Here is a 115343-nt window from a genome sequence, read left to right on the forward strand (position 1 = left end):
ATATTCTCTGGTATATCCATATCCTCCGTGGAGTTGTACAGCTTTAGTTGTCACTTCCATAGCTGTTTCTGCAGCCAACAACTTGGCCATAGCTGCATCTTGTGAATATGGCTTTTTGCTTGATTTTTTACATGCTGCACTATACACTAGCATTCTTGCTGCTTCAGTTTTTGTATGCATATCTGCAAGTTGAAATTGTGTATTTTGGAATGCTGCTATACTTCTTCCAAATTGTTTTCTTTCTTTTACGTAATTGATACTTTCATCTAGAGCTCCCTGGGAAATTCCAAGCGCCTGAGATGCAATACCGATTCTTCCACCATCAAGGGTCATCATCGCTATTTTAAATCCTTTTCCTATAGCTCCCAATAAGTTTTCCTTTGGAACTCTGCAATCTTCCATAATTAATTCACAAGTTGCAGAACCTTTTATTCCCAGTTTTTTCTCTTTTTTACCTACGCTAAATCCTGGGGTATCTGCCTCTAAAATAAATGCTGTTATTCCTTTTAAACCTTTTGATTTATCTGTCATGGCAAATATTATATATACATGGGCATATCCTGCATTTGTTATAAATATTTTAGAACCATTTAATACCCACTCATTGGTTTTTTCATCAAAATGAGCTGTTGTCTGTTGACCTGCTGCATCAGTTCCTGCATTTGGTTCAGTAAGACCAAAGGCTCCTAACCATTCTCCTGTCGTCATCTTAGGTAAATATTTTTTCTTTTGAGCATCTGTTCCAAACTCTAAAATTGGAGCCATACCAAGGGAAGTATGAGCCGACACAATTACTCCAGTAGTTGCACAAGCTTTTGAAAGTTCCTCTACTGCCATTGCATACATAAGGTTATCACCACCGGCACCTCCATATTCTTTTGGTACAGGTATTCCCATAAGTCCTATCTCATTCATTTTTTTTACAGTTTCAATTGGAAATCTCTCTTCTTCATCTATCTCAGCAGCTATTGGCTTTACTTCGTTTTCAACAAATTCTCTGATCATTTGTCTAAAAAGCACATGCGTCTTAGGTAACTCGAAATTCATATTTTTCACTCCTCATAATCAAGTTGTTTTTTAATTGAAATATATTATTTTTTCATTATTCTGGCTGTTCCGTCTATTACTACTTTTCCATCTTGATTAGTACATGTTGTTTTCAATAATATTTGATTTTTCTCATCGATAAGCTCTATAATTTCAGCTTCAGCAGTAATTGTATCCCCCATATAAACAGGTGCTTTAAATTTTAATTCCTGCCCCATATAAATACTTCCTTCTCCAGGAAGCTTTGTCCCAAGGACTGCTGATATGAGACCTGCAGTTAGCATCCCGTGTGCAATTCTTTTTTTAAACATTGTATTTTTAGCGTATTCCTCATTTAGATGTGCAGGATTTGTATCTAAACTTATTCCAGAATAAAGAATTACATCTGTTTCAGTTATAGTTTTAGTTACACTGCTTTTCATTCCAAGATTTAGTTCTGAATATTTCATAATTGATCTCCTTTTAAATATTATTTAAAGTCTCATTCCACCATTGACACTTAACACATGCCCTGTTACATAACTTGAATCATCACTGGCAAGGAAAAGTGCCGCTTTAGCAATCTCCTCAGGTTGACCTAATCTTCCAAGCATAGTAAGTTTAGCAAAATCATCTAAAAGAGGCTGAGGAACAGTTTTTAATATATCCGTCATAACGTATCCCGGTGCTATTGCATTGGCTCTTACTGCGGCTCCCTTTCTAGCAAATTCCTTTGCCCATGTTTTAGCAAGTCCTATTACTCCAGCCTTTGTTGCAGAATAATTTGCCTGACCTATATTTCCATATTCTCCAACTACAGAGGAGATATTTATAATTGATCCATTTCCTTGTTTCATCATGTATGGTCCTACATGTTTTGTTAGATTAAAGACACCTTTAAGATTGACATCTATTACAATGTCCCACATATCATCTGTTATTTTATGTGTAAGGGCATCTCTCGTTATTCCGGCATTGTTTACCAATACGTCAATTTTTCCATATTTTTCAGAAGCATACTTAAATAATTCTTCACACTGAGTAGGATTAGCTACATTTAGCTTATACCCTTCCACGTTTTCCAATGAATAATCAAGATCAGACATATCAGCGGCTATTACTTTTGCTCCTTCACTTGCAAACAACTTAGCCATCTCAAAACCAATACCTTTTGCCCCACCAGTAACTATACAGACTTTGTCTTCTAATCTCATCGTATCTCTCCTTTTTTATATTGATATTTTATTTTTAAAAACTCATAGTTTTTAAATCGATAATTAAATATGAAACATTTATTTCCCTTAAATATGTTTATCACTGCAACAAGTGAATTCATTCACAGTGTATTATAAAATTTTTATTTTGTATAGTCTTATAACCTTTAAAGACTAGATGTTATTTTGTTTGCTAAAGCTTATATTGGGAATTTTATTCACTTAATTTATTTATAAAATTAAAATAATTTATATGATTCTAAAGATTTATAACAAGGACTGAAGATATAAAATCTAAGTCCTTGTTATAAGAAGATTTTTTTAATTTTTAAGGCGAATATCACCAAATATACTATACTCTTTTTATTATTAGAGCAGTTCCCATTCCTCCCCCTATACACAGAGAGGCTAGTCCTACATTTACATTTCTTTTTATCATCTCATGAATAAGAGTAGTTGTAATTCTATTCCCAGATGCTCCTACTGGATGCCCTAGTGCTATGGCTCCACCGTTAACATTTGTTTTTTCCGAGAACCATTCAAGTGAAACACCGTGCTGTTCTGACAGTTCAGTCATTACTCCTAAAGACTGGGCTGCAAATGCTTCATTTAGTTCTAAAAGTTCGATATCTTCAAGCTTCATTTCTAATTTACTAAGTGCATTGTTTATAGCAGGAACAGGTCCCATTCCCATTATAGCTGGGTCTACTCCTCCTTGACCAGTAGATATAATCTCAGCAATTGGTTTCAGATTATATTTTTCCACCGCTTCTTCTGAAGCAAGAAGTAACATACTTGCACCATCATTTAGACCTGATGCATTACCTGCAGTTACACTACCGTCTTTTTTAAAGGCCGGTCTTAATTTCGCAAGAATTTCTGGAGTTGTTTTTCTATTTGGATGTTCATCCTGATCTACAATAACTGTTCCCTTTCTTGTTTTAACTTCTACAGGAACAATCTCGTCTTTAAATTTTCCAGCATCTACTGCTGCAATTGCTCTCTTTTGAGATTCCATTGCAAATTTATCTTGAGCTTCTCTTGTAAGGTTATATTTCTCAACAATATTTTCAGCTGTTATTCCCATATGATAGTCATTAAAAGAATCTGTAAGGGCGTCTTTTATCATGTGATCGATCATTTTTATATCCGCCATTTTGTGACCGCCTCTTACTGCTGCAGGAAGTACAAAACCTGCCTTAGACATAGACTCAGTTCCACCTGCGATTATAAGATTGGCTTCCCCTGATTTTATATTGCTATAAGCTGAGATTACAGATTTCATTCCGCTTCCACAGATAATGTTTAGTGAATAAGCCGGAACTTCATAAGGAACTCCTCCTGCTACTGCAGCCTGTCTTCCTATCCCTTGTCCATGACCTGCAGGCAGGACATTTCCAATTACAATTTCGTCAAGATTCTTAGGATCAATACCAGTTTCTTCAACAATATTTCTAATTACTGCCCCTCCAAGTTCAGCTGGCGAGACGCTACTTAATCCACCTAAAAAGGTTCCCACAGGTGTTCTTTTTGCACTTATTACATATACTTTTCCCATATTTATAATCCCCTTTTATATAATTTTTATTTAGAAAGAAAATTTAATATCATACTTAAAACTTAGTTATTAAAAATTCATTGTTTTTAAATCACTATTTACTATAAGTTTTGCCTCTGTTAGGTCTTGAATTTCTTTCACTGTAGTACCTGGAGCAATTTCCTTTAGAAGCAGTCCTTCAGAAGTTACTTCCATTACTCCTAATTCTGTAATGATCATATTTACCTGTTTTACAGCTGTAAAAGGTAGGGTGCATTTCGTTAAAATTTTTGCTTTTCCTCTGGCTGTATGAGTCATTGCGATGATTACTTTTTTTGCCCCAACGACTAGATCCATTGCTCCCCCCATTCCAGGTACTTTTTTACCAGGAATGATCCAGTTTGCAAGGTTTCCCTCTTCGTCTACTTGAAGTGATCCCAAAACTGTCACATCTACATGTCCTCCACGAATAATACCAAAGGAGGTGGCACTGTCAAATGTTGCTCCGTGTTCAAATATTGTTACCGGCTCTCCTCCGGCATTGGTGAGGTCTAAATCGATATTAGATTCATCAGGCTCTGGTCCTAGACCTATAAGTCCATTTTCAGACTGAAATATAACTTCAACACCATCTTCTATATAGTTCCCCACAAGTGTAGGTAGCCCTATACCCAAGTTTACTACATCTCCCGAAGAAAGTTCCTGTGCAACTCTTTTAGCAATTCTTCCTTTTACATCTAGACTCATTATTATTCTCCTTCCTTCACAATATAATCAACAAAGAGGTGTGGTGTCATAACATTATCAACATGAATTGTTCCAGGTTCCACAATTTCTTTAGCTCCTACCATAACTAACTCTGCAGCAGTAGCCATAACCTTGTTAAAATTTTGAGTCGTATATCTATATACAATATTTCCTTTTTTGTCTACAATAGATCCCCCTATAAGAGCCACATCTGCTTTCAGTGCCTCTTCAAGAAGATATTTTTCTCCCTGAATTTCCAGAATCTTTTTCCCTTCTTCTACAATAGTACCTAAACCAGTGGGAGTGAGAACTCCTCCGAGACCTGCTCCGCCAGATCTGATCTGTTCCACAAGTGTTCCCTGAGGGACTAATACCACTTCCATTTTTCCTTCGTTCATAAGTTCTCCGGCCATTGGATTAAGTCCAATATGAGATGCAATAAGTTTTTTTACCTGCCCGTTAGAGATTAGTTTTCCAACTCCCTTATCTGGATAACCAGCATCATTACAGATAATAGTCAAATCTTTTACGCCACATTCAACTATAGCATCAATCAGATTTTCCGGTGTTCCTTGTACCATAAATCCACCAACCATTATACTCATACCGTCTTTTATATGACTTATGGCCTCTTTAGCTAAAACTACTTTTGACATTTTTTCTCCTTTCTGTTTCTCTTTATAGTTTTTTGATTAAATATTGTCTCTTGTGCAAGTGCTTGCTTGCACAAGAGGTAAAAAAAATAAATCCAAAAATTCAATATGAACATTTTTTCACTTTGCAAGTATATACTTGCAAGAAGGCTAAAAAAATATCTCTTAGAAAAAACTTTGATTTGATAATAAAGTATATTACAACATTTTATTTTCTGTCAAGTATATAAAATGTTTTTTTTCATTTTTTTAAATCAAATAATTTGTTTACTTTTGATTGTCTCGAAAAATAATTTTATTAAAATTGTGAAAAATATACTTTGAATAAAATCATTCAGTATGATACTTAAAATTTAAAGTAATTCCCAATAAGTTTTGAAATAATAAAAGACTAAAATATTAAAGTGATTCATATATAAGAGATTAGTATATATAAATTATTTGTAAAAAATTAAGCAACGTACATTTTAATAATTTTTTTAACCTCTTCCTCAAGAATATCTTTTATATTTAGATTTTCTAGTATTTCTTTGTTGAATATTCTAAAGGTAAATATTCCCATTACAATTGAAATAATTGAAACTGCAACTATCTCAGGATTACCAGTAAATTTTCCTTTTTCTTTTTTTTCTGTGAGATAATCTCTAAAATAATTTTTATATTTAAGTGAATTGGTAAATTTACTGGATTCTTCATCTATCTGCTTTATCTGAAGTTTGTAAAAAAGCTGGTTATTAAGTAAAAAATTATAAAAATCTTCTGCAAAAATTAGTAAATCATTTTCGATAGTCCCAGTAAGATCATTTTTAAGTTTATTTATTATATTTCCTTCAACTGAAAAGTTTGTTATAACCTCTTGAAAGAGTTTACTCTTACTTTCAAATTTTCTGAAAATCGTGACTTCATTCACTCCGGATTCCGAAGCTATTCTTTTGGTAGTGACCCCTGAATAACCGTATTTTGAAAAAAGTTCCAAAGAAGTTTTTAAAATTTTATCTTCTATTGTCAACTGACTTACCACCCTTCTATCATTTTAAAAATTTAATTTAAACTATTATACTCTAAAAATAGCTCTGTGACAAAGGATATTATATTTTTAAATATTGATAGTGATTTTTTTAATTTATTTTTTGTAAATATAAAAAAAATATGGTATAACTTATCAAGTAAAATAATTCACCTGTTTATGGATTTGATTGTACGGCCGAGTAACAAAAAAAATGTTTCATTTCAGTACTGTTTTATTTTTTTACATTCATTGCAAGCAAATACTTGCTTGCTAAAAATAGTCGGACATTTCATAAACACAGACTTATTTAAATTAAAATTAGAGAAAGCATAAGGGGGTTAACAATGAAAAAAATATTTAACAAAATGACAAAATTTTCTGTGGGAATAATGCAAAAATATCTTCCTGATCCATTTATATTTGCTATAATTTTGACCTTTATAGTATTTGTTATGGCATTATTTGTGACTCAGTCTTCACCTTTAGCAATTATCGAGGCGTGGAGTAAGGGACTTTGGAGTTTATTGTCTTTTTCAATGCAGATGGCACTGGTACTTGTGACAGGAACTATTTTAGCAACTGCGCCTGCTTTTAAAAAAATATTAGGTAAAATAGCTTCTATTCCAAAAAATAAGATTCAAGCTATAGTTGTTGTAAATTTCATTTCTTTGATAGCTTGCTTTATAAACTGGGGGTTTGGTTTAGTAATAGGAGCAATTCTTGCAAAAGAAGTTGCTAAAAAAGTAAAGACTGTGGATTATCCATTATTGATAGCTGCTGCCTATTCTGGTTTTGTAGTTTGGCATGCTGGACTGTCTGGTTCTATTCCACTAAAATTAGCTTCAGGTGGGAACCTTCTTGCTCAAACTGGAGGAGCCCTTTCAGAGGCTGTTCCTACAAATATGACAATATTTTCAACAATGAATATAGTCATATTTGCAATAATATTATTTACAGTACCTTTTCTGTTGGGTTCAATGAATCCAAGTGAAAAAGATACTAAATTAGTTTCATTAGATCTTTTGAATGATGAACAGCCCAAAGCAAAACTTGATATAAAGACAATTACACCTGCCCAAAAGTTAGAAAGCTCAGTTGCGATAAACTATATGCTAGGAGCTATGGGTTATGTATATATATTCTCATATTTTATAAAAAATGGATTCAGTCTTAACTTAAATATAGTTAATTATATATTTTTGTTTACAGCTATTATCTTACACGGGACACCTATAAATGTTGTTAATGCTGTAAATTCTGCTGCTAAGAGTACAGGAGGAATAATCCTTCAATTTCCTTTTTACGGAGGTATAATGGGGATTATGACCTTCGTAGGACCAAATGGGACTTCCATAGCTGCTGCTATGTCAAACTTCTTTGTGAATATATCAACCCAGACTACTTTCCCTGTATTTACATTTTTTAGTGCTGGTTTAGTTAACTTCTTTGTCCCAAGTGGAGGAGGACAATGGGCTGTTCAGGCACCGATAATGATGCCTGCAGGTGCACAATTAGGTGTAAGTGCAGCTAAAACTGGTATGGCAATAGCTTGGGGAGATGCTTGGACAAACATGATCCAGCCATTCTGGGCGTTACCTGCATTAGGTATAGCAGGTTTAGGAGCAAAAGATATTATGGGATATTGTTTGATGGTTCTATTCTATACCGGAGTAGTAATATCTTTAGGTCTTGCATTTTTATAATATTTTTAAAAGCAAGTTTAATTCTAAAATTGTGTAGATATCAAAGCTATTAGACTACCTAAGATCTATTCTTTTTTATTCAATAAATAAACAGGCTTTCAGAAATAAATTTTCCGAAAGCCTGTTTATTGTTTAGTTTACAATTATGCAAAATTTTGGTTTTAGTCTCTTTTTAAAGTCTATCTTATTCCTTCCTTAGATAGATAAACTCAAATCTTAGCCTGGTCCTATTTACCTAGGAATAGCGTTCTAAAATTCTTTTAGGCTATCTACAGAGGCAGCTAGTATATTATTTTACTCTTTTAAAGTAAACATATTACATTAAGTAAAATGAAGAGATATACATTATCAAGAGGTCTGAGATATCTAACCGATACTTTCAAATTTTTTTACTTCTCTAACAAAATTTCTAGCAGGTTCTTTTTATGATATGGTAATAAAAAACCCCCTCTTAATTACATCGATACCCTGGTATCATTTAATAATTAAGAGAGGGACTCAAGAGAGAAAAAATATTTACAATAGTATTATTTTTATCCCCAACCTAGTAGTTTGTATTTTTCTTCAATAACTTTACGCATTTCTTCCATTGGCCTTTGAACGAGCTCAATTCTGTCAAAGGTATTTGGGTTGTCTTTAAGGAAATCTCTCAATGTGTTTCCAAATGCCATTCTAACAGCGGTTCCTATATTCATTTTTCCGATACCGTAATAACGCATTTTAATAAGTTGTTCGTCTGATATTCCAGTTGATCCGTGTATAACCAATGGAACTGAATTTAGATTTTTAATTTCTGAGAGTCTTTCAAAATCAATAATACCATTTTTCTCTTCCATTCTATGGACGTTTCCTACAGCTACAGCAACACAATCTACATCTGCTTCTTCATACATTTTTAAAACCTCTTTAGGTTCTGTCAATTTTTCATCAACTTTTATGTCAGGGTTGCTATATGCAACACATCCAACCTCAACCTCAAAAGAAACATTGCATGCTCTACAAAATTCACTGATCTCTTTAGATATTTTTATATTATCTTCTAAAGGTAAGCTAGAGCCATCGTACATTACAGAAGAATAATTAGCTTGGATAGCGGCTACAATTTCGGATTTTGTTTTACCGTGATCTAAGTGAATACATATAGGCGCTGAAGATTCATGAGCCATTTTTCCATATAAAGCTCCATAATATTTAACATCCATAAAATTTGCAGCATCCCTGTTTGTCATTAAAATCACCGGAGCATTTAAGGATTCGGCAACTTCAATTACCATTTTAGCATCTTCATAACCAAAGACATTAAAACCAGGAATGATGCGATTTTCATCAATGGCTTTTTTCATAATATCATTAAGATTGACTAGCATTTAATGCCTCCTTTTTATAATTTATTATAAAATGGTTTATTTCTTCTTCGGTAGGCATAGCTTCAGAACAACTGTTTTCTTGAACTACAATAGCAGCAGCTCCAGCACCATACTGCATGGCTTCCTCTATACTCTTACCCTTAATCATGCTACTGATAACGCCACCAGCATATGAGTCTCCTGCTCCTTGTGTCTTCAGAGGCTTAACTGGGAATACTTCTCCTAGTTTTTTATCGCCATTTTTCAAATATGCTGTAGATCCGTCGCTTCCTCTTTTTACGATCACCAATTTTGATGAATTATTTAACCAATATTTGGCAGTCTCATCATCATCTTTATTCCCTGGAAGGTCGACTCCTTCTAAGACATCAAATTCCTCTCTAGTTCCTATTATAACATCGCACTTTTCAGCAGCTAGACTGCAGTATAATGATGTTTCATCTAGAGAATTCCATGTGTAGGGTCTGTAATCAACATCAAAGAATACGATTGTCTTATGTTTCTTGGCGTATTTTAGTGCTAATAATACAGCTTCTCGAGATGGTGATGCAGCCAATGCAGTTCCAGAAACTACGATGGCTTTAGAATTTTTAATATATTCTTCTGAAATATCATCCATTTCAAGTTTTAAATCCACAGCATCTGAACGATACATGATAATATTACTTTCTTTAGGGCTCTTAATCTCAACAAATGCTAATCCAGTTTTATGATTATTTTTATCGATAATTAAGCCCTCTGTGTCAATATCCTTAGATTTAAAATAATTAGCAATATACTTTCCAAAGGAATCGTCTGCAATTTTACCTATGAAACCAGTATTCATTCCATATTTTGATGTTGCCACCGCTATATTAGCTGGTGATCCACCTACTGTTCTAGTGAAACTCTCAGTTTCTTCCAGTGGTCTGTTAAACTCATTTGGGTTAAGGTCTACTCCTATTCTGCCGATTGCAATTATATCTAATTTTCTATCTTTTTGAAATATAATTTCACTCATAATATCTCTCCTAATAAATTTTATTTTGTAATGATTATAATTTAATACCAGAACAACTTTTTAAGCAGCTTTTTTATTTCTACTCGCGTCTAAAACTACAGCTCCTACAATGATTAAACCTTTAATAATCTGCTGCCAGTATGGAGATACTCCTAATAACATTAAGCCATTATTCAAAACACCTATTATTAATGCTCCGATAATAGTTCCGGAAATAAATCCAGATCCACCACTCAAGCTTGTTCCTCCTATAACTGCTGATGCGATGGCATCTAACTCGTATGAGAGCCCTGAGGTAGGATTTCCAGAACTAACACGTGCAGTAAGTATTAATCCACCTATTGCTGACATAAGCCCCGCATAAGTGTATAATATAACCTTAACTTTCTTAACATTTAATCCACAAATTAATGCAGCCTTTTCGTTTCCACCTATCGCATAGATGGTTTTACCAAATTTAGTTTTTCTGAGTATTATATGAGAAATTAGTCCCATCAGTAAGAAGATTAAAACCGATACTGGTAGCCATCCGATTTTTCCGGCTCCAATGTAGAGAAAACTTGGATTTATATGTCCGATAGGCTTTCCTCCGGAATATAACAACGCCGCTCCTCTAGCTATTGTCATCATTCCCAATGTTACAATAAATGGAGGGATTCCAGTTTTAGCAATGACTACTCCATTCACCGCTCCGCATAGAGCTCCCGCAAATAATCCTGCTAATATTGCGATAAATACATTTCCACCCATAGTTGCAAAACTAGCACTAACTACACCGACCAGAGCGACCACTGATCCTGATGACAGATCGATACCTTCTGTAATTATAATTAAGGTGACTCCATAGGCTAATGTTCCAATTACTGCAACCTGTTTGAAAATGTTTATAATATTTGCAGATTTTAAAAATACTGGTTTAATTGAACTGACTCCTATGACCATCAAAAGTAAAATTAACACCATTCCATATCGTTTTGAATAATCATTTAGTTTTTCTTTTGAAAAAAATCCCTCTTTAGATTTAGGTAATTCTAAGGTTTTTTCACTCATCTGATTCCTCCTACAAATTTTGTTTATAGAACTTTAATTAGTTATTGCGAAAACATTTCATATCCAAAGGATTTATTTGATGCAATAAATCCTTTAGATTATTTAATATTACTTAACAGCTAACGCCATTATATTTTCTTGTGTGGCTTCTTCTCTGTTTAATTCACCTGTTATTTTTCCCTCGTGCATGACTAAAACTCTATCACTCATTCCTAATATTTCAGGTAATTCTGAAGATACCATTATTATAGCCTTTCCTTGAGATGCCAATTCACACATAAGTGCATGTATTTCAGATTTTGCTCCTACATCGATTCCCCTGGTGGGTTCGTCTATTATCAGAATATCTGGATCCATAAGCAGCCAACGTCCTATCAATACCTTTTGTTGGTTTCCACCACTTAGATTACAAACTAACTGATCAATACTAGGTGTTTTTATTCTAAGCTTTTTTCTTTGTAACTCACAATTTACTCTGATTTTTTTTTCGTTTAAAAGTCCGGCACTTGTCTTATAGCTGTTGTCATCTGGCATAATTGTGTTGTCTGCTACAGAAAGGGGAAGGAACAGACCTGTTCCCTTCCTGTCTTCAGTTAACAATCCTATCCCCAGGTCCATAGCGTCTCTGGGCGATTTAATATTAACTTTTTCACCCTTGATGTATACCTCTCCAGACACCGATTCTCTTATTCCAAAAATAGTTTCCATGACTTCAGATCGCCCTGCACCCATCAAACCTGCAAATCCTATAATTTCCCCGGATTTTATGGAAAAATTAATATTTTTAAATAAAGTTTTATGCGTTAAATCTTTAACTTCTAACAAGGTTTCCCCAAATTCTTCCACATCTACTTTTGGAAACACATTATTGACTTCACGACCTACAAGCATCTTAATTATTTCCTGTTCGGTTAGTTCATCAGAAAGACCGGTACCAATATATTTTCCATCTCTAAAGGTGGTACATTCATCTGTAATTTGGAAAACCTCATCCATTTTATGGGTTATATATATGATTGCTACACCTTTAGCTTTAAGCTTTCTTATCATTTCAAATAACTGAGCTACTTCTTTTTCCGTAATAGCTGAAGTAGATTCATCCATTATAATCAGATCAGCATTATAGGATATTGCTTTTGCAATCTCGACTAATTGAGTATAAGCTGTTGATAATTCACGCATCTTTTTATAAGGACTCAGTTTGATGTGCAATCCATCGAGGAGCTCCTGAGTCATTTGATATAATTTTTTTTCATCAACTATTCCAAATTTAGAAGGTTCTCTTCCTAAAAATATATTTTCCGCTACTGTCATCTCTGGAATCGGACTTAATTCCTGATGTATCATCGCAATTCCTGCATCTAATGAATCTTTGGTATTTTTAAAATCAACTTTTTCACCTTTAAAGTATATCTCTCCACTATCAGGCCTGTAAATACCGTTTATTATTTTCATTAGAGTTGACTTTCCGGCTCCATTTTCACCCATAAGACCGTGAACTGTTCCCTTTCTCACTTTCAAATGTACTCCGTCAAGAGCTTTGACTCCTGGAAAGGTTTTAGTTACATTTTTCATCTCAAGAAGAAATTCTGAACTCATATTTACATCTCCTTTTATTCCCAAATTGCTATATATTTATCTACGTTTTCTGAAGTTACTGGCTCGAATGGTACTTCTACAAACTGCTCTACCTCTTCACCTTTCAATTTTTTTAGTGCAGCATCAACAGATATTTCAGCTGTACGGAAAGGGCTATAGAATAAAGAGATATCCATCAATCCATTTTTTACATATTCTAATGCATCAATAGTTCCGTCGATAGCTGCAACAGGCATATCTTTGATTCCTGCTCCCTCAAGGGCTCTGATTGCACCTATAGCCATCTCATCATTGTTAGCTACTATCGCATCTAATTTGACTCCAGATTGTAGCCAATTTTCTGCGATTTCCATACCTTTAGCTCTGTCCCATAGACCAACTTCTTCTAGCACAATGCTTAAACCTTCATATTTATCTATTACTTCTTTGTTTCCTTCTGTTCTAAGGATTGTGTCGTCCTGACCCAAAGTTCCTAACATTAATCCTATGTTACCTTCGTTTCCTAGTAAATTAGCCATATATTCCATCTGCATGATACCACCGGATTTTGCATCTGAACCGACAAATACTTCTGCATCTTTATAGTTTCTATTTACCCCGATCAAAGGAATTCCAGCATCCTTACAAGCATTAATAATTGGTTCCGGAGCTGTAGGGTCTACCATAACTATGAGTATTGCATCAACCCCTTGGACAATTAGGTTCTCTACGTTGGCTAGCTGGATAGCCGAGTCACTTTTAGCATCTGTAAAAATTGTTTCCACTCCAAGTTCCTCGGCATAAGTTTTAGTTCTTTCATTAAGGTAAGTCATCCATTTTTGAGAATATTCGTTTGATGCTATACCTAAAACAATTTTCTTAGATCCGGAAGCTTCTTCTTTCTTTCCACACCCTATTAATGAACCCATAATTACAGTTACCAATAAAACTAATGATATTACTTTTTTCATTTAATTCCTCCTTAAGTTATGTTATGTTCTAATTTTTTTTAAATAAAGCCTTGCTAAGTTCCGTTTAGTTATTTTTTGTTCTGATCACCTCCGATTTTTTCATGATTTTTTTATCATTACTAGAGTCTAGTTTCAAAAAAAAGTTTTGTCAAGTATAAATTTGAGATAATTTATGTTCTGTTATAGTAGTTTTTGATCTTAAAAAAATACTTTTATTTATTTTGAGTTCTTCTATTGACAAGTTGGGTAACTGGTTGTAATATGATTAAAAAGTTAGATTAAGAACCAAAACGAACTTTTGAAACAACCAAAACGAAACCAAACGAAAACTCAAATCAAAAATGGAGGTATTTCAAAACAAGAAAGTCTATAATTTAAAATTAACAAAAATACTATACATAAAATAAAATATTAGGAGGTATATGACATTGAAAACTATTAAACTTACCACAGCTCAGGCTTTAGTTAAATTTTTAGATAATCAATATGTAGAGTTCAACGGTAAGCAAGAAAAATTCATAAAGGGGTTTTTCACTATATTTGGACACGGAAATGTGGTTGGATTGGGTCAAGCTTTGGAAGAATATGAAGGTGACATGATAATTCACCAAGGTAGAAACGAACAGGGAATGGCGCAAGCTGCAATAGGCTTCGCCAAGCAAACTCACAGAAAACAAATTTATGCTTGTACTTCGTCAGTAGGTCCAGGTGCTGCTAACATGGTTACTGCAGCTGCGACTGCAACTGCAAACAGAATTCCTGTGCTTTTACTTCCAGGAGATACTTTTGCAACTAGACAACCTGATCCCGTACTACAGCAGGTAGAGCAATCAAGTGACCTAAGCATAACTACAAATGATGCCTTCAAAGCTGTATCGAAATACTGGGACAGAATCAACAGACCTGAGCAACTTATGACCGCTGCTATAAATGCAATTAGGGTACTTGTAGATCCTGCTGATACTGGTGCTGTTACACTTTCTCTTCCTCAAGACGTACAAGGTGAAGCCTACGAATACCCTGAAAGCTTCTTCCAAAAAAGAGTTCATAGAATCGAGAGAACTCCTGCAACTGCAGAAATGTTAAAAGATGCAGTTGAACTTATGAAAGATAAGAAAAAACCTTTATTAATAGCTGGTGGTGGGGTAAGATACTCTGAAGCTGCAGCTGTATTAAAAGATTTTGCTGAAAAATTTGAAATTCCATATGCTGAAACTCAAGCAGGAAAAAGTGGAAATACCTGGGACGACAAGTACAATCTTGGAACTATAGGTGTAACTGGAACAGAATCAGCAAATGTAATTGCACAAAACTGTGACCTGATTATAGGTGTAGGTACAAAATTTAATGATTTCGTAACTGGATCTAAGTGGCTTTTCGCGGATAAAGAAATACTTCAAATCAATATAAACTGCTATGATGCCTACAAACTTGATGCGGTAAAAGTTGTTGCCGATGCAAAAGCTGGACTAGGAGCACTTTCTACTGAACTTGAAAAGATAGGTTACAAATCTGGATATACAAGCGAAGTTGACGAAGTTAAGGAAAAATGGGAAACTGAGTGGCAAAGACTGGCAACAGTAAAATACTGTCCAGAAGGTTTTGTTGCTGAAAATCCAGGACAATTGGATCACGTATTAAAAGAAGTGGCAGAACAAACAGGGTCTTGCTTGACTGTAACAGAAGTTTTAGGTACTTTAAACGACATTCTAGCCGACGATGCAATTGTAGTTGCGGCAGCAGGAAGTCTTCCAGCTGACCTTGGAAGAATGTGGAAATGTAAAACTCCTAATGTATATAACATGGAGTATGGATATTCTTGTATGGGATACGAAGTTCCTGCAGCACTTGGAGCAAAACTAGCTGCACCAGAGCAAGAAGTTTACGCAATGGTTGGAGATGGATCCTATATGATGCTTCACTCAGAATTACCTACAGCTATCCAAGAGGGGAAGAAAATCAATGTAATCATGTTTGACAACATGGCTTTTGGATGTATAAACAACCTTCAAATGGGAGCTGGAATGGGAAGCTTCGGTACTGAGTTTAGACGAAGAAACCCTAAAACTGGAAAACTTGATGGTTCATTGGTTCCTGTTGACTTCGCAATGAACGCTAGATCTTACGGAGCAGTTGGGTATACAGTTAAAAACCTAGATGAGCTGAAGGCAGCTGTAGAAGACTCTAAAAAACAAACAGTATCTACTTTGATAGACATTAAAGTTCTTCCAAAAACAATGACTCACCATTACGAGACTTTCTGGAGCTTTGGATGTGCTGAAGTTGCTAAAAAGAAGGAAGTAGAGGAAACAGCTAAAGGATTAAAAGAAACACTTAAAAAAGCTAGACAATATTAATATAGATAAAATCGTAGCCGAAATATTTTTATTATACTTAAGATTTTATTAAAAGGGGGTATTGAATGATAAATACAAATAGTAAAATGGATTTAACAAAGCATTTTATAAAATTAGGGTGTGCGCCTATAAACTGGACAAATGATGACTTACCTGAATTAGGAGGAGAATTAACATTTCAGCAGTGTTTAAGTGAGATGGCTTTAGCTGGATTTTCAGGGAGTGAGATTGGAAATAAATACCCAACTGATGTAGATGAACTTGCAAAGGCATGTGACATCAGAGGCATGCAAATATGTAACAAGTGGTTCAGTTGCGAATTTACAACTAAACCTGAGTTAGAAACATTAGAAGCATTTGAAAAAACTACAGATTTTTTAAAGGCTTTAGGGGCGAAAGTAGTTGGTGTGTGTGAGACAGGTAAGACTATCCAGTGTGATATAGATAAAAAAATGTTTGATGATGCCCCTGTTTTAACTGAGGAAGAATTTGAGAAGATAGCTCAAGGTCTAAATAAAATGGGTGAAATAGCTAAATCAAAGGGAATGAAAATAGGTTATCATTATCACATGGGAACTGGTGTCCAATCATTGGCTGAATTTGATAAATTAATGAGTATGACAGATCCAGAGTTAGTGGGTGTTCTTTTTGATACTGGTCATGCTACATTTGCTGGAGAATCTGCTGCAGAAGTTTTAAAAAAATATATAGACAGAGTTGTCCACATTCACTTTAAAGATGTTAGAAGTGAGATGCTTCAAAAGGTAAAAAATGAAAAGTTAAGTTTTTTACAAGCTGTAAAGGGTGGTATTTTTACTGTTCCAGGTGACGGAGATATGGTTGACTGGGATTATATCTTTGAAATTATAAGTGCAAGTAACTATGCTGGGTGGATAGTTATTGAGGCAGAGCAAGATCCTGCAAAGGCTGATCCCCTTGAATATGCAATAAAAGCTAGAAAGTTTATAACCGAGAAAACAGGCTTATAATATTAAATAATCACTATAAAAGGAGTTAACCATGAGAAAATTAAAAGTGGGTATTATAGGAGCAGGAAGAATAGGTAAAGTTCATGCAGAGAGTATACTTTATCATGTTCCTGAAGCAGAGGTAAAAGCAATTTCAGATATCTCTATGGATTATGTTCAAAATGTTGCTGATTCATTGGGGATACCCAATGCATATGATGATTACAAAAAAATACTTGAGGACCCAGAAATTGATGCTGTATTAATTTGTTCATCGACAGATACTCATTCACCTATTTCAATAGAGGCAGCCAATGCCGGTAAGCATATATTCTGTGAAAAGCCAATTGATTACAACCTTGAAAGAATATATAAAACTTTAGATGTTGTTGAAAAATCAGGGGTGAAATATCAAGTAGGTTTTAACAGAAGGTTTGACCATAATTACGCTAGAGTGAATGAGGTCATAAAAGAGGGTAAAATTGGTACTCCACAAATAATTAAAATTACATCTAGGGATCCTAAACCTGCACCTATAGAATACTTAAAGGGATCTGGAGGAATGTTTTTTGACCTAGCAATACATGATTTTGATATGGCCAGATTTCAAGCTGGAAGTGAAGTAAAAGAAGTTTATGCAGTTGGAGATTGTCTGGTTGATCCGGAAATTGGAAAGATAGGTGATATTGACACTGCTGTTACTACTTTAAAGTTTGAGAATGGAACCATTGCAGTTATTGATAATAGTAGGCAGGCAGTTTATGGATATGATCAAAGAATAGAAGTCTTTGGATCTAAAGGTTCTGTAGAAATCAAAAATGATACGGCAACAACTACAATAATTAGGAATGAAGATTCTATACAGTCAGAAAAACCTCTTTATTTTTTCTTAGAAAGATACATGGGTTCTTTTGTAGAAGAAATAAAACAATTTATCAAGGCTATTGTTAATGACACTGAGGTCCCTGTAGTTGGTTTTGATGGCTTACAGCCTGTAAAAATTGCTATGGCTGCCACTTTATCTGTGAAAGAAAAGAGACCTGTTAAAATATCTGAGATAAAGTAAATACAATATGAAATACACTAGGATTATTACTGAATTTGTAATGTTTCTAAATCATAGAGTATAATAATATTGTACATAATTTGTTTATAAATTTGAAAATAAGGTGATTTTATGTTTGCAGTACAGAGATTAGAAAGAATTATGGAAATGCTTTATGAAGAAGAAAAAGTCCAGGTAAATAATCTAGTCAAAATTTTAAATGTTAGTGATGTAACAATAAGAAAAGATCTAAGGAAATTAGAAAAAGATGGAATTGTCATAAAAACTCACGGTGGTGCTGTGCTGAAAAAAGCTGAGGTAGTAAGTGAGAAGGACAATATCGGAGAGGCAGATTTTACAAATAGAAAAAAAGATGTTTTAGCAAAACTTGCTTGGAATTATATAAAAAATGGTGACACGATTTTCTTGGGATCAGGTTATACTTGTGTTTCTATGGCGAAACAAATTCCAGATGATTGTAATATATCAGTTATCACAAATAATATCGAAGCTATTCCTTACCTAAAAGATAAATGCAATACCTTAATCTTAATAGGTGGAGAAGTTATTACTCATGAGCGTAACTTTTTCACGTATAGTTCAGAAATTGATGATCAGTTGAAATCATATAATATAAATAAAGCTATCACAAGTTGTTCTGGCATAGACTTGAAGTTTGGTGTTTCTTTTAGTACTGAGGCGAGTAAAAAAATTATATCTGCTATTTTAAAAAACTCTCAGATTTGGTACTTGATTGCCGATAGTTCCAAATTCAACCTTGTATCCCCATATAAAATTTCTGATATAGAGGCTCCAGAGATGATTATTACGGATACTAAGCTTGAAGAATATGAAAATTTATCTAATGTCGTAAAATATAAAAAATAATTTTTAAATAGAATTATAATATAGTGTTATTACATGCAAGTAAGTACATAGCGACATTTTTAAAAATAGTAAAGAAAATAACAGAAGGGATGAAATAAATTAATAAAAGGAGTAAAAAATGAAGATTAAACAACCTGTTGGCGGATTTTCAAAGGGCTATAATGGAATGACTGAAATTAATGGTAAATTTAGTAATATGCTTATGAACTATGGTATATTAGAACTTGAAGCTGAAAAAAGCTTTAAATTTGATGAAAAACTTGAAAAAATAGTAATTTTACTTTCAGGTGAAATTGAAGCAAGATTTGGAGATCAAGTTGTTAAGGCATCTAGAGAAAGTTGTTTTGATAATTCAATATGGTGTTTAAATGTTGATGAAAATACCGATTATGAATTAATTGGAATTTCAGAAAAATCAGAACTTGCATTAGTTAGTACACAAAATAAATTAGCATTTAAACCACATATCTATGATCCTTCAAATACAACACAAGAAGTTCGTGGAGAAGGTACAATGGAAGATGCTGGAAGACGTATTGTAAGAACAAGTATGGATAAAAAAATTACTCCTCATAGTAATATTATGTTTGGAGAAGATGTTCATTTCCCTGGACGTTGGGCAGGATTCCCTTCTCATAGTCATAATCAACCAGAAATTTATTTTTACAAATTCTTGCCTGAAAATGGATTTGGATTAATGAAACTTGGAGACGAAGGGGAATTACTAGAACAGAATGATACAATTACAATTGATCCTGATTTAGTGCATCCACAAGTTGCTGCACCAGGATATGCAATGTATTTCTTATGGATTATTCGTCATTTAGATGGGAATCCATATTTAGGACCTGACTTTGAAGAAGAACATTTATGGGTAGAGAAGCCTGGTGCTGAATACTGGCCGAACAAAAAATAATTTTTTAGGAGTGGATAATCATGAAAAAGGCATTACATACAAAATCTGTTAATGGATGCAACTTAATGACTTCATTGAGTGTGGCTAATGAGGCTGGATTTAAAGGTGTTGAAATTGTAGCGTCTAAACTAGACGATTATTTAGACCAAGGGTTCACAGCAGAAGATCTGTCCCAAGCATTAAAAGAAAAAAATCTAACTGCCCTTTCTATCAATGACATTTGTCATATAGAAAGTCCTAGGCCGGAAGCTTTAGAGAAGATGTTAGAGCAAGCCAAGAGATATTCACAAGTAGCTGAGATAATAGGGTGTAAATATATACAACTCGTTCCTTTGGTTGAGTTGAATGATAAATCTTGGGAAGAGATATTAGATATAACTTCAAGTAACGTAAAGAAAATTTGCGACATCGGTGCGGAACACGGAGTTTCATTTCAACTAGAGGCAGTAGCCTGGTCTCCATTCAGGTCTTTAAAAAGAGGGATGGCTTTAATTGAAAAAGTTGGAAAAGATAACCTTGGAATGGTTGTCGACACTTGGCATTTTTGGGCTGCAGGAGAAACTACACCAGAAGAAGTGGCGAAAATGGACCCAACTTTAATATATAATATCCATTTCTGTGATGGGAAAAAAGGTGAAGCAGATACGGTGTGGGACGAGACAAAACTAAGGGGTTATTATTTTGGTGAGGCTGATATTCCTTTAAAAGAATACTCAGATGCTATTAAAGCTTCGGGTTATAAAAATTGGTGGTCTGTTGAACTAGTTAGTTCTAAACACTGGGAAATGGATGCAATAGAAGTAGCGAAGAGGCTCAGTGACGACCTTGGTCAATATATGTAATAAAACATAAAAAACTTAAAACAAATTGAATTATACTCTTGTAATTAACGGCAATTCTTGAGGTGAGCTTTCAATATTCACCTTTAAGAGTTGCCAAGTTTTTTTTAGACTTTGAAGCTCCTCTCACTAAAATCTGTTTAAAGTATATAAAGGAGGATAAATTGATTAAAAAATATATTTACTATTTATTTGGTGTAATATTCATGTCTTTAGGAGTTACACTTACATTGATTAGCGACTTAGGAGCTGGCGGATGGGATGCACTGCCTGAAAATTTATATAAATTAACTGGAATCAGTATTGGAACTTGGGTAATAGGGATTGCATTAATATTATTAATAGTAGCCGCTATACTTAAGAGAGAATTTATTAAATATAAAGCCTTTATTACATCTATAGTTATGGGAAAACTTATTGATTTGTTTTATTTTTACTTAGAGCCCTTTAGAGAGACAAACTCTTTTGCCGACAGAATACTTTTTCTTCTGGTTGGTCTTATTGTAATAGGGATGGGTTGTGCGATCACTTTTGTTACGCACCTTCCAAAGAATCACACCGAAACTTTTGTTTTTTCTATTGTTGATACTACGGAGTTTTCTTATCAAAAGACTAAGACTTTAGTTGATATTTCTGCACTTACTATAGCTGTAGTAATAGGTTTTAAATTAAAAGATTTTTCGAATTTGGGACTCGGAACAATTCTTAATTCATTTTTTATGGGGACCATTATACATTATTGCTTGCCATTTGCCCAAAAGGGACAGGATCTCCTTTTGAAAGTAGAGAAGAGGCAGGTAAAAAAAGAGCCCGATCTATAGTTTGCTATTCTAAATATAGATTTGATTTACCTGTAAAACACTAGTTATTATGTATTATCTAGTGTTTTTTTTATTTTATTTGAACAATATTCATTCTTTTTAAGATAAAAATTATGAGTCTGGGGGCACATCTTATTTATAACTTCAGCAACCCCTCTAAGACATTTTATTCTCACTTCCTTACAAAGTGTAAAAATTTGTGACATCAATAGAGTGAATTTGTTTTTCAGTAAGGTGTTTTTGCTCAATAAAAAGTCTTTTTCGATCAAAGTTTAACTGTTTACAACCATTGATTTTGTTGAGATAAGTTGCTATAATCAATTCTATAAAGTAAGTTTGGAGGTGTAGAGATGGCAGAAGTATTCACAACAGTTTTATCGACAGCAATGGTAGTAGTGTTTTTAGTGAAAAACGAGCAAAACTAGCATTAAGTTAGTTAAACAAAAAACCGTAACTAGAAAAAAGTTTAAAAATTAAAAAATTGCAACTCATAATTTTTATTAGAATTACGTGAGGTGCAATTTTTTATTTTTTGAGATAATTTGACAACTTTTATGTATTTTCTAGAAATTAACGAACGAAAAAAACAGGTTCTCTAGGTTTTTTATTCTAGAGAGCCTGTTATACATTTAGTTGTAAGTTATTAAATAAAAAGATCTAAATGTAAAATGAAAAATATAGAGTTTAATTTATTTAAAGTTTCATTTCGTTTTTACTTGTTGTTTTTCTCTTCTCTCATAAGCTTCTTGCATTACTTCCAAAACCTCACTTAATCCCATTCGGTTTAAATTTTCAATATACTCGGGCCACTCTTTATCTATATCGGCTCCCTTTAATACCCAATTTTGAATTGATTCTGTCATATAAGGAGTAATAGTACTCCAGTACAGATCATAAATTTTTCTATCTTCTGGTGTCAATATAGGTTCTACAAATTCTTCCAAGATATAATTATTTTCCGTGTATATTTTTACACCTTTTAAGGCATCTGCATTTGTCCATTGTTTTTCATATTCGTAATCCATCTGGAATCCAATAGGGATTTGTGCGCCATCTTCCCACAATATCTGATTTACGGCTTTATCAGCATTTAATATATTCTCCTTAAATACAGGTTTTCCATTTTTCATTGTGTAATGCAGGCCCTCTAAACCAAAATTGGCTAACCTTCTTCCTTCAGGCGTGAAATAAAAATCAAAATATTTTATAGTTTCTATTTGATGATTATTTTCATATGTTATTGCCCATCCATCAGGTTTTACAGCTGCCCGCATACTTTCTTCTACCCTTTTACCATTTGTTCCCATTGGAGGAGCAATAGGTTGGAGATTAAAACCGGGAATAGCCTCACTTAAGGTTTTATTAAATCCGCCGGTGCTTGCAAACCAGTCCCTAGTGGCTCCACCGATATTTTTTCCGAACAGTATTTCTCTTGATTTTGAACCCCTTGTAAATACTTCAGGGTCGATTAATTTTTCTTCATACCATTTAATTACATGTCTCATTCCCTCTTTAAATTCAGGCTGAACAACCCCTGAAATTATTTTTCCATCTTCTTCGTAGAATGATAGATATGTGTCTGTACCACTAGTTCTGGCTCCCCACATTGTAGTGAGCCTCATAATCTCTTCCCATTGCCTAAAAAATAACGGTACTTCATCTTTTAAGCCATTTCCATTAGGGTCTTTATCTCTAAACGCTATTAGTGTTTTATAAAATTCATCAACTGTCTGAGGTTGCTTTAATCCTAATTTATCTAGCCAGTCCTGTCTTATCCAGTATCCCCTGGATGCTGTTCCGTCAACAATATAAGGTATATAGTAAATATGGCCATCTGGAGCTTTTATTGATTCTTTTACATTTGGATGATCATCAAAAAATTTTTTAATATGTGGAGCATGCTGAACGATTAAATCGTCCAGGGGAACAAGTTTTCCCTCCATTCCATATTTTATAAAATCATTTTTTCTTTCGTTCCCTCCGACAATATCAGGAAGTTTACCAGAGGCCATCATCAAGTTAAACATTTCGTTACTGTCTGTCTCTATTTTTGACGCTGTTTCAGTTAATCTGATATTGGTCAGATCAAAAGCTTTTTTTCCAACAGGACCATTTGGATCATACACATATTTATTTCTAAAATGCATATGAATTGTTAAATCCAATGGTTCTTTGGTTATTAATGTTCCTTTTAATTGTTTTGATGATTTTATTTTTGCAGTTTTATTTTTGTCAGATTCACATCCGCTTAATAAGCTCATTAATGATAAAGCTATAATTAAATTTCTTATTATTTTGTTCATTATCATTCTCCCTGGGTATATTTTGTTAATGTTTAATTATACCTGTATATTGAGATTTGATCTACTTTTTATTTTCTTAAAAGATTATTAAATGCATTCTTTCTGGAGATAGCGATCACCAATAAGTCTGAGATTTTTACAATTGATATAATACAGACCCATTGCAAAAAAACCTGTCAAGATATTGCTTAGAAGCATTCCATACCAAATACTATATTCTGACATATCAGTAAATTTTGTAAATATAATAATTAGTGGAAGCCTAAAACAATAGATCCTCATTATACTTATGAACATATTGTATTTCGTATGACCTGTTCCCTGAAATATTCCACTGGTAACTTGGAAGATTGCCCACGGGATAACAGATATAGAGTAGACACTGATTGCGTTCACCGTATGGTACAATACTGCGCTGTCACCATTAGAAAAAACTCCTGCTAGTGAGTACTTGAAAGGAAGGACAATACTGATGACGGCACATGATATTACCAATGCTGTTAAATACGTTTTCTTAATGCTCTCTTTTGCACGTTTCTCTTGACCAGCTCCCAAATTTTGGCTGATGATAGGAGCCAATCCTGTCCCAAAACCTGCAACTGCTGAAAAGAAAAGAGAATTGATCCGATTGGTAATACCGTAACCTGCCAGTACTTTTTCACCAAAACTAATAACATATTTATTTACCACTATAAAACTAAAAGCTACAGACGACTTTTCAATAACAATAGGGATACCAATTAAGAACAGAGGTATAATAACCTGTTTGCTGAGCTTCGGCCACTTGAATGATAATTTCATAACTGTCTTCCTAATAAATACATCATACACAGCATAGCAGCTTGTAAACATCGTTCCAATAATGGTGGAGATAGCCAAACTTTTGATGCCCATATTAAAATTAAAAATCAGAATATAAGTTAAAACTATTTTAATTGCCATAGCCACCAAGTTTACATTCATAGACCTCAATGTATCACCATTGGCACTTTTTATGGCTATATATGCTGAATTAATAAAAATAAATGGCGAGCTGAGAACTGTCAATCTAAAGTAAAGGTTAGCAATGCTCATGATACTTTCTGTTGCTGAAGCCGCAAGTAAAATTTCCTTTGAAAAACTAAAACATACTATAGTTATTATTATTCCTATAAATACAGCAACAGTAAATAATTGCATAGCTATATTTTTAGCTTTGTTATAATCTTTTCTACCAATTTCTCTAGCTATGAGATTTGTACCTGCTACAGACATCCCTAGGCTGATGGCTCTGATGATATTATTCAGGGGGCCTACAAATGTTATTGCAGCAATCTCCATACTACCTATATTGGAAACAAAAAATGTATCAATCAAATTATACATAGAACGCACAAAATCATTGATTGCTACCGGTACTGCCAGTAAAAAAATAGCTCTCCAAAGGTTTCCCTTTAAGATAAGATCCCTACGTTCTAACAATTTATCTTTCATTAAACCACCTTAGTTTTTATTTTTCTTTGATTGCATAAAATCTGATGCTTGGATTTTCATATTAGTTTTATTTAAAATTTTTCTTGTTTTTGATCTGGATAATTACCTAGAAAGCCATCCTCCATCAACTGCAATTGTAAAACCGTTAATATAATTTGCATTGTCACTTGCTAGAAATACACATGTCCCTGCTATGTCTTCTGGTGTACCCCAACGATTAGCAGGAATACGTGATAATATTTCTTCTGATCTTTTAGGATCATTTTGTAAATCTTTGGTGTTCTCAGTGGCCATGTAACCTGGAGCAATTGCATTGACATTGATACCGTGTTTTGCCCATTCATTTGCCATTAGCATTGTGATTCCTTTGACTCCGGATTTTGAAGCAGTATAAGATGGAACCCTTATTCCTCCTTGGAAAGATAACATTGAAGCTATATTGATAATTTTACCTCTGGTACCTTGTTTGATAAATTGTTTGGCTACAGCTTGAGATAAAAAGAAAAGAGTTTTAATATTGATGTTCATAACATCGTCCCAATCTTTTTCAGTAAAATCTAAAGAATCATCACGTCTGATTATTCCGGCATTATTGACTAAAATATCAACATGGCCAAACACATCTATTGTTTCAGATACGATGGTGTTTATTTTATCAGTTTCCATAAGGTCAGCCTCTATATGATGAAACTTTCTACCGAGGGCTTCTATTTTCTCTTTTGTTTCCACAGCTACAGAATGACCAACCCCTATAATATCCGCCCCAGCCTCTGCCAGGCCAACTGCCATCCCCTGTCCAAGTCCTCTACTGCATCCTGTAACAATGGCAACTTTACCTTTTAAATTAAATCTATCCAATATCATTTTTCTCCTCCTTTTTTATCTAAATGTTTCAATTATATTTTTTATGAATTTCTTTGTTTTTATTTCATAAAGCGCTTTAGTAAAATAACAAAAAAATAACTACTTTTATTTACCCTTAATTTCGTTATATCTCTTTGCATGATTCTCTGATTTTTAGTTCACATGGTATTATTATTTTCTTACTCTTTACTTTATCTTTGTTGTTTATTTTGTCCAATATTAATTCTGCCGACTTTTGTCCGATTTCATATGTGGATTGTTTTACAACAGTAACAGGAGTTTTCATAAGGTCGGCATTGGGAATTTCATCGAATCCGATTATTGAAAAATCTTCAGGTATATTTATATTTTTAAGTTTAAAATGTTTTAACAGGTTGATTGTTATTGCTGAATGCATTACAAAAATTGCAGTTGGTAAATTTTTATTTTTGACTATTTCCTCAAATAAAACATTCATATCAGAAGATATATCCCAAATGTGTATCAGGTCCCTGTTAAAGGGAAGTCCATTATTTACCAAAGCATCTTTATAACCTAAAATTCTGTCATGCCTAGAACGGGTATTTTCATACTCTTGTGTTATTATTGCTATATTTTTATGTCCCAAATTTATAAGATATTCCGTTGCATCATAGGCACTTTTTCTGTAATTCGATATCACAGTACTTATATCTAGATCATCATATTCCATATACATTTGAACTATAGGCATACCGCTGTTTTTTTCTTTATTTATCAGTTCATTATTTTTTCCAGATGGCACTATAAGAATACCATCAACTCTGAGCATTTTTAAAATATTTATAGATTTTTTTTCAAGTTCTGAATCATGATCGGTATTATATATTATGATACTGTAATCATTTTTTTTACAATAATCCTCAACACCTCTTACAACGCTACTTGTGAAATAACCTGTAATATTACTAACAATCACACCTATGGTTTTGGTTTTAGCTGTAGCTAGACTTCTGGCAATAGAATTTGGTATATAATTTAACTCTTCCGCTACGTTTTTTATTTTCTCTTTTGTCTCACTAGACATATATTCATATCTGCCATTCATATACTGAGAAACTGTACTAAGAGATACCCCTGTTTTCTTGGCAACATCACTCATTTTAACTCGTTTCATCAAAATACCCCTCTTTAAAAATTAAATCCAAATACAAATTATTATAATTTGTATTTGGATTTTTATTAATTCCTATTAAATTCCGAATCCTTGTCCACCTGTTACTTGGATAGTTTCTCCTGTAAGGAATGATGAGTCTTTTCCAGCTAAGAATGAAATAACTGACGCCACCTCTTCAGCCTTTCCTAATCTTCCTAGTAATATATTGTTTTTCCAAGAAGCAAATACCTCTGGTTTAGTATTTCTGATTTGATCATGGAAAGGAGTGTCGATTGTTCCAGGTGATACTGCATTTACCCTGATCCCGTCTGCTGCCAAATCCTTTGCCAGAGCTCTAGTTAGTGCCTGAACTCCTGCTTTTGAAACACCGTAAACACCAGCTCCAGGACCACCGGCGTTCCAACCGGCGATTGAAGTGAAATTAATGATCGAAGCATTTTCTCCCTTTTTTAAGAAAGGGATTGCTGCCCTTGAAGCAAAGAAAGCAGAGTCAAGGTTTAAAGCCATTACAAATCTGTAAAAATCAGTAGTCATTTCTTCAAAACCAGACCTTCCTCCCAATCCCCCAGCATTGTTAACCAACACATCGATTTTTCCGTATTTGTTTCCGATTGTATTTATGTTAGCAGTGACTTCCTCTTCCTTTGTAACATCAAAACCGTAATATTCAGCTTTGATTCCTTCAGCTTCTAGTTCTGCTACTCTTTTTGCTCCCATATCATCCTCTATACCATTTAATACAACGGTGTATCCGTCTTTTCCAAGTCTTTTTGCTACTTGAAATCCTATTCCGCCTGTAGCTCCAGTTATTAATGCTATTTTTAACATTTGTCTCCTCCTTGATATATTTAAAATTTAACGATAACAGTATACTCTATCTATATATTACGGTGTATTTACAAAAAATCTTTCCTCATAGGCGTAAATGTATCTAATAAAACACCTGACTCTAGACATTCTGCTCCGTGTAAAATGTTCTTTTCCATATATACGCAGTCTCCTGCAGTTACTATTCGTGCTTCATTACCAATCGTGAATTTGAATTTTCCAGATTTGATATAAGTAACTTGTTCGTGATCTGGATGGGCATGAAGTTCTCCAAAGGCGACCCCTGCCGTAAAGTTGACCTCTACCATCATAATCTCGTCGCTGTATGCAAGTATCTTTCTAGATAAACCATCTTTTAATACTTCTAGTTCCACATCTTTATTTATGATAAAATTCTTAGCCATTTTTTACCCCCGTTTCAATTGTTATTAAAATTAATTTTTTATTTCCCACTTTGCAGTAAAAGTATCATTTGATCTGTTACTTCTTAAAATTATAGAAGTTCTTTTTTTATCCACTGGATTGTCTACAGTATCACACAGGATTAATTTCTTGTGATTCATATCTAACTCCACTGTAAACTCAACCTTGTTTGCCTTAAATTTTAAGAGAGCAGTTTTGCCGTTGGTTTTTACTTCTCTGACATTAGTTATATGCTGATATCCATCTTCACTGTATCCCAAGCTAAAGTCACTAGTTTCTAGATTACTCATAAACTCTACAGAAGATTCAAAATGAAAAAACCAATCCAGTGTTTCTCCTTCTTTAGTTTCCACTTCGAATAGATCGTTAAATCCCTTTTCAGTCAGTTCTATTTTTCTTTCAAAATTAACATCAGCTATTACACCCTCGTATAAATCTTCGGATCTTACATGACAAGTAGTTTCATTAAATTTTAAAATATTTCCTGTGGATATAGATGTATGACTCTTGCCGTTGACAGCGACAGTATTGTGAGCTGCCGTTACCCTATGCCACTCATTGCAGAGTTTAGATACATACCCAGAGTTTGAAAGATCTCTGCTTATTAATTCTCCCCCTAAAGTAACCTCAAGGTTCATCTTATCAGAATGAGCATGACTTCTGGCCTGATGGCCGTATTTGATAAATACATTAACATTGTTATTCTTTAAGATTCCAACATTTGAACTTTCAAAATTAGATGTATTTGATTTCTCAGAAACAACACCATTCATATCAAAGTCATTGTTGAACAGCAATTCTTCTAATGATATTTCATTGTTATAATAGTAAGGCTTAGCCAACTGAGGATCTCTTCTCACTAGATCTGATCTTTCAATTTTTCTAAGTAAAGCCCCCATTTTTTCCTCTCCAAATATCTTGTATCCCAGGTGATACAAGAATGAAAATGTTTTTAAGTTGATGTCTGGCCAACCATCATTAGGGTTAGGAAAAATTAAGTTATCAAATGCATAATCATAGGCAGTCTTTAGCATTAACTCTACTGTTGCTTCTACAATTGGTGCTTTATAGTCGTAGGTTTTAGCAAACAACAACAGATCTGCTATCCCTTCTAACGTAAAGAAGCTATAGTACATGGACCCTTCATACCATATTCCTGAGGTTACCCCCTCTTCTAGCTGTCTGTTTATATTAAATTCACTGTTAAATGCAAAATCAATCATCTCTTTATCTTGGATTACAAAGCCCATAGATCCTATTGCACAGACAGACCAGCATGGTTTGTTGTGAACTTTGTTTACCTGAGGAGCTAGTATTTGAAAGACTTCTCTAAACATATTTTTCACTGATTCTTTAAATTCCTCAGAAAGATCTTCTTTTAATATCTCCATGATTCTGGCAATTTTAACAACAATTACAGCTTCGTTTAATTCTTGAGGCATTATTCTTGCATAGCCCAATTTACCTGTTGTGGTAATTTCTACAGCTGCATCTTTTGAATGAATTGCAAAATCAGTATAATGTCTTGTATAATAACCGATTATTTTTTCTAGATATTCTAGATATTTTTTCTCTTTTGTTGCCTTATATACCACTGCTGCATTAAGTGCTGTTTGTATGGCCTTTCCCCTATAAAAATAAACCCATACGTTGTCTAGTTGTCTGCTTTTATATTCCGTTCCACAAACTGTACAGATATGTATATGAGGTTTTTCCAGATTAAAATCTAATATGGCTCCATCTTCTTCACAAAAATACATGTGGCCCCATTCACTCATTTTATTGTAATTATCATTGAATTTATCTGAAAAATTTGTAACTTCAGCACCCATATGTTGCAGCATCTCTTGATATCTGTTTTTTAACATGCTACTTTTTAATTTTCCTATATTGCTGTAGTCCATAATTTTAATCTCCTATCTTTAGTTTTTTAAAAATAAATTTTCTGTTTTATTTTTTTCTGCCAGCTTTTCTCCCTTGAAAATTAAAGTAGATCCCATATTCATCCCAAATTTTGATACTTTACCGTCTTTTTCAACTATTACAACCCACTTTGCATCTGTTTTTATATTCTTCAGTTGGATATTTTTCTTTAAAGGGTTAAATAAAAATATTTCTTTGTAAGTCTTGCTTTCTATGACAGATCCAAAACACTCATCTTCTGCAAACTTAGATACACTGATTTCTTCTTCGTCAAATGTTCTTTGAGGTTTTAATATGTTGAAGAAATACATATCTTTAGATTTTTCTCTATTTTCTATTACCATTGTCTTCATTTTGGTTTCTCTATACTTATCTGGTTCCTGTGTTGTCATTATTGCTCTTACATTGGTTTCTTTAGAAGAAACCGATTTTTTTTCTGGATAAAGTGTAAATACCTCTAGTTTAGCTGGGCCGTTTTCCATAAGATACTTATCTTCACCTGCTTTTTTAAATATAGTATCTGAATTCATAAGCCAGGTATAAGTATGTTCTTTTTCTGATCTTAATTCGTCTAGCATATAGAAGTGCCCGTTTTCTGTGTAAATTACATTTCTATAATATTTTTTTAATTGTAATTCTTTTGCATACATCTTGGCTGCTTCTCCGCAGGCTAAGGTGATTCCGTTTTTTGATGTGAAATCCATAGTTCCTTTTGTTTCATAAGGAGTTTCCTTCCATATGTTATTTCCACCTTCGTGTTCATAACCCTTTCCGTCTACTATTACTATATTGTGTTCGCTGGCTTTTACCGTTCTGTTATAACCTTCATCCACTGCCAGGAAGGCATCAAAAGCATTTAAGATAAAACTGTTGTTGTCTGGGTGTTGGTGGCTTAGTCCCCTTGTCTTCCATCCCAGTTTTCTGTCCATTTCCCATGATCTTTCCCACTGTTTCTTTCCTCCGGGAGTCCCGCATTTGATAGAAAAGTGAATGGCATCTTTTTCCCAGCCTGATCTCATTACCACAAGACCTAGATCATCCCAGTATTTAACCAAGGGGAGATTATCAAATTCTTCTTCTTCAACACTTGAATCAGACCAAATAAGCTCAAGCCATGCTTCAGGTAAGATCCCCGGTTTTACACCTGATTCATACTGTTCTCTGAATAAAAATTCATTTCTTACTTTATTTGCCAATTTCTGAGCATGACCATTTTTGTATTCAGAGGCAAACTTATAGTACATTGCCGCTGAATGTCCGCTTCTTCTGTCGTGACAATCACCATAGTTGATTATCTCTTCTAGATTAGGGGCTGACTGGTATAACCTATAATAGAAAGTATTTTGTAAAAATCCGCTATGTTCAAAGTAATTGAAGCCTTCTCTTTCTTTTAACAAGTGAGCGTACATGAGCAACCACATAGCTCCGTATCTCCAGTAAACAACACCCTCATAGTCACTTCCGTCATCAGCCATTACGTCATATACGATTTTAAAGTTTTCTTTGGCATATTCAGTCCATAGCTCAGAGTGTTCATATTCTTTACCTAGGGCATAGCCTGCTGCTGCCTGACCTGTTAAATTTATCCAGTTGTGATTTTGCCAGAAGGCTGTACTCCAGCCTTCACCTTTTGTTTTTACGGCGAAATCATACATTCTTTCACCCTGTAAAATTAATTTATCCTTTATTAATGTTCTTTCCTCTTTTTCTAACTCATCCTTGATCCAGTCATAGGCCACTGAATAACCAAACAATAACCAAGATGCGCTTAAGTCAACATCGACTAAATGGGCGTGACCCCAGTGAGGATATCTACATCCAGTTAATATCCATCTTTTGGCTTCTTCTAAATAATGGTCCTGTTTAGTCAGTATATAGGCAAGAGATAAATTGGCTGCTGCCATACCCATGAAAGTGGAGCTTCCCTTTGGGTGTTCTTCGGTAAGTTGGGCAGATGAATATAATCTACATTGCTCGTAAAGTCTTTTAAAAAATCCATTGTCAGTATTTTTTATTTTTTCTCTAAGTGTTTCTATATCCTGTTCTATAAATAAATATTTTCTATTCAAAATTTTCACTCCCAGGCATTTAATTTTTTATCTGCAATTATTTTTAAACAACCACTTCGCCTTCTGGTTTTGTCTCTGATGTTGGTTTTGCTTCCTGAACTTTCTTAGGTCCTGCAGCCTTATTCAGTGCATAACCTACTAAAAATATTATTCCTGATATGGCCAAGAATACTATTCTTCCGTACATTGGATTAGGAACTAGCGACAATAATGCTATTCCCCCTGCAAATGTCATTATTAATTTACCCAAAATACTTCTTTGGTCACAGTCAATTCCGGCACATTCTATATCACAAGATATAACTTCTGTTTCCATATTTCCAAAGAATAGATTTATTTCTTCTGCTCTTTTCTCTGTTTTATATCCTTTAAAGAATAATTGCGTTGTTAGGAAAAATCCTCCAGTTATAAATATGTGACCTGCGATTCCTAAGACTACTTTTAGATCTGATGCTTCTCTTCCAGAAAAAGGTGTTGATAAACCTAATGTCTTTTCTACTATCTCAGGAGTAAGAACCACACCGGCTATATAAGAAACAACTATTCCTACTGCTATTGTTGCCCATGGTGCCCAGTCTGGAGTTTTCTTGATAAAAAATCCTAATAATGAAGGTACCAGCATTGGGAATGCCACCAATGAACCGATATACATTGTTGCATTAAACAAACTTAAATTCTTTAATGAAGCTAAAATTAATGCTACTGAAATTATTAAAAGACCAAAGAATAATGTTAGCCATTTTCCAACTTTTAATAACTCTTCATCACGAGCTTCAGGTTTTAAAACTGACAGGTAAAAATTCTTAACTACAATTCCTGCATTTCTATTTAAAGCTGAATCCATTGAGGACATAGTTGCTGAGAATATAGCTGCCATCATTAGTCCAACCATACCAACTGGCATTTCATTTCTTACAAATATCAGATAAGCGGCATCTTTTACTTTTCCGCCTAAATTATCCAATCCCCAAGTACTTATATCAGGATAGTGTCCTGCAACATACCATGCTGGAAAAAACCATACTAACGGTCCTATAGCCATTAAGATACAAGCTAGTCCTGCTGCTTTTTTAGCATTTTTTGAATCTTTTGCTGCGAAATATCTATAGGCTCCTCCTACAATACTGTTGGTTCCAAAGAACTGTTTTAACATTATAAATACAATCCACACTACAAAGAGTGAAAAGTGATTAATTCCAGTTCCCATTATTGGGTTTGCAGGCATTCCATCGTGTAATAATTGTGTAACTCCCCCACCTTTAACAATTGCTACAATAGTTGAAATTACGGTAACGGCCATTATAGTCACCATCTGCATAAAATCTGATGCAATAACTGCCCATGCTCCACCTGTCAGTGACATAAGTAAAACTACTCCACCTGTTGCCATAATAGTATAAGTCATAGGAACTTTAAATACTGCTGCTACAAATATTGCCAAACCGTTTAACCATATTGCTGCACTTAATACACTTGGGATTATATTCATCCATGTAAAAACTTGCTCATTGACTTTTCCAAATCTAAGTCTTATAGCCTCCATAGGAGTAACAACTCTCAACTGTCTAAATCTTTCTGCGAAAAACAGATAGTTCATCAAATAACCAACTGCATTGGCAAAGAATAAGATTGTTATTGTCCATCCATCTGTAAACGCTTTTCCTGCTGCTCCTGTAAATGTCCAGGCACTGAATTGTGTCATAAAAGCCGTTGATCCCACCATCCACCACAACATTTTTCCTCCACCAGCAAAATAATCACCTGTGGAATTTGAAGCAAATTTTCTAAAGAAGTATCCTATTGATATTAAGAATCCAAAATAAACTATTACTACACTGATATCTACCGACATTTTCGCTACCTCCTGATTTTCATCATATAATATGAGACCACTCGTTAAAAATAACCAATGTGATTTGTTTCTATACAATAAGCTTACTCTCAATACATATAAAATTAAATATCTCATTTTTAACCCAATAAAAAAAGGATATAGAATTTTACTTCTATACCCTTTAAGCCTTGTTTTTATTGACTTTAAAAAATGTATATCAAAATTAAGATTAAAAATACGCTATCTATTTTATGCAGTATACTTAATTTTTATTTACAAAAAATTTACCTGGAGGCAGTCCTTTTTCCCTTTTAAAATTATTAATAAAGGTCATTGTGTTGGTATATCCTACCATTGAACTTAAATCTTTTATTCTTAATGTATTGTTTGCATTGTATAACTCTATGGATTTTTCTATCCGATATTTTCTCAAAGATTTATTAAAAGTTTCGTTTTTAACTTTCTTATATAAGTTACTGGCATATTGGAGAGTTACCCCCATGTATTCGGCAAAATCAAGCAAAGATATATCTTTTGCATAGTTTAATTTGATAAATTCATCTATTTTATCATTAATAACATTATTTGTATTATCCTTTGGTTTGGGTAAGGTCTCTAGTAGAGAATTAATTGATTTATCCACATTAATTCTCAGTATATCAACTGATTCAGATTCGATTATAGCACTAAATAGGTGTTCGCTTATCCGTTTTTCTGATGGAATACTTTCTTGTATTCTTCTGATTGTATTGCTTATCAATACTTTTAATTTTTCAAATCTAACACTGGAGATTTTTCTTTGTTGGAAATTTTCATAAAAGATATCTTCGTATATCTTATTTATATCATCGATTCTCTTATTGATTATGTTGTTTATAAGTCTTTGCTCTACCCCTATAGGATAATAATAATCCTTTGAATTTTCACTTATATCATCCTCAGATATAACTTTTTTCTTTCTCAACTGGAATTTATAGTCTAAAAATTTCATGAAACCGTTGTATTGGTTGTATAATTCTTCTATTTTATATTCTTTTTTACTTAAAAATCCATTTATCTCCATATCATATTTGCTTTCTAAATCCTCAAGCAAACCTTTGATTTTGTCCCTGTTTAATTTATCGCTTGGGATAAGTAAAGCTATGAGGTCTTTATCGATCAATAAAAATAATCCGTTTTTTTCTTTGGTGAATTTTCCTATTTCTTGTTTAAAGGATATGGCTTCTTCATCAGAATAATCATTTATTTCTGCATGGCCTAAGAAAATTTTGTATGTTTCTATATTGTTTTTTACAGAATCATCTAAATCTTTAAATTTTATTATTCCCTTAAAAAAATCAACCATACCTTTATTTCTGGTATATATAACTGTTTTTTTGTTGATCTCTCTCAATAATTCATTTTCTGTTTTCAGTTTGCTGTAGACTCTATTCATAGAACTTAGAACATCGTCTTCTTTATTTTTTTCATATCCAAAATTACTCATCATTTTCATAATGGGCTTATAAGCGATACTAACCAAAATTTTAGTTAATATACTCAAGAATATCAAGTTTAGAGATAAATATAAAAATATATTTTTCAAAAGACCGGTTAATTTAGTTTCTTTTGAAGTTTCTGTTTCTTTATAATAAATTTGTATATTGTTTTCTAATCCTTTATTTGGTTTTACTAATTTTAGGATTTCACTATTATCAGTTTTTTCGTCTGCATTTATCAAATTACCGTCATATATAAAATACCATTTTCCAAACCTTTTATTTTCTGCATTTAATTCAAAAAAATCATCACTTATAGTTAAAAGATAATAAATATTTTTTCTCAGACTTGGTTTTATGAAAAAATATTTTCCCTTTGATTTATAACCTTTTATATCGTAAATATTTTCAGGCAGATTATTTTCCTCTATAAAATCATCTAATTCAAAGGTGTCATAGGGTCCTACCACATTTTTATTTTTCTTATCTATTATTGATAAATTACTATTATTTTTACTGAATATAAAATAGTCTGATTTTAATTTTTGCTGTATAGTAAAAATGGCCAGAGGATCAACTTTTTCTTTATAGGAGATTTCAGCTATAGCACGTTCTTTATCATATTTTTGAGGTATATAAGTTAAAAATGAAATTACTCTAGATATTTCATTAAAAGATCTGATTTTAAATTTATCTGCTTCTTGTAAATAAGCTGACTTATCTTTTCTCCACTGAGCTTCTAAACTGTAGACTATATAAATAGAGCTTGTGATAAATAATATCAAAAGTATTGTTTTTTCTATTTTTTTCTGCCTTTTTTTTTCTTTCACTTTATACCCCTTTTCTATAAGAAATAATCATATACTTAATATTATATCTTTTATTTATATTTTTATACCAGATTATTTTTTTAATCCTAGGCTTTCTAACTAAATATTCTAGCTTTTTAGACATTAAAAAGTCAGTAAATTAGCTTGTAAAAGATGTTTTTTTGACCTTTGTATAGCAATTATTTTTTACAAAAAAATAATTTTTAAGCTTAAAGAGTTATAGCTCCTTTAGGCCTTATAATGAAAAATTAATTTGATTTTTTTTAAAATTGATAGTATAAATATCTTTATCTGTATATATCTTTGCCTGATTATTTTTCAATCTATTGTATTAAAATAATTAGGAGGAATTTTTTGAAGAGTTTAAATTTTTTATTATGGATAAATATTATGTATGAAAGGAGGATATCATTTTGAAGAAAAAACCGTCGGTACTGGCACTTGAATATATAGAGAGAAAAATCCTTACAAGAGAGTGGAACCCTGGAGATAAAATTAGTTCTGAGAAGATCCTGGAAAAGGAGATAGGAGTGAGCCGTTCTTCTATCAGATCTGCAGTGGAAAAACTGGTAGGTCTCAACATGTTGGAGAAAAAACCAGGTGATGGAACTTATGTAAATAAAATAGACAGTGAGAGTTTGCTCAATACATTTTTACCTTTGATCGCTTTTAGTGAGACTTCCTATTATGAGATTCTCCAATGTAGAATGCAACTGGATATTTTGGCTATAGAACTCTTTATAGAGAATATGCTTCCTAAGGATCTTAATGAGTTAAAAAGTCTTCACATGAAAATGTTAGAATCGGTAAAAGACAGGGAAAAGTTTATCGAGTTCGATATGGAATTTCATAAAACCATAGCAAGAGGAAGTGGGAATAAAACCCTTTACCTCATGAGTAATATACTGTATTCGATTTTAAAAGAATTTTCAAGAGAGCAGTATTCTGAAATACCCTTAGAAGAAAAATGTGCTCATCACGAAAAACTTTATAAAGCAATAGAAACTAAAAATAAAAAACTTGCCGTATCCTATGAAGAGTCGAGTTTTTTAGAAAGTATGGCAGTTTTAAAATAATAAAATGTCTTACTGTCAAAGCCATGGTAAAGGAGAACATCCTTTGTCGGGCTTTTTTTATTTTTTGATAAAACAAAAGGTGTTTCTCTAAATTGACCGAATATTACAGTGTAAATGTTACGAAGAAGATTTTTGTTGTTTTTTAGTGTGGTTTGTCTGTTTTTTGCAGGAAAGGATAAGTGATTAAGTTGTTTAATAGGATGTTGGTCAGCTTTCAGAATGAAGAGGAAGTGGAATATTTAACCAGGTATGCAAAGGTTATTAAGGAAAAATACAGTGGTATAGAGGTTGTGGGGTTATTTGTAAAGCCTATAGAGGGAGTAATGAAATATGATTATCTTAAGGGTTACTACCCGACTTCTACTGAGTGGGAATATATTGAAAAGACAATTCGTTTTGAAAAAGAAGCAGAAGAAAAGAAAAAGGAAAAAATTAAAAAGAAATTTTTATCTCTTATGGGAGACAGTAAATTTTATATTCGGTCAGGAGACCTTGCTGAAGTGTTGTTAGAAGAAATGAAGTTATTCGATGTCCTTGTAATATCAAAACCAAAAGATATAGGTCATGAATTAAAAGCTCTTTTCAAAAATCATTACAGGCCGGTTATATTTGTACCTAAGTTGGAAAATTATTCATTTGAAAAAATATTAGTGGCCAATGATCACCGTTTTGAGTTCTATAAATCCTTGTTTAGTTTTATGGGGATTTTTGAAAAAGTAAAAACAATTGATTCAATTTCAGTAAATGTCCGAGAGGAAGATCGGGAAAACGTTAATATCTATTTTAACAAAGCAGGTAGAAATATAGAGTGTTTTTATGAAGACGGAGATATAACGAATGTTATTTTGGAATACTCAAAAAGATACGACCTGCTTTTGATGGGAGACTTGCAACAATCGTTTATTTTTGAAAAAGTAACCGGGAAGCCTGGAATAAAAATAATAAAAGAGATCGACAAACCGATCTTTATGGGTTAGATGCAGAGAAGAATATCAACTTATAGGAAGTGGGAAAGCAGACAACCTGTATATCTGGAAAGATAAATGTCTTTTTAAAAGTCATATTTTTTTTTAAACTACCGTTTTAAAGTATCATCTTTTGGGCTTTAGAGGGATAAAGGTAACACCTTTTAAGGTGAAAATGTGTTTTTTTAAAACTTTTTGTTGACTTTTAAACAGTTTGAGGTTAACATTGTTATTGAAAGGTATGATGTTTAATTAAGAACTTAAGGAGGAATAAAAATGAAAAAATTGTCATCAGTACTTGTGTTAGTTGTTTTATTAATTCAATCTATTGCTTTTGTAGGTTGCGGTAAAAAGGATACTGCTGCGGGATTCCCTGAGAAGAATATTGATATGATAGTGCCCTTTGGTGCTGGTGGAGGAACAGATACTGTTGGAAGAACACTTGCTAACTCTTTGGAAAAGCATATAGGTAAACCAGTGGTTGTTACCAATAGAACAGGTGGATCTGGTGCGGTAGGTATGACAACTGGTGCAAAGGCAAAAGCTGATGGATATACTCTTACAGTTGTTACAAGAGAGATAGTATCTCTACCACTTATGGGTCTTGCTCAAATCAAATCAGATGATTTTGACTTATTAGCACTTATAAACCTTGAACCTGCAATTATACTTGTTAAAGAAGACTCTAAATATAAAACAGCAAAAGATCTTTTCGATGATGCTAGAAATAACCCAGGGAAAGTTAAAATGGCAAGTACAGCTAAACCAAATTTCTATGTATTAGGAATTGAAATTGATCAAGATATTAAATTCAATCACGTTCCATTTAACGGAGCATCTGAAGCGATTCCTGCAGTTCTAGGTGGTCATACTGACTTTACTATAGTAACTCCAGGTGAGGCAATATCTCAAATCAAATCAGGTCAGTTGAGACCAATTGGGCTTATGGATACAGAAAGACACCCTGAATTAAGTGAAGTTCCTACTTTAAAAGAGCAAGGCTTTGACATTACTTCAGGAACATGGAGAGGAATAGGTGTACCTAAAGGGACTCCAGACGAAGTTAAAGCAAAATTATCAGAAGCAATTGATAAAGCAGTTAATGATCCACAATTCAAAAGTATAATGGCAAAATCAAATACTTCAATCAGATATATGAATGCAGAAGAATTTACTAACTTTGTTAAAAGTGATGAAGAAACTATAAAGAAAATTGTAGATGCTTTAAAATAGGAAAAACTTAATAGAATGAAACCTCTCTTTTAACTGTCAGACTGATGGAGTTAGAAGTTGTAAAAAAGTGAAACTTTTTAGTCTGGTTTCATTCAAACTTTAAGCTAATAGCATTTGATTTATTCATCTGCTATTAGCTTAATCTGTTATAAACTTAAAGATTTATCTAAAAAAAAATAACATTGAAAATAATTTTCCAATTGGAATTTATGAAGAAACAATAAATAAAAGAAGGAGTCAGGGATGAAAAAAATAAATATTGTAACAGGTATTATCTTTATTATTTTTAGCATTTTTATATTTATTCAGGCCATTGGTTTTAAACAAACTTTAATTGTAGATGCAGGATTAGGTGCAGGTTTTTTTCCAAAACTGATTGCAGCTGCAACAATTATCTTATCAGTTTTACTAATTATATCCGCTGTAAAGGATGAGAGCCTAACCTCAAAAGTCAGTGATGTTTTTAATAGTGATATTAAAAAACCTCTGCTCGGAATGGTATTAATTCTAGCATATGGATTTTCAATAATGGTATTCGGATACTTAATAAGTACAATTGTTTTCTGTTATATATTTCTTCAAATTTTCAGAGTAAAGAAATTAATAACGAAAATAGCTGTTTCAGTTATTTTTTCATTTGTAATCTACTTTATATTTGGAACTGTATTCTTAATAAGCCTTCCTACAGGACTTTTGATGTAGAAACTTTAACTTTAGAATAATGAATTAATAAAAGGAGAATAATTATGTTTAGTTTAATTTTAGGAGGTTTTCAAACTGTATTTGAACCCAGTGTTATGTTGTTTCTTATACTAGGGGTAGTTGGAGGGATTGCAATAGGATCACTTCCAGGCCTTACTGCGACAATGGGAGTTGCAATACTTCTTCCATTTACATTTGGAATGGAAGCTACACAGGGACTAGTGCTGCTTTTAGGAATTTATATAGGTGCTATTTATGGTGGTTCCATTGCTGCGATACTACTCAAAACACCAGGTACGCCAGCAGCGGCAGCGACTGTGTATGACGGATATTCCCTTGTTCAAAAAGGAGAAGCCACAAAAGCTCTTAGTATGTCGGCAATCGCTTCATTTGTCGGTGGACTAATAAGTACAATTATGTTGATGACTGTGTCACCATACCTTGCAAAATTTGCCCTTAGATTTAGTGCACCAGAATACTTTGCACTTGCAGTTTTCGGACTTACTATAATAGCAAGTGTTTCGTCAAAAAATATTCTAAAAGGTATATTAGCAGGATTTTTTGGACTTATAATAGCAACATTTGGAATGGATCCAATTACAAGTTATCCTAGATTTACATTTGGTTCTTTAGACTTACTTAACGGTTTCTCAGTAATTCCAGTTCTTATCGGTTTATTTGCAATCTCAGAGGCTCTTTTCCAAATGGAAGCACTTGGAAAATCTGAAGAAAAGTGTGAAATTGTGAAGTTTAAAAAAGAGTATGTAACTATGAAAGAACTTATTAAAGTAGCACCTACAATGATCAAATCTGCCATTATGGGTACATTTATCGGTTCTATACCTGGAGCTGGAGCAGATATATCTGCATTTGTCTGCTACAATGAAGCCAAGAGAACATCAAAGCATCCTGAAAAGTTTGGTACAGGAATCCTTGAAGGGATCGCAGCTCCAGAAGCTGGAAACAACGGAGTTACAGGTGGAGCTTTAGTACCTCTATTAACACTTGGAGTTCCTGGAGATGCTGTTGCAGCTATCTTATTAGGAGCATTAGTTGTACAGGGGCTTGCTCCGGGACCACTTTTATTCCAACAAAACCCTGATGTTGTTTACGGACTGTTTAGTGCAATGTTTATGGGAAATATATTTATGCTGATCTTTGGACTTATTGGAATTAAACTTTTCAGTAGAGTTTGTGAGATACCTAAAAATATTATTGTTCCATTAATCATATTTTTATCAATAATCGGTTCGTACTCACTTAACAATAGTATGTTTGATGTATTTGTGGCGATCACATTCGGAATTTTAGGATACTTCATGATAAAAGTCGGAATCCCTCAATCACCAATTGTTTTGTCTATAATCCTTGGACCAATGGCAGAGACTAACTTGAGAAAATCAATACTTATGTATGAAGGAAGTTATGCTTTTCTATATACAAGACCGATAACAGTAGTGTTTATTATATTAGCCATTATTTCCATAGTTTCTGCTTATAAAAAAAGCAGAGTTAAAGTGGCTTAAAGTATTTAATTTTTAAAATTTTTAGGAGGATAATATGTTTGTTAAAAATACAAAAAAACTCACACTAAAAGCTGCTAGACTAATGGGTGATAAAGCTCTTGAAAAGTGTGAGGAGATAGGAAAATCCTTTGTATTTACAGTGGTAGATGCAGGAGGAAATGTTTTGTATACTCAAAGAATGGAGGATGCTTTTTTTACTAGTGTAGGAATAGCTACAGATAAAGCTTTTACTGCTGCTGCAGTAAAAAAAGGTACCCATGTTTTGACCAATATAGTAAAGCCTGAAAATGACCTTTTTGGTCTGAATCTTACTAACAATGGTAGAATTATTACCTTCGGAGGTGGACTTCCTGTCATAATTGATGGTGAAGTTATCGGAGGAGTAGGTGTCAGTGGTGGATCTGTAGAGGAAGATATGGCTGTAGCTCAAGCTGCACTGGATGTTTTACCTAAATAAAGAAAAAACTGATGAATGTTTACTATAAAACTACTTTGGAAATGATTCATATAGGGGCTTAAATAAAAATATAACCTCTCTTGTGATGTGTATAAAAAATTAAGCCCTTGATGAGATTAATTTTAAATAAAAGTAAAGTTTATTAAAAATTACATGGGACAAAGTAAATTATAAAAATAGTTATATTTTTGTTAAAGATAGCTTGTTATATGGTGATATAAAGATTTAATCTGCCTACAAAGGTATCACCTTTAATTATTTTTCTATTTTTTTTTAAAGTTTTTATTGACTTTAAATAGAAATGAAGTTAAAATTTGATATAAAGGTATGATGTTTAAGGTGGTGTGAAGTTGCATAAATAGATATTAATGATTATTGAAAAGGATATAATTTATATTACCTTGTTTTATTGCTTATTGATTATAAAATTTATAAAGGGGTGTTAATGTGAATAATTTTAATTGGAATTTTCCAACAGAAATTGCTTATGGTGAAGGTAGAGTCAGTGAAATCGGAGAGATAGCTAAAGGCTACGGTAAAAAAGCTATGATCGCAACTTATGCAAGAGGCGGATTTTTAGACTCCATTATCGATACTGTGGAGACTTCACTAAAAAATGCCGGAGTTGAATTTGTAACATTTACTGGAATAGAGCCTAACCCCAGAGCACAAACTATAGATAAGGCTATTGAGAAATTTAAAGCTGAAGGATGTGACCTTGTTATCGCTCTTGGTGGAGGAAGTGTTATTGACGGATCTAAATATATAGCCGCCACTGGTTTTTCCGGTGGAAATGCTTGGGATTATGTTGTTTTAGGAGATAGAGTGCCTAGAGAATATACTGGTGCATATCCTATTATCTCTATTCCTACTATTTCTGCATCTGGTTCTGAGTGTAATGCAGGTGGAGTCCTAACTAATGCTGAAACAAATGAAAAAAGTTTCTCTAGATCTGCTTATAGATTTCCTAAAGTAGCAATTGTAGATCCTGAGTTGTTAAGCTCTGTTCCTTTGAGCATTACTAAAGACAGCTGCGTAGATATTTTTTCTCACTTAATTGAACACTATCTGTCAAGTCATTCAGAATCTGAGTTTGCAGACAGAATGACAGAAGGAATGATCCTTACGCTAAAGGATAATTTTGATAAAATTATTAATAATCTTTCAGATACTGAGGTTAGAGGTCAGTTAGCTTTATGTTCTATATTTGGTTGGTCTGGACTTCAGGCACTAGGAAGAACTGGATGTATCCCTATGCACTCAATTGAGATGCCTTTAAGTGCTATATATGATTTGCCGCATGGAAGAGGAATGGCTATAGTTATACCTCCTTACCTTGAGTTGATGGCAGAAGCAGAAGTTATGCCTGCTAGATGGGCAAAACTTGCAAGAAGATGTTTTGGTGTAACTGAGAAAGATGATGTTAAAGCTGCAAAAATGCTAGCACCAAAAGTAACAGAGTGGTTGAAAGATACAGGTTCTTACCTGACTCTTTCTGATGTGAACATCCCATCTGACCAGTTTGAAAAGATGGCTGACGATATTGTAAGAATGTTCAAAGGACCTGAGGCTAACACAACTCCAGGACCAAGACCAGTAACTAAAGAAGAGATAATTAAAATTTATAATATGTGTAAATAGGATTTATAAGACCTTTCCTATCCTAGTTACCGATAAATTATATTATCAAATGTTTATAGGGGGCTCTATTAGAGCCCCCTATAAATTAATTTTTTGAATAAATTTAATAATAAGTACCTTAGTAAGTTATAATTCTCATCCATTCTTTCCTCTTAGCAAATAAACCTAATTTCAAAATCTATTTTATTGTATTTCCACCATCAATTGGCAATATAGTTCCAACCATGTCATTCGAGTAATCTGAACATAGATAAACAGCTGCATTTGCAACACTTTCAACATCTACTAATCTATTTGATGGTCTAATTGAAGCTAATGCATCTTGATCTTTTTGTGGGAATGCTAAAACTAAAGGTGTAGACATAGTTCCTGGAGCTATAGCATTTATGTTAATACCATTAGGAGCATTTTCTATAGCTGCTGCTTTTGTAAGTCCGTTAACAGCATGTTTACTTCCTACATATACGGATAGTCCAGAGAATCCAGCAGAAGTTCCAGCCTCAGATGATACATTAACGATTTTTCCTGCTTTATTTTCAAGCATCATTTTGATTTCATTTTGCATACATAAGAAAACTCCTTTTGCATTTATATTCATAATGAAATCATATTGCTCAATTGAAGTTGTGTTGAAATCTTTAAGTCCGCCAGTAACACCGGCATTGTTTACAGCAAAATCAAGTTTCCCATATTTATCTTTAATAATGTTCATGGCATTTTTGATATTGTCATTATTTGTAACATCACCTTTGATAAACATAGCTCCTTCGGTAAGTTTAGTGCATTCTTCTGCTACTTTATTTCCGTTTATTTCATCAATTCCAAAGATTACAACTTTTGCACCCTCTTCGGCGAATTTTTTTGAAATAGCTGCTCCTAGTCCGTTTTCTCCCCCTGTAATAAATGCTACACCGTTTCTAATTCCCTTCATTTGTTTACTACCATCCTTTCAATTCAGATTTTTTAAATATTAATCTATTAAACTTTTATCTGGAGTTACAATTATTTTAACCTGACTGTCTCTGTCACTACCTGTTAATGCAGTAAATCCTTCTTTTACCAAATCATCTAAATGAATTTTTTTAGTGATTAATTGATCGGCTTTTATTCTTCCGTCAGCTAGGTATTTGATTGTTGTAACAAAAATCCCTTCTCCATAAACAACAGATCCTATAATTTTCTTCTCGCCCATTACTAGATTGTTTAAGTTGAAGTTGACTCCTTTTTCCCAGATGCTAACTACAACTACTGTTCCTTTTTTACGAATTACATCTACAGAGGTTTCAAAACCAGCCTGAACACCAGTAACTTCAAATGAAATATCCGCTCCAAGTCCATTTGTAAGGTTTTTAACTTCTTCAGCTACATTTACTTCACGAGGGTCTAAAACTAAATCTGCACCTGCTTTTAAAGCAAACTCTTTTCTTTTAGTGGATAGTTCAACAGCAATTACATTTTTTGCTCCCAGGGCTTTTAGATTTTCAATCAATGCTAATCCTATTGGACCTGCACCAACAACAACTGCAGTCTGATTAACTTTAAGTTCACTTACTTCTATTGCGTGTAGGGCAACACTTAGTGGTTCAACAAGTGCCCCTTTTTCATAACTTACACCTTCAGGTAACTTTTTAACGAACTCCTTTCTGAATGTGGTGTATTCAGCCAGTCCGCCACCAAGATCCATTAGCCCATGAAACGCCAAACCGTCGCATAGGTGATAATTTCCCTCTCTACAGGCCTTACATTCTCCACAAGTAACAAGAGGTTCTATAACTACAGGGTCACCGATTTTAAATTCTGTAACATTTTTTCCTAGTTCAACAACTTCTCCAGAGAATTCATGTCCTAAAATAACAGGTGCCTTTGCACCAGTTGCAGGATGTTTTACATCTACCGGAATGAAAATAGGTCCTGTCAAATATTCGTGTAGGTCGGTACCACAGATTCCACACCATTTAACTTTAACTTTTACCTCATTTTCCTTTACCACCGGTTCAGCGACTTCTTCAATCCTAACATCTTTCGGTCCATACCATAATGCAGCTTTCATAAAATGATTCCTCCTTTGGATATATTTCTTTATTTTCTACAATGTAAAATAAAACTTTCACTTATGTGGTTATATTATTATAATATCGCAAAGAATTTTTTATGTCAACACTGTTTTTCAACATTAAAGTATTAATTGAGTTTTTTTTGATTTAAATTCGTCATTGTAGCATAAAGTTTCAAAATAAAAACCGCAGAAAAGAGTTATCTATAACCCCTTCCTGCGGTTTGGTATAATTTTTCAATAGATAAAATTATAAATGATTTTCTAATCCCAATTCTTTCATGATTTCTAAATATGAAGCATAAGCCTCTTTCATTTTTTCGTCAGTTAAACGAAAACTAGGACCTGAAAGGGCCACACATCCAACAATTGCTCCACCGGTTTTGTATGGAACAGCAAAGCAGTTGGTTCCCTGATATACTTCTTCAAAATCTGTAAAGTACTTTAAATTTTCATCGGTGTTGTTAAATACCTTTGCCACAGCGGCTTCATCAGGAAAATCAATAAACTTATTTTCCTCAAGAACTACCTTTAGAGGCTGAGATGACAGAACATAGTCGAGATAATAATACCTATTACCGACTTTTAAGGCAAAAGATGCAGTCTCATCAACACTTGCCACCAATTTATTCAGCAGTTCATTGATTTTATCACTAATGCCCGAGCCATTCATATATGATAAGCCCAGCCTCAAACTATTGAGCCCTAGTGTATAATCTAGACCATTATTTGTTCTGGTTATCTGCCCCAAATGTTCAAGAGTCTGGATAATCCCAAAAGCTGTCGAAGTTTTTAAGCCAGTTGCTTCACTGATTTCATTTAGTTTTGCAGTCCCTTTTTCGGCTATAAAATGAATAATCCCAAAAGCTCTCTGAACAGACTGAATATATTTTTTTTCACTCATTGCTACTCTCCTCTATACAAAATTAAAAAAATTATTAACTTTTAAATTATTTATTAGAATGATAGCATAGTATAATAAAATCAGCAATCATTTAGAGAACAAGTTACGGTAATGTTGAAATTTTACAGTTAAATAAAAAAATGGCTAAATCCAAATAGCTCAAAATTTATTCTGGATTTTTAGATACAAAAGTATAATATTTTAATTCTTTTATTTAAATTTCTGGGTTATAAGCTGTCCAAGATTTATCAATTTCGTCTGTACTTGAATCTAGATTTAGTTTCATTAACTTTTCTACGTCATTTAGATGTTGTTGATACATAGATATGTAATTTTTTTCATAAATCTTTATTTGTGAAATAAGCTAATTATATGCAATAATAATACATGATTTGCTTTTAATATATAAAAGGGGGACGATTAATGTTGTACAATTTTGATGAAATTATTGAAAGAAGAAATACCAATGCAATGAGTACTGATGGTTTTAGAGAATATATATTTAATGCACCGCAAGAAATGAAATTTCCTTTTGCAGATGATGAGTTTATTCGAATGTGGATTGCAGACATGGAGTTTGCAACTCCTCCAGAAGTTATCCAAGCGATAAAAGATAGGACCGAGAAAAGGATTTTTGGTTACACAAAAATATTTGACCCAGAGTATTATAATATATTTTCAAAGTGGACTAAAAAACATTATGATTGGACGTTTCCTAAAGAGCATTTGGTAACTTCTAACGGTATAATTCCAGCTCTCTATGAACTAATAGACCATATTTGCAAACCAAATGAGAAAGTATTAATTCTCACTCCTTCATATGCTTTTTTTAAATATGCTGCTGATTTTAATAATATTGAAACTGTATGCTCTGACCTGATTAATAAAAATGGTAATTATGAAATGAACTTTGATGATATCGAGATGAAGGCAAAGGACGAAAAAGTATCTCTGTGTATTTTTTGCAATCCACATAATCCAACTGGACGTGTCTGGACGGAAAAAGAATTGAAAAAAGTAGGAGAAATTTGTTTAGATAATGGGCTATGGATAATATCTGATGAGATTCACTGTGATCTTCTAAGAACGGAGTTTAAACATACCCCTATGTCAAAACTTTTTCCAGATTCTGATAAGATAATAACTTGCATGGCTCCTAGTAAAACCTTTAATTTAGCGGGACTTATGATTTCGAATATTATAATACCTGAAAAAAAGTTAAGGGAAAAATGGTATAAACGACATTTTTCAATGGAAAATCCTCTCAGTGTAGCAGCAGCCCAAGCAGCCTACGAACATGGAGATGAATGGGTTAGACAATTGAAAATCTATCTAGATGAAAATTTTGAGTTTACGAGGCAATATCTAGAAAAAAATCTACCAAAGGCTGTATTTAAAATCCCTGAAGCAACTTACTTAGCATGGATAAATGTTCAATCATACCTACCTGAAGATATTGACATTCCTCTTTATTTTGCAAATAATGTAGGGGTTCTTCTTGAAGGAGGAAATATGTTCGTTGCAAATTCCGATGGTTATATCAGACTTAATTTAGCTTGTCCAAGGACAATACTAGAAGAGGGTTTAAAGAGAATATGTACTTTTTTAAATAAATAACCCAAGTTTCATCTTTATTTAAGATTAAAGTATTGAATTTATCGGGATTCGTTACTTTTCTCTTGAAAGAAAAGCACCCCAAGAGCATTTCCTCCCTTCGGTCAGGGCGTAACCAAAAGTTCAAGCCTGTGAAAAATCAGCTAAATAACCTTGAAAATCCAAGAAAAACTCGAAACTCGCTACGCTCAGACAGTCGATTTTTTCTAAGGATTTCACTACGGTTATTCTTAACGCTGATTTTGTCAATGGCAAGGGAAAAGAGACCGAAAACCTCTCGCAAAAGAAAGCGTATATAGTTTGGTTTTAACTCTGTGAAACTCTCTATTTTTCTCTGTGCAACATACACTTTTATGATGCTCTGTGGCCAAAAGGTTTTATCTTTATTCGTGTTAATTTTTTTGCTTTTTATTGATTTTCATTCGTGACAAAATCCCTTGATTCTAATATTCTTGTAAATTCAGTAATTTATAAGACTTTCTTTCAATTAACAGCTTGAGTTAAATATTACTAAAAACGTTGAATAAAAAACTTGCTAAATGGTGAAGGTTGCAGTCTTCATCATTTTTTATTTATTATTTTTCTTTTAGATCCCTTTAACTTCAACATTCTATCTTTTAAGGTAGTATCTATCAAAAAATACCGTACTTGTCATTTGGATAAAAGGGTGATAACCTTATCTTGAGAAGCTTAAAAGCGGAAAAATAATAATATAAAATATTATAAATTAAAAAGGGGTGCAGTTATGAAGGAAAGAAAAGAGGAGATAATAAAAGCATATCAATTTAGAGAGGCAACTAAAGAATTCTTAGAAGACAAGAAAATTTCAGATGATGATTTTGAATTTATTCTAGAAACTGGAAGATTATCACCTAGTTCATTTGGGTGGGAGCCTTGGCAATTTTTAGTTGTACAAAATATGGAAATAAGAGAAAAATTGAGAGAATTCAGTTGGGGAGCTCAGAAACAACTTCCAACAGCTAGTCACTTTGTTGTTATTCTCGGAAGAAAGGCAAAAGAGATGATTCCTGGATCTGATTATTTCAAATATATAGCAAAGGAAGTAAATAAGCTCCCTGAGGATATTACGAAAATGAGAGAGGATGTCTTTGGTAAATTCCAAAATGAGGACTTTGATCTCACAGATGACAGAAAGATATTTGACTGGGTGGGAAAACAGACTTATCTTCCATTTGCCAATATGATGACTGCAGCTGCTCAAATCGGTGTTGACTCTTGCCCAATAGAGGGATTTGACAGAGAAAAAATAGAGGCTATTCTAAGGGAAGAAGGAGTTCTAGACACTGATAAATTTGGGGTAACAGCAATGGTAGCCTTTGGTTACAAAAAAGCCAATCTTGACTGGTCTAAAACAAGAAGAGATACAAGTGAAGTTGTCAAGTGGGTAAGATAGTAAAAAATAGAACATTGATGGATGTATAAATGTTTCTACTGGTCTAATTGTTAAACGTTTTAGGCGACATTGAAAAAAGAGGTGAATAGAGTGAAATACACGGGACCAATTTATAGACCTCCTTATGAGGCCGGAAGTCTGCTGCTGCAAGTGACTGTGGGGTGTGCTCATAATAAATGTGCTTTTTGTACCATGTATAGGGAAACGCAATTTTCAACTGAATCTATCGAGCAGGTGGAGAAAGATCTGAAAGAGGCAAGAAAAATTCATAAGAGCATTAAAAGAGTATTTTTGGTAAATGGAGATGCCTTTGTGCTAGGTGCAAGCAGATTAAAGCCCATTGCTGAAAAAATCATAGAATACTTCCCTGAAGTGGAAGTGATCACAATGTATGCTCATATCAACAATATAAAGGGAAAAACTGATGAAGAACTGAAGGAACTTGCAAAATTGAGAATAAATGACTTGTGGGTGGGAGTGGAAACCGGCCATGAAGAAGCCCTAAAATATTTAGATAAAGGCTTTAATTTAGAAGAAGCAAAAGAGCAACTAAAAAGACTGGGAGATGCTGGAATCAGATTCATATACGGAATGATGTATGGGGCTGCAGGAAGAAGCAAAGGAATTGAAAATGCCCTTGCAAACGCAAAATTAATAAATGAAACAAAACCTATGGGGATGGCTCCCACTACCTTGAATCCAAATCCTGGAACTAAATTGTGGGATGATGTGGAAAGCGGTAAGTTTACCCTGGCTACAGAGGGGGAGATCTTTGAAGAGATGAAAAGTTTACTGAAAAATATAGAGGTTGAGGGACTACAATATCTAGGTAGGCATGCTATAAATACGATTCCATTTGATGCAATACTGCCGAGGGATAAAAAGAAGGCAATAGAGGTAATTAATGCCACAATTGATAAGGTGGGCGAGGACTACTTAAACAGTGTTCCAAAACGTCATTCAATTTAAAATTAACTTATTAAATTTTAAAAAGCTTGCTTGGAAAAGATATAACAACAAAGCTAATATTAAAATAAAAAAACAGAGTTTATTAGAGGAAATAAACTCTGTTTTTTAGAAGAACTATAATAAGCTCAGATCTCTGACTCTGTAAAAATAAAAAATTAGAAGGGAGAAAAGTTTGTTATGAATAAAACAATATTGATTACAGGCAGTACAGATGGTATAGGGAGGTTAACGGCAATAAAACTTGCAAATAAAGGCTATACAGTCTATGTTCATGGCAGAAGCCAGGAAAAAATTAGAACAACTATCAACGAAATAAAAGAAGCGACTGGAAATCAAAATATAAAGGGATTTATAGCAGACTATTCAGACTTGAATTCAGTTGAAAAGATGGCTGAAGAGATCAATGAGAAAGTAGCAAAATTAGATGTGCTGATCAATAATGCAGGGGTATTTAACACTTCAAAAATTAAAAACCAAGACGGTTTAGATATAAGAATGGTTGTAAATTATCTGGCTCAGTATCTATTGACGGCAAGGTTACTGCCGTTATTAAACAAAGGGACAGACCCAAGAGTTATAAATCTAAGTTCTGCGGCTCAGGCTCCTGTATCTATAGATGTTTTACTGGGAAAAGAAACTGTATCTAATGGTGAAACCTATGCCCAAAGTAAGCTTGCATTGACAATGTGGACTTTTTATATGGCAAAAAAAGAGCCTAATATTTCTATGATTGCAGTAAATCCAGGATCATTGCAGAACACAAAAATGGTCCAAAAGGCATATGGTACATCATGGTCTTCACCTGACAAGGGGGCGACTATTCTGTCAGAATTATCAAATATAGAGGATGCCATAAAAATTTCCGGGAAGTACTTTGATAATGACAGAGGAAACTTTGGAAATGCTCATCCAGATTCTTATGATGATGCAAAAATAAAAAAACTTATTGAAACAACTGATGAATTGATTAAAAAATTAATTGGATAATTGACAGAGAATTAAAAAAGAGGAATTATCCTTCCTAAAAAATAAATTTTGCTAATTACCCGATAATCTGGCAGGCTCTCAGAATATTTTATTCTGAAAGCCTGTTTTTAATTGATTTTCAAATTTATTTTATTCTTTTATCGTAGATCATTTCGTTCATAGAATACAACGCCTTGTATATTCCATCAGGAGTAGCTTCAAAATCAACTGCATCCCTTTCATCGATGGAGATCATTTTAGCAGAGGCTACAGCATCCTGATTGGCGGCCAAAAATATGAATTCCCAATTATACTTTTCCTGCTGTCGTTTGATCCTAGACCCAACCTGCTCGTAGGTATATTCTTTACTGTCGTTTTCAAGTCCATCTGTAAGAATTGATACAATTACTTTTTCAGGCCTATCTTCTTCAGGAGTTTTGTTTAATCTTTCCCCTATACTGTCGATGGTTCTTCCAATGGCGTCTAGCATGGCAGTAGTCCCACCTGGTACATAAGTATTATCGTTCAAAAATGGTACTGTCTGAATATCTTTCCTGTCATAGACAATCTTGTAATAGTCATTGAAAAGTACAAGTGTAAGAGCTGCTTCACCATCAAACTTTCTCTGACTCTCTATAAAACTATTGAACCCTCCGATGGCATCACTTTTTATTGATTCCATAGACCCGGACCTGTCGATGATACATATGATTTCGTGGTACTTCTCTTTCATTAGAAAGCCTCCTTTTTTATTTCGATAAAAAATTTTAATTGCTATTCTAGGAAATTTTTATAAATTACTGAATTTATAAGAATATTAGAGTCAAAGGATTTTGTCACGAATGAAAACCGATAAAATTCAAAAAAAATTAACACGAATAAAGATAAAACCTTTTGCCCACAGAGGACACAGAGAAAAGAAGAGAGTTTCACAGAGTGAAAATAAAAATATTTTAATTTTTAAACTACTTTCCCTTTTAAAAAATGCCGTTAAGAAATCATCTTGTGAAATCCACTTTCATTGAAATAAGAAGGTTTACCGACTATATTTCAATAGAAAGTTAGTTCAGAAGGGATTTTAGGTATTTTTTAGGGGTGCCTTTTCTTTGGTTACTTTCTTTGGGCAAGCAAAGAAAGTAACACAGGTTTTTGGAGAAATTCAATAATTTATTTTGAAATAAAAGAGCAACTCTAGTTAAGTAACATCAATATATTTATTCCTAAATTAATTTTCTCTCAAATTTGAATAATTCCTCTATTGAAATATTTTGAAAAAAATAATTTTTAAAAAATTTTTTCTATATTTTTTTGTATATGAGATATAGTAGTCGCAAAAATAAAGAGGGATGAAAAATGGAAAGAAGGTTTAAACTTATAAATGAAAAAAAAATAGAAAAGAATGGTGAATATGTTTTGTACTGGATGCAGGGAAGCCAGAGAACTAGATACAACCATTGTCTTGAATATGGGGTGTTAAAAGCCAATGAGATGAAAAAACCTCTTATAGTTATTTTTAATCTTATAGACGGATATCCTGATGCCAATGAAAGACATTATTCCTTTATGCTTGAGGGACTGAAAGACGTGAAAAAAGCACTTTTTGCTAGGAAAATAGAATTTTATATATCTCACGGTGATATGGCCAAAAATATAGTCAAGGCATCTGAAAAAGCATCAATATTAATATGTGACAAGGGGTATATGAATATCCAGAAAAAATGGAGGGCTGAAATAAGCTCAAAAGTTAAATGCCAGGCTGTGGAGATAGATACCAATCTTGTGGTGCCTGTGGAAGAAGCCTCACAGAAAGAGGAGTATGCTGCAAGGACAATACGGGAAAAGATAAAAAGACAGCTAGATGAATTTTTATATGATTTTGAAAAGATAAAATATTCGGTGAATAAGAGTTATAATAAAAAGTTTTGTTTTTATGAAAATAATTTGAATAAAGATTTAGATAATGTAGGTAAGGTTCTTGATAATATGAAACTAAATAGGAGTGTTTCTAAGTCTTCTTTTTTTTACGGAGGAGAAATAGAAGCTGAGAAAAGATTAGATGAATTTATAGAAATAAAGCTAGAGAGCTATAGTTATAAAAACAGTGATCCAGGAGAAGATAATGTATCAAAACTATCTCCCTATCTGCATTTTGGAAATATATCTCCTGTTGAGATAGCCTTGGAGTTATTAAAAATGAAAAATGAAACAAATAGTGAGAGTATAGAGGCTTTTCTAGAGGAGCTTATAATAAGGCGGGAGCTTTCTCATAATTTCATATATTATAATGAAAGATATGATAAATGGGACGGTATAAGTTACTCGTGGGCATATGAAACTCTAGAAAAACATCGAAGTGATAAAAGGGAAAATATATACAGCTTGGAAAAACTTGAAAAATACAAAACCCATGACATTTACTGGAATGCAGCACAAAAAGAGATGGTAGTTACCGGATTTATGCACGGGTATATGAGAATGTACTGGTGTAAAAAAATCCTAGAGTGGAGCAAGACTCCAGAAGAGGCTTATGAAAGAACCATATATCTGAATAATAAATATTTTCTAGATGGGCGAGATCCCAATTCGTACACAGGCGTAGCCTGGTGTTTCGGTAAACATGACAGGGCCTGGAAGGAAAGAAGTATTTTTGGTAAAATAAGATATATGAATTCTGAAGGACTTAAAAGGAAATTTGATATGGATAAATATGTGAAAAAAACAGAAAAACTCTGATATATCAATCTAAGTATATTCTTATTTAAATAGTAAATTAAGAAATGTTGGAATATAGGGGGGAAAAATGGAGAATATTTATACAGAAAAAATAAAGATAGGAATGTCATCGTGTATGTATGGAGCCAGGGTAAGGTATAACAGTAAAGGCTGGGAGATGCTAGGGTATCTTCATAGAGAGCGTTCTAATTACCTCTGGACTCCTGTGTGTCCAGAAGTAATGAGCGGAATGGGAGTGCCTAGATCTCCTATAAGGCTTGTTGGAGGAAATGGTGAGGACTTCTGGATAGGAAATACAAAGGTTAAGAACAGAGAGGGGAGGGATGTAACCTCTATGATGGGAAAAGGTGCCTTGGCATGCTATGAAACCCTTGAAAGAGCCGAGGTAGATGCCTATATATTCATGGAGGGAAGCCCTAGCTGCGGTGTATACAGGACTACTTTGAAAAATAAGAGATTAGGTAAGCCACCAGGGGTATTTGGAGCTCTGCTTTTAAACAGAGGGTATTTTCTCATACCTGCTCAGGACCTTCAGAGTCCTGTGAAGTGGTGGGACTGGAGAAGGAGACTTACCGCCTTTGTGTGGCTCAAAAGACAAAAGGTCACTGAGGTAAAAGACCTCTATGAAATCTGGCATATTTTGAAATTCCTTTGTCAGGAACTTGATGAAAAAAGTGCAAGGGAGCTAGGACACAGAATAGGAAGTTTCAAGAAAGATATAGGAGAAAAAGTTGTGGCAGAGGTTAAGGATGAAATTTTGGAAATTTTGAGGAAACCATCTGATGTGAAAAGGGTGAAGCAGTGGTTATGGAAAAACTACATTCATCTAAAAAAATCCAAGGGGATAAGTATAGAGGATGTATGTCCTCCTGAAGCCCTTAGAAACATGACACATATCGCAGAAGAGATGATTCATGTGGAGATAGAGTCAAGAGACAAGGGCCTTATCTTCGGGAGTTCACCAATAAACTACAAGCCCTCTAGGTAAAAGAGGGCTTGTAGTATTTTATCATTAAAATTTATAAGACGAGTTTTACAAGTTGGAGGCCAGGATTTTTATTTTCAGAAAATAATATTTAAAAAGCCTCATCTGAACCGAATCAAATTTTATACCGTTTCCGTTTTCTACAATTTCGTATAACTTTAATTCTTTGTTTTTAAATAAAAAAGTATGTTTTGCAAAATCTGAAACCCCGTATTTTAAATCAGGCATTTTTCTGTCTATTCCACTAAAAATAACGTAACCGTTTTTTATTTCAGTTTTATTTCCTGCAGAATCAGGAACACCAGCTCCAAATGACTTAAATCTAGTCCTGTCAAGGACGATATTGTGATTTTGATCAATTCTAAAAATTTCTTCCCATGGTTGGAGTTCAACTGAATGCATCCATCTCATGGTGAACTCATCTCCTGGACTAATTTTATTTAAAAAGATTATAGAGTCTTTTGATAAGTCCTTAATGATTAGTGCGTTCTTCTGAAATATAAAAAGAGACATAAAGATTAGTATAAGAATAAACATTATTTTTTTTATTGAGTTCATTTTATTCTCCCTGATTGTACTTTTTAAATTTTTTGAATTTCTTAATATTAACATATCATACTCCTAGAGATAGTTCAATATAATATCATCTTGGAATATTTCTCATCACTCTTTATGATAACTACCTACATAACCCCTATACTTTCCATTCTACTAAAACGTATTTATAAAATCAAAACTTGAAACATTAAAAAACAGCCACCAAACTAAGATGTCCGATGGCTGTTTTTAACTTGATTATTTTTAAAGATCAGTAACCTAATTTTCTTGAAATTTCAGAACAGGTATTCATGAGTGCTAAAGCTTCCTTATCAATATCACGGTTCTCAGAAAAAAGTCCTGAGATACTTACTGCCCCCACGACAGATTTTGTAGAGTCAAAAACCGGTGCCCCTATACAAAGCATATGCTCCTCTATCTCTCTATTGTCAATGGCATAGCCACGATTTTTTATTTCTTTCAATTCTTTTATCAGATCTTGTTTTGAAAGACTGTACTTGGTTTTTTTTTCAAAAGGTTGCATAGCTATAAGAGCTTCAATTTTTTCAGGAGAAAGAAAAGCCAGTATGGCCTTTCCCAATGAGGTGCAATACATGGGATTTGTACTTCCTATTCCTGCAGTTGTGATAATAGCTTTTTCAGATTCATGTTTTGATATATAGACTATTTCTCCATCGTTTTCCACAGCATAAAAAACAGTTTTTCCGGTTTTTTCAGCCAATTCCTGCATAGGCTTGTCTATGATTTTGAAGATCTCTTTATTTCTAGAATAACTGTTTCCTATTTGAAAACTTTTTAAACCTATTTTATAAAGATTTAATTCTCCAGTATTTTTTTCAAGAACCTCCAGATGAGCCATTGTTTCTAAGATATCATAGGCACTGGTCTTTGGAATTTTCATTTTTGCAGTTATCTCTTTGACAGTTAGCCCATTTTTTTCTTTTGATAAAAGTTCTAATATTTTAACGGTTCTTTCAACAGTTCTATTTATTTTCATGCTTTTCCCTCAAATCTTAGTTTTTTACAGGTATTATATCATAAAAATTTTAAAACAGGATTATCTACCTACATCATAGCCTATTCCCTTAAATAATTTTTCCACTTCGTCCTTTGTGACTATATTTGTATCCCCTGGAATCGTATGTTTCAGTACAGCTGAAGCAGCAGCAAATTCAATTTTATAATTGTCAGTTGAATCTGCTAAAAAAGCATATAAAAATCCTGATGTAAAAGCATCTCCGCTTCCAACTCTATCTATTATATCCACTTCATACTCTTTAGAAATTTCTATATCCTTTCCGTTGAAAACAAATCCGCTGTATAAATTCTTTGATGCCGAGACTACGTTTCTTACAGATGAAACTATATATTTAAAATTATATTTTTCCATAACCTTTGGATAAAGAGTCTTGTAACACCCTAGGATATTTTCTCCGATGTATCCTTCTCCCATAGGTATACCAAGTATGTTTATAAAGTCGAGATAACCTGCAAAAGCGATATCAACATATTTTAAAACTCTTTCTATACCTATAGATGCGTCTTTTAGAGACCACATTTTGCTTCTGTAGTTAAAGTCAAAACTGACAGTTATCCCTTTTTCTTTTGCTGTTTTCATAAAAAGCTCGGCTAATTCAAGGGCTTCAGGACTAACCGCCAGAGTTATTCCAGATACGTGGAAAAGAGAGACACCTTCAAATATAGCGTCTATATCAAATTCATCCTTAGATACAGTTGAGAATGCAGAATATTTTCTGTCATATAAAACCTTGCTGCTTCTCACAGAAAAACCAGTCTCTAGAAAATATGTTCCTATTTTTTCTCCACCTCGTGCCACAAAAGAGGTATCCACACCGTAACTTTTGGCGTGACGTAAAGCAGCATCTCCTAATTCATTTGCCGGGGCTTTTGTAACAAGTCTTGTGTCAACACCGAGGTTGGCAAGATCTACAGCTACATTTATCTCGGCCCCACCGTAATTTACTTCAAATGATGTTGAATTTATAAATCTTTGGTTTCCAGGAGGGGAAAGTCTCAAAAGGATCTCTCCCAAAGTAACGACCTTCTTTTTCATATTATCCATTCACCTCTTCTCTAGTTACTTTTACTTTTTCAACGAATTCTTTTGCTTTTGCCACAATCTCTTGGAAAGAACCATTAGTAAGCTGTCCCCCTACACCTACTGCGATAACTCCGTTTTTTATCCATTGGTCTACATTTTCCAGACTTACTCCTCCTGTAGGCATTATGTTTACCTGCGGAAGAGGAGCTTTTACAGCTTTTACAAATGATGGTCCAAAGGCACTTCCAGGGAACATCTTAATAATATCGCATCCAGCTTCCATAGCGGTGATAATCTCTGTTATAGTCATGCAACCAGGCATATAAGGTACTTGATATCTGTTACACAGTTTTGCAGTGTCTTCGCTGAATCCAGGTGAAACTATATATTCTGCCCCTGCTAATATTGCGATTCTAGCAGTTTCAGGGTCTAATACACTTCCGGCTCCCACAAGGAGTTTTTCCGAAGGTATAGTCTTTTTTAATTCCTTTATAACTTCGGTAGCACCGGGAACTGTATACGTAACTTCTACAGCTGGTATGCCACCCTCTATACATGCCTTTGAAGTATTCACAGCCTCTTCAAGGTTTTCTCCTCTAACAACAGCCACCACACCGACATCTTTGATTTTCTTTAATATTTCAAATTTTTTCATTTTTTCCTCCCATTCACATATACGAATTAAAAACACAAATACGTTTTATATAATTTTAGTTTCTTTATTTGATTTTGTCAAGGTTAAAATAAAAATTACTCCTCTGTTAAAAACAGTTCCCTCTTAAATAGCTTATATAAAATTTAGGCTTCAGACTGTGTAGAGTTTCAATTATTATTAAAAATTTATACTTAAAAAATATTATTTTTCTTGACAACTGCTAAAACAAAAAGTATATATTTCATATTAGAAGCTGAAAAATATATGTATATTTTCAGATACAAAAAGATTTTTGATTAAAGTTTCCGGGAGGAAACACTAATGGATTATTTAAAAGATTACTTTGGACTGGGTGGAAAAGTCGCAATAATTACAGGAGGAAATACAGGGATTGGGATGGTTAGTGAGATAAATTTAACCCAAGTTGCTACTTAAAAAAAAATTATTATAAATTACTGACTTTATCCAAAAGCTGTGTTACTTTCTTTGCTTGCCCAAAGAAAGTAACCAAAGAAAAGGCACCCCTAAAAAATACCTTAAATCCCTTCTGAACTAACTTTCTATTGAAATATAGTCGGTAAACCTCCTTATTTCATGAAAGTGGATTTCACAAGATGATTTCTTAACGGTATTTTTTAAAGGGGAATTTAAAATCTTAAATGATTTTTTTTAAATCTTTTGAAATTTTTTTGGCCATTGATAAAATAAGCGTTAAGAATGACTGAGAGAAATCTCTAGAAAAAATCAACTGTCTGAGCGAAGCGAGTAGCCAAAAAATAACGAGTTATACGAGTATATTTTCTGGTTCTCAGGAACTTGCTTTCTGAGTTTCCCCTAGTTTTCTTTAGATTTCCGAAGGAATTTAGCTTATTTTTCACAGACCTTGATTTTTGGTTATGCCCTGACCGAAGGGAGGAAATGCCCTTGGGGTGCTTTTCATCAAGGAAAAGTAACAGAAGTTTGGGTAAATTCAATAATTTAATAAAGGTAGCAACTTAGGTTAAATTTATAAATAGGGTTTTTTATTTAGGATGTTTCTTAGAAGAATCACCTAAATTTTGGTTATATAAATACAATATTTAGAAAATTGGAGGAGATTAAATGATATACGGAAATTTAGAAAATTTGGGAGATATTACCATTTATCCTGAGTCTATACAAAAGGCAATTAAATATCTTTTGGATACAGATCTTGAAAATAAGGAGGCAGGAGTATACGAAATTCAGGGACGGGATATCTATGCACAGATAATAGATATGGAAACTGCCCCTAAAAATGAAAAAAAACCGGAGATTCACAAAAAATATATAGATGTTCAGTATCTTGTGTCAGGAATAGAAAGAATCGGGATTGCTGTGGACACCCATAAAAATAAGGTATCAGAAGCTTACAGTGAAGAAAAGGATGTACTCTTTTATGAAGAGTGTGAGGGTGAGACTGATCTTCTGATGCTTCCTGGAAATTTTGCAGTATTTTTTCCAAATACTGTTCATAGACCAGGATGCAATGACGGAAAAAATGCCAAGATAAGAAAAGTCGTAATTAAAATTAATAAAGACGTATTGTAAAAAAAAGTTATTTAATAATATTATGAATAACTAAGTATGGGTTCCCTAGGGGGACCCTATTTTAATTTTATTTTTGGATTTGTCTTATTAAGTGGTCAACAGCTTTCATTAGAAATTTAATATACCCTTCAGGGAATTATGATAGAATATAAAAAGAATAATTTAAGAGGACTGGTAGGGATGAAAGAAAGAATTATACTTCATTATGATATGGATGCATTTTATGCTTCAGTTGAGGCAAGAGACAATCATACTCTCAAGGGGAAACCCATGGTTGTAGGGGGGAGTATCATAACAACTGCAAGCTATGAGGCTAGAAAATTTGGGGTTAGATCTGCTATGCCAGTGATGGAGGCGAGAAAACTCTGTCCCAATCTAATAGTGGTACCGGTTTCCATGGGGAAATATTTGGAAGTGTCCCAAAAGATAAAAAACCTTGTTATAAGGCTGACTGAAAAAGTAGAATTTATAGCTTCAGACGAAGGCTATGTAGACATATCAGAGGTCATAAAAAAATATCCTTCAAAAGAATATTTTGCCAAAAGGTTTCAAAGAGGTATATACAAAAATACAGGTCTTACCTGCTCTGTGGGAATAGGGTATAACAAACTTTCTGCCAAAATTGCCAGTGATGCAAAAAAACCAGGAGGATACCATATATTCAACAATAGCAAGGAGTTTATAGATTATATAAGTGGAAAAAATATAAAAATAATACCTGGAGTTGGTAAAAAATTTCAAGAACTTCTTGCAGAAAAAAACATATTTCTTGTAAGGGATGTCTATGGGTTTTCGCTATATGAACTGATCTCTTTTTTTGGAAAATCCAGAGGTGAATTTCTTTATTTTTCCTCATTGGGAGAGGACAACAGAAGGGTGGACTACAAAAAGAAAATACACTCAATTGGAAATGAAAATACTTTTAAATTTCCTTTAGAATCAGAGATTGAGATAAAGAGAGAATTAGAAAGTATTTTTTATAAAACACATGAAAGATTATTAAAAAAGGGGCTTTTGTGTAAAACACTGACCTTAAAAATAAGGTTTGAAAACAGAAAAACCATAACCAGGTCCAAAACTCTTGAAAATCTTGTGGATTCAAAAGAAATATTGCTGAATACCTTAGAAAGCTTAAATGAATCGGTAGATTACAATATGAGGGTGAAACTTTTGGGAGTATCTCTTGGAACCTTGGCTCAAAAATCTGTCAGGCAACTATCTTTTTCTGAAAGAGGACTTTTCAGAAAAAAAAATAATCTGGATCTTCTCAAAGAAAAAATAAAAAAAATAGAGGGGAACAATTAGAAAAACAGTTGTATTTTTTAAAAGGTTAAAGTAAAATTAAAATAGATAAAAAAAAATTAATTAAAAATAACGGATTATATATATGTAATAGATGATATATATGCTTTTTATTCGAAAGAACAGTTATAAATTATCTGTAATATTTTTAGAAAATTAGGAGGAGATTTTTGAAAAAACAGTTGGCGAAAAATTTTATTGATTTTAGTTATAAAGGGAAAAGTGTATATCATGTTGTGAAAAGTATAGAGGAACTCTGTGTTGAAAAGGGTTACCAAAAGCTAGAGCTTACCAAAAAATGGAATATAATTCCAGGGGGTAAATATTATGTAAAAAGAAATGATTCTACAATAATTTCTTTTTCGATAGGTGATGGAGAGAGGTTCTTTAAAATTACCACCAACCATACAGACACTCCTGGATTTAAAATAAAACCCTCACCTGTGTCAATATCAGAGAAAAACTACCTAAGACTGAATACAGAGGTTTACGGAGGGCCAATACTCAATACCTGGATGGACAGACCTTTGTCAATAGCCGGTCGGGTAATGGTAAAAGGAAAAGATATACTAAAACCTAAGTCAGTTACAGTGGATATAGATAAACCTCTGCTGGTGATACCAAATCTAGCAATACACCAGAACCGAGATGTAAATGAGGGTGTAAAGCTTTCCAGACAAAAGGATATGCTTCCTCTAGCGTCACTTATAAATGAGAAAATCAATAATGAAAACTTTATTTTAGATATTTTGAGCAAAGAATACCAAATAGAAAAAAATGATATATTAGACATGGAGCTTTTTCTCTATGAATACACCAAGGGTATGCTCACAGGTTTAAACGAAGAATTTATATCATGTGGAAAGATAGACAACCTCGCATCTACCTATGCAGGAGTAATATCTATGCTTGAATGTTCAGAACATCAGGGTATAAATATAATTGCATGTTTTGACAACGAAGAGATAGGAAGCAGGACAAAGCAAGGTGCAGATTCTAACTTGCTTCTTAATATAATGGAAAGAATTATTATTTCTTTAGACAAGGGAGAGAGAGAAGACTTCTTTAGGGCCATGTACCGATCGTTTATGGTGTCTGTAGACGGAGCTCATGCAGTTCACCCTGCAAAGGGAGAAAAAACAGACATAACAAACAGACCTATATTAAACAAGGGTGCAGCAGTTAAAATAAGTGCTGCCCAATCCTACACAACAGATGCTTTTTCTGGTGCAGTTGTAAAAAATATATTTGATAATAATAATCTTCCTTATCAATATTTTGTAAATCATTCTGACGAAAGAGGTGGGAGTACTCTAGGACCAGTTTCTGCTGGTCATATTGATATAGACTCTGCCGATTTAGGTCTTCCTATGCTGGCTATGCACTCAATCAGGGAGATGTGCGGTGTAGATGATTTGTATACTTTAAAGGAGTTTTTAAGAGGTTTTTACTCTTTATAGAGAAATTTGAAATAAAGTTATACAGGAATTTTTAAAATTAGGGGAATTTTTAAGAATCAAGCTAAAAAGCACCAAAAATATTATTACGGGGGAAAGGTGATCTTTTATGAAAATACTTGTTGTTGAAGATGAACAAAATATAATGACCTACCTTAAAAAGGGTCTGACAGAGGCCGGATATAAGGTTGATGTTGCAGGAAACGGAGAGGACGCCATCTATCTCGCATCAATAAATAATTATGATCTCGTGATTTTAGATGTGATGATACCAAAGATAAATGGTCTAGAGGTGTGCAGGATTCTCAGAAGAGAAAAAAATCCAGCCTATATAATACTTTTATCTGCAAAAGATCAGGTTCAGGATAAGGTAGAAGGTTTAGATGCAGGAGCCGATGACTATTTGACGAAACCATTTGTATTTGCAGAACTTTTGGCAAGAATCAGGGCGGTACTAAGAAGAAACTCTGAGGATAAAGAAAATATAATCGAAGCCAAAGGACTCACAGTTAATCTCTTGAACAGAGAGGTGAAAAGAGGCGGGAAAGACATAGAACTTACACTAAAGGAATTTTCTTTATTAGAATATTTTATAAGAAACAAGAATCTTGTGCTCACAAGAACAATGATAGCTGAAAAAGTATGGAATATAGATTTTCTAACTGATACTAACGTAGTAGATGTTTATATAAACCACCTTAGAAAGAAGATAGACAAGGATTTTGACGACAAGTTGATCTACACTGTGAGAGGAGTAGGATATATATTAAAAGCTTAATTTTTAGTCTGAGAGAGATTGTCTTCTCTAAAGATAAACTGCGGGGAAGGATCTTTCTTATAAGCTCACTTATGGCAATTGTAGCAATAGTAATGATTTTATTACTTTTCAACTATACAATCCAGCTTTTGATTATGAATGAAATTGATAAAGAGCTGGCTACAGAAGTCAAAAATTTCAACTCTTTTGTAAAAAATAAAGAGTTCGATTTGCAGGTAAATGCAGGTGAACTGAGAAAGGATCTTTCGTTTGTCGTTGTTGATAAAAATAATAACGGCATCTATATGGAAGCCTTTAGTCTAGAAGATTCAGCACTGATAATAGAAGAAATTTCAGATGCTGAAAAAGAAGTCTTTGATGTGGTTATCGTGCCTAATAAGAGATATCATCTGATGATGTCTGAAATTCCTAGAAATAGCTTATTCCCCAATGGAAGTAGACTTATTGTGGCTAAGGATATATCCTATATTTCCAATACAAGGTATTTTTCCAGTTATATAATGGCAATTACAATGTTGGTTCTTATTACTTTTTTTGTTACCATGATAAATTTTACAATGGAAAAGATTTTCAATGCTCTTAGAGAGCTTGATGATTTTGGAGTGGCTCTCCAGGGAGAGAGAGTTCCTGATCTTTCTCTTAGATTTAATAAAAGGTATGGGAACAATGAAATAGACACCCTTATAAACACTCTAAATCATTCAATAGCAACCATGGAGGATTCCTTTAAGAAAATGGAGGAGTTTTCTTCTAATGTAAGTCACGAGCTTAAAACACCAATGACCTCTATGAAGAGTATGATTGAGATCGAACTTTCCAAAGACAGGACGAAGGAGGAATATCAGGAAACCCTTATAAAAGTACTAGAAGAGATGGATTGGCTTATAGGTATAACCAAAGATCTACTGACTCTTACAAAAAATCCTCAGGGGATACAAGCATCCTTTGAACCTGTAAATTTATCTAAGGTAGGAGGGGAAATTTGTGACATTATGGAGATAATTGCCATAGATGAAGACATTGATCTCAAATGGGACTTTTCTGCTATAGAGGATGAACTGGTTATGGGGGACAGCAGCAGCATAAAACAGGCAATAATGAATATCATCAACAATTCAGTGAAATATAACAAGAAAAACGGTTCTGTGTGGGTATACGGAGAAAAAACCAAAGAACTGGTCAAAATAGTAGTAGAAGACAGCGGAATAGGAATAAAAAAAGAGAATATTTCAAGATTAACAGAGCGTTTTTTCAGAGAGGACAGTGTGAGAACAGTAAAAAAATCTGGTGTAGGGCTGGGTTTATCTCTTGTAAAACACATTATCCATCTTCACAGGGGAGAACTTGAAATTTATAGTGAAGAAGGTGTTGGAAGTATTTTTAAAATATCTCTTCCGAGATATAGCGAGGGCGGATAATATCCCTCGCTATTATTTTTTGGTAAAATTTATGCTACAATGATTTTATCTGAAATAAACAAAAAAATGGAGGTTTTAATATATGGATTTTTATGTAAGAATGCTTATAAAAGTTTTGGAAAAGTCTATGAGTGCATGTGAATCTGAGGTTTTGAAAAAGCTAAAGTCAGGATATGACCTGTCTGCAAAGGATAAAAAGGAATTAGAGTACCTAGTAGATAATCTTTAAAATATTTTATGTTAAATTTAGTATAAATTCCAGGTTTTAAAAAAGATAATTAATTTAAACTGCGTATTAAGGTTTATGAAGAAATTTTAATTATAATGATTTTAGGAGGACTGTATGGAATTTGTCAGAGATTACGAAAAGACAGCCATATTTTTTAGAGATAAAGAATACACTTACAAAGATCTGATACAGGGTGCTAAATATTATTCCACACTTTTAGACCTGGAAAAAGGCAAGAGGGCAGTTGTTTTTTCAGAAAACAGACCTGAAATAGCTTTTTCTGTATTTGCCATATGGGAAAAAAACGGAGTTTCTATTAATGCTGACGGAGGGTATAGTTCTGAGGAGCTTGCTTATGTACTATCTGATTCCGACCCAAAATATATTTTTACTTCTGAGAAAAACTATGATACAGCTTTAGAGGCCAAAAGACTTTCTGACTCTCATGTAAAAATAATAAAATTTGAGGATGTTATTATACCTGAAAATTTTCAGGTGGAAAACTGGGTTCTTAGTTCCCCGGAAAAAGAGGAAGTGGCAGTTATCCTCTATACCTCTGGAACAACTGGTAATCCAAAAGGTGTAATGCTCACAGTGGGAAATATCATGTCCAATCTAGATGCTTTAAAAAAAATAAAACTTTATGATGAAAATGACAGGTTTCTTGCACTTCTTCCTTATCATCATGTGTTTCCCCTGGTTATAAACTTATTTGCTCCATTTCACAACGGCTCTATGGTGGTTATGCTAGATGAAATATCTTCAGAGACCATAAGGGAAGCGCTACAAAAATATAAAATAACCATAATGATAGGGGTACCTAGACTATGGGAGCTCTTACACAAGGGGATTATGAATAAGATAAACAGCAGCAAGGCTGCCTTATACCTTTTCAGAACCTGTGAAAAGATAAAGTTTGAATGGCTCAGAAAAAAAATATTTAAAAAAGTACATGATGCTTTTGGGGGCAGTATGAGAATAATGGCCTCAGGAGGGGCAAAGTTAGATCCAGATATAATGAAGAATCTGACTACTTTAGGGTTTAAAATGCTAGAGGGTTACGGCCTGACTGAGACCTCTCCCATAATTACATTTAACAACCCGGATGATGCCAGGATGGGATCTGCAGGAGTACCTATACCAGGTGTAGAGGTGAAAATATCAGATGACGGTGAAGTATTGGCACGTGGACTCAATGTGATGAAAGGCTACCTCAACAGACCAGAAACTACTTCCCAAGTGATAGATTCTGACGGCTGGTTTCACACAGGTGATCTAGGTGAACTCCGTGATGGACATCTTTATCTTATCGGTAGAAAAAAAGAGATGATAGTTTTATCTAACGGTAAGAATATAAATCCGGCAGATATTGAAATAGAGATAATGAAGGATGCCAAGCTCATAAAAGAGATGGCAGTTACAGAATATAACAAACACCTTGTGGCAATTGTTTATCCTGATTTTGAAGCTATAAAAGAAGCTAATATAACCAATATCAAAGAGACACTGAAGTGGGAGATCATAGATAAGTACAATGTAACAGCTCCTAAGTACCGTAAAATTCTAGAGATAAAAATCGTGAAAGAGGAGCTGCCGAAAACAAAACTTGGTAAGCTCAGAAGATTTAAGCTAAGTGAGCTTATAGAGGGAAGCGAGGATAAGCAGGAGGAAAAAACTGATAAAAAAGTTTCAGAAGAACTCCAAACCAATGAATATAAGAAGATAGAAAAGTATCTGAAGGAAAATCACGGGGTGGATGTGACTCCTGAATCACATTTAGAGCTTGATCTAGGTCTTGATTCCCTGGATTTAGTAGAGATATTATCCTTTATAGAAAACTCCTTTGGGGTGGAGATACAAGAGGATGAATTTGTAAACATAGGAAGTATAGAGGATCTATGCAAATTCATAAGAGAAAAAGGTGGAGAATATCGTGAGGGAGATATAAACTGGAATACCATCCTTAATAAGGATATAGAGGTTGATCTGCCAAAATCTGCTATTGCTAGCAAAATATTCAAACTTTTAACGGCCCCTATATTTAAATTCCGATTAAGCCTTGAAAAGACAGGTATGGAAAATATACCGGATACTCCTTGTATATTTGCAGGAAATCATCAAAGTCTTGCTGATGGATTTGCCTTTAATCAAGCATTGTCAAACAAAAGACTTGAAAAAACATATTACCTGGCAACGGTAGTCCAGTTTAAGACTCCTCTGAAGATTTTCTTAGCAAAGAGAGGTAATGTTGTCATTGTAGATATAAATAAAAACTTGAAAGAAACTCTTCAAATAGCGGCAAAAGTTTTGAAAAGTGGGAAAAATCTTGTAATATTTCCTGAAGGAGCAAGGACAAGGGATGGAGAAATCCAAGAATTCAAAAAGTCTTTTGCCATACTCTCAAAAGAGCTAAATATACCTATTGTTCCATTTGGAATAGACGGGGCCTATGAGGCTATGCCGTATGGAAAATCATTTCCACAACGAGGGAAAATGAGACTTAATTTCTTCCCGGCAGTTGATCCTGAGGGAAAAGAACTAGAAGAAATAATAAACGAAACGAAAGATACGATAGATAAGTGGATAAAAAAATCTTAAAATGCTGCCTTGGGCAGCATTTTATATTTTGATAAAAAATTATCAATAGTTTTTAAAAATTTAGTTTTGATAGTAATGATCATCAGATATTTTGTTGTCATGTGTTTTCAATCTGTATTTTATATACTATAATACTACGGTGTCTTACTCTTGAAATTGTCATTGCACTTCTTTTATGATATAATTTCTTATAATTTTATACAATTCATTATAAAGGAGAAAAAGTGGAGTTTATAAGGGATTTTGAAAAGAGTGCAATTATATATGAAGGAAAAGAGATTTCATACAGTGATATCATATCGGCTGCTAAATTTATAAGTGAAGATATTGATATATGCAAAGGTGACAGAGTAATGATATTTATGGAAAATAGACCTGAATATATCTATTCATTTTTGGGTGTTTGGGACAGGTCAGGTATCTGTGTGTGTATTGATGCCAGTTTTGATGAGAAAGAATTTTCATACTATCTCAATGATTCGGCTCCAAAGTGTGTTTTTGTTTCGAATGAAACTATAACAGCTGCTACAAAAGCTTGTCAAATATCCGGACTGGATACACAGCTTATAAATGTAGATGAAATAAAGATAAATTACAATTTTACAAAGGAGAAACTTTTAAAATCTCCTGAGAGAAATGATGTTTCTCTTATACTTTACACATCAGGTACAACTGGTAATCCAAAAGGTGTAATGCTGACAATGGACAACATCCTCCTAAATATTGAAAGTCTAGATAAATACAACATGTTTAGGGAAAGTGATGTAATCTTGGGGATTTTACCTCTGCATCACATATTTCCATTACTTGGCGTGGGGGTTCTTCCCCTTTACAAAGGGTCTACAATAGTTTTCCTAAAGGACATATCATCTCAGGGAATAAAAAATAGTTTGAAAGAGCATAAAATCACAATAATATTAGGAGTTCCTAGACTGTGGGAGATGTTTCATAAGGGGATTATGGGAAAAATAAACTCCAGCAAGGCGGCAAAACTTCTTTTTAAACTTTCAAAGAAATTAAAAAATGAAAAATTCAGCAGAATGATATTTAGAAAAGTCCATGAAGAATTTGGAGGGAATATCAGATTTTTAGTTTCTGGGGGATCAAAACTTGATGCTCATCTCACGGAAGATTTTACAGCTATGGGTATGAGAATATGTGAAGGCTATGGTATGACGGAAACTGCTCCGATGATAGCGTTTAATCCTGATACGGAGATTATTCCAGGTTCTGCAGGGAAGATTCTTCCGGGAATTAATGTAAAAACATCAGAGGACGGAGAGATACTTGTAAAAGGACGGAATGTCATGAGAGGGTATTATAATAAGCCTAAAGAGACATCCCAGGTAATAGATTCAAAAGGTTGGCTGCATACAGGCGACTTAGGCTACCTAAAAAAAGATATTATTTTTGTCACTGGAAGAAAAAAAGAGATGATAGTTTTATCCAATGGTAAAAACATAAATCCTATAGAGATAGAAAAACAACTTATGGAAAATACAGACATAATCCAAGAAGTAGCGTTGGTGGAAAACAACAAGATACTTACAGCTGTTATTTATCCTGACTTTAATTTAATCTCTGCCCAGGGTATAAATAATATAAAAGAAACTCTTAAATGGGGAGCTGTGGACAAATATAATATCCAGGCTCCGAGTTACAAAAAAATACTGGATATAAAAATAGTAAAGCAAGAACTTCCAAAGACAAAACTTGGAAAAATCAGAAGATTTAAAATTTCAGAATTATTGAAAGAAAATACAAAAATAGAGGTTGAAATAAAGGAGCCGAACTTCCAGCAGTATAAATTATTAAAAAAATTCCTTTCTGAAATTAAAAATATATCTGTATTTCCAGATTCACATTTAGAATTAGATCTAGGTCTTGATTCTTTGGATATGGTGGAAGTTTTGGCATATATTGAGTCTAGTTTTGGAGTGAGGTGTGATGAAAAAACTATTTCAGAAAATCCAACTCTGGAAAAGCTTTCTTATTATTTAAAGGAAAATTCCGGTGAGCTTAATGAAAAACAATTTAACTGGTCGGAGATTCTAAATAAAAAAGTTGATATTGAACTCCCCAAATCCAATATAGTGGGATCAGCTATGAAGAAAATTCTGAAATTATTATTTATGTCCCGTTTGAATTTGAAAAAGGAAACTTTGGAAAACATTCCTAGGGAACCTTGTATATTTGTGGGGAATCATCAAAGTTTTATAGATGGATTTATTTTAAATGAAGCCCTTCCGGGGAAAATTCTGAAAAAAACTTACTATATGGCAAAGGTTAAACATTTTAAATCTCCTATTATGAAAATTCTTGGGAAAAATGCAAATATACTGGTGGTGGACATCAATAAAAATCTTTCTGAGTCACTACAGTTAATTGCACAGGCATTAAAAAAAGGTAAAAATATAGTTATTTTTCCAGAGGGGATTAGGAGTAGAGACGGGAAAATCGGGGAATTTAAAAAATCCTTTGCAATAATCGCAAAGGAACTTAATATACCAATTGCTCCCTTTGGTATAAAAGGGGCTTATGAGGCCTTTCCTACAGGAGCCAAGATCCCCAAATCAGGGAAACTTCATATAAAATTTTTCGATAAAATATATCCAGGTAAATTAAATTATGATGAGATTTCTTCAAAAGTAATGGATGAAATAAAAGATTGGGTAGAAGGGTAAAAAAAATGGGGACTCTTAGAGTTCCCCTAGTTCCAATCTTCTCAGAAGTTCGTAATCTTCCAAAAATCCTTTAACTTTCTTTTTGATTCTTTGAATAGCATTGTCCACAGATTTTATTTTTCTACTTGTTTTTTCAGCAATCTCAATATAGTTGTTCCCCAATAGCATATAATCAAAGATTTCGTTTTCCATTTTACTTAAATTATCATTTAAGTATTTTTTCAAAGCTTCTAATTTTTCTTTTCCTAAAAATATCTCTTCTGGGTTATAAAAGTTAAAAGACTTACGTTCGTATGAAACGTTACTTTCTTCACCTTCATAAAATCCATTAGAAGCCAGATTAAGCATGCGATGCTTACCTGAATTAGAATTTTTTATAGCTGTTATTATCTGTCTTTTTATACATAGAGATGCAAATGTATTAAAAGATGTGTTTTTTCCTTCGTCATAAGCTCTTATGGCTTTTAAAAGACCTATCATTCCCTCTTGCAATAAATCGTCTCTGTCGGCTCCGTTTAGGAAGTAATTCTTACTCTTCATTAAAACAAGTCCCCTATACTTGTTGAAAATCTCAGTAACCGCTTCTTGATCCCCCTCTTGAGCCATCTTAACCAAATTGACTTCCATCTTAAACTCCCCTCTTCCAACCAAAACTGTTCCTTTAAATAAAAAGTTTCCAATTTTTTGTTATGCTATTTTTATTTAAATAAAAACAATAGCCATTTGAAGTAATTTATAATCTGATTGATCCCCCCGTTAGATTCTCCAAATTGCAAATTGTCATTTCTGTTTAAATATACAAGCTAGGTTAAATTCTGATTTAATATCAACATTTTGATTGCTAAAACTACAAATTATTCATTTAAAAATCAATTTATTATTATCCTTCAGAAAAAAATGCCTAATATAATGATAGTATATAACCCAAAGAATGTCAAATTATTACTATAGTGAAAAAGGAATGTAAACGGTTAACAAACCCCAGTAAGTGTAATCTTTTAAAACTTTTCAAATGGTTCTTTATAATAGATATAGTCTAGTTTAGAGCTAATAAGTCGCTTGTATTCTTTTATTTTTTGTTTTCTTTCACTATTTTGGAAACCTATAATACAAAACATTTCCCATATAAAAACCCAGCCTCCTACATAAAAGCCTTCAGGTAAAATTTCTAGGTATAAATTTTTATTTATATAATTTTGGAAAAATATAGATATTGAAACCAATATTATACCTATCAGGGCATATTTAAAAGCTCTGATATTATGCACTCTTATTTCAGACTCTGTCCTGAATAGCATATATTTAAAGTAGTTTTTCAGACCGATGAGACTACGGTGCTCCTTTTCAATGTCTTTCATTTCTTCGGGCATAAAGAAATTTATAATAAGGTCGTGTTTCAATGGAATCTCAAAGGAGGATTCTTCAAGGTATTCTATAAGATTACTGTCTAAGTCACGTCTCTTAAATGGAGAGAAGTCCCATTCGTTGTAAAGATCACCGTATATATCTATGGAGATATCAATAATATAAGAATCACTTTTTTTATCGTATCTAAAAATTTTTTTATAGTCAAAATTTTCAACTTTTGATTTTTTGAGCATTTAAAATCCCCCTTTTCCTTTTAATATGTATTTTAGAATGAAATCTTTTAAATGTCTATATATTTTAAAGGTAACAAAAATACTTTGACATGTTAAAAAGTTATTCCTGAAACTGCCTGTAAATTATCTGTGTAAATTAAGATGTTTGTTTTGGTCTTCTGTCAATATAGTAGTCAACCTAACACCAATTTTTTCTGTATTTTTTCAAACTCAACAGGGGAGACATTTCCTAAGAAACTGTGTCTCCTCTCTTTATTATAAAATTCTATGTAATCAAATACCATTGCCTTCATATACCTTTTAGTTACTAAACCTTCTACATAAATCATCTCTTTCTTCAAAGAAGCATGAAAGGATTCTATTACTGCATTATCATAACAGTTCCCACGTCTACTCATAGATTGGATTAATCCTAGCTTCTTTACAAGGTTAGAGTACTCCCTACTCGAATATTGCGATCCTTGATCACTATGAATTATCAGTTCTTCCTCTGGTTCCTCCAGTAAAAATGACCTTGTTAAAGTATCTATTACTAACTCACTAGTCATGCGCTTACCTATATCGTAGGCGATAATCCTTCTAGAAAAAAGATCCATAATTGTGCTTAAATATAGCCAACCTTCGCTTGTCCAAATATATGTGATATCTGTAACCCAGACCTCATTTTTTCTACCTACTTTGAATTTTCTTTTTACAATATTTCCTGTGATATTTTCTCTTTTACTCTTTTCATTTCCTGTTTTAAACTTCTTGGTAGAATTAACTGATATATCATTTTCTTTCATTATTCTATTTATTCGTCTTTCGCTTGTTATTATGCCATATTCATCTTTGAGCTCAACCTTTAGTCTAGGGGCTCCATAGCTCCTCTTATGTCTGTTCTTTCTGACCTCTAGAATACTATCTAGAATCCCTTGATCCTTTTTCTTTCTCTCAGTAGTTTTGTTATTCTGAAACTTATTAAAACCACTTCGAGAGACTTCTAGGGCTCTACATATCTGAGATATAGAATGAACATTTCTGTGTATTTCAACGAAGATAAAGAGTTCCCTCTTAGTTATCTTTTTTTCCTTGAGAATATGGCTGTAGCCTTTTTTAAGATCTCTATATCCTCTTCTTTTTCCTTAAGTAGATTTTTCAACCTGATAATTTCTTTGTCTTGAGCGCTTAACTCCATGTCCTTCTTAGGACCTCCAAAGTATTTCTTTTCCCAGGCAGCAACAGTATTAGTGGTAATACCGTATTCATTTGATAGCTCTACCTTTGTTTTTATTTTAAGGAAAGAAAGCTCAGCGATTTGCTTCTGTTTCTCCTCTGAAAATCTTGCATATCTTCTTTTTTCTTCCATCATAGCCACTCCTAAATATGTTTATTTTTTATTATATATTTTTGAGTGCTAAACTGTCTACTAAACCATCATAACACCAGTTTTGATTATGTAATGGTTTGGTTACTTTTCTCTTGTAAAGAAAAGTAACGGATAAATTCAGTAATTTATCAAGAATAAAAACTCAAATTTTATATTTCAAAAATTGATGTATTTGAATTTGATTTTTTGTTAAAATTTTAGATGAAATAAAGGAAAATATTCAGGTATTTTTTATGAAAAAATATAGCGAATATAGAAAATAAAAAAAATATTGACATTCTTTTTTGACTGTGATATTATTAATCCTGTCCTAAGGGGCACAATGTATGCGGGAATAGCTCAGTTGGTAGAGCGTCAGCCTTCCAAGCTGAATGTCGCCAGTTCGAACCTGGTTTCCCGCTCCAATGTGGTGAGCGTAGTTCAGTTGGTAGAGCGCCAGTTTGTGGTACTGGTTGTCGCGGGTTCGAGTCCCGTCGTTCACCCCATATTATAAGCCCCGTTCGTCCATCGGTTAGGACACCAGATTTTCACTCTGGAGAGAGGAGTTCGATTCTCCTACGGGGTACCATAAATGGTGAGATTCCCGAGTGGCCAAAGGGAGCAGACTGTAAATCTGCCGGCTCCGCCTTCGAAGGTTCGAATCCTTCTCTCACCACCATAAAAATTTGATATGATTAGTGGGGGTGTAGCTCAGATGGTTAGAGCACCGGCCTGTCACGCCGGGGGTCGCGAGTTCGAGTCTCGTCACTCCCGCCATTAAATCAAAAAAATAAAATATGCCGCTTTAGCTCATCTGGTAGAGCAACTGACTTGTAATCAGTAGGTGATTGGTTCGACTCCGATAAGCGGCACCATAATTATGCGGGAATAGCTCAGTTGGTAGAGCGTCAGCCTTCCAAGCTGAATGTCGCCAGTTCGAACCTGGTTTCCCGCTCCAATAAGCCCCGTTCGTCCAGTGGTAAGGACACCAGATTTTCACTCTGGAGACAGGAGTTCAATTCTCCTACGGGGTACCAAAAAATATGGTCGCATAGCTCAGTTGGGAGAGCACCTGCCTTACAAGCAGGGGGTCACAGGTTCAAGTCCTGTTGCGACCACCATAAAATTTGATATAATTAGTGGGGGTGTAGCTCAGATGGTTAGAGCACCGGCCTGTCACGCCGGGGGTCGCGAGTTCGAGTCTCGTCACTCCCGCCATTAAATCAAAAAAAATAAAATATGCCGCTTTAGCTCATCTGGTAGAGCAACTGACTTGTAATCAGTAGGTGATTGGTTCGACTCCGATAAGCGGCACCACTCAAACGCGGGGGTGGCGGAATTGGCAGACGCGCTAGACTTAGGATCTAGTGTCTTTGACGTGGGAGTTCAAGTCTCCCCCTCCGCACCATTAATTTCACTACGGTGACTATAATATTTAAATCTTAAAGTAGCTTAAGGGCTACTTTTTTTTATTGCAGGAGGAACTATTTAAAATAGGCGGTAAAATATAAATAGATGGTAGGAATTTAAAGAATGAAGAGGTGTTTTTTTTATGAAAAAAATAATATTATTTTTATTTCTGATTCTAAGTCTTGCTTCCTACTCAGAAAAAGTAACGGTACATTATGAAAATGGTAATTTATATAGAACAGCAAACTTTGAAGATGGCAAGCTAGACGGGAAGATGCTGGTTTATTATGAAAACGGTAACTTAGAAGTAAAATCATACTGGAAAGAAGGTAAATTAGAAGGTGAAAGAATATTTTACTATAAAAATGGAAATATAAGTGAAGAATCCAACTGGAAAAACGGTCAACAAGAAGGAGAAGTAGTGATTTACTACGAGAACGGAAATATAGAGGGTAGATCAAATTGGAAAAATGGTAAGCAGGAAGGTGAGACAGTATATTACTATAGAAACGGGAAAATAGGACAAAAGTCCAACTGGAAAGATGGAAAAATAGAGGGACTGGTAATACATTATTATGAAAGCGGGAAAATAAGTGAAGAATCCAACTGGAAAGACGGTAAACTAGAGGGGGAGATAACAGGTTACTATGAAGATGGAAAAATAGAGGGTACATCAACTTGGAAAGACGGTAAATTAGACGGTACAGCAATGATTTATTATGAAAACGGAAACACAAAAGGAGTAATAAACTTTAAAAATGGAAGGCAAGATGGGATAACATTACTTTATCATGAAAATGGAAATATAAGTGAAAAGTCTATTTGGAAAAATGGTGAAGAAGAAGGCGAAGTATACTTATATGATATTGATGGGAATCTATATAGGGTAGAAAGTTATTCTGATGGAAAGGTAGACAATATAATGCGAACTTATTGATGAAATATAAAAATAAAGATGAAAAAATTATTAAACCGGAATTTGTTGACTTACATTTATTATTTTGCTATAATCACAAAGTTAATGTTACTGAAAATTTTTTGAAACTGTGCCTAGGTTAATCCTGGGCTTTTTTTATAAAATTACATATAAAAATTAATTAACAAAATAAAAAGAAAGATAGAATATATTTAGAATAAATCTATTAATTGAAATTGACATAAATCTGACACCAAAAAAATTTAGATTTACTTTATCAAGAATAGATTTGTATTTTAAATAAATCGGACAAAGGATTATCGGTATAAAGTAGGGAAGCTATATTTTAACTTTTTTTAATTTATAAGAAAGTACGAGGTGAAGCTTTGGACTCTAAAATTCTAAAGTATAATGCTAAATACGCAGAGCCTAAAAGCTCAATGTTTCAAATGCTGCAAAAGGATGGCAAGATAATCTATGTCAATGAGAACTGGCTAAAGGAAACCGGGTATAGAGAAGATGAGGTTATAGGAAAATTTTTCAAGGATTTTTTGCTCGATGAAAGCCGAGAGAATGTGAAAAAGGACTTTCCACGTCTCAGAGATTACGGATGCATAGAAAATGTACCCTTGAAAATCAAAAGGAAAGACGGCGTTGTAATAGAGGCGGTATTGAACGGTATAAGTGTCTATGATGAAAATGGGGAGTTTTTAAATACAAGATGTGAGCTAAAGACAATTCACTATTTCATAAGATCTAACCAGTATATGCAGAATTTGTTAGAAGAAGAAATATTTTTGAAAAAAAGCTTATATATAAAATCCCAAATAAACAATGCCCTTCTTTTTTCTGAAAGTCTGAGTGACTTTCTAAAACATGTTTTGTTTGTGCTATCAGAACCGTCAGAGGTCTTCAGCACCACTGTGGTGAAATTTGGAAAAGGTAATGAGGTTTTTTCCGAGAGTTCCGAATCATTGGAAAATCCTATAGAAGATGAGATAAAAAGGTCGTTAATAAAAAATGATTTTTTAAATAAAATCTCAGATGATTTTATGATTATCGAGAAGGATAAGATTATAGAAGGATTTGAAGATGTGCAAAATTTTCTAAATGATAAAGATATTCTGGTGATATCTACTATAGAATTAGAAAATAAAATCCATATGGAAAAAACAATATTTTTATTTCACCTTCACGGAGCAAAATTGAGTATTTTTAAAGAAAAATGGCTGAAATTATTGATAAATGTGAAAGAATTACTGAGTCTTGGTTTAAATACTTTTGATGTTTATGAAAATACTCAGGCTATTGCAGAAAAATTATCTGAGTTTTCGGTGCTTGAAAGCAGACACAATCCAAATAAAAAAGAGGAACTTAAAAACTGTGTATACAGGGAGATAGAGCGTTATAAAAGATATTCAACTCCTTTTTCTCTTTTGATCTTTAAGATTTCAAATCTAGACAGTATAAAAAATAGCGTTGCCGAGCTGTGGGTAGAGGAGATCTCGTCAAAAATTTCGAGGACGATAAATAAAAGCATAAGAGATATAGATCAACTTTATAACCTGGGAAATGAGAAATTTATAGTTATATTGACTGAGACCGTTGAAAATGATGCGGTAAAAATTTCAGAAAGAATAGAAAAATATATTTTAGATTTAGACCCGGGACCTGTCAATTTTATTATAAGTACAGGAGTTGCAGAAAGTAAAAAAGATGATACCTTTAGCAGCATTTACAAAAGGTTAGATCAGAGCCTTCGGGAATCGAAGAAGAAAAGCAAGGATTCTCTTTTTCTTTGTTAAAATATAAGTTTTTTCAGAAGATTGAGAGTAAAAAAACCAGTAAAAAAACGCCATGAAGCGTCTTCTTACTGGTTTTCTTTTTTGAGATAAAGTGTATAATAAATAACAGGAATAAATATTCCTCCTGAAAGAAGGTTCCCTATTGTTACCGGGAAGAGATTGTGAGTGATAGCAGTCCCCGCGCTGTAAATGGAAGGCTCTATCATCTTTGCTATGGAAAGAACAAACATGTTTGCAACGATGTGCTGGTATCCAGATAAGGCAAACATCATAATTGGAAACCAGGCTGAAAAAATCTTACCTATGGAATCTGTGGCAGAAAATGTCATCCATACTCCTAAAGCCACTAGAATATTACAAAGAAAACCACTAAAAAGTCCCTCTGTAAATGTAAGGTGAACCTTGTGCTCAGCCAGACTTACGGTTGCTGCATGCATAGCGGGGCTTTTGAAAATTCCTGCCATAAAGGCCACCCAGGCCACAAATATACTCCCGGTGAAGTTACCGAACCATACAGATATCCAGTTTGTCAAAACCTCTTTCAGAGAGACATCCTTTGTACAGTAACCAATAAAGGCCAGGTTGTTTCCAGTAAAAAGGTCGCCACCTACAAAAAGAACAAGCATTATCCCCACTGGGAATACTGTGGCACCCATAAACTTTGCAAAACCAGCGTCAAAATTTCCTCCTAAAGTCTGGGAAACGGTTATATATGCCACATAGGCGAGACCGATGAAGATTCCTCCCATAAACCCAAGCAGAAAAACCTTTGAAGGCTTGGTGTGGGATTTTTTTATGGCCAGTTTTACAACGGCTTCAGCACATTCTACTGTATTTAAAAAACTCTTGTTCATCTGTTTCCTCCTGTGTAAAATTTTAGAAAAAATAAAGTACTACTTAACAACGAAGTGCATTATACTTTTTTATGCATAAAAAGTCAAGAATAAATGGTATGAGAGCCTTATAAAAAAAATCAGTACAAATTAATAAAAGTCTTGGTAAGAAAAAATATGTGATGAACTTGAAGAAGAAAAAAGTTAAAATTGCCATTTTTTGTTAATAGGTGTATAACATTAATTGGTAATAAAAATAAATCAACAGAAAGAGAGAAATTATGTATTTTAAAATTGTAAAAAATCTTAAAAAAAATTATTCTAAAAATGTGATTCTTTATACTGAAGGTAAAGTAGAAGTTTGTAACTTTATATCAGATGAAAATAAAGTTCTTTTGAGTAAGCTTATTGATGAAAAAAAGTTTAAGGCTAAAATGGGAGAAACCTTAGAAGCCAGTTTTTTAGAATACGGGAATCTTATTAATATGGTTCTTGTAGGAGTGGGGAAGGAAAAAGATGTGACACGTGACTCTATAATAAAGTCAGTGTACAAGGCTCTAAAGGATTTTTCTGGAGAGGTACTTATAAGTTCTGAAGAGGATAAGCTAAAAAATATAGATGCCATTGCAGAGGCGGCCTATCATATAAATTATAAGTTTGGAAAATATAAGACAGAGGCAAAAAATGACAAGCCTCTTGTTATGGAGTATTTTGATCCAGAAGCAAAGAGCGGGACTATAGAGGGGCAAGTTTTAGGTGAGGCTGTAAATATAACTAGAGACCTTGTAAATGAACCTGCAAATGTTATCTATCCTAAGACTCTTGCAATTGAAGCTATGACACTAGGATCAAAATTTGGATTTGATGTAGAAGTCCTAGAAGAATATCAAATCGGTGAAATTGGAATGGAAGCTTTTCTTTCGGTGGCACGTGCTGCAGAAAAAAGACCACGACTTATTATAATGAAATATTTCGGGGATAAAAAGAATCCTGATAAAATAACGGGACTTGTGGGTAAGGGTCTGACTTATGATACAGGTGGACTTTCTCTTAAGCCTAGTGACAGCATGCTAGAGATGAAGTGTGACATGGGAGGGGCTGCCACTGTCATAGGGGCTATGTGTGCAGCATCTAAGATGAAGGTGGAGAAAAATATAATCGCCGTAATAGCTGCCTGTGAAAACTCTATAGGGGGAAATGCATACAGGCCTGGGGATGTCATAGGAAGTATGTCAGGTAAGACAATAGAGGTAACAAATACAGATGCAGAAGGAAGATTAACCCTTGCAGATGCAGTTACTTATATAGTAAGAAATGAAAAAGTAAGTGAAGTTATAGACATAGCAACACTTACAGGGGGTATAGTCGTAGCTCTGGGAACAACAGTAACAGGAGTATTCAGTAATAGTGAATCAATGTATAATAAACTTGAAAACTCAGGAGAGGTATTCGGAGAAAAATTATGGAGAATGCCTATATTTGATGACTATAAAGAGCTTGTAAAATCAGATATTGCCGACCTTAAAAACTCAGGAGGAAGATGGGGAAGTGCTCCTAGTGCTGCGAAATTTATAGAGGAATTCTCAGAAGGAATCCCTTGGATGCACATAGACATAGCCGGGACGGCCTTTGTAACTGCTAGGAAGGACTATTTTCCTAAAGGAGCTACGGGAAATATGGTTAGGTCTCTATACGGTTATCTAAAGACAAAATAATGTCATCCTGTTTATAGTTTTTTTTAGGACTATTGATATTTTTATTATTATGTGTTAAAATACTAAAAAGATAAAAAATGTGACCTGTTTGTTGGCAGTGTGTTTGTAAATGGTAATGTTATTTGAATATGTGGAGGAAGTCATGCAAAACGGATATGTGTTTCATTTGTTGGTTTTGGGTACTATCATGATGATATTTAAGGTTTCAGCCTATTCAATCATGTAAGTAAAAGAGATTTCCAAAAATCTCTTGTTTTGTATAAAAAAAATATTTAAACTCTGTATGACTGGCGGATAGTGGGAAAAACCCACAGGGATTACAGAGTTAAAAGCCGACCGCCTGGGCGAATAGATTACTTGAATGAGTCTATTTGTTCAGGGGGTCTATTTTTTTATAAAAACAATATGGAGTTGATGAGAATGAAGAAGTTTGATCCATGGAGTGATTTTAAAGAGGGCAAATGGCACAAAAATATTGATGTAAGGGATTTTATACAAAAAAATTATACTCCCTATGAGGGAGATGAATCATTTTTAAGCGGACCCACTGAAAGGACAAGGGAACTTTTTGAGAAATTTGAAGAACTGAGAAAAATAGAATTAGAAAGAAAAGGCGTGGTAGATATAAATACAGACACTGTATCTTCACTGCTGACTTATGATGCGGGTTATCTAGATAAAGATAAAGAGATAATAGTAGGGATACAAACTGATAAACCCCTAAAAAGAGGAGTAAATCCCTTTGGTGGGATAAAGATGACGAGACAGGCTGTAGAGGCCTATGGTTATGAACTTGACCAGAAGATTGAGGACTACTTTGCATACAAGACTACTCATAATGATGGTGTTTTCAGGGTTTATAATGAGGCTATGAAGACAGCAAGGAGTACGGGGATGATAACAGGACTTCCAGATGCCTATGGAAGAGGTAGAATTATAGGGGACTACAGAAGAGTATCCCTATACGGAGTAGATCGCCTTTTAGATGAAAAGAAAAAAGATAAAATAATATACGGTCGGAAAAAAATGACCGAGGAAAATATCCGCCTCCTAGAGGAGCTTTATAAACAGATAGATTTTTTGAAAAAGATGAAAGATATGGCCAAGCTTTATGGGTATGATATATCGGCTCCGGCTAAGGATTCTAAGGAAGCTGTTCAGTGGCTTTATTTTGCCTACTTAGCATCAGTAAAAGAACAAAACGGTGCCGCTATGTCCCTAGGACGGGTAAGTACGTTTCTGGATATTTATTTTCAGAGGGATATAAAGAGAGGGATTCTAACAGAAAAAGATTCTCAGGAGATAATAGATGATTTTGTACTAAAGCTTAGAATGGTAAGGCAGTTAAGGACTCCAGAATACAATGAACTTTTTGCAGGAGATCCCAATTGGATAACTGAAGTTATAGGGGGAACCGGGACAGACGGGAGAACAATGGTTACCAAAAGTTCTTACAGGTTTTTAAACTCCCTCTATACCCTAGCTCCGGCACCCGAACCAAATCTCACAGTGCTTTGGTCAGAGACCCTTCCTGAAAACTTCAAGAGGTTCTGTGCCAAGGTATCCATGGACACTGATTCTATACAGTATGAAAATGATGACCTTATGAGGTCTAGATACGGAGATGATTATGGGATAGCCTGTTGTGTATCGGCTATGAAGATAGGGAAACAGATGCAGTATTTCGGAGCCAGATGTAATATGCCAAAAATCCTTCTCATGGCTTTAAACGGAGGAAAAGACGAGGTTTCAGGTAAACAAACAGGTCCAGAGATGGAGTCCTTTCAATCGAAACCTTTGAATTATGAAGATGTAATGAAAAGACTGAAACTTTACAGAGAATGGCTCTGCGAACTCTATGTAAACACTATGAATATTATTCACTTTATGCACGACAAGTATTCCTATGAGAAGACTCAGATGGCTCTTCATGATACTGAGGTAGAAAGGTCTATGGCTTTTGGAATGGCTGGTTTATCTGTGGTAGCTGATTCCTTAAGTGCCATAAAATATGCCAAGGTTACACCTGTAAAAAATGAAGAAGGTATAATCACAGACTTTGATGTAGAGGGAGATTTCCCAAAATTTGGAAATAATGACGACAGAGTTGACTCTATAGCTGCAGAACTAACAGAAGATTTCATAAAAGATCTGAAAAAACACGAAACTTACAGAAATGCAGAGCACACCCTATCTATACTGACCATAACTTCCAACGTTGTCTATGGAAAGAAGACAGGTTCAACTCCAGACGGAAGAAAAAAAGGAGAACCTTTTGCACCTGGAGCCAATCCAATGCATAACAGAGAGAAAAAAGGTGCCTTAGCATCTCTTACTTCTGTGGCGAAGATTCCTTATGATGCATGTCGTGATGGAATATCATGTACATTTAGCATTCCACCAAAGACTTTAGGGAAGACTGAAGAGGACAGAAAGACTATTCTTACTTCTATATTAGATGGTTATTTTTCTCAGAATGCCCACCATCTAAATGTTAATGTGTTGGACAAGGAAAAACTAGAAGATGCCATGATTCATCCGGAGAAATATCCAAATCTCACTATACGTGTATCAGGATACGCTGTAAACTTCAATTCTCTTAGCATAGAACAACAAAAAGAGGTTATAAGCAGAACTTTTCATAATGAAATATAAAAAAAACTCACAGAGATTTCTGTGAGTTTTTTCTTTGCAATTTTTTAAATTTCTACTTTTTTAAATTTTTAGACAATCTTATTTTTTATTAAAAAATAAATTTTTAGGGGCAGTTACAAATTTATTAAGATACTTTACTTTTGTAACAGCCTTATTGGGTTGAAAAACTTGTTGTGACTTGTAATCTTTTTTTATTATAGAAAAAGTTGCGGTGTCTATGAAATTACCGTTAAAATAATAATTTTCCCTAAAGTAGCCCTCTCTTTTGAATCCGCATTTTTCCAAAAGATTTATAGATTTTGTATTTAGAGGATTCACATTTGCCTCTATACTGTTGAGCCCCATATTTTCAAATCCAAATTTTAATACTTCTTCTACAGCCTCACTCATGATTCCCATATTCCAGAAATTTTTGTCTAGGGCATATCCAAGCTCGCCTCTGTAGTGCCCTTTATCTATTCTCCAAAATCCTATATAGCCAATCATTTCTTCAGAGTCTTTTTGAGTTATCACCCAGTTTAAGGCTTTTTCTTCTCTGTGAGTCTTTAGGGTAAAGTTTAAAAACCTTTCTGTCTCCTCTAAAGACCCCATTTTAGGCGCATCCATGTATTTCATAACCTCATCGCAGGTTCTGATATTGTAGATATTTTCTATATCTCTTTTGTAAAAATTTCTAAGAACAATTCTCTCAGTTTTTATCACAGGAAAAATCCGAAAATTCAATTTCATTTTTAGCAGCACCACCTTTGTTTTATGATTTAAGGCTAAATAAGATCATTGATATCTTCTTCTGAAAAAGGTTTTGCAACCTTCCCCTGAAACAGGTATTGATCTAAAAAAACAGCCACAAGATATACTATAATATATATTCACTGTAGTCAACTATAAAACTTTTGTCATAATAAAAAATGGATTTGAAATATTCAAATCCACTTCACCCGTTAATGTTTATTTTGATTCTGCCCGTTTTTATTTTTTATATATGAAATTAATCCCCAGTTTTGAGAGATCTTTTTTATCATAAGGTTTATCGTCAGGAATTTTGTATATAATTTTACCACCGTATTTTTTTACCAATTTTATAAGTTCTTTTTCCTCTAGATTCATTATTTCCACCATATCTGGTTCTGTATAGGATATCAGACTGGTGCTTATAGGAGCCTCTGCAGTTTCTTTGAACAAAAGATCGTATCCTTCATCTCTGTATTCTAAGAGTTCCTCAACGTCATTCCATGATTTGAAGCCCTTTAACTCAAAGCATATATTTTCTTTGTTAAGATTGTATTTTTTCAGCATTGTCTCTATACTTGCAAAAAGAAATTCACTGTCGTTTATATAGTTTACCCTGAGGGTATAAAAAAGCTTCTTATCGAGGTATCCCTTTTCTTTGGCCAGTTTCATAGCTTTTTCTTTTATTTTTAATATAAAAAATTCAAAATAATTTTCCTCTGCTACCATCTCATACATCTCATTTTTGTCTTCGAACCCCAATTTTGAAAAATCCTTGATAATCTTATAACCGTATATTTTTCCCGTCTTCAGATAATATACCGGTATAAATTTAAATTCAACTTTTTCAAAGGCTCTTTGATAGTAATTATTTTTTTCCATTCATCACAATCCTTTCTAAAAATGACCTCTACACCCTCTTAAATGAAAATGCAGAAGTCATTATTAATGCTACATTTGAGAGAAAATACCTCAATTTATGTTTTGATCTCTTTATCTTATCTCATTGATTCCGTCTCTTATGAGATTGAGGTCGATAAAACGATATTCTTCTAGTATTTCAGATGGCAGAGATTTGTAATTTTGCGAGCATATGAGTTTTTTTGAAATCTTCATGGCCCCTTCCATGAGCTTAACTGATTCTTCATTTTCAGGGTCAGTAACTACTGATATAGCTATTGATTTAAAAGGATTTTCACAGCATTCTATATTTGAAAAAATAGGATCAGAAAGAAGGACGTGTCCCTCATGAACCTTTTCTCTCACAAGACTTAGTACCTCTGAAAAAGCACCATCTTTCAGGTGAATAATCTCGTCTGTTTCTTTATAAAAATTATAAACTTTACTATTGTTCGTTACAATAATATATTTCATATTAATCTCCCCCTTGTGCTTATTTATTATAACATATTTGTCCTAGAGTCAATAGTCACAAGGGAATTTAGCATATATGCAAAAATATGTTTAAAAAATTATCCAAACATTTTTTTATCGAAGATACGGCTGGCCTTGTCTACAAAAGTACTTCTGTGAACTCTGTCAAGGGTAATATGAGCCGTCTCAGGGATATCTTTGAGCCATTCTATCGCTACGTAAAGACCGGATTTGTCCGGGTCTAACCTCGAGATTGTCTGCTGGGCAATATCACCGATTAGAATGAGTTTGCAGTTGTCTCCTATTCTGGTGATAATAGACCTTATAGCGTGAGCGTCAAAGGACTGGGCCTCATCTATGATTACTATTTTGTCTATAAAGCTAGACCCGAGTATAGAGGAGATGTCCAATATTTCAAGTTTATCCTGATTTATGAGGGCATTTAGCATATCGGCTCCGCTTTTGCTTCTTTTGCCACGGATACTCTGGAGGTTTTCTAAGGTTGTAGTATAGTTTCCAAAATGTGTCAAAAGTTTTTCTTCAGTGGCTCCGGTGGTAAATCCCTGATAATTCCACTTGTCTATGGGAGAGGTGTTTTTTCCTATAATAACCTTACTGTACATGCTTTGTTCTATGACTTGTTCTAGTGCGGCGGCTAAGGCTAATAGTGTCTTACCGCATCCCTGTCTTGAGGTAATAGAGACAAATGGTATTTTGGGATTCAAAAGAGCCTCTAGGGCAAATTTTTGTCTTACATCCTTGGCTTTGACTCCAAAGACAGTGTAATCTTCATTGTGAAGTTTTACTATTTTTTCTTTTTCAGAGTCGTACCGTCCTATGATCTTGCTGTAGGAATAGTCGGTGTATCCTATGAAGAACTGGTTTGGGTGTATTATCTCTATACCCAGTTCCTTTGGATCTATGCCGTTTTCAGAATAAAACTTTTTTACACTTTCTTCGCTGACCTTTATCTCTAAAATCCCGTTGTAAAGATCGTCTAATTTGTGCTTGTCAGACATATCTAAATGTTTGCACTTTATCCCCATAGAAGATGCCTTGATCCTCATACTGATATCCTTTGTAAGGAGAATATCGTTTTTATGGGCCTCGGCAAGCATTATAGAAAGAATTTTGTTGTCCACATAATTGACATCAAAATTTTCTGGAAGTTCCACTGCCGGTTTCTCAAGGGTACTCTTTAAAATAACACCATTTTTCAGCTCTATTCCCTGCAGAAGATTTCCCTTTTCCTCTATATCCTTGAAGTTTCTCAGAAACTGTCTGGCTCTGAAACCGCTGTTTCCCTCTCTGGATTTTAGTTTATCAAGTTCCTCTAAAACATAGATGGGAATCATTACAGTGCATTCTTGGAATTCTCTTAAAAAAAATGGATTTGCAATTATGATGTTAGTATCCACTATGTAATTGGCCATTTATCCCCCTTAATTATGTCTGGTATTTTTCCTATTATATAAGGAAGTGATTAAATTAAAAATTTTAGCTTGAATATAATTATTTCCTATCAAGATACTGTTTCTGTTAATATTGTAACATTATTTTGTCCTCAAAGGGAATAATTTTATTTTAAAAAATTCAAAATTTTATTTATAAATATTTTGTGCAAATTAAAAGTTTACAGAGGATGGAATTTCTGTGCCAGCTCCGGCAGAACTTGATTTTTAAAGGTATTTGTACTATGATAAATAAAGTTTAAAATTTATATAGACTTTGAATATAGATGGGATTTTAGAAAAAGGGAGGACTAGTTATGTTTAAAGCTGTAGTTGTATGTCTCAGTGACAAGGGGTATAGGGGTGAACGAGAGGATAAAAGCAGTCAGGTTATGATTGAAATTCTAGAAAAAAATAACTATGAGGTTGTGGAAAATATTTTACTTCCTGACGACTACTATCTGCTAAAGCACACCCTTACAGAAATATGTGATTTAAAAAAGGCTGATCTTGTTCTTACAACAGGAGGAACGGGGTTTTCTAAACGGGATATCACCCCAGAGGCTACCCTTGAGGTGATAGAAAAGGCTGTGCCTGGGATACCAGAGGCAATAAGGGCATACTCTATGACCATAACCAAGAGGGCGATGTTGTCCCGGGCAGTGGCAGGGATAAGAAATGATACCCTAATAATAAATATGCCAGGAAGCCCTAAGGCTGTGAAAGAATCTCTTGAATATATTATGAGCAGTCTGCATCATGGTCTAGAGATACTTAAAGGTCAGGCTTCAGAGTGTGCTGCAGATAGTAATAAGTTATAATAAATTAGTTTTTACTCAACTTTTACCCAGATTAGATAACAGATTTACACTAGTTGGTTATAATTCCCTTGTAAAATAAATTCGAGGGAGGAATTAAAAAATGAGAAGAACTTTAATAGCAGCATTTATAGTCACAGCAGGAATACTTACAATTAATCAAGAGGCATCGGCTTTCTTTGGCTTTGGGAAGAAAAATAAAGCAGAAATAGTGCAGGTAGTGGGATCGGATACTTGTCTAAATGTAACTCAGCATATAACAGAGACTTATATGAAGGGACATAAGGATGCAAGGATTGCAGTAACTGGTGGAGGATCAGGAGTAGGTATCGCCGCTGCAATAAACGGAACTACTGATATCGCCATGGCATCTAGATCAGCTAAATCATCTGAAATGGGAAAAGCAGAAGCAAACGGTAAAAAACTTGAAGAAGTGGTATTTGGATGGGATGGAATCGGAGTTATCGTAAATAAGAACAATCCAATCAACGTTCTTTCTAAAGAGGTAATAGGAAAGATATTTGAAGGGAAGATCACAAACTGGAAAGAAGTGGGAGGAAAAGATGCACCAATCGTAATTCTTTCTAGAGATTCATCTTCTGGAACTCATTCATACTTTAAGAAGGATGTAGTAAGAGGCGGAGACAAGAAGTCTAAGAAAGAGTATTCAGAAACATCATTATTTTTACCTTCAAACTCAGCAATCGTTCAAGAAACAGCTAGCAACGAAAATGCAATAGGTTATGTGGGAATGGGATACCTAGATGATACTACAAAGGCACTAGGGGTAAACGGAATTGAGCCTACTGTTGCAAATGTATCAAGTAAAGCTTATCCTATTGCAAGAGAACTTTTCTGGTATGTACCTGCTGAAAGATCTCAGGTTATTACAAACATCGTTAAATTCGCTCTATCTTCTGAAGGTCAGTCAATAGTTGCTAAAGAGGGATTTGTACCTGCCAAATAGTAAGGGGATAGAATAACTGAGCTCTTTAAACTAAATTATATATATTTGTGACGGCCAGAGAATTTTCTCTGGCTGTCTTATTTTTTTGGGAAATTAGACAAGAAAAATTAAGTGTATATTTTGTCAGAACTTCTGAAAACTCTTAAAATATTCTTTACAAGTTGTTTACAGCAGATTTATATTGATTTTACAAAACTGCTGTAAAATTGTTGTATATTAAAATTAAAAATTAGTTTCAGGAGGAGTTAAATATGTTGAAGAAGACGCTTTTAGGATTATCATTATTAATATTAGTAGCATGTGGGCAGGATAAGGTAAAATCAGAAGTTGTGCAGATAACAGGATCTGACACTTGCCTAAATGTAACTCAGCAGTTGTCAGAGACCTACATGGAAAGCCATGAGGATGCTAGGATTGCAGTAACTGGTGGAGGATCAGGAGTTGGAATAGCTGCGGCTATCAATGGAACTACAGATATTGCCATGGCTTCTAGAAATGCAAAAGAAAAAGAGCTAAAAAGTGCAGAAGACGCCGGAAGACTACTTGAAGAGGTTGTATTTGGATGGGATGGACTTTCTGTAATTACTCACCCTAGCAACCCTGTAAATGTTCTTTCTAAAGAGGTTATCGGTAAGATATTCTCTGGAGAGATCAAAAACTGGAAAGAGATAGGAGGAAAAGATGCTAAGATAATACTTCTATCAAGAGACTCGTCTTCTGGAACTCATGTATATTTCAAGGAAGATGTAGTAAGAGGCGGAGACAAGAAATCTAATAAAGAGTATGCAGATGAAACTCTTTTTCTACCGTCAAACACAGCCATTGTACAGGAAGCTGCCACAAATGAAAATTCTATAGGCTATGTAGGAATGGCTTATATGGATGAAACTGTAAAGGCTATATCTGTAAATGGTGTAGAGCCAACAGTAGAGAACGTAGCAAGCAAGCAATATCCAATTGCGAGAGAACTTTTCTGGTATGTGCCAGCTGAGAGATCCCAGGTTATATCAAATATCGTAGAGTTTGTTCTTTCACCAGAGGGACAGGCAATAGTAGCTGATGAGGGATTTGTACCTGCAAAATAATAAGTAAAAAAACCTTCCGTCAAAGTACGGGAGGTTTTTTTAAAAAAAGTTTATTCTGAAGTTTATGCCTTGTAAAAAATTTTACATTTTTTTTACAAAAAATTTATAGTGTAATTACACAGAAGAGGTAAGATAAGACTATAAAATAAACTGAATCAGTAATGAAGGAGAGACAAATGGATATTAGGAAGATCAAAGATACCTTTATGAAGCACACAATATTTGGTGTGGCAGCATTTAATATTTTAATAGTATTTTCAATATTTTTCTACGTTTTCACCAATGGAATGAAGTTCTTTGGAGAGGGTAGTATAACAGACTTCTTATTAGGGAAGACTTGGATACCCCTTTCAGACTTGTATGGTTTTTTACCACTTTTAGCAGGTAGCTTTTGGGTGAGTATTATAGCTTTGGGAATTTCCATACCCCTGAGTTTGTTTACAGCAATATACATAGCAGAATATGCAAGTAAAAAGACAAGGGAAGTTTTTAAGGTACTTATCGAAACCATGGCAGCCCTTCCGTCAGTTGTACTAGGATATATTGGACTATATGTATTTTCAAAATATATAAGAGATATTTTCGGGCTGAACTCAGGTTTGACCGCTTTAAACGGTGGGGTACTCTTAGCTATTATGGCCATACCTACAATGGTAAGTATTGCTGACGATGCCATTATGGCCCTTGATAAATCCTATAAAGAAGCTTCACTGGCTATCGGGGCTAATAAGCTTGAAACAATAGTAAAGGTACTTCTTCCGGCGGCATTTCCAGGAATATTTGCCGGGATAATGTTAGGATTCGGGAGAATTATAGGAGAGACTATGACGGTATTGATGGTGACAGGTAATTCGCCTATTCTAAATTCTGGGCCTCTTACTGCAGTGAGGACACTGACAGCTACTATAGCTGCAGAGATGGGAGAGGTTACTATAGGGGATCAGCACTACTACTCGCTATTTACATTAGGTATAGTGCTCTTTGCAATTAGTTTTCTGACAAACACCGTTGCAGATCACTTTATCCATAAATCCAGAAAGAACATAGGCTAACTAAGGAGAGAAAAATGAGTATATTAAAGGGTAACGGGAAAAAGATAATAGAAACCATAATAAAAGTAATAGGAATATGTTCCATCCTTCCTGTATTGGGTATATTTGCATATATTATCTTTAAGGGAGTGCCGGCAATAACTTGGTCCTTTATTACTGAGGGGCCAAAGAGCGGGATGAGGGAAGGAGGAATATTTCCAGTAATAGTAGGAAGTATACTTCTTACCATAGGAACTATAATAGCAGCAGTGCCATTTGGAATCCTTACTGGGATATATCTGGTGGAATATTCAAATGATAACTGGTTAAGAAGAATAATCAATTTGACCATAGTAAACCTTGCAGGGATACCAAGTATAGTATATGGTCTATTTGGAATGGCTTTCTTTGTAATGGCCCTTGGAATGGGAAGATCCCTTATGGCCGGGTCTCTTACTCTGGGAATAATGAGTCTTCCAGTTATAATCACAGCAACTAGAGAATCTCTCCTTGCCATACCTAAAAGTATGAGAGAAGCATCTCTGGCTCTAGGAGCTACAAGGTGGGAAACAACGTGGAAAATAGTACTACCGGCGGCACTTCCTGGAATTCTAACAGGGATAATATTAAGTGTATCAAGAGCAGCTGGAGAGACTGCACCGATTATGTTTACAGCAGCAGCGTTTTATCTGCCATTTCTACCAGAGTCTTTAAGTGATCAGGTAATGGCGCTACCATACCATCTATATGTAATATCGACCCAGGTACCAAACATGCCAGAGTCAAATATGATGGGGACACTGTTCGTACTGGTGTTTATTACTGTAGGATTCAACCTTTTAGGAGCGTATATAAGAAATAAATTCAGAAAATTCAGATAAAAGCCGGTCTATAAAATCTGCAGAGGCAGTTATGGTAATCTTTGGGAGGTAATGAATAAAAATGGAAAATAATATAAGACTTAGTGTTAAAAACTTCAACTTTTACTACGGAAATTTCCAGGCGTTAAATAATATAAACATGGACGTAGAAAAAAACAAGGTAACGGCCCTTATAGGCCCTTCAGGCTGTGGTAAATCCACATTTTTAAGATCAATCAACAGAATGAATGATCTTATAGATATTTCAAAATATGAGGGAATTATTCAACTAGATGAGACTGATATATTTGATAAAAAATATGATATTGTTGAACTTAGGAAAAGTATTGGAATGGTGTTTCAAAAGCCAAATCCATTTCCCAAAACAATATATGAAAACATCGTATACGGACCTAAGCTTCATGGCACAAGAGATAAAAAGAAACTAGATGAGATAGTAGAGGGAAGTCTAAAGGCAGTAGCTCTCTGGGACGAGGTAAAGGACAAGCTTCATCAATCTGCCCTGGGACTATCTGGAGGACAGCAGCAGAGACTTTGTATCGCAAGGGCTATCGCTGTAGAACCTGAGATACTTCTTATGGATGAGCCTACTTCTGCTCTAGACCCTATCTCCACTCTCAAGATAGAAAGATTGATAAGAGATTTGGCAAAGGACTATACAATAATAATAGTAACTCATAATATGCAGCAGGCAGCAAGAGTTTCAGAATACACAGGATTTTTCTATCAGGGAGTATTAGAGGAGTTTGGTCCTACGGAAAAAATATTTACCAATCCTGATAACAAAAAGACAGAGGATTATATCACAGGAAAATTCGGATAAGATATTTTTGTCTAATTTAATATAAAATTTTGGAAGAAAATTAAGGGGGAACAATGAAAAATTTACATGAGAGAATCGAGTCTATCAATAATCACTTTATTGAGATGGCCAAAAATGTAGAGAGATTGCTCAGGATTAACATGGAGATGCTAAAGAATAAGTCTTTTGAAAAAGTTCTCTATGGAGAAGCTAAAATGGTGGAAGACATTGTAAATAGTTATGAAGTCAAGATAAAAGAGGATGTTGTTATAACTATCGCTATGTTTCAGCCAGCAGCAAGGGATTTGAGATCACTTTTAAGTACCTTAGAGGGGACCAAGATTCTCGAAAGAATGGGTGATTTGCTTTTAGATAACGTTCAGCTTATAAGAGAGATGGAAAAAAAAGGAGAACTACATAAGCCATATCTGTATTTGGTGGAGAAAGTGGCAGAGAAGGTGGAGGAAGTTTATAATATATATACTGAAGCCTTGGTAGGGCGAGACGATACGAAAGTATATACTATCCTTGCCCTTGATGAAGAGGTAAATGAAATAAGGGACGATACAGTAGAGAAACTAATTAAAGTAATGAAGGAAAATCCTGAAAATATTGAGTTTGGAAATTTAATACTTCTTTCAACAAAAAAATATGAAAGAATTTCAGATAAAATTATGCAATTGGGGAAAAGTTTGGTATATGATATCAGTGGAGATAATCTTAGAAAGAAAGAGCTGGTAAAAAGGGACTAGAAGCTAATGAAATCTGGAGGTGAAGTATGAAGGTACTTATAGTAGAAGATGATATTGAAATCCAACAGTTAGTTGGTTATTTTTTTAAAAAAGATGGATATGAAGTTCAGTTTGCAGGAGACGGACTAGACGGTCTTAAGTTTCTTAAAGCTTTTAAACCTGAGCTTGTAATATTAGATATAATGCTTCCAAGTCTTGATGGAAAAAATTTTACTAAAATAGTGAGAGAACTTCCGGATCAGTATGGTGACCCGATAATAATAATGCTTACGGCAAAGACTGAGATAGAAGATGTTCTCGAGGGCTTAGAGTTAGGGGCTAACGATTACATGAAAAAGCCCTTTGACCCAAGAGAGCTTATACTGAGAGCTAAAAAACTAATCTCTGGAGAAATGAGAGAGAGTAAAAGAGTTTCCTTTGCAGGAGTTGTGGTAGATGACGAAAGACATCTTGTCACTGAAAATGATGTAGAAGTGGAACTCTCTAAAAAGGAGTATGACCTTTTACATTTGTTATTTAATAATAAAGGTATAGTTCTCTCTAGAGAGAAAATCCTAGACAGAGTCTGGCAGACCAACTACTACTCAGGGGACAGGTCTGTGGATATTTATATCTCCAAGCTGAGAGATAAATTGAAGAGTATATCTAAAAATATACGAACAGTAAAGGGTGTGGGGTATAAACTAGAGGATAGAAAAGAATACTCCTCTAAGGAGAGATAAAAATGTGGTATACACTTTTGTGTATTCTCCAAAACTTAATTACTGAATAATCTGGCAGGCTCTCAAGAATAAATATTCTGGGGGCCTGTTTTTATGTTATTTTCCAATCCAACAAATATAGGTTCAGGCTTCTAGTACATTTTTTTCCAGATAATCACAAAAGGATATAAGTGATTCAATAGAGGAAGGTAATAAAATTACCCAAAAGGATTTTTATAATAATCTTATAAATTAATTTAAAGGAGGCGAAGGTTGTATGAAAAGAGTAATATTAATTTTTATAATTTTATTTTCAACCATTTATACAATGCCTGTAAAAGGTGACAGGGTTGATATAAGAAATCCAGTTGACGGAAATTTGATTTCAGCTTCAGAAAGGCTAACTGTAAATGCAAGGGTAGAAAAATCTATAATATCTGCTTCAAAATTTCTGGATGTAAATAAAAGTGCAAAAAATATTATAGCTGCTGCCAGTGAAATTAATGTATTGGGAGATATTGATAATATCCTGGTATCAGCATCAAGAAAACTAGCGGTTAACGGAGATGTAGGGGGATCAATTGTGGTTGCCTGCGAATCATTACTACTTAACGGGAATACAGGAGACGTGGTTGTTGCTGCAAGGGAGGTCGATGTAAACGGTGAATTAGATAACCTTTTTGTTGCTGCAGACAAAATCTATATAAGTGGTACAGTCAGGGGAAATGTTTATTCTACAACAAATAGAGTTGAGCTCATAGGAGATGGTGAAGTTTTGGGTGAAATATACCACCAAAAGGAAGCTCCTAAAATAGACAGAAGAGAAATTGTTAAAAAAAGTTATGGATTTATTCAAATAGTTTCCATTGTTCACTCATTTTTGGGAATTTTTGTTATAACATTCCTACTAAAGAAATTAGCACCTGACATGGAAGATAAATTGTCCAAGAATCTTTTCAATAAAGGCTTGCTAGCTTTTTTTATCGGGATTTTTTTCTTAGTTACATTTCCGATCTTTGTGATAATAACCATGCCTATTTTCGGAGTATATAGCTTCGGAATAATGCTAGGCTATCTACTCATTATCATTTTTTCAAAATCATTTTTGGTACTTGCTATTTCAAAACGCTATAACTATTTTTTATCAATTGCAGTGGTAGTAAGCCTTAGTTTTTTCTACCCATTTAGCTTAATTTTCTCAATAATAGGCTTTGGAATTTTCCTAATATTTGTAAAAGATGTATTATCAAGGAATCCAGAATTAGAGATATGAGAGAGGCTCTTTTATCTGGTGTTTTTACTTTTAATTCTTTTTATTTTTTAGATTGTTTAATTAATTGCAAATCGGTGGCATGTTTGACACGAGACAAAATTAAATCCAATTTTGTCTCTTTTTTTAGAGGGGATAAAATGGGAAATACAAGCATGGATGAACTGATAGTAAAAATAAATAACATGGAGAAGAAAGCTAAAAACCTCTTTCCTGTGATGAGAAAAATCTCTATAGATATGAAAAATCAAACGATGAAAAATTTCCGCCAAGAGAAAGATCCCGAGGGGAAGCCATGGAAGAAAAACAGACGTGGTGGGAAAACACTCACCAAGACCTCAAGACTGAAGCACAGCATAAGGCCAGCCCATGGGGATAATTACGCCATGGTGGGGACAAATGTAAAATATGCTAGAATCCACCAATACGGGGGAAAGATCAAAGCCAAGAACGGCAAGTATCTAAAATTTCAGTATGCAAAGGGGAAGTGGGCCTCTAGGAAAAGTGTAATAATACCCAAGAGGACATTCATGGGGATCAGTAGAAAGATGGGGGATAGGTATGAGGTGAGTATAGGGGAATATACAATAAAATTAAAATAATAATTTTTTGTTGCATAATTTTAGGTTAAATAAAATAAATTTGATTTTTTATTTTGTTAGGAGTTTAGGTATTAAATTAAATACATATTTTAAAAAGTTTTTTATTAAGTTGATATTGCCAATCTTTATTGGAAAAAAGATTAAAAAAACATCAAGTTTGACTTTGAAATAAAAATAAAGTATATATAGTTATCATTGGCCATATAATCAAGAAAGGAATGTGAAAAATGGAATTAACAGCTTTTAGTGTAACTTTAGCAAGTAAATTATTTGATAAAGCTTTTGACTTAGGGGTAACTAAACTTTCAAAAGATAGTTTAAATAAAAAATTTAAGAAAGCAGTAAGTGAAAGTATAGAAAAATTTAAAAATATGTATCCTGATGTCCCAATAAAGTCTTTACAGGTGTTTTTTTTTCAAGAAGAAATTTTTAATGAACTTCAAAAAATATTATTTAAATATTCTAATATAAACATTCAATTTATAAAACAAAATTTAAATGTATTAAGTATCCCTATTGAGGCAGTAGAAAAATTTATATTTATTTTGCGAGAAGAATTATATAAAGATATAGAATTTGAAGAAATATTTAGTAATAAAGAATTATTTGTTACTATTTTAAAATTAGGTCATTCAATAGAGGAAATCAAGGAATATGCATCTCTTAGCTATAATGAACTTGTAAAAATAAGTAGTACTCTTGAAAAAAAATATAATGAAAATTTTGATTTAGATACTTTTATGGATAAGTATAAAACAACTGTATTAACGAATATAAAACAAATTAACTATTTTGGATTAGGAATCGATAATAATATTTCAAAGGGTAGAAAAAATTTAGATGAGATATATATAGAACCTATTTTTAACTTAAGAAAGAATAATAGTTTGGAAACTTGCAATATAACTGACCTTTTAAATTTTAAAAAAAATATAGTTGTTCTTGGTAATCCTGGGTCTGGAAAGTCATTGTTTACAAAATATATAATTTATAATTTTCTAAAAGAAGGGACATATTTAAAAAATACAGAATTCTATAAAGAAATTCCTATTAGAGTTGAATTGAAAAAATATGTTTCTTATAAAGAAAAAAATAGAAACATAAAGAATTATATTCTCGATTTATTAAAAACAACATATGGACTTGAAAATATAACTGAAAAAAACGTAGAGTATTTTATATGTAATAACTATATTTCATTATTTTTTGATGGGTTAGATGAAATATTTGATGTAAATTTAAGGGAAGAAATAAAAAAAGAAATAGAAATAATATCAATAAATCACCCTAATCTAAAAATTATAGTAACTTCAAGAATAGTAGGATATGATGAAACAATTTTTAATGAAGAAATATTTGAGAAAGTAGAAATAATAGAGTTTAATAATAAACAAATTAGAGATTATGTTAAAAAATGGTATGATATAGAAGAAAAAGATGATGATATAAGAAAAAAAGAAATATTAGAATTTTTTAACCAAAAGAAGACTATAGATATAACACTTTTAAAAAATCCTTTACTACTTTCTCTAATAGTTATTCTATTTAGAAATAATGGGGAAATTCCAGAGTCAAGGTTAGAAATATATAGAAGTTGTACTAAAACGTTAGTCCATAAGTGGGATGAAAACAAAAAATTGAAAATAGATTTAGATTCTAAACTACTACAAAAAAAAGAAAATATTTTTGCAAATTTAGCATATTGGCAATACAAAAGACTAAGTAACCAGGGCAAACACTCAGATATAAAATATATTCAGGTTCTTAGAGAAGTTTCTAGAATTATTTTAGAACTTAAAATCACAGATGATGAAATATATGCTGATGATTTATCAGATAGGTTTTTAGAATATTCAAAAAATAGATCTATATATTTTGAAAACAATTTTACCCACAAAACATTTTTAGAATATTATGCAGCACTTTGGATACACAGATATTGCGCTGTTAAACCCTCTAAACAAGAAGAATTAAAAGATATTTTTTTAAATTATGCTTTAAGCTCTTATTGGTTTATTGTTCTAGAACTTTTGTTAAATATGATGGATGAACAACAAGGAGATTGCGAAGTTTTAGATGATCTTTTGGAAAATATTATAGACAAAAATGAAAAATACTTAATATTTTTATTGAAAGTTGTTCCTTTGATTCATAATATAAGCGATTGTCTGATTAAAAGAATATATTTTATGGCATTGACCCAAATCATTAAAGAAGCTTATTCTTCAGAAGATCAAAATAAAAATTTCTTTAAATTATTCAATGCAATTATTGAATCAAACCTAACACCACGTTGCATAAATATTTTACAAACTGCATTAGATGATTTATTTCCAAAACTAACAAGTAATCAAGAAAAAACAAATTATCATATTTTTTATTACGAATTTAATCAATCTTTAAATGATAATCTAAAAATAGAAAATAAATATATTGAAGATATTCAAAATCACTTAGATTGTAATGTTCTATATATACATACAACACATTTTATCGAAGGTGAAATCAATGAACAGCTATGTGATAAATATATTGAAAAATTTGGTAGAAAAAGCATGTTTGAAGATTTTAGTTTTTTTTATAAACACACAACATATTTTTATCCTTTAATATTTAGACTATTATCTAATGTTTTTAAAAATAATTTTGATTATGAACGATTAAAAAGAATCTTTTCTAAATATGAAATAACTAAACAGGAAATTGGAAATAGAATTCATAGAACCATTCTGCTAATGACAATGGGAGAGGAGCAATTAAAAAAATTAAAATCAGAAATATTAGAATATAAAAAAATTGAAACAGATGATGCTTTAAAACATTATATTGAATTAGCTTTTAAAAATATAAAAGGAAGAGAAGAAATGTTTAAACTAAAAAGATTTGGATAAGTATTAAAACAAAATAACTATATTAAGAGCCCCTATGGGGTTTTTTTTATGGAATTATATATAGAGGTGTGCTATATATAAAGGATATAATAGGAGGGGATTTATTTTGAATAATTTAGAAATTTTAAAGATGTTAGAAGAAAAATTTAAGCCTACCATTGACGTGCCTCATTCTGTATTTATTGATGGAAAATGGGGAATAGGTAAGACTGAGATAATTAAACAATTTCAAATAAAAATAAAAATATCAAAACCTTATTTAAAAGTATACTATATATCTTTATTTGGGAAAAATACTTTTAAAGAGATAGAAACTGAAATTATAAATAAAGTACTTTTCCCAAAGTTTTCTAAAGCACAAAATGGAGGAGGGGCTCATCTTTTCAAACAATTTTCTAAGGATGTACTGAAGGGAATTGCTAAAAATAAAACCGGAATAGAACTTGATATTTTTAGTTATATGAAAAGCTTAAGTCTTGAAAATATTGCTTTTGGAAGTGATATGATTTTCATATTTGATGATTTAGAGAGATTAACAAACCAAATACAATTAAGAGTTGTTTTAGGTTCGATTGAAAAAGTATCTTTAAAAAGCAGTGTTATTATAATAGGTAATTATTCTGAAATCGGTCATATCAAGAAGGATTCAAATCCAAATGAAAATAATAATAAACCAGAAAAAAATTTAATTCAATTAGAATTTGATAAATTCAAAGAAAAAATAATTAATAGAGAATATAAATATTTAAAAAATAATAATTCTGTCTTTAACAGTATTATAGAAAAATATTGGGACGACGAAACTGTTTCTTATTTTGATAAAGACTATTTAATTTCATATTTTGAAAAATGTGGAAAATCTAATTTAAGAACTTTTATAAAAATATTACTCTTATTAAAAGAAATTATGCCTAAATTAAAAGAAGAACCTCTTTTTAAAAATTTTCAAAAAGAAATAATAAGAGTTTCGAGTGCTTTAATTATAGAAATGTACTCTGGAACTAATAAAATAGATATGAGTTGCATTGAAGATTCAAAAAAATCTAATGACTTATTTAAGACATTTAGAGAAATAAATTTAAAACACGATTATGGACTCTTTGGAACAATAGATTTATTATTAATGGAAATCTTATTTGAGTATTTATCAAAAAATAAATTAAATTTACAACGGTTTAAAACTCAAGTAAATCCAGAAAAATTAGAAATCCAGAAAGATATAGACCAATTAAATACATATTTTTTCTATTCAGATGAACAAATTGAAATTATAGTGAATAAAATCGTAGAGAAAATAAAAGAAACAAATATTGATTATTTTATTGATCAAGAAAAAATTGTTGAATTAATTGTTCATTTAGAAATTGTTTTAAATGATATGGAATGGCAAGATTTATATACAGAATTAAAAGAAAATATACCTTTTATTTCTCAAATTGCAAATGAGTTAAGTATAGTTTCTAAAAATGATTTGATGTCAATTATTCATAGAAAAAGCTATATTAAAGAAATAAATTTGTATTTTTCTAATCAATTAATTAATCAAATAAATCTAAATAATGATAAAAGAGATTCTGAAGAAAAACTAAATACATTTAAAAACGCTTTGACTAAAAAAGAATACAGAAAATGTTATGAAGCTTTAACAGTTGATAGCTTTAATGTAGGCTACATAGAACTGCTTAAAAGTATAAAAAAGGAAATAATTGCTCCAATTTTAGACCCAGAGATAGATTCAAACTATTGGTCTTTAATACACTTTCTTTTTCCTTTAATTTATGAAAAAGATGACATTTTAATGGACTTAGATTCAAATAGCATTAAAAAAAATAGTATGATAAATAAAAGAATTGAAATCTTGAAAAAACAATATAATAATTAATTGCCAAAATCCCTAAACTGTATTAAAATAAAAAAACAATAAAAATAAGAGACCGAGAGTCCGCAAAGAACTGTATTTCTACAGCTCTTTTTCGGGCTCTTTTTATTTTACGGGGTGAATTTAATGAAGAAAAGGGTAAAAGTATTTGAAAGCGGGACCTATACACAGGGAGAATACCCTGCGGATAAGGTGAAAAAAATCTTTGAAAAATCCAAAGGACCGTAGGCAAGATGATTTTGAGGTAGAAATAAGCTGAATATTCAATAAAAAAAGACTGAGTATTCTCAGTCTTTTAAAATATCAATGATAAAAATAGTTAAATTTGGTGCGCAGAGGGGGACTTGAACCCCCACCGAGAACCCCCGACAAGGCCCTCAACCTTGCGCGTCTACCATTCCGCCACCTGCGCTTGTAAATGGTGCGTGAAGGGGGACTTGAACCCCCACCGGGAAACCCCCGACAAGGCCCTCAACCTTGCGCGTCTACCATTCCGCCACCCACGCTTACACCTTAGTTACAGAAAGTATAATATCATATTTGATGGGCCTTGTAAAGGTGTTTTTATGAAACAGATTAATTTATCTTTCCTATATCTCTTCTGTAATACATCTTGTCAAATTTGATTTTTTCAATGGAATTATAGGCATTTTTCTTGGCATCATCTAGGTCTTTTCCGAGAGCTACCACATTTAAAACTCTTCCTCCGGAAGTGACAAATTTTTCATCTTCTTTTTTTACTCCTGCCATAAAGACAATATCCTCTACTGTTTCGCAGCCGGTTATCTCGTATCCTTTGTTGTAAGCCTCAGGATACCCTCCAGAAGCCGCAACTACACAGCATGCAGACTGGTCTTTCCATTTTATTTTATCATTATCAAGAGTTCCTTGTAGAGTATCGTTGAGTATATCTAAAAAGTCGCTGTCTAAAAGTGGAAGTACCACCTGAGTTTCAGGATCTCCCATTCTCATATTATATTCAAGGAGATACACTCCTCTGCTGTTTATCATCAGACCAAAGAATATAACGCCGCAGAAGTCTAGACCTTCAGCCTTTATACCGTTTAGGGTAGGCTCCACAATATCTTTGATATAGTGATCATATACCTCAGTAGTGACATATGGATTTGGTGCAATTACGCCCATACCACCTGTATTAAGGCCGGTATCTCCCTCTCCGATCTTCTTATGATCTTTTGCTGATATGAAGGACACTATCTGCTTAGAGTCTGTGATAGAGAGTATAGAGGCTTCTACACCTTCTAAAAATTCCTCTATAACTACTTCATTTCCAGCATCACTGAATTTTTTGTCTACCATGATATCATTTACAGCCTCTATACCTTCCTTGATATCAGCACAGATAAGGACTCCTTTACCTGCAGCCAAACCACTGGCCTTTATTACAACTGGAAAATTGATAGTATCAAGGTAAGCTTTTGCCTTGTCAGCATCTGTAAATATCTCATAGGCTGCAGTTTTTACACCGTATTTTTTCATAAAATCCTTGGCATAAGCCTTAGATCCCTCTAGAAGGGCAGCCTTACTGTCAGGTCCAAATATCTTAAGTCCCTTTTCTTTGAACTTATCTACGATACCTGCAACTAAAAGCTCTTCACTTCCTACCATGGTAAGGTCTATCTTCTCTTTTTCTGCAAATGCTAAGATATCCTCCATACCTTGTAAGTCTACGTTTTCAACCTTTTCCAAAAGCTCAGTACCAGCATTTCCAGGTGCACAATATATTTTATTTACATTTTTATTTTCCTGTATTTTCCAGCATATGGCATGTTCTCTTCCACCGCTGCCTACAACTAATATTTTCATACTTTATCTCCCCTCAGATTCAAGAATTTTATGGTTTTACCTGTCCAGTCAAAATTAAAGTTTTTTTATTTAGTTTATTACAGGCCTGCCAAATAGTTTCATTCAGCAGACCTGTTCACACTGTAAATAACAGAATTAATGTTTAAAATGTCTTAGTCCGGTAAATACCATTGAAATTTTATGCTCATTACATGCATCAATAGATTCCTGGTCTCTCATAGATCCACCAGGCTGTACTATTGCAGTTATTCCAGCCTTAGCACACTCGTCTACTACATCTCTAAAAGGGAAAAAAGCATCAGAGGCAAGTACTGCACCGTCTCCTGCTCTCTCTATGGCTTGCTTTGCAGCCCAGATTCTGTTTGTTTCTCCAGTTCCTACACCTTTAGCCATGCCATCTTTTACCACAACAATTGCGTTAGATTTTACATGTTTTACTACCTTCATTCCAAAGACCATGTCATCCATCTCTTTTTTAGAAGGGTCCTTTTCAGTTACAACTTTAAAATCCTTTGAAAAAGCCTTGTCAGAATCCTGTACCAGAATTCCTCCGTCTACTTTTACATACTCTATCTTATCACAAGGAGTATATTTAGCTTTTATTATTCTTAGATTTTTCTTTTTCTTTAGTATTTCTAGAGCTTCCTCTGTAAAGTCAGTAGCTATAACTATTTCAAGGAATGTCTTGCTCATCTCAGCAGCAGTTTCTCCGTCTACTGTCGTGTTTACTGCTACAATTCCTCCAAAGATGGAAATAGGATCGCAGTCATATGATTTTTTGTAAGCTTCTGCCACAGTCTCAGCTACAGCCACTCCACAAGGTGTAGAATGTTTTAGTCCACAGCAGGCAGTCTCTTCAAACTCACTTACTACTTTCCATGCTACATCCATATCTCTTATATTGTTGAAAGAAAGTTCTTTACCATTTAGCTGTTCAAAGTCCTTCATTGCACCTTTTTCTGTAGTGGATACATAGTAGGCTGCGTTTTGGTGAGGATTTTCTCCATATCTGAGATCCATCATTTTCTCGTAAGAAACACTTAGATATTTAGGCATCTCTCCCTCTAATAAGAAGTTTGATATTGCTGCATCATAAGCCGATGTCAGGTTAAATACCTTTCCTGCCAGTTTTTTTCTGTTTTCGAAAGAAAGATTTCCTGTGCTTTCAATTTCCTTTTGAATTTTAGAGTAATCTTCTACATCAGTTATTACGATTACATCTTCAAATGATTTTGCAGCAGATCTAAGCATAGTCGGACCGCCGATATCTATAAATTCTACTTTTTCTTCGAAAGAGATATCATTTTGTACCTCGTCAAAAAATGGATAGAGATTTACAATAACCATGTCGATAGGAGCGATCTCTCTTTTCTCTAGAGTCTCCATATGCTCTTTGTTGCTTCTTATAGCCAAAATTCCGCCGTGGATATTAGGATGAAGAGTTTTTACTCTTCCGTCTAGCATTTCAGCGGCTCCTGTAACTTCTGACACTTCAGTAACAGGGATAGAATTTTCTCTCAGGTACTTATAAGTTCCACCTGTAGATACTACCTCTACACCTGTCTCTACTAAAAATTTTGCAAAATCCAGTATTCCTGTTTTATCATAAACTGAAATCAGTGCTCTCTTCATAAATATGATTCTCCTTTTAATACTTTCTTAATTACTGCTGTTTCTCCCAAATTAATTCTGTTATTCTATATAGATATAATCTATATAGAAAGCCGCAGACTCGCAATATAAATCTTAAAATTAGGTTTTAGGTTTTAGGAATTTTAAGTTTTTATTATCTTTTATTTAGGTTTTAGGAGTTTAAATAGTTGATATGCGAGTCTGCAGCCCCCCGGCAAAAGTTAGTTACCCTCAGCGATATCCATAATGGCCTGAGGCAAAAGTCTGTGCTCTATTTCAAGGACTTTTTTCTGAAGAGTTTCAGGGGTATCGTTTTCTAATACCGATACTTTCTCCTGGTATATTATCTCTCCAGTGTCCACACCTGCATCTACATAGTGTACCGTACATCCGCTTTCTTTTTCACCGGCGGCTATTACAGCCTGATGGATTTTTATACCATACATTCCAGGTCCTCCGAATTTTGGAAGAAGCGACGGATGGATGTTTATTATTTTTTTACTCCATTTTTTAGTAAATTCAGAATCAAGTATAGACAGAAAACCTGCAAGAACGATAAGGTCCACCTTGCCTTCTAAAATGGTGTCTATCTCTTTTGAGAGATTTTTTTTCAGTTCTTTTCTATCTAAAAGGTATGTTTTTATACCGTTACTACTCCCTCTTTCTAAGCCATAACATTTTCTGTCAGCAATAACACAGTCGATTTTACAAGGGAGTTTTCCATCGTTGATTTTATCGATGATAGCCTGGAAATTACTTCCTCCTCCTGATACCAATACTGCTATATTAAGCATAGCTCTTTATCTCCCTTTTTAATATATCCTATTTCATAAGCTTCCTCACCAAGAGTTTTCAGCTCTGAAATAACTGCATCTTTGTCAGACTCAGCTACAACCAATACAAATCCGACTCCCATATTGAAAGTTCCGTACATCTCATTCTCAGGAACGCCTTTAGACTGAAGATGTTTAAATATTTCAAGAACTTTTATTTTACTCTTTTCAACTACCGGATGGTATCCTTCTCCTATTGTTCTAGGAAGATTTTCAGGAAGTCCACCTCCTGTTATATGAGCCATACCCTTTACAGTGAATTTTTCCAAAAGGGCAAGGATAGGTTTTACATATATTTTAGTTGGTTCAAGAAGAACCTCACCTATTTTTTTACCGTTGAGTTCCTCGTCAAAATCAGTAATCAGTTTTCTTACAAGAGAAAAACCATTACTGTGAACTCCAGAGGAAGGAAGGGCTATAATAACATCTCCATCTTCAACTGTACTTCCGTTTATGATTTCATCTTTTTCTACGACTCCAACAGAAAATCCTGCAATGTCATAGTCTCCATCTTTATAAAAACCAGGCATTTCAGCTGTTTCTCCCCCTACAAGGGCAGCTCCTGACTGAAGACATCCTTCAGCTACTCCTGATACTAGCTGAGCAGCTTTTTCAGCTTCTAACTTTCCGCATGCCATGTAGTCAAGGAAAAACATTGGCTTTGCTCCGTGACACAATATATCGTTGACACACATAGCTACAGCATCTATACCTACAGTGTTGTATACTCCCATTTTAAATGCTACTTCTAGTTTTGTCCCTACACCGTCTGTTCCAGATACAAGAACTGGGTTTTTATACTGACCCATCTCGTACATAGCTCCGAAACTTCCTAGACCATTTAAAACACATTTATTATGAGTTTTTGAAACGGCTTTTTTCATGAGGTCAACAGCTTTATATCCCTCTTCTTTATTTACTCCAGCATCTTTATATGAAATTGACATTATTTCCTCCTAAGTTTACACTTCTCCCATTGGGGTACATACAGGGTATTCTCCATCAAAACATCCTAAACAGAAATCTTCACTTCCTAGAACCTTTGCAAGGTTGGGAAGAGTAAGATAATCTAGAGAATCTGCTCCGATCTCTTCTTTTATCTCTTCTACAGAAAGTTTTGCCGCTATAAGTTCTTTCCTGTGGGCAGTATCAATCCCAAAATAACAAGGGAATTTTACTGCTGGAGAAGCCGAACGGAAGTGTACTTCTGTTGCTCCTGATCTTCTTAACATCTGAATAAGAAGTCGGCTTGTGGTTCCTCTTACTAGAGAATCATCTACCACAACGACTCTTTTACCTTCTACATTTACTTTTAGAGGGTTAAGTTTTACCTGAACCGCTTTCTCCCTGAGTTCTTGAGAAGGTTTTATGAATGTTCTTCCTATATACTTATTTTTTATAAGCCCTACAGTATATGGAATACCGCTCTCTTCTGCGAAACCTATTGCAGCAGGGATTCCAGAATCAGGCACTCCTATTACAACATCTGCATCTACAGGTTTTTGTCTTGCAAGGTATTTACCAGATTCAACCCTTACCTGAAAAGCACTCTTTCCGTCGATGATACTGTCAGGTCTTGCAAAATATATGGTTTCAAATGAACAAGGAGCATTTTTTGTGTTTTCAGCATATTTCACAGATCTTACTCCATCATCATCGATTACAACCATTTCTCCAGGCTCAATATCTCTTATTAGGTCTGCTCCTGCAGCATCTAATGCACAAGATTCAGAGGCCAAGAAATAATCTCCCTCTTTATTTTGTCCAAGACAGAGAGGTCTTATACCATAAGGATCCCTTACACCAATAAGCTTATGGTCAGCCAAAATAGTTAGAGCATATGATCCTTTTATGGCACTAACCGTACTTCTTATAGCTTCTTCTAATCCCTTAGAAGCTTTTCTTGCGATCATATTTATGATAACTTCTGAATCAATATTTGTAATAAATGTAGAACCTGAGTCTTCAAGAAGTTCTCTGATTATATCTGCATTTACAAGGGTTCCATTGTGTGCAACTGCGATTTGTCCAAGTTTAAATTTACTTTCAAGGGGTTGAGCATTTACAAGCTTACTTTCACCTGAAGTAGAGTATCTTACGTGACCTATTGCTGCATTTCCTTGTAATTCCTTAAGTTTTTCAGAGCTAAAGACATCGGCTACAAGGCCCATTCCTTTGTAAGTTGTCTTCTTTCCTGAATTTGAAATTGTAATTCCTGCACTTTCCTGACCTCTGTGCTGAAGTGCATACAAACCGTAGTAAGTCAGAGTAGATATTTCTTCTTTGGCAGTTTTTGAATATACGCCAAATACTCCGCACTCCTCTTCCATTTTATCTATATCATGTATGTCATACATATTTATTTAGCACCCAGCCTTTTTAAAATCTCGATATAAGCTTCTTCGATACCTCCGAGATCTCTTCTGAATCTGTCTTTATCGAGTTTTTCACCTGTTTCTTTATCCCAAAGTCTGCAAGTATCAGGTGTTATCTCGTCTGCAAGAAGGATCTCACCGTCTTTATTTTTTCCAAATTCTATTTTAAAATCAACAAGAGTAATTCCCTCTTCATCAAAGGTTTCTTTCAGAAGGTTGTTGATTTTAGCAGTTGTATCATATATTTTTGCAAGGTCCTCATAAGTAGTTACACCCATTGCCACAGCGTGGTGGTCGTTGATAAGGGGATCGTTGTACTTGTCATTTTTATAGCAGATTTCAAATATAGTGTTTGAAGGCACTGTTCCTTCCTCTATACCTACTCTAGCAGCCATAGAACCTGCTATTACATTTCTCACTATTACCTCTAAAGGAATGATCTCCACCTTCTCACAAAGCTGGTCCCTTTCGTTTAGCATCTTTTTAAAGTGAGTTTTTATTCCATTTTTTTCTAGAATTTCATATAGAGTGGCAGTGATTTTATTGTTTAAAATACCTTTATTTTCGATAGTCCCTTTTTTAGCACCGTTTCCAGCAGTGGCGTCATCTTTAAAGTGGATGATAACTAGATTTGGATCTTCTGTAGAGTAAACTTTTTTAGCCTTTCCTTCATACACCATATCCTTTTTTATCATTTCTATTTTTCCTCCCGATTTATAAAAGATTATTTTGGCCATAATTGCTATTCACTTATTATTTTCAAATGTTCTCTGGCTTTTAATGCCAGTTTACATGCTTCTTCTTCTGAATCACTTAGGACCGTTATATGTCCCATTTTCCGAAATGGTTTTGTGTCTTTTTTTCCGTAAAGGTGAAGATAAGCCCCGTCGACACTCATCATCTCATCCATACCGATAACCTTGACTTTTCCTTTATAGCCATCCTCGCCTAAGATGTTTACCATGCAGGCAGGAGAGAGTAGGTCACAATTTCCTAAACTATAGTTTAAAACAGCCCTTATAAACTGTTCATACTGTGATGTTTTGCATGCCTCGATTGTGTAGTGTCCAGAGTTATGAGGTCTCGGTGCAACTTCATTGATGAGTATTTTACCTTCTTTAGTAAGGAACATTTCCACACCAAATATTCCTACGCCATCAAGAGCCTCTACACACTGAAGTGCTAATTTCTTGGCTTCTTTGCACTGATCTTCAGTTATCCTAGCAGGTGCAACTACAGTATCGCATATATTTGTTTTATCATCAAACACCATTTCCACCACTGGATAAGTAGCGATATCACCATTAAAATTTCTTGCAACCATTACTGCAATCTCTTTATCACACTCTATAAATTCCTCAAAGAAAGAGTCTCCTTGGATCATCTTCTCTATATCAGACTCATCTTTTAAAATAAAGACCCCTCTGCCGTCATATCCGCCTTTGCAGCTCTTTTGTACAACGGGAAATCCAAACTCTTTTTTCAGTTCCTCTAGGTTATCTTTTGTTACTTTTTTCCATTTTGAAGTAGGAATATTTTTTTCATCTAATAGTTCTTTTTGTTTTGACTTATCCTGAATTATCTCTATTACCCTTGAAGATGGGAATATCTTTTTTCCCTTTGCTTCAAGTTCTTTCAGGACTTCTACATTTATGTGCTCTATTTCGTAGGTAAGTACATCGCATTTTTCAGATATCTCTCTTATCTTATCCTCATCGTGCAGGCTTCCTATAATATATTCGTTTGAGATCTCGCTGGCAGGAGAAGGATGCTCCTCTGTAAGGACACAGGTATAGATATCCATTTTTCTAGCTTCAAGAATCGTCATCTTTCCAAGTTGTCCGCCGCCGATAATTCCTAATTTTTTCAACTGGTTTCTCCTCCCAAACTACATGCTTTCGAGATATTTAGCATATCCCAATTCTTCTACTTTTTCGGCCTTTGTTTCTACTTCTTCCTTCATATCAGCCATATATTTTTTTACTGTCTCTTTCACTGCCTTGTCTCTTATAGAGATTATTTTTGCTGCAAGTATTCCGGCATTTTTTGCTCCGTTTATTGCCACAGTTGCCACAGGTACTCCACCAGGCATCTGTACTATAGACAACAGCGAATCAAGACCGCTTAAGTTCGAGCTTTTAACTGGAACCCCTATAACAGGTACACTTGTTATTGCCGCCACCATACCAGGAAGGTGGGCTGCCCCACCTGCACCGGCTATGATAACGTCGATACCTCTTTCATCTGCTGTTTTTGCATATTCATACATTTTATCCACTGTCCTGTGAGCCGAAACCACAGTCAATTCATAATCTATTTTAAATTCATCTAATATTTTTGCGGCAGCACTCATTACTGGCAGATCAGAGTCACTTCCCATGATTATTCCTATTTTCCCCATTATTCTTCCTTCCTGTGAATAAGATATCTATTATTATTTAAAATACTTTACTCCGTTTTCAAATATCTTCTGTTCCTTATCCCCTATAATGTTCTTATAAAGGTTATCTCCAATTCTTTCAGAGTGCCCCATTTTACCAAGGATCTTACCGTCTGGAGATGTAATCCCCTCTATGGCATACACAGATCCATTTGGATTAAATTTAAACTCACTTGAAGGCTTCCCTTCAAAATCTACATACTGGGTTGCCACCTGGCCGTTTTCAAATAACTTTATAGCCACTTCTTCATTGGCATAAAATCTTCCCTCTCCGTGAGATACAGGAATCTCATGGACTGTTCCCACCTCTATACCAGAGAACCAAGGAGATTTATTTGATGTCACCTTTGTAGACACCATCTGCGAGATGTGCCTTCCTATATTATTAAATGTAAGGGTAGGTGAATCTTCAGTCACCTTTCCGATCTCTCCGTATGGAAGAAGTCCCGACTTAATAAGTGCCTGGAATCCATTACAGATACCTAGGATAAGACCGTCTCTTTCTAGGAATTTGGCTATAGCGTCAGCTACCTTTGGATTAGACAGCACCGTTGCTATAAATTTACCAGAACCATCAGGCTCATCTCCAGAACTGAATCCTCCTGGAATCATAAGTATCTGAGATTTATTGAGTTCCTTTAGCATTTCTTCGATAGACTCATTTATATGTTTTTGTGTAAGATTTTTAAAAGTCATTCCAGAAGTAGTCGCCCCTGCCTTTTCAAAGACTTTTTTAGCATCATATTCACAGTTTGTTCCTGGGAATGCAGGGATAAATACATTTGGATCGGCTATTTTATTTTTAGCAACGATAATCTCTTTTGCCTTGTAAGGAGTCCAGATATAATCTTTCTTCTCCTCTTTTGTTTCATATGGGAATACTGGTTCTAAAGTCTTTAGCCATGTTTTTTCAGCCTCTTCTAAAGTGATTACTGTATCTCCCACTGTTATATTTTCTTCTTCAGTGGTTGTTCCTAAGAAGACGATATTTTTTCCAGAGAGTTCTTCAGTAGCTTCTACTACAAATGAACCATAGCCGAGCCTAAATAAGTTTTCTTCAAGGTTTTCTATGTTTACCCCTACTCTGTTTCCGAAACTCATCTTTGCAAGGGCCTCTGCAACTCCGCCTTTTTTCAGTGTCATTGCCGAGATTATTTTTCCAGATTTTATATTTTCATACATATAGTTAAAGTTTCTTTTTAATTCCTTTGTGTTTGGCATTAGGTCTGCAGTCATATCATGTTTTATAAGATATATCTTGTTTCCTGCCTTTTTAAATTCTGGAGATATCACTTCACTGGCCTTTACAGGTGACACTGCGAAAGAAATCAGTGTTGGCGGTACATGAATTTCATTAAAGGTTCCACTCATAGAATCTTTTCCACCGATTGCCGCTATCTCAAACTGTTTTTGAGCAAATAATGTACCTAAAAGTGCAGAAAATGGTTTTCCCCAGTTTACAGGGTCTTTTCCTAGTTTTTGGAAATATTCCTGGAATGAGAGTCTGATCTTAGACCATTCTCCTCCTGCAGCTACGATCTTTGCTAATGATTCTACTACTGCATAGGCTCCTCCGTGGAAAGGTGACCATGAGGAAACAGCAGGGTCATATCCCCAAGAGATAGCCGAAGCCGTATCTGTCTCTCCCTTTAGGAGTGGGAACTTTTGCACACTTAGGTCTGTAGGAGTCATCTGGTACTTTCCTCCAAATGGCATAAGGACTGTAGATGCCCCTATAGAGGAGTCAAACATCTCCATAAGTCCCTTTTGCGAGGATACATTTAGAGAGGCTAACATCTTAAGCCATCTTTCTTTTCCTTCTTTTTCTGAGAAAAGTTCCTGCTCAAGAGGTGAGGACTCAGCCGGAGCCTCAAGTTCTACATTGTTTTCCTGAGTGACACCGTTTGTGTCTAGGAAATCTCTTGAGATATCTACTATCTTGTTTCCTTTCCAGAAGATCTCAAGTCTATTTCTGTCTGTTACTGTAGCTACCACTGTAGCAAGGAGATTTTCCTTGTCAGCTAAGTCTATAAACTGATCTCTGTCTTTTTCTTCTATAACTACAGCCATTCTCTCTTGTGATTCAGAGATAGCAAGTTCTGTACCGTTTAGGCCTTCGTACTTTACAGGTACTACATCTAGATCTATTTCTAACCCGTCAGCTAGTTCCCCTATGGCAACTGAAACTCCTCCTGCACCAAAGTCGTTACATTTTTTTATAAGTTTTGTAACTTCAGGATTTCTAAATAATTTTTGGATTTTTCTCTCTTCAGGAGCGTTTCCTTTTTGTACCTCTGCACCGCATGTAGCAAGGGATTCGTCAGTGTGCTCTTTAGAAGAACCAGTAGCTCCTCCGCATCCGTCTCTTCCTGTTTTTCCTCCTAGTAGAACGACTATATCCCCAGGTGCCGAGCTCTCTCTTCTTACCCAGTCAGCAGGCACTGCACCAACTACAGCTCCTACCTCCATTCTTTTTGCCTTGTATCCAGAGTGGTATATCTCTGACACATGACCTGTAGTAAGTCCGATCTGGTTACCATAGGCTGAGTATCCGTGGGCAGCTCCCTTTGTAATTTTTTTCTGAGGAAGTTTTCCAGGCATTGTATCTTCTAATTTTTCGAGAGGATCAGCAGATCCGGTAACTCTTATTGCCTGGTATACATAAGATCTTCCTGAAAGAGGGTCTCTTATGGCTCCTCCTAAACAAGTGGATGCTCCTCCGAAAGGCTCTATCTCAGTAGGGTGGTTATGGGTTTCATTTTTAAACATAAGGAGCCATTTTTCAGTTATGCCGTCTACATCAACGTCTACATATACCGAGCAGGCATTTATCTCTTCTGACACTTCAAGATCATCTAATTTTCCTGATTTTCTAAGTTCTTTACCAGAGATGGTAGCCATATCCATAAGGGAGATATGTTTTTTGTCTATTTTTTCTCCGTGGACAAACTCTCTGCTTTCAAGATATTGGTCAAAGGTTTCTTGAAGAACCTTTTGAAATCTACCTTTAGGAAATACTATCTCTTTTATTTTGGTCTCAAATGTTGTATGTCTGCAGTGATCTGACCAGTAAGTATCTAAAACTTTTATCTCAGTCTCACTAGGGTCTCTGTTTTCTGTATTTCTAAAATAACTTTGTACAAACATCATATCATCTAGAGTCATAGCAAAGCCTTCTTTAGATCTGTAAGCTTCCATCTCTTCTTCACTAAATTTCGTGAACCCCTTGATAAAAGGTACCTCTGTTGGCTTTTCAACAGATTCGATATGAAGTTTTTCAAGATTTTTCTCTCTCATTTCCACAGGGTTGATATAGAAATTCTTTACTTTTTCTAGTTGCTCGTCAGTTATCTCCCCTTGGAAGATAATGATTTTTCCGCTTGTAACTTCTACATTCTGATTTTTTTCTGATACGAGGTTCAGACATTGTATCGCTGAATCTGCTCTCTGATCAAACTGACCTGGTAAAAATTCTGCCGCAAAATATTTTTCTTCCTTAAGATCTAAGGTGTCATAGACCTGATCCATAACAACTTCTGAAAATATAGTTCTTTTGGCTTTTTCCAGCTCCTCTTTAGTAATTCCAAATATGTCGTAGCTGTTTAAGATTCTTACCTTCTGGAGCTTTTCAAGCTTAAATCCTTCCTTAAGCTCATTTAGAAGCCCCTTAGCCTCTACATCAAATCCGTCTTTCTTTTCAACATAGATACGGTAGTTCATTACTTCCCCCTAAAACCTTTTATTTTTTTTAATAACCTTCACACTTCAGTGTGGCCATATACCTACTAAATCAAGATACTAAATATTTATAAAATACCTGCTTTTTTAATATTGTATACAAAAAACCCAGGTACTTTACAGAGTGAAAGTACCTGGGTGATTAATCCCATAAACTTTCACTCATAGAAGGCCATTATCGGTGACCAGTAGAAACTCCCGACCATATTACGGGATTATATGAGTGATTTTAAAATAGTCCTGTTATTTTTCCGTTTTCATCTATATCTATAAGTTCAGCTGAAGGTTTCTTAGGCAGTCCAGGCATATCAATGATATTTCCTGCCATGGCTACTAGAAATCCTGCACCGGCTGAGAGTCTTATTTCATTCACAGTTACTGTAAAGTTTTCCGGTCTTCCTAGAAGGGCCGGGTTGTCAGAAATTGATTTTTGAGTTTTAGACACACAGATAGGAAGTTCTCCGTATCCGTTTTCCACAATAGTTTTTATTGTTTTCTTTGCCTTAGGAGAGAATACAACACCGTCGGCACCGTAGATTTCCTTTGCAATTATTTCTATTTTTTCTTCTGGAGAGCTTTCTAAAGAGTATAGAGGAGTATAGTTGTCCTCGCCTTTTTCGATTTCTCCTATGACAAGTTTTGCAAGTTCTTCTCCACCTGCACCGCCATTTGCCCATACATCGCAGTCGGCTACAGGTACATTGTGATCTGAGCATACTTTTCTTATAAGGTCAAATTCACTCTCTGTGTCTGTGACAAATCTGTTCATGGCCACAACTACCGGAAGATTGAATTTTTTCATGTTCTCTATATGTTTTTCAAGGTTTGAAAGTCCCTTTTGAAGGGCATCAAGATCCTGAACTGATAGATCTTTTGCTCCCCCGTGGTGCTTTAGGGCTCTTACAGTAGCTACCACAACAACACAGTTTGGTGTCAGCCCACCTTTTCTACATTTTATATCAAGAAACTTCTCGGCTCCGAGATCAGCTGCAAAACCGGCCTCTGTTATAGCAAAGTCAGAAAGTTTGAGGGCTAGTTTAGTAGCTAGCAATGAGTTGCATCCGTGAGCTATATTTGCAAAAGGTCCTCCGTGTATGAATACAGGAGTATTTTCTAAAGTTTGCACAAGATTTGGTTTTATGGCCTCTTTCATAAGAGCAGCAACTGCTCCCTGAACATTGAGGTCTTTTATTTTTAGAGGCGTTCCTGCAGTACTATATGCAAAGACCATCTCTCCGATTTTTTCCTTTAGGTCAGCTATAGAGTCAGCCAGACACATAGCAGCCATTATCTCAGAAGCAACTGTAATCTGGAAAGAATCCTCTCTAGGAATTCCGTTTGCAGTTCCCCCAAGTCCGATGACGATATTTCTAAGAGACCTATCGTTCATATCCATGACTCTTTTCCATGTAATTTTTGTTATATCTATATTAAGAGTGTTTCCAAATTTTAAGTGGTTGTCGATGCATGCAGATACAAGGTTGTGTGCTACCCCTATAGCATGAATATCCCCAGTAAAGTGAAGGTTGATATCCTCCATAGGTATAACCTGGGAATGTCCTCCCCCTGTGGCTCCTCCTTTAAT

Annotated in this window: 94 protein-coding genes, 14 tRNA genes and 2 riboswitches (2 of these 110 cut by a window edge); of the genes, 57 read left to right on the forward strand and 51 right to left on the reverse strand. The window is 33.9% G+C overall.

Going from position 1 to position 115343, the window contains the following annotated elements; genetic code table 11:
• From ILYOP_RS10750 to ILYOP_RS10780, 7 genes are all read right to left on the reverse strand, one after another.
• On the reverse strand, positions 1-1047 hold the 5' portion of the coding sequence (locus ILYOP_RS10750; protein WP_013388536.1) for an acyl-CoA dehydrogenase. Its footprint begins 99 nt before the window's first position; the window shows 1047 of its 1146 coding nt (coding positions 1-1047); the start codon lies at positions 1045-1047; its stop codon lies off the left edge, out of view.
• Between the two features lie 44 nt (positions 1048-1091).
• Positions 1092-1496: a MaoC family dehydratase gene (locus ILYOP_RS10755; protein WP_013388537.1), complete on the reverse strand. Its 405-nt coding sequence runs from the start codon at positions 1494-1496 to the stop codon at positions 1092-1094.
• 24 nt (positions 1497-1520) lie between these two features.
• Positions 1521-2240 (reverse strand): beta-ketoacyl-ACP reductase, encoded by a 720-nt coding sequence (locus ILYOP_RS10760; protein WP_013388538.1) that lies wholly within the window; start codon positions 2238-2240, stop codon positions 1521-1523.
• A gap of 352 nt (positions 2241-2592) precedes the next feature.
• Positions 2593-3798 (reverse strand): acetyl-CoA C-acetyltransferase, encoded by a 1206-nt coding sequence (locus tag ILYOP_RS10765; RefSeq protein WP_013388539.1) that lies wholly within the window; start codon positions 3796-3798, stop codon positions 2593-2595.
• A 69-nt stretch (positions 3799-3867) separates the two neighbouring features.
• On the reverse strand, positions 3868-4524 hold the full coding sequence (locus tag ILYOP_RS10770) for a 3-oxoacid CoA-transferase subunit B (protein ID WP_013388540.1): 657 nt from the start codon (positions 4522-4524) through the stop codon (positions 3868-3870).
• 2 nt (positions 4525-4526) lie between these two features.
• The gene (locus ILYOP_RS10775) at positions 4527-5180 is read right to left on the reverse strand and encodes a CoA transferase subunit A (RefSeq protein ID WP_013388541.1); all 654 of its coding nucleotides are present in this window, start codon (positions 5178-5180) and stop codon (positions 4527-4529) included.
• A 448-nt stretch (positions 5181-5628) separates the two neighbouring features.
• A complete protein-coding gene (locus tag ILYOP_RS10780; RefSeq protein WP_013388542.1) occupies positions 5629-6186 on the reverse strand; it encodes a TetR/AcrR family transcriptional regulator in 558 nt (185 codons plus the stop codon).
• A gap of 344 nt (positions 6187-6530) precedes the next feature.
• On the opposite strand from ILYOP_RS10780, the gene ILYOP_RS10785 reads away from it, so the two are divergent.
• Positions 6531-7889: a short-chain fatty acid transporter gene (locus ILYOP_RS10785; RefSeq protein ID WP_013388543.1), complete on the forward strand. Its 1359-nt coding sequence runs from the start codon at positions 6531-6533 to the stop codon at positions 7887-7889.
• Positions 7890-8422: 533 nt separating this feature from the next.
• On the opposite strand, the gene ILYOP_RS10790 is transcribed toward ILYOP_RS10785, so the two are convergent.
• The 5 genes from ILYOP_RS10790 to ILYOP_RS10810 form a co-directional block, all read right to left on the reverse strand.
• A complete protein-coding gene (locus ILYOP_RS10790) occupies positions 8423-9256 on the reverse strand; it encodes a class II fructose-bisphosphate aldolase (protein WP_013388544.1) in 834 nt (277 codons plus the stop codon).
• Positions 9240-10256, reverse strand: a complete 1017-nt coding sequence (iolC, locus tag ILYOP_RS10795) for a 5-dehydro-2-deoxygluconokinase (protein ID WP_013388545.1) — start codon at positions 10254-10256, stop codon at positions 9240-9242. The genes ILYOP_RS10790 and iolC overlap by 17 nt, the downstream gene beginning before the upstream one ends.
• A gap of 60 nt (positions 10257-10316) precedes the next feature.
• Positions 10317-11306, reverse strand: coding sequence for an ABC transporter permease (locus tag ILYOP_RS10800; RefSeq protein ID WP_013388546.1), 990 nt, complete (start codon positions 11304-11306; stop codon positions 10317-10319).
• Positions 11307-11414: 108 nt separating this feature from the next.
• Positions 11415-12905 (reverse strand): sugar ABC transporter ATP-binding protein, encoded by a 1491-nt coding sequence (locus ILYOP_RS10805; RefSeq protein ID WP_013388547.1) that lies wholly within the window; start codon positions 12903-12905, stop codon positions 11415-11417.
• A 14-nt stretch (positions 12906-12919) separates the two neighbouring features.
• Positions 12920-13855 (reverse strand): sugar ABC transporter substrate-binding protein, encoded by a 936-nt coding sequence (locus ILYOP_RS10810; RefSeq protein ID WP_013388548.1) that lies wholly within the window; start codon positions 13853-13855, stop codon positions 12920-12922.
• Positions 13856-14283: 428 nt separating this feature from the next.
• Between ILYOP_RS10810 and iolD the strand changes: the two genes are divergently transcribed.
• From iolD to ILYOP_RS10845, 7 genes are all read left to right on the forward strand, one after another.
• Positions 14284-16212 (forward strand): 3D-(3,5/4)-trihydroxycyclohexane-1,2-dione acylhydrolase (decyclizing), encoded by a 1929-nt coding sequence (gene iolD, locus ILYOP_RS10815; protein WP_041921280.1) that lies wholly within the window; start codon positions 14284-14286, stop codon positions 16210-16212.
• 65 nt (positions 16213-16277) lie between these two features.
• Complete coding sequence (iolE, locus tag ILYOP_RS10820; protein ID WP_013388550.1) at positions 16278-17201, forward strand: myo-inosose-2 dehydratase; 924 nt, start codon at positions 16278-16280, stop codon at positions 17199-17201.
• A 31-nt stretch (positions 17202-17232) separates the two neighbouring features.
• On the forward strand, positions 17233-18246 hold the full coding sequence (gene iolG / locus ILYOP_RS10825; RefSeq protein ID WP_013388551.1) for an inositol 2-dehydrogenase: 1014 nt from the start codon (positions 17233-17235) through the stop codon (positions 18244-18246).
• A 111-nt stretch (positions 18247-18357) separates the two neighbouring features.
• Entirely contained in the window at positions 18358-19113 is a 756-nt protein-coding gene (locus tag ILYOP_RS10830; protein ID WP_013388552.1) for a DeoR/GlpR family DNA-binding transcription regulator, read from the forward strand.
• Between the two features lie 118 nt (positions 19114-19231).
• Positions 19232-20029: a 5-deoxy-glucuronate isomerase gene (locus ILYOP_RS10835; protein WP_013388553.1), complete on the forward strand. Its 798-nt coding sequence runs from the start codon at positions 19232-19234 to the stop codon at positions 20027-20029.
• 20 nt (positions 20030-20049) lie between these two features.
• Entirely contained in the window at positions 20050-20871 is an 822-nt protein-coding gene (locus ILYOP_RS10840; RefSeq protein ID WP_013388554.1) for a sugar phosphate isomerase/epimerase family protein, read from the forward strand.
• 161 nt (positions 20872-21032) lie between these two features.
• The gene (locus ILYOP_RS10845) at positions 21033-21689 is read left to right on the forward strand and encodes a YczE/YyaS/YitT family protein (protein WP_013388555.1); all 657 of its coding nucleotides are present in this window, start codon (positions 21033-21035) and stop codon (positions 21687-21689) included.
• A 701-nt stretch (positions 21690-22390) separates the two neighbouring features.
• Here ILYOP_RS10845 and ILYOP_RS10850 read toward each other — a convergent pair.
• The 10 genes from ILYOP_RS10850 to ILYOP_RS10895 all read right to left on the reverse strand — a co-directional run bounded on the left by ILYOP_RS10850 (position 22391) and on the right by ILYOP_RS10895 (position 36849).
• The gene (locus tag ILYOP_RS10850) at positions 22391-23992 is read right to left on the reverse strand and encodes a type 2 periplasmic-binding domain-containing protein (RefSeq protein ID WP_013388556.1); all 1602 of its coding nucleotides are present in this window, start codon (positions 23990-23992) and stop codon (positions 22391-22393) included.
• 87 nt (positions 23993-24079) lie between these two features.
• On the reverse strand, positions 24080-25465 hold the full coding sequence (locus tag ILYOP_RS10855; protein WP_013388557.1) for an MATE family efflux transporter: 1386 nt from the start codon (positions 25463-25465) through the stop codon (positions 24080-24082).
• Between the two features lie 102 nt (positions 25466-25567).
• Entirely contained in the window at positions 25568-26329 is a 762-nt protein-coding gene (gene kduD / locus ILYOP_RS10860; protein ID WP_013388558.1) for a 2-dehydro-3-deoxy-D-gluconate 5-dehydrogenase KduD, read from the reverse strand.
• A 124-nt stretch (positions 26330-26453) separates the two neighbouring features.
• Positions 26454-27464 (reverse strand): substrate-binding domain-containing protein, encoded by a 1011-nt coding sequence (locus ILYOP_RS10865; protein ID WP_013388559.1) that lies wholly within the window; start codon positions 27462-27464, stop codon positions 26454-26456.
• 75 nt (positions 27465-27539) lie between these two features.
• Positions 27540-28292, reverse strand: coding sequence for an SDR family NAD(P)-dependent oxidoreductase (locus ILYOP_RS10870; RefSeq protein ID WP_013388560.1), 753 nt, complete (start codon positions 28290-28292; stop codon positions 27540-27542).
• Positions 28293-28360: 68 nt separating this feature from the next.
• Positions 28361-28696: a cupin domain-containing protein gene (locus ILYOP_RS10875; RefSeq protein ID WP_013388561.1), complete on the reverse strand. Its 336-nt coding sequence runs from the start codon at positions 28694-28696 to the stop codon at positions 28361-28363.
• Positions 28697-28726: 30 nt separating this feature from the next.
• Entirely contained in the window at positions 28727-30619 is a 1893-nt protein-coding gene (locus ILYOP_RS10880) for a heparinase II/III domain-containing protein (protein WP_013388562.1), read from the reverse strand.
• Between the two features lie 18 nt (positions 30620-30637).
• Entirely contained in the window at positions 30638-32707 is a 2070-nt protein-coding gene (locus ILYOP_RS10885; protein WP_013388563.1) for a DUF4962 domain-containing protein, read from the reverse strand.
• A 43-nt stretch (positions 32708-32750) separates the two neighbouring features.
• On the reverse strand, positions 32751-34559 hold the full coding sequence (locus tag ILYOP_RS10890; RefSeq protein ID WP_013388564.1) for a sodium:solute symporter family protein: 1809 nt from the start codon (positions 34557-34559) through the stop codon (positions 32751-32753).
• Between the two features lie 244 nt (positions 34560-34803).
• Entirely contained in the window at positions 34804-36849 is a 2046-nt protein-coding gene (locus ILYOP_RS10895) for a helix-turn-helix domain-containing protein (RefSeq protein ID WP_013388565.1), read from the reverse strand.
• A 413-nt stretch (positions 36850-37262) separates the two neighbouring features.
• Between ILYOP_RS10895 and ILYOP_RS10900 the strand changes: the two genes are divergently transcribed.
• From ILYOP_RS10900 to ILYOP_RS10930, 7 genes are all read left to right on the forward strand, one after another.
• Positions 37263-37925: a FadR/GntR family transcriptional regulator gene (locus ILYOP_RS10900; RefSeq protein WP_013388566.1), complete on the forward strand. Its 663-nt coding sequence runs from the start codon at positions 37263-37265 to the stop codon at positions 37923-37925.
• A 200-nt stretch (positions 37926-38125) separates the two neighbouring features.
• A complete protein-coding gene (locus ILYOP_RS10905; RefSeq protein WP_041921281.1) occupies positions 38126-38902 on the forward strand; it encodes a hypothetical protein in 777 nt (258 codons plus the stop codon).
• A 264-nt stretch (positions 38903-39166) separates the two neighbouring features.
• Complete coding sequence (locus ILYOP_RS10910; protein WP_013388568.1) at positions 39167-40123, forward strand: tripartite tricarboxylate transporter substrate binding protein; 957 nt, start codon at positions 39167-39169, stop codon at positions 40121-40123.
• A gap of 243 nt (positions 40124-40366) precedes the next feature.
• Positions 40367-40825 carry a tripartite tricarboxylate transporter TctB family protein gene (locus ILYOP_RS10915; protein WP_013388569.1) on the forward strand — a complete coding sequence of 153 codons (459 nt, stop codon included), beginning with the start codon at positions 40367-40369 and terminating at the stop codon, positions 40823-40825.
• Between the two features lie 44 nt (positions 40826-40869).
• Positions 40870-42351, forward strand: coding sequence for a tripartite tricarboxylate transporter permease (locus ILYOP_RS10920; RefSeq protein ID WP_013388570.1), 1482 nt, complete (start codon positions 40870-40872; stop codon positions 42349-42351).
• Positions 42352-42385: 34 nt separating this feature from the next.
• Complete coding sequence (locus tag ILYOP_RS10925; protein WP_013388571.1) at positions 42386-42808, forward strand: GlcG/HbpS family heme-binding protein; 423 nt, start codon at positions 42386-42388, stop codon at positions 42806-42808.
• Positions 42809-43255: 447 nt separating this feature from the next.
• Positions 43256-44449 carry an iron-containing alcohol dehydrogenase gene (locus ILYOP_RS10930; protein ID WP_013388572.1) on the forward strand — a complete coding sequence of 398 codons (1194 nt, stop codon included), beginning with the start codon at positions 43256-43258 and terminating at the stop codon, positions 44447-44449.
• Between the two features lie 178 nt (positions 44450-44627).
• Here ILYOP_RS10930 and ILYOP_RS10935 read toward each other — a convergent pair whose 3' ends face one another.
• The 3 genes from ILYOP_RS10935 to ILYOP_RS10945 form a co-directional block, all read right to left on the reverse strand.
• Complete coding sequence (locus ILYOP_RS10935) at positions 44628-45380, reverse strand: SDR family NAD(P)-dependent oxidoreductase (RefSeq protein ID WP_013388573.1); 753 nt, start codon at positions 45378-45380, stop codon at positions 44628-44630.
• Positions 45381-45419: 39 nt separating this feature from the next.
• The gene (locus ILYOP_RS10940) at positions 45420-46499 is read right to left on the reverse strand and encodes a 2,3-butanediol dehydrogenase (RefSeq protein ID WP_013388574.1); all 1080 of its coding nucleotides are present in this window, start codon (positions 46497-46499) and stop codon (positions 45420-45422) included.
• Between the two features lie 253 nt (positions 46500-46752).
• Positions 46753-47406: an IclR family transcriptional regulator gene (locus tag ILYOP_RS10945; RefSeq protein ID WP_013388575.1), complete on the reverse strand. Its 654-nt coding sequence runs from the start codon at positions 47404-47406 to the stop codon at positions 46753-46755.
• Between the two features lie 423 nt (positions 47407-47829).
• On the opposite strand from ILYOP_RS10945, the gene ILYOP_RS10950 reads away from it, so the two are divergent.
• The 4 genes from ILYOP_RS10950 to ILYOP_RS10965 all read left to right on the forward strand — a co-directional run bounded on the left by ILYOP_RS10950 (position 47830) and on the right by ILYOP_RS10965 (position 52390).
• Positions 47830-49023, forward strand: coding sequence for a MalY/PatB family protein (locus tag ILYOP_RS10950; protein ID WP_013388576.1), 1194 nt, complete (start codon positions 47830-47832; stop codon positions 49021-49023).
• Between the two features lie 742 nt (positions 49024-49765).
• Positions 49766-50434, forward strand: coding sequence for an NAD(P)H-dependent oxidoreductase (locus ILYOP_RS10955; protein ID WP_013388577.1), 669 nt, complete (start codon positions 49766-49768; stop codon positions 50432-50434).
• Positions 50435-50524: 90 nt separating this feature from the next.
• Positions 50525-51403, forward strand: coding sequence for a radical SAM protein (locus ILYOP_RS10960; RefSeq protein WP_013388578.1), 879 nt, complete (start codon positions 50525-50527; stop codon positions 51401-51403).
• 177 nt (positions 51404-51580) lie between these two features.
• The gene (locus ILYOP_RS10965; RefSeq protein WP_013388579.1) at positions 51581-52390 is read left to right on the forward strand and encodes an SDR family NAD(P)-dependent oxidoreductase; all 810 of its coding nucleotides are present in this window, start codon (positions 51581-51583) and stop codon (positions 52388-52390) included.
• A 124-nt stretch (positions 52391-52514) separates the two neighbouring features.
• Here ILYOP_RS10965 and ILYOP_RS10970 read toward each other — a convergent pair whose 3' ends face one another.
• The gene (locus tag ILYOP_RS10970) at positions 52515-53102 is read right to left on the reverse strand and encodes a vWA domain-containing protein (protein ID WP_013388580.1); all 588 of its coding nucleotides are present in this window, start codon (positions 53100-53102) and stop codon (positions 52515-52517) included.
• 620 nt (positions 53103-53722) lie between these two features.
• Between ILYOP_RS10970 and ILYOP_RS10980 the strand changes: the two genes are divergently transcribed.
• Positions 53723-55102, forward strand: coding sequence for a deoxyribodipyrimidine photo-lyase (locus ILYOP_RS10980; RefSeq protein ID WP_013388582.1), 1380 nt, complete (start codon positions 53723-53725; stop codon positions 55100-55102).
• Between the two features lie 67 nt (positions 55103-55169).
• Positions 55170-56090, forward strand: coding sequence for a 2-thiouracil desulfurase family protein (locus ILYOP_RS10985; protein ID WP_013388583.1), 921 nt, complete (start codon positions 55170-55172; stop codon positions 56088-56090).
• Between the two features lie 45 nt (positions 56091-56135).
• Here ILYOP_RS10985 and ILYOP_RS15285 read toward each other — a convergent pair whose 3' ends face one another.
• From ILYOP_RS15285 to ILYOP_RS11005, 4 genes are all read right to left on the reverse strand, one after another.
• Positions 56136-56645 (reverse strand): DUF1850 domain-containing protein, encoded by a 510-nt coding sequence (locus ILYOP_RS15285; protein WP_187288127.1) that lies wholly within the window; start codon positions 56643-56645, stop codon positions 56136-56138.
• A gap of 250 nt (positions 56646-56895) precedes the next feature.
• Positions 56896-57642, reverse strand: coding sequence for an IclR family transcriptional regulator (locus tag ILYOP_RS10995; RefSeq protein ID WP_013388585.1), 747 nt, complete (start codon positions 57640-57642; stop codon positions 56896-56898).
• Positions 57643-57702: 60 nt separating this feature from the next.
• The gene (locus tag ILYOP_RS11000) at positions 57703-58719 is read right to left on the reverse strand and encodes a sugar kinase (protein ID WP_013388586.1); all 1017 of its coding nucleotides are present in this window, start codon (positions 58717-58719) and stop codon (positions 57703-57705) included.
• A 1-nt stretch (position 58720) separates the two neighbouring features.
• Complete coding sequence (locus ILYOP_RS11005) at positions 58721-59362, reverse strand: bifunctional 2-keto-4-hydroxyglutarate aldolase/2-keto-3-deoxy-6-phosphogluconate aldolase (protein WP_013388587.1); 642 nt, start codon at positions 59360-59362, stop codon at positions 58721-58723.
• Positions 59363-60463: 1101 nt separating this feature from the next.
• Between ILYOP_RS11005 and ILYOP_RS11010 the strand changes: the two genes are divergently transcribed.
• The 8 genes from ILYOP_RS11010 to ILYOP_RS11040 all read left to right on the forward strand — a co-directional run bounded on the left by ILYOP_RS11010 (position 60464) and on the right by ILYOP_RS11040 (position 71397).
• Complete coding sequence (locus ILYOP_RS11010) at positions 60464-60931, forward strand: NanQ anomerase/TabA/YiaL family protein (RefSeq protein ID WP_013388589.1); 468 nt, start codon at positions 60464-60466, stop codon at positions 60929-60931.
• A 180-nt stretch (positions 60932-61111) separates the two neighbouring features.
• Positions 61112-62236 carry a DNA polymerase IV gene (dinB, locus tag ILYOP_RS11015; protein ID WP_013388590.1) on the forward strand — a complete coding sequence of 375 codons (1125 nt, stop codon included), beginning with the start codon at positions 61112-61114 and terminating at the stop codon, positions 62234-62236.
• Positions 62237-62403: 167 nt separating this feature from the next.
• Positions 62404-63693 (forward strand): M18 family aminopeptidase, encoded by a 1290-nt coding sequence (locus ILYOP_RS11020; RefSeq protein ID WP_013388591.1) that lies wholly within the window; start codon positions 62404-62406, stop codon positions 63691-63693.
• Between the two features lie 106 nt (positions 63694-63799).
• Entirely contained in the window at positions 63800-64468 is a 669-nt protein-coding gene (locus tag ILYOP_RS11025) for a response regulator transcription factor (protein WP_013388592.1), read from the forward strand.
• Between the two features lie 71 nt (positions 64469-64539).
• Positions 64540-65886, forward strand: a complete 1347-nt coding sequence (locus ILYOP_RS11030) for a sensor histidine kinase (protein WP_013388593.1) — start codon at positions 64540-64542, stop codon at positions 65884-65886.
• A gap of 82 nt (positions 65887-65968) precedes the next feature.
• Positions 65969-66115: a hypothetical protein gene (locus ILYOP_RS15875; protein ID WP_013388594.1), complete on the forward strand. Its 147-nt coding sequence runs from the start codon at positions 65969-65971 to the stop codon at positions 66113-66115.
• 114 nt (positions 66116-66229) lie between these two features.
• A complete protein-coding gene (locus ILYOP_RS11035) occupies positions 66230-68713 on the forward strand; it encodes an AMP-binding protein (RefSeq protein ID WP_013388595.1) in 2484 nt (827 codons plus the stop codon).
• A gap of 224 nt (positions 68714-68937) precedes the next feature.
• Positions 68938-71397, forward strand: a complete 2460-nt coding sequence (locus ILYOP_RS11040) for an AMP-binding protein (protein WP_013388596.1) — start codon at positions 68938-68940, stop codon at positions 71395-71397.
• Between the two features lie 15 nt (positions 71398-71412).
• Here the strand turns inward: ILYOP_RS11040 and ILYOP_RS11045 are convergent, their stop codons facing one another.
• The 4 genes from ILYOP_RS11045 to ILYOP_RS11060 form a co-directional block, all read right to left on the reverse strand.
• The gene (locus ILYOP_RS11045) at positions 71413-72024 is read right to left on the reverse strand and encodes a sigma-70 family RNA polymerase sigma factor (protein ID WP_013388597.1); all 612 of its coding nucleotides are present in this window, start codon (positions 72022-72024) and stop codon (positions 71413-71415) included.
• Between the two features lie 371 nt (positions 72025-72395).
• Positions 72396-72998 (reverse strand): hypothetical protein, encoded by a 603-nt coding sequence (locus ILYOP_RS11050; protein WP_013388598.1) that lies wholly within the window; start codon positions 72996-72998, stop codon positions 72396-72398.
• A gap of 173 nt (positions 72999-73171) precedes the next feature.
• Positions 73172-74077 (reverse strand): IS3 family transposase, encoded by a 906-nt coding sequence (locus ILYOP_RS11055; RefSeq protein WP_148223647.1) that lies wholly within the window; start codon positions 74075-74077, stop codon positions 73172-73174.
• Positions 74056-74349, reverse strand: a complete 294-nt coding sequence (locus tag ILYOP_RS11060; protein ID WP_083789061.1) for a transposase — start codon at positions 74347-74349, stop codon at positions 74056-74058. The genes ILYOP_RS11055 and ILYOP_RS11060 overlap by 22 nt, the downstream gene beginning before the upstream one ends.
• Positions 74350-74695: 346 nt before the next feature.
• Between ILYOP_RS11060 and ILYOP_RS11065 the strand changes: the two genes are divergently transcribed.
• The 14 genes from ILYOP_RS11065 to ILYOP_RS11130 all read left to right on the forward strand — a co-directional run bounded on the left by ILYOP_RS11065 (position 74696) and on the right by ILYOP_RS11130 (position 78477).
• Positions 74696-74771 (forward strand) — tRNA-Gly (locus tag ILYOP_RS11065).
• Positions 74772-74776: 5 nt separating this feature from the next.
• Positions 74777-74852, forward strand: a tRNA-His gene (locus tag ILYOP_RS11070).
• A gap of 8 nt (positions 74853-74860) precedes the next feature.
• Positions 74861-74935, forward strand: a tRNA-Glu gene (locus ILYOP_RS11075).
• 5 nt (positions 74936-74940) lie between these two features.
• Positions 74941-75025: transfer RNA gene (locus tag ILYOP_RS11080), tRNA-Tyr, on the forward strand.
• A 21-nt stretch (positions 75026-75046) separates the two neighbouring features.
• Positions 75047-75123: transfer RNA gene (locus ILYOP_RS11085), tRNA-Asp, on the forward strand.
• Positions 75124-75145: 22 nt separating this feature from the next.
• Positions 75146-75221: transfer RNA gene (locus ILYOP_RS11090), tRNA-Thr, on the forward strand.
• Positions 75222-75228: 7 nt separating this feature from the next.
• Positions 75229-75304: transfer RNA gene (locus tag ILYOP_RS11095), tRNA-Gly, on the forward strand.
• A gap of 4 nt (positions 75305-75308) precedes the next feature.
• A tRNA-Glu gene (locus tag ILYOP_RS11100) sits at positions 75309-75383 on the forward strand.
• Positions 75384-75391: 8 nt separating this feature from the next.
• Positions 75392-75467: transfer RNA gene (locus ILYOP_RS11105), tRNA-Val, on the forward strand.
• Positions 75468-75487: 20 nt separating this feature from the next.
• A tRNA-Asp gene (locus ILYOP_RS11110) sits at positions 75488-75564 on the forward strand.
• A gap of 23 nt (positions 75565-75587) precedes the next feature.
• A tRNA-Thr gene (locus ILYOP_RS11115) sits at positions 75588-75663 on the forward strand.
• 7 nt (positions 75664-75670) lie between these two features.
• A tRNA-Leu gene (locus tag ILYOP_RS11120) sits at positions 75671-75754 on the forward strand.
• Between the two features lie 144 nt (positions 75755-75898).
• Positions 75899-76693, forward strand: coding sequence for a toxin-antitoxin system YwqK family antitoxin (locus tag ILYOP_RS11125; protein ID WP_013388599.1), 795 nt, complete (start codon positions 75899-75901; stop codon positions 76691-76693).
• A gap of 419 nt (positions 76694-77112) precedes the next feature.
• Positions 77113-78477, forward strand: a complete 1365-nt coding sequence (locus tag ILYOP_RS11130; RefSeq protein WP_222838887.1) for a diguanylate cyclase — start codon at positions 77113-77115, stop codon at positions 78475-78477.
• Between the two features lie 65 nt (positions 78478-78542).
• Here ILYOP_RS11130 and ILYOP_RS11135 read toward each other — a convergent pair whose 3' ends face one another.
• Entirely contained in the window at positions 78543-79331 is a 789-nt protein-coding gene (locus ILYOP_RS11135; protein ID WP_013388601.1) for a formate/nitrite transporter family protein, read from the reverse strand.
• 260 nt (positions 79332-79591) lie between these two features.
• On the opposite strand from ILYOP_RS11135, the gene ILYOP_RS11140 reads away from it, so the two are divergent.
• A complete protein-coding gene (locus tag ILYOP_RS11140) occupies positions 79592-81025 on the forward strand; it encodes a leucyl aminopeptidase (RefSeq protein ID WP_013388602.1) in 1434 nt (477 codons plus the stop codon).
• A gap of 273 nt (positions 81026-81298) precedes the next feature.
• Positions 81299-81378: riboswitch (ZMP/ZTP riboswitch) on the forward strand.
• Positions 81379-81445: 67 nt separating this feature from the next.
• Positions 81446-83680: a formate C-acetyltransferase gene (pflB, locus tag ILYOP_RS11145; RefSeq protein ID WP_013388603.1), complete on the forward strand. Its 2235-nt coding sequence runs from the start codon at positions 81446-81448 to the stop codon at positions 83678-83680.
• Positions 83681-83758: 78 nt separating this feature from the next.
• Here the strand turns inward: pflB and ILYOP_RS11150 are convergent, their stop codons facing one another.
• From ILYOP_RS11150 to ILYOP_RS11165, 4 genes are all read right to left on the reverse strand, one after another.
• On the reverse strand, positions 83759-84409 hold the full coding sequence (locus ILYOP_RS11150; RefSeq protein WP_013388604.1) for a GNAT family N-acetyltransferase: 651 nt from the start codon (positions 84407-84409) through the stop codon (positions 83759-83761).
• A 240-nt stretch (positions 84410-84649) separates the two neighbouring features.
• Positions 84650-85291 carry an EAL domain-containing protein gene (locus tag ILYOP_RS11155; protein ID WP_013388605.1) on the reverse strand — a complete coding sequence of 214 codons (642 nt, stop codon included), beginning with the start codon at positions 85289-85291 and terminating at the stop codon, positions 84650-84652.
• A gap of 111 nt (positions 85292-85402) precedes the next feature.
• Entirely contained in the window at positions 85403-85783 is a 381-nt protein-coding gene (locus ILYOP_RS11160; RefSeq protein WP_013388606.1) for a GrdX family protein, read from the reverse strand.
• Positions 85784-85881: 98 nt separating this feature from the next.
• A complete protein-coding gene (locus ILYOP_RS11165; RefSeq protein ID WP_013388607.1) occupies positions 85882-87216 on the reverse strand; it encodes a PhoH family protein in 1335 nt (444 codons plus the stop codon).
• A gap of 335 nt (positions 87217-87551) precedes the next feature.
• Between ILYOP_RS11165 and ILYOP_RS11170 the strand changes: the two genes are divergently transcribed.
• The 12 genes from ILYOP_RS11170 (at position 87552) to ILYOP_RS11225 (ending at position 100916) form a co-directional block, all read left to right on the forward strand.
• Positions 87552-88055 carry a MogA/MoaB family molybdenum cofactor biosynthesis protein gene (locus ILYOP_RS11170; protein WP_013388608.1) on the forward strand — a complete coding sequence of 168 codons (504 nt, stop codon included), beginning with the start codon at positions 87552-87554 and terminating at the stop codon, positions 88053-88055.
• A gap of 100 nt (positions 88056-88155) precedes the next feature.
• Positions 88156-89019, forward strand: coding sequence for a PstS family phosphate ABC transporter substrate-binding protein (locus ILYOP_RS11175; RefSeq protein WP_013388609.1), 864 nt, complete (start codon positions 88156-88158; stop codon positions 89017-89019).
• A 251-nt stretch (positions 89020-89270) separates the two neighbouring features.
• The gene (locus tag ILYOP_RS11180) at positions 89271-90104 is read left to right on the forward strand and encodes a phosphate ABC transporter substrate-binding protein (RefSeq protein WP_013388610.1); all 834 of its coding nucleotides are present in this window, start codon (positions 89271-89273) and stop codon (positions 90102-90104) included.
• A gap of 176 nt (positions 90105-90280) precedes the next feature.
• Positions 90281-91156, forward strand: coding sequence for a phosphate ABC transporter permease subunit PstC (pstC, locus tag ILYOP_RS11185; RefSeq protein ID WP_013388611.1), 876 nt, complete (start codon positions 90281-90283; stop codon positions 91154-91156).
• Between the two features lie 14 nt (positions 91157-91170).
• Positions 91171-92016 (forward strand): phosphate ABC transporter permease PstA, encoded by an 846-nt coding sequence (gene pstA / locus ILYOP_RS11190; protein ID WP_013388612.1) that lies wholly within the window; start codon positions 91171-91173, stop codon positions 92014-92016.
• Positions 92017-92077: 61 nt separating this feature from the next.
• A complete protein-coding gene (gene pstB, locus ILYOP_RS11195) occupies positions 92078-92839 on the forward strand; it encodes a phosphate ABC transporter ATP-binding protein PstB (RefSeq protein WP_013388613.1) in 762 nt (253 codons plus the stop codon).
• A 53-nt stretch (positions 92840-92892) separates the two neighbouring features.
• Entirely contained in the window at positions 92893-93570 is a 678-nt protein-coding gene (locus ILYOP_RS11200) for a phosphate signaling complex PhoU family protein (protein WP_013388614.1), read from the forward strand.
• 26 nt (positions 93571-93596) lie between these two features.
• Positions 93597-94292 (forward strand): response regulator transcription factor, encoded by a 696-nt coding sequence (locus tag ILYOP_RS11205; protein ID WP_013388615.1) that lies wholly within the window; start codon positions 93597-93599, stop codon positions 94290-94292.
• A gap of 256 nt (positions 94293-94548) precedes the next feature.
• Complete coding sequence (locus ILYOP_RS11210) at positions 94549-95544, forward strand: bactofilin family protein (RefSeq protein WP_013388616.1); 996 nt, start codon at positions 94549-94551, stop codon at positions 95542-95544.
• A 137-nt stretch (positions 95545-95681) separates the two neighbouring features.
• Positions 95682-96143: a phage virion morphogenesis protein gene (locus ILYOP_RS11215; protein WP_049774894.1), complete on the forward strand. Its 462-nt coding sequence runs from the start codon at positions 95682-95684 to the stop codon at positions 96141-96143.
• Positions 96144-96370: 227 nt separating this feature from the next.
• Positions 96371-99034 carry an NACHT domain-containing protein gene (locus tag ILYOP_RS11220; protein ID WP_013388618.1) on the forward strand — a complete coding sequence of 888 codons (2664 nt, stop codon included), beginning with the start codon at positions 96371-96373 and terminating at the stop codon, positions 99032-99034.
• Positions 99035-99140: 106 nt separating this feature from the next.
• A complete protein-coding gene (locus ILYOP_RS11225) occupies positions 99141-100916 on the forward strand; it encodes a hypothetical protein (RefSeq protein WP_013388619.1) in 1776 nt (591 codons plus the stop codon).
• 323 nt (positions 100917-101239) lie between these two features.
• On the opposite strand, the gene ILYOP_RS11230 is transcribed toward ILYOP_RS11225, so the two are convergent.
• From ILYOP_RS11230 to ILYOP_RS11285, 12 genes are all read right to left on the reverse strand, one after another.
• Positions 101240-101325: transfer RNA gene (locus ILYOP_RS11230), tRNA-Leu, on the reverse strand.
• 7 nt (positions 101326-101332) lie between these two features.
• Positions 101333-101419 (reverse strand) — tRNA-Leu (locus tag ILYOP_RS11235).
• Positions 101420-101489: 70 nt separating this feature from the next.
• Positions 101490-102740 carry a phosphoribosylamine--glycine ligase gene (gene purD / locus ILYOP_RS11240; RefSeq protein ID WP_013388620.1) on the reverse strand — a complete coding sequence of 417 codons (1251 nt, stop codon included), beginning with the start codon at positions 102738-102740 and terminating at the stop codon, positions 101490-101492.
• Between the two features lie 135 nt (positions 102741-102875).
• Positions 102876-104372, reverse strand: coding sequence for a bifunctional phosphoribosylaminoimidazolecarboxamide formyltransferase/IMP cyclohydrolase (purH, locus tag ILYOP_RS11245; protein ID WP_013388621.1), 1497 nt, complete (start codon positions 104370-104372; stop codon positions 102876-102878).
• A gap of 221 nt (positions 104373-104593) precedes the next feature.
• A complete protein-coding gene (gene purN, locus ILYOP_RS11250) occupies positions 104594-105166 on the reverse strand; it encodes a phosphoribosylglycinamide formyltransferase (RefSeq protein WP_013388622.1) in 573 nt (190 codons plus the stop codon).
• Positions 105154-106152 (reverse strand): phosphoribosylformylglycinamidine cyclo-ligase, encoded by a 999-nt coding sequence (gene purM, locus ILYOP_RS15650; RefSeq protein ID WP_013388623.1) that lies wholly within the window; start codon positions 106150-106152, stop codon positions 105154-105156. The genes purN and purM overlap by 13 nt, the downstream gene beginning before the upstream one ends.
• Positions 106153-106167: 15 nt before the next feature.
• On the reverse strand, positions 106168-107562 hold the full coding sequence (gene purF / locus ILYOP_RS15655; protein ID WP_013388624.1) for an amidophosphoribosyltransferase: 1395 nt from the start codon (positions 107560-107562) through the stop codon (positions 106168-106170).
• A gap of 2 nt (positions 107563-107564) precedes the next feature.
• Positions 107565-108275 carry a phosphoribosylaminoimidazolesuccinocarboxamide synthase gene (purC, locus tag ILYOP_RS11265; RefSeq protein ID WP_013388625.1) on the reverse strand — a complete coding sequence of 237 codons (711 nt, stop codon included), beginning with the start codon at positions 108273-108275 and terminating at the stop codon, positions 107565-107567.
• Positions 108276-108322: 47 nt separating this feature from the next.
• On the reverse strand, positions 108323-109450 hold the full coding sequence (gene purK, locus ILYOP_RS11270) for a 5-(carboxyamino)imidazole ribonucleotide synthase (RefSeq protein ID WP_013388626.1): 1128 nt from the start codon (positions 109448-109450) through the stop codon (positions 108323-108325).
• A gap of 18 nt (positions 109451-109468) precedes the next feature.
• The gene (gene purE, locus ILYOP_RS11275) at positions 109469-109981 is read right to left on the reverse strand and encodes a 5-(carboxyamino)imidazole ribonucleotide mutase (protein WP_013388627.1); all 513 of its coding nucleotides are present in this window, start codon (positions 109979-109981) and stop codon (positions 109469-109471) included.
• A 33-nt stretch (positions 109982-110014) separates the two neighbouring features.
• On the reverse strand, positions 110015-113740 hold the full coding sequence (locus tag ILYOP_RS11280; RefSeq protein ID WP_013388628.1) for a phosphoribosylformylglycinamidine synthase: 3726 nt from the start codon (positions 113738-113740) through the stop codon (positions 110015-110017).
• 163 nt (positions 113741-113903) lie between these two features.
• A riboswitch (purine riboswitch) is annotated at positions 113904-114001 on the reverse strand.
• Positions 113988-115343, reverse strand: the 3' portion of a protein-coding gene (locus ILYOP_RS11285; protein ID WP_013388629.1) for a formate--tetrahydrofolate ligase. 309 nt of this gene lie beyond the right edge of the window; 1356 of the gene's 1665 nt are visible here — the last part of the coding sequence; its start codon lies beyond the right edge, outside the window; the stop codon is at positions 113988-113990. It overlaps the preceding riboswitch by 14 nt.

The sequence above is a fragment of the Ilyobacter polytropus DSM 2926 genome (assembly GCF_000165505.1).
In the GTDB taxonomy this organism is placed as follows: domain Bacteria; phylum Fusobacteriota; class Fusobacteriia; order Fusobacteriales; family Fusobacteriaceae; genus Ilyobacter; species Ilyobacter polytropus.

What these genes read in the sequence shown, in the direction of transcription:
- ILYOP_RS11220 (WP_013388618.1), top strand. Translation starts at nt 96,371, where the DNA reads ATGGAATTAACAGCTTTTAGTGTAACTTTAGCAAGTAAATTATTTGAT.
- ILYOP_RS11005 (WP_013388587.1), bottom strand. Translation starts at nt 59,362, where the DNA reads ATGAAAAAATTTGAAATATTAAAGAAAATCAAAGATGTCGGTGTGGTG.
- purC (WP_013388625.1), bottom strand. Translation starts at nt 108,275, where the DNA reads ATGATAAAAAAGGATATGGTGTATGAAGGAAAGGCTAAAAAAGTTTAC.
- ILYOP_RS10870 (WP_013388560.1), bottom strand. Translation starts at nt 28,292, where the DNA reads ATGTTAAAAATAGCATTAATAACTGGAGCTACAGGCGGAATAGGATTT.
- ILYOP_RS11010 (WP_013388589.1), top strand. Translation starts at nt 60,464, where the DNA reads ATGATATACGGAAATTTAGAAAATTTGGGAGATATTACCATTTATCCT.
- ILYOP_RS11215 (WP_049774894.1), top strand. Translation starts at nt 95,682, where the DNA reads ATGGGAAATACAAGCATGGATGAACTGATAGTAAAAATAAATAACATG.
- purN (WP_013388622.1), bottom strand. Translation starts at nt 105,166, where the DNA reads ATGCTTAATATAGCAGTATTGGTATCAGGAGGAGGAAGTAATTTCCAG.
- iolE (WP_013388550.1), top strand. Translation starts at nt 16,278, where the DNA reads ATGATAAATACAAATAGTAAAATGGATTTAACAAAGCATTTTATAAAA.
- ILYOP_RS10945 (WP_013388575.1), bottom strand. Translation starts at nt 47,406, where the DNA reads ATGAGTGAAAAAAAATATATTCAGTCTGTTCAGAGAGCTTTTGGGATT.
- ILYOP_RS10920 (WP_013388570.1), top strand. Translation starts at nt 40,870, where the DNA reads ATGTTTAGTTTAATTTTAGGAGGTTTTCAAACTGTATTTGAACCCAGT.
- ILYOP_RS11060 (WP_083789061.1), bottom strand. Translation starts at nt 74,349, where the DNA reads ATGATGGAAGAAAAAAGAAGATATGCAAGATTTTCAGAGGAGAAACAG.
- ILYOP_RS10760 (WP_013388538.1), bottom strand. Translation starts at nt 2,240, where the DNA reads ATGAGATTAGAAGACAAAGTCTGTATAGTTACTGGTGGGGCAAAAGGT.
- ILYOP_RS11045 (WP_013388597.1), bottom strand. Translation starts at nt 72,024, where the DNA reads ATGGAAGTCAATTTGGTTAAGATGGCTCAAGAGGGGGATCAAGAAGCG.
- ILYOP_RS10905 (WP_041921281.1), top strand. Translation starts at nt 38,126, where the DNA reads ATGTTGGTCAGCTTTCAGAATGAAGAGGAAGTGGAATATTTAACCAGG.
- pflB (WP_013388603.1), top strand. Translation starts at nt 81,446, where the DNA reads ATGAAGAAGTTTGATCCATGGAGTGATTTTAAAGAGGGCAAATGGCAC.
- ILYOP_RS11160 (WP_013388606.1), bottom strand. Translation starts at nt 85,783, where the DNA reads ATGAAATATATTATTGTAACGAACAATAGTAAAGTTTATAATTTTTAT.
- purD (WP_013388620.1), bottom strand. Translation starts at nt 102,740, where the DNA reads ATGAAAATATTAGTTGTAGGCAGCGGTGGAAGAGAACATGCCATATGC.
- ILYOP_RS11210 (WP_013388616.1), top strand. Translation starts at nt 94,549, where the DNA reads ATGAAAAGAGTAATATTAATTTTTATAATTTTATTTTCAACCATTTAT.
- ILYOP_RS10985 (WP_013388583.1), top strand. Translation starts at nt 55,170, where the DNA reads ATGGAGAATATTTATACAGAAAAAATAAAGATAGGAATGTCATCGTGT.
- ILYOP_RS10810 (WP_013388548.1), bottom strand. Translation starts at nt 13,855, where the DNA reads ATGAAAAAAGTAATATCATTAGTTTTATTGGTAACTGTAATTATGGGT.
- ILYOP_RS11150 (WP_013388604.1), bottom strand. Translation starts at nt 84,409, where the DNA reads ATGAAATTGAATTTTCGGATTTTTCCTGTGATAAAAACTGAGAGAATT.
- ILYOP_RS10875 (WP_013388561.1), bottom strand. Translation starts at nt 28,696, where the DNA reads ATGGCTAAGAATTTTATCATAAATAAAGATGTGGAACTAGAAGTATTA.
- ILYOP_RS10840 (WP_013388554.1), top strand. Translation starts at nt 20,050, where the DNA reads ATGAAAAAGGCATTACATACAAAATCTGTTAATGGATGCAACTTAATG.
- ILYOP_RS11030 (WP_013388593.1), top strand. Translation starts at nt 64,540, where the DNA reads ATGGCAATTGTAGCAATAGTAATGATTTTATTACTTTTCAACTATACA.
- ILYOP_RS10775 (WP_013388541.1), bottom strand. Translation starts at nt 5,180, where the DNA reads ATGTCAAAAGTAGTTTTAGCTAAAGAGGCCATAAGTCATATAAAAGAC.
- ILYOP_RS15875 (WP_013388594.1), top strand. Translation starts at nt 65,969, where the DNA reads ATGGATTTTTATGTAAGAATGCTTATAAAAGTTTTGGAAAAGTCTATG.
- ILYOP_RS10835 (WP_013388553.1), top strand. Translation starts at nt 19,232, where the DNA reads ATGAAGATTAAACAACCTGTTGGCGGATTTTCAAAGGGCTATAATGGA.
- ILYOP_RS11155 (WP_013388605.1), bottom strand. Translation starts at nt 85,291, where the DNA reads ATGGAAAAAAATAATTACTATCAAAGAGCCTTTGAAAAAGTTGAATTT.
- ILYOP_RS11205 (WP_013388615.1), top strand. Translation starts at nt 93,597, where the DNA reads ATGAAGGTACTTATAGTAGAAGATGATATTGAAATCCAACAGTTAGTT.
- ILYOP_RS11035 (WP_013388595.1), top strand. Translation starts at nt 66,230, where the DNA reads ATGGAATTTGTCAGAGATTACGAAAAGACAGCCATATTTTTTAGAGAT.
- pstA (WP_013388612.1), top strand. Translation starts at nt 91,171, where the DNA reads ATGAGTATATTAAAGGGTAACGGGAAAAAGATAATAGAAACCATAATA.
- ILYOP_RS10955 (WP_013388577.1), top strand. Translation starts at nt 49,766, where the DNA reads ATGAAGGAAAGAAAAGAGGAGATAATAAAAGCATATCAATTTAGAGAG.
- ILYOP_RS10850 (WP_013388556.1), bottom strand. Translation starts at nt 23,992, where the DNA reads ATGAACAAAATAATAAGAAATTTAATTATAGCTTTATCATTAATGAGC.
- pstC (WP_013388611.1), top strand. Translation starts at nt 90,281, where the DNA reads ATGGATATTAGGAAGATCAAAGATACCTTTATGAAGCACACAATATTT.
- ILYOP_RS11000 (WP_013388586.1), bottom strand. Translation starts at nt 58,719, where the DNA reads ATGAAAAAGAAGGTCGTTACTTTGGGAGAGATCCTTTTGAGACTTTCC.
- purH (WP_013388621.1), bottom strand. Translation starts at nt 104,372, where the DNA reads ATGAAGAGAGCACTGATTTCAGTTTATGATAAAACAGGAATACTGGAT.
- ILYOP_RS10830 (WP_013388552.1), top strand. Translation starts at nt 18,358, where the DNA reads ATGTTTGCAGTACAGAGATTAGAAAGAATTATGGAAATGCTTTATGAA.
- ILYOP_RS10800 (WP_013388546.1), bottom strand. Translation starts at nt 11,306, where the DNA reads ATGAGTGAAAAAACCTTAGAATTACCTAAATCTAAAGAGGGATTTTTT.
- kduD (WP_013388558.1), bottom strand. Translation starts at nt 26,329, where the DNA reads ATGATATTGGATAGATTTAATTTAAAAGGTAAAGTTGCCATTGTTACA.
- ILYOP_RS10925 (WP_013388571.1), top strand. Translation starts at nt 42,386, where the DNA reads ATGTTTGTTAAAAATACAAAAAAACTCACACTAAAAGCTGCTAGACTA.
- ILYOP_RS10855 (WP_013388557.1), bottom strand. Translation starts at nt 25,465, where the DNA reads ATGAAAGATAAATTGTTAGAACGTAGGGATCTTATCTTAAAGGGAAAC.
- ILYOP_RS11050 (WP_013388598.1), bottom strand. Translation starts at nt 72,998, where the DNA reads ATGCTCAAAAAATCAAAAGTTGAAAATTTTGACTATAAAAAAATTTTT.
- ILYOP_RS10805 (WP_013388547.1), bottom strand. Translation starts at nt 12,905, where the DNA reads ATGAGTTCAGAATTTCTTCTTGAGATGAAAAATGTAACTAAAACCTTT.
- ILYOP_RS10770 (WP_013388540.1), bottom strand. Translation starts at nt 4,524, where the DNA reads ATGAGTCTAGATGTAAAAGGAAGAATTGCTAAAAGAGTTGCACAGGAA.
- ILYOP_RS10965 (WP_013388579.1), top strand. Translation starts at nt 51,581, where the DNA reads ATGAATAAAACAATATTGATTACAGGCAGTACAGATGGTATAGGGAGG.
- ILYOP_RS11170 (WP_013388608.1), top strand. Translation starts at nt 87,552, where the DNA reads ATGTTTAAAGCTGTAGTTGTATGTCTCAGTGACAAGGGGTATAGGGGT.
- ILYOP_RS11025 (WP_013388592.1), top strand. Translation starts at nt 63,800, where the DNA reads ATGAAAATACTTGTTGTTGAAGATGAACAAAATATAATGACCTACCTT.
- ILYOP_RS10935 (WP_013388573.1), bottom strand. Translation starts at nt 45,380, where the DNA reads ATGAAGGGAATTAGAAACGGTGTAGCATTTATTACAGGGGGAGAAAAC.
- ILYOP_RS11165 (WP_013388607.1), bottom strand. Translation starts at nt 87,216, where the DNA reads ATGGCCAATTACATAGTGGATACTAACATCATAATTGCAAATCCATTT.
- purM (WP_013388623.1), bottom strand. Translation starts at nt 106,152, where the DNA reads ATGTCAATTTCATATAAAGATGCTGGAGTAAATAAAGAAGAGGGATAT.
- ILYOP_RS11135 (WP_013388601.1), bottom strand. Translation starts at nt 79,331, where the DNA reads ATGAACAAGAGTTTTTTAAATACAGTAGAATGTGCTGAAGCCGTTGTA.
- ILYOP_RS10940 (WP_013388574.1), bottom strand. Translation starts at nt 46,499, where the DNA reads ATGAAAGCTGCATTATGGTATGGACCGAAAGATGTTAGGATTGAAGAA.
- ILYOP_RS10880 (WP_013388562.1), bottom strand. Translation starts at nt 30,619, where the DNA reads ATGGACTACAGCAATATAGGAAAATTAAAAAGTAGCATGTTAAAAAAC.
- ILYOP_RS10790 (WP_013388544.1), bottom strand. Translation starts at nt 9,256, where the DNA reads ATGCTAGTCAATCTTAATGATATTATGAAAAAAGCCATTGATGAAAAT.
- ILYOP_RS11130 (WP_222838887.1), top strand. Translation starts at nt 77,113, where the DNA reads ATGTTTCAAATGCTGCAAAAGGATGGCAAGATAATCTATGTCAATGAG.
- ILYOP_RS10910 (WP_013388568.1), top strand. Translation starts at nt 39,167, where the DNA reads ATGAAAAAATTGTCATCAGTACTTGTGTTAGTTGTTTTATTAATTCAA.
- iolG (WP_013388551.1), top strand. Translation starts at nt 17,233, where the DNA reads ATGAGAAAATTAAAAGTGGGTATTATAGGAGCAGGAAGAATAGGTAAA.
- ILYOP_RS15285 (WP_187288127.1), bottom strand. Translation starts at nt 56,645, where the DNA reads ATGAACTCAATAAAAAAAATAATGTTTATTCTTATACTAATCTTTATG.
- ILYOP_RS10915 (WP_013388569.1), top strand. Translation starts at nt 40,367, where the DNA reads ATGAAAAAAATAAATATTGTAACAGGTATTATCTTTATTATTTTTAGC.
- ILYOP_RS10785 (WP_013388543.1), top strand. Translation starts at nt 6,531, where the DNA reads ATGAAAAAAATATTTAACAAAATGACAAAATTTTCTGTGGGAATAATG.
- ILYOP_RS10890 (WP_013388564.1), bottom strand. Translation starts at nt 34,559, where the DNA reads ATGTCGGTAGATATCAGTGTAGTAATAGTTTATTTTGGATTCTTAATA.
- ILYOP_RS10765 (WP_013388539.1), bottom strand. Translation starts at nt 3,798, where the DNA reads ATGGGAAAAGTATATGTAATAAGTGCAAAAAGAACACCTGTGGGAACC.
- ILYOP_RS10950 (WP_013388576.1), top strand. Translation starts at nt 47,830, where the DNA reads ATGTTGTACAATTTTGATGAAATTATTGAAAGAAGAAATACCAATGCA.
- ILYOP_RS11140 (WP_013388602.1), top strand. Translation starts at nt 79,592, where the DNA reads ATGTATTTTAAAATTGTAAAAAATCTTAAAAAAAATTATTCTAAAAAT.
- ILYOP_RS10865 (WP_013388559.1), bottom strand. Translation starts at nt 27,464, where the DNA reads ATGAAACGAGTTAAAATGAGTGATGTTGCCAAGAAAACAGGGGTATCT.
- ILYOP_RS10970 (WP_013388580.1), bottom strand. Translation starts at nt 53,102, where the DNA reads ATGAAAGAGAAGTACCACGAAATCATATGTATCATCGACAGGTCCGGG.
- iolC (WP_013388545.1), bottom strand. Translation starts at nt 10,256, where the DNA reads ATGAGTGAAATTATATTTCAAAAAGATAGAAAATTAGATATAATTGCA.
- ILYOP_RS10980 (WP_013388582.1), top strand. Translation starts at nt 53,723, where the DNA reads ATGGAAAGAAGGTTTAAACTTATAAATGAAAAAAAAATAGAAAAGAAT.
- dinB (WP_013388590.1), top strand. Translation starts at nt 61,112, where the DNA reads ATGAAAGAAAGAATTATACTTCATTATGATATGGATGCATTTTATGCT.
- ILYOP_RS11180 (WP_013388610.1), top strand. Translation starts at nt 89,271, where the DNA reads ATGTTGAAGAAGACGCTTTTAGGATTATCATTATTAATATTAGTAGCA.
- ILYOP_RS10995 (WP_013388585.1), bottom strand. Translation starts at nt 57,642, where the DNA reads ATGAAAATAAATAGAACTGTTGAAAGAACCGTTAAAATATTAGAACTT.
- ILYOP_RS10755 (WP_013388537.1), bottom strand. Translation starts at nt 1,496, where the DNA reads ATGAAATATTCAGAACTAAATCTTGGAATGAAAAGCAGTGTAACTAAA.
- ILYOP_RS11125 (WP_013388599.1), top strand. Translation starts at nt 75,899, where the DNA reads ATGAAAAAAATAATATTATTTTTATTTCTGATTCTAAGTCTTGCTTCC.
- pstB (WP_013388613.1), top strand. Translation starts at nt 92,078, where the DNA reads ATGGAAAATAATATAAGACTTAGTGTTAAAAACTTCAACTTTTACTAC.
- ILYOP_RS11175 (WP_013388609.1), top strand. Translation starts at nt 88,156, where the DNA reads ATGAGAAGAACTTTAATAGCAGCATTTATAGTCACAGCAGGAATACTT.
- purE (WP_013388627.1), bottom strand. Translation starts at nt 109,981, where the DNA reads ATGGGGAAAATAGGAATAATCATGGGAAGTGACTCTGATCTGCCAGTA.
- purF (WP_013388624.1), bottom strand. Translation starts at nt 107,562, where the DNA reads ATGTATGACATACATGATATAGATAAAATGGAAGAGGAGTGCGGAGTA.
- ILYOP_RS11280 (WP_013388628.1), bottom strand. Translation starts at nt 113,740, where the DNA reads ATGAACTACCGTATCTATGTTGAAAAGAAAGACGGATTTGATGTAGAG.
- ILYOP_RS11200 (WP_013388614.1), top strand. Translation starts at nt 92,893, where the DNA reads ATGAAAAATTTACATGAGAGAATCGAGTCTATCAATAATCACTTTATT.